Consider the following 112346-nt stretch of genomic DNA (forward strand, 5'->3'; position numbering starts at 1 on the left):
CCTAGCCAGAGCCTCGACTTTTTATATAGTCTGCCCAAGCGCCGCCTATTTGTACGGCGCGTAAGAGGGGCTGAATTCTGATATGCTGACGCGTTTTCTTGCGCTGCTCTTGGCAGCGATCGTCATGGTCTTTGCCAGCCAACCCGCAGCGGCCAAATGGCACAAGGCCGAAAGCGATCGTTTCGTCATCTACTCCAACAGCGAAGAAAGCGACCTTGCAGACTTCGCCGAGATGCTCGAGCGGTATCATGTCACCATGGAGCTTGAGAGCGGGCGGCAAGTGGCCGTGCCCAGCCCGTCGAACCGGCTGACCATCTTTCTCGTCGGGAGCATCGACGACCTTCAAAACATCTACGGTGCGAAAGGGCGCTCATCGGTTGCGGGCTTCTATATTCCGCGCGCGAACGGCTCGGTGGCCTTTGCCCCCAACATCCGCTTCCGCCAGCCCGACAGCGGTCGCGGGCGGATTGGCACGCGCTATCAACGCAGCGCGGGGGGCACCGCTCCGCTCAACCGCTCGGTCCGGATCCTTCTCCACGAATATGCGCACCATTTCCTGATTTCGTCGGCCCGTCACGCCATGCCGCGCTGGCTCAGCGAGGGGGCGGCGGAATACTTCTCCTCCGCGCGCTTCAACGATGATGGCTCGATCGACATCGGCCTTCCCAACAACAGCCGCGCATGGGAGATCAGCCAGGCTGCGCCCGTCTCGGTTCCCGAACTGCTCGATTACGAACTTTACCGCGACAATCGCGGCAATCGCTATGACGCTTATTACGGTCGCAGCTGGCTCCTGTTTCACTACCTGCGCTTCAATCCGGAGCGTGCCGGCCAGCTCGCGCAATACTGGCAGTATGTGGCACAGGGCGCGGACAGCATGGAAGCGGCGCAGGCCGTGTTCGGCGACCTCGACGCACTGGAAAGCGAGCTTCGCGCTTATGGGCGGGAGCGTTCGATGGCGGGCATGCGCTTTGGCTCAAACCGCATCCGGATCGGTTCGATCAAGACCTCGGAACTGTCCGAGGGCCATGCCGCGATGATGCAGGTCATCATGCGCTCAAAAAGCGGCGTAAACGAAGAGGAAGCCGTCGCGCTTGTCGAAGATGCGCGCCGGGTGGCCGAGCGTTTTCCCGGCGATGCGCACGTCCTCACAGCCCTTGCCGAAGCGGAATATGACGCAGGCTTCGACGATGCTGCGATTGAGGCAGCCAATCGCGCAATCGCCGCCGATCCGGGCATCCCGAACGCCTATGTCCAGAAAGGCTACGCGCTGTTCCGCAAGGCGAAGAGCGCCGACAATTCCGCCGAAGCCTTTGACCGGGCGATGGGCCCGTTCCAGTCGCTCAATGCGATCGAGGCCGATCACACGCAGCCGCTGATCTACTATTATCGCAGCTATGCCGCGCGCGGCTTGCCTGCCCCGGAAGATGCGCGATTTGCGCTTGAGCGTGCCTCGCAGCTGGCCCCATTCGACAAGAACCTGTCGATGGAAGTGGCGGTCATGCTGGCCAATGAAGGCAAGCCGCGCATCGCCGAGATTTTCCTGCGCCCGGTCGCCGCCGATCCTCACGGACGGACACGCGCCGCCGCAGCGCAGGCAATGCTCGATGAGCTCGCGAATGCAGCGGATGGCAGCGTAGTACGTATCCGAGTGGGTGAGATGGACAGTTCGGAGGAAGGCTGATCTTCCGAACCCGAGTGGGTGACGCTTAACGCGCCTCCGGCCCGATCCTAGCGCTTCATCATTCCGCCGACGATCGAGCCAAGAATGCCGCCGAGCGGATTGCTCGATCCGCCGCCCGCGCCGCTTGGCGCTTGGCCGGTGGCCTGTTTCGCCATGTATCCAGCAACGGCCATCGCCAGGATCGGCAGCATCTTCTTGAGAAGCCCTTCGTCGAGGCCGGTCATCGCCGAAACCTCGCCCGCGACTGAACGGCTGACGTCCTTGCTGCCAAAGATGTTGCCAAGAATGTCGTTGCCAGCCGCCGTGGGCGTGGGACTTGAGCCGAGAACCGCGTCGAGCAGCCCGCCGCCCAGCATCCCGCCAAGGCCGCCAGCAGCAGATCCGCCACCGCCGCCGAGGATCGCGCCAGCAAGTCCGCCCAGCCCGCCCATCGGGTCAGGCGTCGTCGTGCCACCGGTCGCGCTTCGCCCCATCCCCGCGACAATCGCAGGAAGCAGCGCCCCCGCCGCGGTCTTGGCGGTCGTTTCATCGACGCCCAATTCGCGCGCCATTGAGGAAATCGCTCCGGTCTGCTGGAGCATTGCGGCAAGGCTCATCTGTCTCTCTCCTGTCGGGCGCTGAGCGCGCTTATTTGCGGCCAAAAAGCCCTGAGGCGATGTCGCCGATGTCGTCCATCGCGCTGCCATCGCCGTCACGGTCGAGCAGGCCCATCAGCGAAGACGGATCGTCCTGAATTGCCTGGGCGAACTGGGTCAGCGATCCTTCGCCGCCGATATGCTGGACGATCTGACTAAGGACGCCGGTGTCCAATCCGGTCTTCGCCGATGCGAGTTCAACCGTATCGCCCTGCATCTGGTGCGTCTGGCCAAGCACCGCGATCGCCTTTTCCGCCATAGCCGGATCGATCCCGACCTTGCTTGCGAGGTTGGCGACATCGTCAGGCGCACCACCGATATTCTTCAGGATTCCGTCGAGCAGGCTCATTGCAATTCTCCCCATTGTTTCGAGTCGCGAGAGAGTGTGGAGCAAAGACCCGGCAATTCAAAGAAAAAGCCCCGCTCCGGCCAATTGGCCGGGCGGGACCTCCTCTCCAACTGAAATGTCAGTGTGTCAGGCAGCGATGGGCGATGCAGGTGCGGCCTGGCGGACGCCTTCGTCGACATGCGCTTCGAACTCGGCGAAATTGTCGATGAACAACTGAACCAGCTTCTGCGCGGTCGCGTCGTAATCTTCCTTGTCCGCCCAGGTGCTGCGCGGGTCGAGGATCGTCTGGTCGATGCCAGCCTCGGCCAGCACCGGCACATGGACCGGAACGTCGAAACCGAAATTCGGATCTTCGCGGAATTCGACATTATCAAGGTCACCGTCGAGCGCAGCGTTGAGCAGCGCACGGGTCGCCTTGATCGGCATGCGGTTGCCGACGCCGTACTTGCCACCGGTCCAGCCGGTGTTGAGCAGCCAGCACTGCACGCCGCCCTTGGCGATGCGCTCTTTCAGGAGATTGCCATACACGCTCGGATGGCGCGGCATGAAGGGTGCGCCAAAGCAGGTTGAAAAGGTTGCTTCGGGCTCGGTCACGCCGATCTCGGTGCCTGCGACCTTGGCTGTGTAGCCCGAAAGGAAGTGATACATCGCCTGATCGGGCGTGAGCCGCGCAATCGGAGGCAGCACGCCGAACGCATCGGCGGTGAGCATCACGACGTTGCTCGGCACCGGGCCAAGGTTGTCTTTGCTCGTATTCGGGATGTAGTCGATCGGGTAAGCGCCGCGCGTGTTTTCGGCGAGCGTGTTGTCGTCGAAATCGAGCTCGCGCGTTTCGTCGTCCATCACGACGTTCTCGAGCACGGTGCCGAAACGGCGCGTCGTTGCGTAGATTTCGGGCTCAGCCTCTTCGGACAGCCGGATCATCTTGGCGTAGCAGCCGCCTTCGAAGTTGAAGACCGCCGTGTCCGACCAGCCGTGCTCGTCATCGCCGATAAGGGTGCGCGAGGCGTCTGCGGAAAGCGTCGTCTTGCCCGTGCCCGAGAGGCCGAAGAACACCGCCGTCTTACCGTCGGCGCTGATATTGGCCGAGCAGTGCATCGGCATCACGCCCTTGGTCGGGAGCAGGTAGTTGAGGATGCCAAAGACGCTCTTCTTCATCTCGCCGGCATAACGCGTGCCGCCGATCAGGATCAGCTTCTCGGTCAGGTTGACCGCGATCACGGTCTCGCTGTTGGTTCCGTGGCGCCCTGGATCGGCCTTGAAGGTCGGCAGGTCGATGATCGTGTATTCCGGCGCGAAATCGCTGAGTTCTTCGGCGGTCGGGCGCACCAGCAGAGTGCGGATGAACAGGTTGTGCCATGCAAGTTCATTGATGACGCGCACGTTGACGCGGTGCTCTGGCTGCGAACCACCGAACAGGTCGGCGACGTAGAGCGTTTCCTTGCCCGCGACCGCTTCCATGAAGTCGGCCTTGAGGTTGGCGAAATGCTCCGGCGTCATGCTCTTGTTGACCTTGCCCCACCACACGGTGTCCTCGGTCGTTTCGTCGCGAACGATGAACTTGTCGTTCGCGCTGCGGCCTGTTTTTGCGCCGGTCTGAACGACGAGCGCGCCGTGCTTGGAAAGCTTGCCTTCGCCAGCAGCGATCGACGCTTCGACAAGCGCAGACGTACCAAGATTTGAGTGGATTTCGGCTCCGGTTTCGATGCCCTGGGAGCTAAGCGGCTGGGCGAGGGGGATCAACGTATCTTCTCCTGGTACGATGGTGTTCGTGTCCGAATTTTCGTGTGGGTCCGCCAACCGTTGCGAAGCGCCTTGCGATCAAGCCTGATGAAGCGATTCGAACGGGGGAATGTCCGCGATCCCAGGGGCGGCATATCCGTGCTTTTCGCCCCCGTCAAACCGGCGTAAAATCGCTGCATTGCACAATATTTTCAGCAGTTGCGTAGGGCATCATCGGCGTCGCGCATGCCTTGCGATGACCCTGTCCAGCAGGTCTGACATTTTGATCAGAAAATGTCGGGCCGACTTATATCATGCACGCCGTGCGCCGTTTGTGGCTTCCATCCAAGCCGATTGTTTCGGCGGCTTTAAGGCGCTACCGCTGACCATCACGCGAGGAGGCACGCAAGCGATCATGGCAGGCGAAATCAGCGACATGCAAAGTTCAGAGGTCGCAGGCGGCGCGTCGGCGAACGGCGAGACCCGGCGCGAGGCTATCGAGATCGCTCTGGTGGATGACGACCGCAACATCCTGACCACGGTCTCGATCGCCTTGCAGGCCGAGGGGTTCGTCACTCGGCTCTATTCCGACGGCGAAACCGCCCTTCGTGCACTGATCGATAATCCGCCCGACCTCGCCGTGTTCGACATCAAGATGCCCAAGATGGACGGGATGGAGCTTTTGCGCCGCGTCAGGGCGCACCAACCTATCCCCGTAATTTTCCTCACCAGCAAGGACGACGAGGCCGACGAAGAAGCAGGCCTCGAACTGGGCGCTGACGACTACATCGCCAAACCTTTCAGCTTGCGCCTTTTGACCGCGCGCATCCGAGCGATCCTGCGCCGGGCAGAGCCCGATCGCGCGCTTGGCCACGAAACGAGCGCTCCCGATCCCGTCCACCCGAGCATCGACCGTGGGCGGCTGTTCATGGACCCTTCCCGCCATCACGTGACCTGGAACGACAAGCCGGTGAGCCTCACCGTCACAGAGTTCCTCATCCTTGAAGCGCTTGCCGCGCGTCCCGGCGTCATCAAGAGCCGCAACCAGTTGATGGACGCAGCCTATCCCGACGATGTCTTCGTTGATGACCGCACCGTCGACAGCCACATCAAGCGCATGCGTCGCAAATTCCGCGTGGTCGACCCCGAATTCGCGGCAATCGATACGCTTTATGGCGCAGGCTACAGCTTCAATGACGGCTAAGAGCCATGGGTGAACTTGCAGGAGAGGGAAACGCGGAAGTCCAGCCCGCAATAGGGCGACCGCCCGAGCGGCCTGACCTTGCCGGGCGCCTTTCGCTCACGGCGCGCATACTCGCGGTGAACATCCTTCCGCTCGCGCTGCTTTCGGGCGGACTATTCTATCTCGACACTTATCGTACGCAGTTGATCAACGAGCGTTTCAAGCTCGCGCGGATCGAAGCGCAGATCACCGCCGAGGCGCTTGCCGGTGCAACGCGTGAGCGACAGGAAGCGCTGCTGGTCCAAATTGGCCGGGAACAGGGGATGCGCATGCGCCTGTTCGATGCCGAAGGCGCGCTGACCGCAGACAGTTTTGCGCTGGCTGAACCTGCCTTCGAATTGAACGACATCACCGATGACAACTGGGAACAGCAATTCGCGCGCTGGCTCGACCGCACGGTGGACACGATCGTCAGCGCCGAAGCCGTCACCGACTATGTCGAGCCCGAAGCACAAACCGCCGATGCGTGGCCGGAACTCGTTCAGGCACGCGAGGACGGCCTCAGCCAGATCCGCCTTTACGACTGGGTCGACGGAACGCCTGTCATCACCGCAGCCGCGCCGGTTGGTTTGCAAGGCGCGACCTTGCTGACCGTGCGCAACCCGGTGGACATCACCGAAAGCGTGCGCTCGGCGCGCTCAGCGCTGATGATCGCGGTGCTGGTGGTTCTTGGCGCATCGGCGCTTCTCTCGCTTTACCTTGCGCGCACCATCGTATCTCCGCTTCAACTCCTGGCGAGCGCTGCCCAGAAGGTGCGACAAGGGCGCGAACGCGATGTGGAGGTCCCTCGCCTGCCAGAACGCAGCGATGAAATCGGCCAGCTTGCGCGGTCAGTCTCTGACATGACGCTGGCCCTTCGCCAGCGCATCGACGCGGTCGACAGTTTTGCGGCGGACGTCGCGCACGAGATCAAGAACCCGCTCGCCAGCCTGCGCAGTGCGGTCGAATCGCTGCCCAAGGTGACGGATGCCGACACGCGCCGTGAACTTGAGCAGATCGTGACGCATGACGTGCGCCGCATTGATCGGCTCGTCACCGAGATCTCCGATGCAAGCCGTATCGATGCCGAAATGTCGCGCGCCACGCGCGAACGCATCGACTTTGCGCAGCTGGTGCGCGCGATCATTGGCAGCCGCGAGTTTCGCGCCGAGAATGACGACCACCGCATCGAACTCGATACAAGAGGATTTGCATCCAATGTCGAAGGGGTCGGCGCGCGGCTCGAACGCGTTGTCGAAAACCTGCTCGACAACGCCGTCTCCTTCTCACCGCCCGACGCGCCGATCGAAGTGGCAATCGACAATGATGGAAACTGCGTCACCCTGACAGTTTGCGATTCAGGACCGGGCATTCCCGAGGAGTCGCGCGAAAAGGTGTTCCAGCGCTTCCACTCGGTCCGACCCGACGAGGAGGCCTTCGGCAACCACTCCGGGCTCGGCCTCGCCATCGCGCGCACCATTGCCGAAGCGCATGATGGATCTTTGTGTGCAGAGGCGCGGCCAGACGGGAAGCCAGGCGCATGCCTTCGGCTCCGACTGCCAGCGGCGACCTGATGGGCGAGAGCATGGTCATGCAGGCTAGCGCGGTCGCGATAGACGGGCGCGCACTGCTGATCGAAGGCGAACCCGGAAGCGGCAAATCATCGCTCGCTCTCGCGCTGATCGATCGGGGCGCGCAGCTGATCGGCGATGACGGCGTGACGCTTACCACCGCAGGCGAAAACCTAATCGCCAGCCCACCTCCCAATATCGAGGGGCTGCTTGAGGTTCGAGGCGTCGGCCTTGTCGAGATGCCGGTCGCGAAAGGCACGCCGGTTGCGCTGATTCTTGCGCTGGGTGCTCATGGTGAGCGGCTACCGCAAAGAATTCCGACGCGAACGATTATGGGATACGACATCCCTTGCCTGCCGTTTGAACCCGGCGCCATCGCGCCTGCGCAGCGCGCGCGATGGGCCCTGAAGACGCATGGATTGGCGAAATGAAACCAGCTCGCCCTTCCATTCCGATGCGCGACAACGCATTGAGTAGTTCATGACCACCGGCTCGGCCAATCCTGCACCGATGCAACAGCGCCTCTTGCTCGTTACCGGGCTTTCAGGCGCCGGGAAATCCACTGCACTCGATGTCCTTGAGGACCTGGGTTGGGAAACGATCGACAACTTTCCAATCCGCATGCTCGACCGCCTCACCGGAGATCCCGGCGACACACCCGATGCGGGCCGTTCGCCTCTCGCCATCGGCTTCGATTCGCGCACGCGTGGGTTCGTCCCTTCCGAGATCATCGAGCTCGTCAAAGCGCTGGCCGACAGGGGCGACATTGCGCTGACCTTCGTCTTTCTCGACTGCGCCGATGACGAGATCGAGCGCCGCTTCAACGAGACCCGTCGCCGCCATCCGATGGCGCAGGATCGCACCGTCAAGGAAGCTATCGCTGCCGAACGCGAGCTGCTCGAACCGCTTAGGCGCTGGGCAGAAGTGGTTGTCGATACGACTGAATTGTCCTCGAACGATCTTCAGGGCCACGTGCGCGAATTGTTCGATGATGAACTGCCCAGCGAGCCGAGCCTGACCATCTCAAGCTTCGGTTTTGCACGCGGCATGCCTCCGCTCGCCGACCTAGTCTTCGACATGCGCTTTCTCGACAATCCACACTGGGTCGAAGGCCTGCGTGAACTAACCGGTCTTGATGCGCCCGTCGGCGATCATATCCAGTCCGATCCGGCATTCGCCGAGGCATTTGAACAGATCAAGGCACTGCTCCTCACCCTGCTCCCGCGCTATTCGGCGCAGGGCAAAGCCTACGTCCATGTCGCTTTCGGATGTACCGGAGGGAGACACCGCTCAGTCTTCACCGCAGAAGCGATGGCAGAAGGCTTGCGTAAGGCGGGGTTTTCGCCCACTGTCCGCCACCGCAATCTGAAGTCGCGGGCGGCAGATGCCATCGAAGGTGAGCCGCGCTGACGCGAACACTCACGATTGCCTCGCATGGTGGTAATTGGGTTAGCGGATTAATGTTGCGAAATCGCGATAAGCCGCAAGGATACTAACGGACTGAAATACGTATGATCGGTTTGATCCTGGTTACCCATGGCCGCCTGGCCGACCAATTTGTCGAAGCGATGGAACATGTCGTTGGCCCCCAAAGGGCTGTCGAAACCGTTTGCATCGGCCCCAATGACGACATGGAACAACGCCGCGCCGACATCGCCGAGGCGATCGAAAAGGTCGATGCCGGGGAAGGCGTGGTGATCCTCACCGACCTGTTCGGCGGAACTCCTTCCAATCTCGCCATCTCTCTGCTCGATGCCGGGCGGATCGAGGTGATCGCGGGGATCAATCTGCCGATGCTCATCCGTCTCGCAGGCGCGCGCAAGTCAATGGATGTGGTCGAGGCGGTCGAGGCCGCGCAGACAGCGGGGCGCAACTACATCACCGTAGCGAGCGAGCTGCTGGGTGCAGATACGCCCAAGCGAGCAGCAGGCGGAGGAAAATAGCCCTGCGATGAGCGAAGTTCGCAAGACCGTCACTATCGTCAACAAACGCGGCCTGCATGCGCGGGCGAGTGCGAAGTTCGTGGGGGCCGTCTCTGCCCTGCCCGATCCGGGCCAGGTGCGCGTTGCCAAAGGCGGCAACGAAGCCGCTGGCGGGTCGATTCTCGGCCTGATGATGCTCGGCGCTGCAAAGGGTGACGAGGTCGAAGTGATCGTTGCTGGCGACGGTTCGGAAGATGTCCTCGCGCAGCTCGTCGCGCTGGTCGAAGACGGCTTCGGCGAAGACTGAGCAAGCAGAAACGAGGCGCGTACGATGCGCAAGCACATCACCGGTTTCTCGAACCCGACAGTCAAATATCTGCGGTCCTTGCGTGACAAGAAGCACCGCAAGCGCGCAGGGCAATTCCTTGTCGAAGGCTTGCGCTTGCTCGAGGATGCCCGCGTGTCAGGCCACGTGCCGCGCCAGCTGGTGATGGCCGAGAACCGCGATCCACACGCCCTTCTTGACCGGCTCGAAGGCGAGGTCGGGGCCGCTGGCGGAGAGGTCATCACGACCACGCTTGACATTCTTTCCAAGATTACGGGAAAGTCGAACAGCCAGAGTGTTGTGGGGGTGTTCGATGAGCTCGACACGTCGCTCGCGCGGCTCGACCGGGGCTCGACCAATATCTGGCTGGTGGCGCAGGACCTGCGCGATCCGGGCAACCTTGGCACCATGCTGCGCACAGGCGACGCGGTGGGAGCAGGCGGGTTGATCCTGATCGATGATTGCGCCGATCCATTCAGCGCAGAAGCCGTGCGCGCGAGCATGGGCGCTGTGTTCACGCAAGGCTTGGCGCAAGCCCGGTGGGACGAATTTGTGCAGTGGCTAAGGGCAGGAGCTGGCCAGCTTGTCGCAGCCTCGTTGCGCGATGCGGTGCCGTATCGCGGCGCTGCGTATGAAGCCCCGTGCTTCATCCTGGTCGGCAACGAATCACAAGGGCTTCCCGAGGCCTACGAAGCCGAGTGCGACCTGCGTGTCACCATGCCGATGAAAGGACGAGCAAACTCGCTCAATGCAGCGGTCGCGGGCGCGGTGCTGGCTTACGAGGTCTTCGCGAGCCTCGACGGCTGATTATTCGGCAGCGTCGCGCTTTGCGTCGCTCGCATCTTCAATCTTGGCGACATCGTCGTTGTTGTAGCGCGGTGTGGATTCGACCAGCGGCACATCGTCGATTTCGCGTTTGCCGATCTCGATCCCTTTTTCGGCCAGACGCCGTCCGGACGACAGGACATTTCGTTCGAAGCTGCCAACGAATTTGTTGTAATTGTTGACCGCCGTTTCGAGCCCGCCCCCGACGCGCTTCATGTGCTCAGCAGCAACCGCGAGGCGATCATACAGCTCCGCTCCGGCCCGTCCGATATCGGCGGCTTCTTCCGCCATCTTGTCCTGCCGCCAGACCTGCGCGACCGTTCGCGCGATGGCAACGAGGTTGGTAGGCGTCGCGAGCAGCACCTTGTTGTGAAACGCAAAGTCCCAAAGCTCGGGATCGTGTTCTAGCGCGGCGGCGACGAAATGCTCACCGGGAACGAACATCACGACGTAATCGGGCGCGTCCTCGAACTGGCTCTGATAGCCCTTGCTTCCGAGAGTCTGCACATGGCCGCGCATCGACTTGGCGTGAAGATCGAGGTGATGCTTGCGCTCATCTTCATCGTCGGCCTCGAACGCGGCCTGATACGCGTTGAGCGAGACTTTGGCGTCGATCACCAGCTTCTTCTGGCCCGGCACGTTCACGATCGCGTCGGGTCGCTGGCGCCCTTCATCGGTTTCGAGCGACTGTTCGAGATGAAAATCGGTGTGCTCGGCGAGCCCGCACTGTTCCAGTACGTTCTGCAAAGCGCGTTCCCCCCAGCGCCCGCGCGCCTTCGGAGCATTAGTGAGCGAATTGCCCAGCCGCTGCGCCTCCTTGCGCACTTCGTCCTGTGACAGGCGCAGGCCCTCGATCTGTTGATGTAGGCGCGAAAAGGCATCGGCGCGCTGGCTTTCGAGCTTGCCGACCTGGTCTTCATACTTCTGCAGACGTTCGCTGACGGGTTTGAGCAGGCTCGCAACAGCTTCCTTGTTCTGGGCTTCTGCCTCGCCCAGCCGCTTCGTCGCCTCGCTCGAAAACCGCTCGCGCGCGGCTTCGAGCACCTTGGCGCCCGTATTTTCAAACTCTTTCAGCAGCTTCTCACGCGATTCTTCGAGCAAGCGTTTCTGCTCCTCGAAACTGGCGCGTTCGGCCCGGAATTGCGCGTTTTCTTCGCGCATGTCTTCCAAAGTCGCGGAAAGCTTGTCAGCTTCGCCCGCCCGCACCCGCGCCGCTGAAAGCTCTTCCTTTGCGCCCGACAGCGCTATCTGCGCTTCGCCCAATTCGGCGGTCGCGCGCTTGAATTCTTCCTCACGCGTGGCGAGGCGGCTTTCGAGATCGGCCATGGGCCGTGCGCCCGCTTTCGCGCCAACAAACCAACCGAGCGCGAGCGCACCAAAGACTGCGACCAAAGCGACTATCAGGAGAATCGGATCAATTTCCATCGCGGGAACATACATGGAACACGAATCGCCGCCAAGCGGCTTTTGCAGGCAATTCGGAACCTATCCCCACTCTCGTGCGCTATCTCTGCGAAGGAGAAAACACGATGTCGATCAAGGAAATGATCCGCGAACACCCCCACGTCGGGGACGACTACACCGATACGCTGGGCAATGCGGTGAAGCACGCCATGTATGGCGCGGCGATCATCAATTCATGCGCTGATGCCTGTCTGGCCGAGGCCAATGTGAGCGAGCGGCTTGAATGCATTCGCCGCTGCATGGATGCCTCGGATGCGTGCACCGCGTTCTATCGCATCGGCTCACGCCGCACGGGTGGTAACGTGACAGCGATCAAGGCCATGGCGATGGCGACGATCGTGGCTTGCGAACAGTGTCTCGAACATTGCTCGATGCATGACGATGCGCACTGCAAGCGCTGCAGCCGCATGTGCGAGGAGGTCATCCGCGACGTGAAGGCCGCGTTGGAAGAGATGAAAGCTCACGCATAAGCCAGACCGCATCTGCGACCGCCCGCCCATAGCGGGCGTCGCTTTGCTGCGCGTCGAGCGAGGACGCGCCCGCGGATGCGGGCGCGTTGAACAACTAAGCCGCCTGACGCAGCTTCTTAAGCTTCTTGAGCGCCATGTTGCGCTTGAGGCGCGAGAGGTGGTCGATGAACAGGATGCCTTCGAGGTGGTCCATCTCGTGCTGGAGGCAGGTCGCGAGCAGCCCTTCAAGCTGTTCCTCGTGATGGTTGCCATCAAGATCCTGATACTTGACCGTGCAGGTCGCCGGACGATCCACATCGGCGTAAATCTCAGGTACCGAAAGACAGCCTTCGTTGTACGTCGACAGCTCGTCCGCCGGGTCGAGGATCACCGGGTTTACGAAAATCCGCGGTTCCTTCTTGGTCGCCGGGTGCGTGTGCTTGTGGCCATCATGCTCGCACTCGATGGGCTCCGCATCGGGGTCGTCGGGCTGCAGGTCGATGACAAGCAGGCGCTTGGGCACGCCGATCTGGATCGCCGCTAGGCCAATGCCAGGTGCGTCATACATCGTTTCGAACATGTCCTCGGCGAGCTGCTTGAGCTCGTCATTGAACTCATCCTCGCGGACAGGTTCGGACACGACTTTGAGCCGGGGGTCCGGCACTTCCAGGATTTCACGAATAGCCATGGCTCTAAAATAGTCGCGGGGTCGCCATGCTGCAAGCGCAACACTTCGATCAGCGTGATCGGCTGACCGTTAACATCATGCGTTTACCACAAGAGCCGCAATTTCGCAGGATTCGTTTGCGACCGCGCGAGGCATAGCGAATACCGCCCCTATCGCTGAGGTCTTGCGCATGCCCGCATTTTGGACACTTCGCGCTCCATGTCGCCGTTTCAGAACCGGCGCCGCCGCCGAGAAATTTCGCAAGAATTCGCCGCACCGTTACTACCCCACCGGCCGTCTTGCCCTCAATGCTTGAGCAAGTGTCCCCTCGTCCAGATAGTCGAGTTCTCCGCCAACTGGCAAGCCATGAGCTAGCTGTGTTATCCGTAACTTATGTTCATCTAGACGCTCTGCGAGGTAGTGCGCGGTGGTCTGGCCTTCGAGCGTTGCGTTCATAGCGAGGACGACCTCCTCGACTTCGCCATTTGCGGCGCGTTCCATCAGGCTCGCGATATTTAGGTCCTCGGGACCGATGCCGTCGAGTGCGGAGAGTTTGCCGCCCAGAACGTGATAGCGACCCTGAAACAGGCGCGCTCGGTCGAGAGCCCAGACATCAGCGACGTCCTCTACGACGCACAAACTCTTGGGATCGCGGCGTGGATCGGCGCAGATCCCGCAAGGATCGCTGGTGTCGACATTGCCGCAAATCTGGCATTCAACCAGCGTTTCCGAGACGGCATCGAGCGCCTCAAGCAAGGCCGGCAGCGCTTGCTCGCGGTTTTTGACCAGCCACAACACCGCGCGCCTCGCTGAGCGAGGGCCAAGACCCGGCAACCGGGCGAGCGCGGAGGAAAGCGCCTCGATCTCTTGCGATGCCATGGGGGGAGAGATAGGGGCTGGCGCGTTAATCACAAAGCGCGAGAGCGAGGCTTATGCGCATTATCTTTATGGGAACGCCTGACTTTGCCGTACCGGCGCTCACCGCGCTGCATGCGGCGGGGCACGAGATCGCCTGCGTTTATTCGCAGCCGCCGAGCCGATCGGGCCGTGGCAAGAAGCTGCGCCCCTCGCCGGTTCACGCGAAGGCTGACGAATTGGGCATTCCAGTGCGCACGCCGATTTCACTCAAACCTGCCGAGGAGAAAGAGGCGGTCGCCGCGCTTAAAGCTGATGTTGCGGTGGTGGCTGCCTATGGCCTGATTCTGCCGCAGGTGATCCTCGATGCGCCAGTGCACGGTTGCCTAAACATCCATGCCTCGATTCTGCCGCGCTGGCGCGGCGCTGCGCCGATCCACCGTGCCATTATGGCGGGCGACGATGAGACGGGTGTCACGATCATGCAGATGGAGGCAGGGCTGGACACTGGGCCGATGCTGCACATCGTTCGCACTCCGGTGAACGACAAGACGACCGGCGAGCTTACCGCCGAGCTGGCGGAACTGGGTGCGGGCGCGATGGTCGAAGTGCTTGCGAATTTCGCGCAGTATGAAGCACAGCCGCAGGATGACAGCCTCGCGACATACGCTCCCAAGATCGACAAGGCCGAGGCGCGCATCGACTGGTCTCGACCAGCGAGCGAGATCGTTCGCCATGTTCACGGCCTCGCCCCCTTCCCCGGTGCCTGGTTCGAGCTTGAAGGCGAACGGGTAAAGCTTCTTCAGGCAAGCCTGACTGCAGGCAGCGCGCAGCCCGGCACGGTGATTGACGAACAATTCGGCGTGGCATGCGGTTCTGATGCCATTCGCCCCGACCGACTTCAGCGCGCCGGCAAACCGGCGATGGACCGGGACGATTTCTTACGCGGGCGCCCTGTCGCACAAGGCACGGTGCTTTCTTGACCCGCTTTGCGCTCACCATCGAATTTGACGGCACTCCGTTTCAGGGCCTTCAGCGCCAGAAGCACGGGCCCAGCGTGCAGCAGTCGATCGAAGAGGCGCTGCACCGGATCACGGGTGAAGACGCAACCTTGCACAGCGCAGGGCGCACCGACACCGGCGTCCACGCGCTCGGCATGCGCAGCCATGTCGATCTTGGGAAGGATATCGACCCGTTTCGCCTTTCCGAGGCGCTCAACGCACACCTTCGTCCCGATCCCATCGCAATCCTCGCCTGCGAGGTGGTGGACGAGGACTGGCATGCGCGCTTTTCGTGTGTGGGTCGGCGCTACGTCTTTAAGATCGCCAACCGCCGCGCGCCGCTGACACTCGCGAAGAACCGCGCATGGCAAGTCGCGCACGATCTTGACCACGAGGCCATGCACCGCGCCGCGCAGGCGCTGGTGGGGCGTCATGATTTCACAACTTTCCGTTCGGTCCATTGTCAGGCGAAGGATCCGATGAAAACGCTCGACCAGCTCGATGTCGAACGCGTTGGCGACGAAATACACATTCACGCTGCCGCTCGCAGTTTCCTGCATCACCAAGTGCGCTCGATAGTCGGATGCCTCAAGCTGGTCGGCGCAGGCTCTTGGCGCGAGGAACGGGTCGCAGAAGCGCTCGCCGCGAAAGACCGTAGCAAATTAGGACTTAACGCGCCGCCGCAAGGTCTCTACTTCGTCGAAGCGACATATCCAGATTGAGAGAGGAACTCCTGCATGACCACCACCGGCAAACAGCTTTTCACGACACTCACCGCCGACGGCAAACTGACCCTTGAGGTGAGCGAAGAAAGCTTTCCCCAGCCCACGGGCAACCAGGTGCTGGTCAAGATGGAAGCCGCGCCGATCAACCCGTCGGACCTTGCGATCCTCACCAGCGCCGCCGACTTCGAGAACGCCGAATATTCGGAAGGCAAGGTCGTCGCCGACATGCCCGAGCCATTTCTGTCGGGCCAGCGTGGCCGTCACGGACAGCGCCTTCCCGCTGGTAACGAAGGCGCCGGTACGGTCGTCGCAACGGGCGACAGCGACATGGCGAAAGCTCTCATGGGTCAGCGCGTCGCCTGCGTTCCGGGTAACGCTTTCAGCCAGTACGCCATCGCCGATGCAATGATGTGCCTGCCGCTGGGCGAGCATTCGTCGGAAGCCGGCGCATCGAGCTTCGTCAACCCGATGACCGCGCTCGGCTTTGTCGAGACCGCCAAAATGGAAGGCCACGATGCGATCATCCACCTCGCGGCTGCGTCGAACCTTGGCCAGATGCTCAACAAGATTTGTCAGGAAGACGGCATGAAGCTGGTCAACATCGTGCGCCGTCAGGAGCATGTCGACCTGCTGAAATCGCAAGGCGCGGAATATGTCGTGAACTCGTCGGACGACGATTACATGAAGCAGCTGCGCGAAGCGATCAAAGCGACCGGCGCGTTCCTCGGCTTCGATCCGATCGGCGGCGGGCAGAACACCGACCATGTGCTCAAAGCCATGGAGCAGGTCGCGGCTTCACAGATGGACGAATATTCGCGCTACGGTTCGAACCAGGACAAGAAGATGTACATGTACGGGCGTCTGGACCTCCAGAACCCGACCATCCTTACGCCGTCCTATGGCCTGCAATGGACCGTTTCGGGTTGGCTGCTCACGCCCTTCCTCGCCAAAGCGGGCATGGAAACCGTGGTCAAGATGCGCACCCGCGTGCAGCAAAACCTCACCACCACCTTCGCCTCGAACTACAAGGCAAAGGTCGATCTGGAAGGGATGCTGACCAAGGACGCGATCCTCGATTATCGCCAGATGAAAACCGGCGAGAAGTATCTCGTCACGCCTTGGGGCTAATGGTGCGCTCGGTCCTCGCCATGCGCGGGGACCCGGCGAGCCTACATCAAGGCCGGTCGAACACCGCCTGAACTTTTGCAGGATCGGTGACGCCATTTGCCAGCAGCACCATCGCCAGTATCCGCGACTTCTGCGGGTTGAGGGCGCGTGAGGCCACGAAGCAGTTCGCATCGTCCTCTGGCTCGCGGTCGACCAGACCTTCGTCGACCCGGCTCGCGCGGATGACCAGAAGACCATCAGCGGCACGCTTTGCCAGCATGGCGCGCACCGCTTCGGGCATGTTGCCCTCACCCACTCCGGCGACGACCACCCCTTGCGCGTCTTCAAGCAGGCGCCTTGCCATGCTCGGCCTGATCCCTCCAGCGGCGTAGAGGATCGGCACTTCAGGAAACTCGCTTGGAAACGCGAAACGTGGGCTAGGATCGTCCCTCCAAGGATTGCCGAACCATTCGAGCGCGCTTGGCGTCACGATCGCAACAGACCCGCGCGGGAAGCCGCGAAACGCATCGTCGGTGCCGCGGGTGCGCACCTTTCGCGCATCGCGTGCCGCCAGCACACGATCACCCATGACTAGCAGCACGCCGCGTCCTTTCGAGCTCTCGGCACTCGCCACGCGCACGGCATTCACGAAATTGCGCATCCCGTCGCTGCCCACCGCATCCGCAGGTCGCATCGCTCCGACCAGTACAACTGGCTTCGTCAATGGCAGCGTCAGATCGAGCAGAAAGGCGGTTTCCTCAGCGGTATCGGTTCCGTGGGTGACGATGATCCCGTCGAGCGCGTCATCCTCCATCGCCTCGCAGATCACTTCGTGAAGAACCTTACACATCTGAGGCCCCATGTTCTCAGACCCGACATTGGCGATCTGGCGACCGACAAAATCGACATCGAGAGCATAGCGCCCCGCATCCTCAAGCCATTCGTCAATCCCGATCTGCCCGGGCTGATAGTCGTGCCGCATCGCGTCGCCTGCGATACCTGCAATTGTACCTCCGGTCCCGAGGACAAGGATTCTAGGGTTCGTCATCACCTCCGCACTAGCCCCCAAGGTGCGTTTTGGACAAGCACCGGATTGCAGCATGGCTGCGCTGACCTCTGCCGACCGATGATTGTTGGAACTTAAGCCGAACCTGGCTCTTCAACATATTGGACGGCATTGATTTGAAGGGAATTCTTCATGCTTGGTTGGGCTATTACGTTTCTCATCATCGCGCTCGTCGCAGCTATCCTAGGCTTCGGCGGTCTTGCCGGTGCAGCGACCAATATCGCTTACGTGCTTTTCGTGGTCTTCCTAATCCTTGCGGTCATCGCCTTCGTGCGCCGAAAGGTCTGAACACGGCCAAAAGGCAAGCGGCGCGCCCGAGTGTCGCTTGCCTTTCATCACGGCACACTAGATATCCGCGTTGAATAAACGAGGATGTTCAAGATGCCGTTCGCAAATCCCAATCGCCGCCAGTTCCTTGGTGCCACGACCGCCGCGTTTTCAGCGCTGATCGCGAGCGGTTGCGTGACACGAGGAGCGCCGCTCGCATCGGCATCGACAACGTTTTCAGGGTACGGCCCCTTGCGGCCCGATCCCGCTGGGATGCTCGATCTTCCGGAAGGCTTCTCCTATCGCCTGCTATCGAGCCTTGGCGATGCGATGAGCGATGGCGGCACCGTGCCCGACAAGGCCGATGGCATGGGGTGTCTTGATCTTGGCAATGGCGAGATCGTTCTCGTCCGCAATCACGAACTGATTCCGACCGACGATGCCGGGGGAACAATTGCGAAGGGTTTCGGCACGCGAAATGGCGAGATCGTTCCGGGAGGCACGACAAACATTGTCCTCGATGTCGAGACGCTCGAGGTGAAACGCCAGTTCCGCACCCTTGGCGGCACGATCCGCAATTGCTCGGGCGGTGTGACTCCGTGGGGTAGCTGGCTTACCTGCGAGGAAGCGCCAACCGGACCCGGACAGCGTTATGGCGACGGTCTCGCGGTCAATCACGGCTGGGTCTTTGAGGTTCCGGGCAATGCCACCGGCCTGGTCGACCCCGTGCCCTTGCGCGCCATGGGCCGCTTCAACCACGAGGCCGCCTGCGTCGATCCGGTGACCGGCTATGTCTACCAGACGGAGGATCGCGACGATGGCGTGCTCTACCGCTTCATCCCGAACACCCCTGGCAAGCTCATCGAGGGAGGAAGGTTGCAAGCCATGGTGATAGATGGCCCGGCAGACACGCGAAATTGGGATGCGGCCACCATGCCGCTTGCCCGTGCATTCAATGTCAGCTGGGTCGATCTCGACAATGTCGAAGCCCCACAGGATGACTTGCGCACCCGCGCCGCTGCGAAAGGCGCAGCTCTGATCGCGCGCGGCGAAGGCATCCATATGGGCGTTGACGATCTGTACATCTGTTCGACCAGCGGCGGTACGAAGAAACTCGGCCAGATCTTCCGCCTTGTGCCCGGTCGCGGGAATGGCCCGGACCGCTTCGAGCTGTTCTTCGAAAGCGAAAGCGAGGAGCAACTCAATTACGGCGACAACCTGACCGTCGGCCCCAATGGCCACCTGATGGTGTGCGAGGACCAGTATACGCAAGTCGTCGACAACCACATTCGCGGCATCACGCCCGATGGTCGCCCTTACGACTTTGCTAAACTCAACATGCAGACTGAGCTTGCAGGGGGGTGTTTCTCGCCTGACGGCAAATGGTTCTTCGTCAACGCATATGGTCCCACGCGCACGGTGGCCATCACGGGACCGTGGGCAGCGTAATTTCGCGCAAAGGGTGACTTGACCGCGCAAGGCTTCGAGCCTATCTGCGCGCTTCCCAAGTCTCTGGGGCGATTAGCTCAGTTGGTAGAGCATCTCGTTTACACCGAGAGGGTCGGCAGTTCGAGCCTGTCATCGCCCACCAGATTTTCGAGACTTGTGAATGTCCGTGGGACATTCGCGGCCGAAAATCTCCCAAGCGCAAGCGCGGGAAGGACTAGGCTCCCCCAGTCCCCTCAGCCTCGGCCAAAGCCTCGCTCACACGCGCGATTGCTTCCTCGCTGTCCCACTCATAGCCGCCTACCACGCGCAGGATTTCCTTGCCCTCGGCATCGAAGAGGATCGTCACCGGCAGCAGCCCGCCGTCGCTGAAAGCCAGCGCCAGCTCGTTTGAGGGGTCGAGCCATTGCTCCAGATACTGAAAGTCGCGCGCGGCGAAGAATGGTTCGACTACTTCTGCCCCACGCACGTCCTGGCTGATCGTCAGCACTTTCAGATCGCCCTCAAGCTCGCCCGCCAGATTGTCGAGCGCCGGCATTTCGATCACGCATGGCGCGCACCACGTCGCCCACAGGTTCACTAGCACGGGGCTGTCGAGTTCGCCGAGGTTCAGCGTGTTGCCTTCAGGGTCGTTGAAAGTCAGCGGGGGAAGCTCGGTGCCAGCGAACGCTCGCACCACCTGTCCCGGAAGTTGTGGCGGCGGAGGAGGAGCCTCGCTTGCCCCGGCATTAGCAGCGCTTTCTTGCGCAGGCTCCCCGGCCCCACTATCGCAGGCCGCCAGGGCCAGCGCGGCTGGCAGCACCAATGCAATCGAACGGATCATGAGCGACACTCCATCCAAGCCTGACACCGCCACCAACACGATGTGGGGCGGCCGGTTCGCTGAAGGGCCTAGCGCGATCATGCGCGAAATCAATGCCTCGATCCCGTTCGACAAGGCGCTATGGCGCGAAGATATCCGCGCATCGAAGGCGCATGTGGCGATGCTGGGGGCGCAAGGGATCGTCAGCGCCGAGGATGCCGAGACCATCACCAAGGGTCTGGACCAGATCGCAGCAGAGTATGAGCGCGACGGCGTTCCCGAGGACTGGGACCTTGAAGACATTCACATGACGGTCGAGGCGCGGCTCACCGACCTTGTCGGTCCTGTCGCAGGGCGCCTCCACACCGCGCGCAGCCGCAACGACCAGGTCGCGACCGATTTCAAGCTGTGGGTGCGCGCTGCCAATGCCCGCGCGATTGCCGCGCTCGGGGCCTTGCGGTCGGCCTTGGTGGAGCGTGCAGACGAACATTCCGACACGATCATGCCCGGTTTTACTCACCTGCAAACCGCGCAGCCGGTGACGCTGGGCCATCACCTCATGGCTTATTACGAGATGCTCACCCGCGACACCGCGCGGTTTGCGGCGGCGCAGGAGCGTCTCGATGAATGCCCGCTCGGGTCAGCTGCCTTGGCGGGTACAGGCTTTCCGATTGATCGCGGCGCAACGGCTTCGGCGCTTGAGTTTTCCGCGCCCACACGCAATTCGCTCGACGCAGTTTCCGACCGCGACTTTGCGCTCGACTACCTGATGGCGGCGAGCCAGTGCTCCATCCACCTTTCGCGCCTCGCCGAAGAGCTGATCCTTTGGGCGAGCCAGCCCTTTGGCTTTGCATCGTTGCCGGACCAGCTTTCAACCGGCTCCTCGATCATGCCGCAAAAGCGCAATCCCGATGCGGCCGAGCTGGTGCGCGGTCATGCCGGGCGGATCGTGGGCGCGTGCACGTCGCTGATGATCACGATGAAGGGTCTGCCGCTCGCCTATTCGAAGGACATGCAGGACGACAAGCCGCCGGTCTTCGAAGCCGCCAGCCTGTTCGACCTCAGCCTTGCGGCGATGACCGGCATGATTACCGATACCACCTTCAAGCCCGACCGCATGCGCGCCGCCGCACAGGCAGGCCACGCAACCGCGACCGACCTTGCCGACTGGCTGGTGCGCGAGGCGGACATTCCGTTCCGTGAAGCTCACCACATTACTGGCGAGGCGGTGAAGCTGGCGGACACCAAGGCATGCAGCCTCGAGGAATTGTCGCTTGAAGACCTCAAGGGCATCGATGATCGCATCGACGAACGCGTATTCAGGGCGCTCTCGATCGAAGCATCGGTCGCATCGCGCGCATCCTATGGCGGGACCGCGCCTGATCAGGTAAGGCAGCGCGTGGCCGAGGCGCGCGAACGCCTCGCCGCTGAGAATTTGCCGGAGGATTGATGCGCGCTGCCCTGATCACCCCTATTGTCCTGTCGCTTGCCGCCCTGTCGCTGTCCGCTTGCGGTTCGCGCGCGCCGCTCGCTCCGCTCGAAGGGGCAAGCCTGCCGCCTGCTCCGCATGGGGCGACCGACCGGCCCGAGCCCGAAGAGCTGCTCGAACTCGACGCGCTCGCCGCACCGGAACGCAGCGTCGAGTTGCGCCGCCGCTCCGAAGAGCGCGAGGACGACCCCTTCGATCTCCCCCCTGATTGACCTCCCGGAACCATGGACCACTTCACTTACCAAAACGGCGTGATGCACGCCGAGAGCGTGCCGTTGCCGCGCATCGCCGACGATGTCGGCACGCCTGTTTACGTCTATTCGCGAGCCACTCTCGAACGCCATGCCCGCGTGTTTCGCGAGGCTCTCGATGCGGTGCCGGACAAGCTGATCGCCTTTGCGGTGAAGTCGAACCCGAACCTCGCCGTGCTGAAGGTGCTGAGCCGCGAAGGATACGGCGCCGATGTCGTATCGGTCGGCGAGATGCGCCGGGCGCTCGCTGCCGGAATGCCGCCTGAGAAGATCGTGTTTTCGGGCGTAGGCAAGACCCGCGCCGAGCTTCAAGCGGCGCTGGAAGCGGGGATTGGCCAGTTCAATATCGAGAGCGAGGAAGAGGGCCTTGAGCTTGCCGAACTCGCAGCGGAAATGGGGCGCGAAGCGCAGTGTGCGCTTCGGATCAATCCCGATGTCGATGCGGGCACGCATGACAAGATCTCGACCGGTAAGGCCGACAACAAGTTTGGCGTTCCGATCAGCCAGGCGGGCCAGATCTTTGGCAAGCTTGCAGGACAGGAAGGCGTGCGCCTTCGCGGCGTGGCCGTGCATATCGGCAGCCAGCTGGGTGAGCTTGCGCCGCTTGAGCGCGCATTCACCAAGCTGGGTGAGCTCGTCACCTCGCTGCGCGGAGCGGGTCACACGATCACTCATGTCGATCTGGGTGGTGGACTTGGCGTGCCCTATAAGGCTGGCGAGGAGCTTCCCTCGCCAGGCGAATATGGCGCGATGGTTGCGCGGGTGACGAAGGACTGGGGCGTGAGCCTCATCTTCGAGCCGGGCCGCGTGATCGCTGGCAATGCGGGCGTCCTGCTGACCCGGGTTGTTCGTGTAAAGCGCGGGATCAAGGATCCTTTCGTGATCGTCGATGCGGCGATGAACGACCTTGCGCGCCCGGCGCTCTACGGCGCCTATCACGATTTCGTCGCGGTCCAGCCCAGAGGCAGCGACATGACAGCGAACATCGTCGGACCCATCTGCGAAACCGGCGATACCTTCGCCATGGGCCGTCTGACTGACAAGCTGGAATCTGGCGATCTCGCTGTGTTCCGCACTGCGGGCGCATACGGCGCAACGATGGCCTCGTCCTACAACTCGCGCGGCTTTGTCGCCGAGGTGCTGGTGGATGGTGACAAGTTCGCAGTGGTCGCCGACCGGATCGATGCAGGCGCGATCATGGATGCAGAGCGCGTGCCCGAGTGGCTCGAATAGGCGCAGCTTGAGCGAGCTTGCCAGCCTCCCGCTGTTCCATCGCATTGCCGGCCAAAGCGTGTTGGTGCTCGGCGATGGCGAAGCGGCGGAGCCAAAGCGCCGATTGGTTGAGCGCGCTGGCGGGATCGTCGTCGATGACCCACAGCGCGCGGTCGACGAAGGCGTTCGGATCGCCTTCATTGCCTATGAAGACCGCAAGGCTTGCGAAGCCGCAGCGATCAATCTTCGCTGTGCGGGGATGCTGGTCAATGTCGTCGATCGCCCGGACCTTTGCGACTTCACCACACCGAGCATACTTGACCGCAATCCGGTGTTGATCGCGATCGGCACAGGAGGCGCATCGGCAGGCCTCGCCAAGCATGTGCGGCTCCGCCTTGAGCGTATTCTCCCTCAATCGCTTGGCCGGTTGGCCGAGGCGCTGTTCGGCGCGCGCCGCAAATTGCGCGAGCGTTTTCCGGATGGTGCGGATCGGCGCCGCGCGCTGGATGACGCTCTTCGCGAAGGCGGTGCGCTGGATGCCCTCAATGCTGGGTCGGCGGATCGAGTCGAGAATTGGCTCGACGGAGCCGATGGACCGCCCACAGCAAGGACCGAGGAGCTTTGGCTTGCGAGTACAGATCCCGAAGACCTGACCTTGAAGCAAGCGCGGCTACTTGGAGAAGCCGACATCGTGTGCGCCGACCCTGAGGTCGCGCCCGGCATTCTCGCACGAGCACGCGCCGATGCTGTCCGCTTCACTTGCGACAACGCGCGGTGCCGTGGGAACGGCGTTTGCGCAAAGGCGCGGGGAAGCGATCAAGCGAGCGGGCTCACCGTGATCCTGCGCTTGCCTGACGGCTCCTAAGCTGCCTGCTGGAAGAGAGGCGTCTCGACCTCTGCAAAGTAGCGCGCCATCGCGTCTGACGATTGATCGCTCAGCGCGATGAAGGCACGCCGCCGGTCAGAGGGATCTGAAACCCGCAAAAAGACGCCCGTGTCGACCAATTGTTTGATCCAGCGCAGCGCTGTCGTTGCAGGGACTTCTGCCGCGATGCAGAGCGAGGTTACCGACACCTGTTGCTTCTCTGCCTTTGCAGCGGTGAGATCGAGCAGCATGTCCCAGGCGGGGTCTGCAAACAGCTCTCCATCGAAGAACTTTGAACGCGCCTGACGTGCCGAGATCATCCGGCGCACCAATTGCGGATCGGGCATCGAAGCGCGCTGTGAGTTCGGCAAGGATGGCGGTTGCGATGCAGCGAAAGTGCCCTGCGCACTCTCAGCGGTCTCGGCATGCGCGCGCAGCGCGGACTGCGGCGACCCTATGTTGCCTTTCGCACCCGTCAGCCATTCGAGCTTCGAGGCGATTGCATCGACCTGACGCGAAAGATGCAGAAGGCTCAAACGGTCTTCCTCGGTCATTTCGCGCACGCGGGCATTGCCGATATCGGCAAGCACCCGGCCCACCGCGACAATCCGCTCCCCGCGAGTGGGTTGCACGAGAATTTGCGGGTCAGATTGATCGAGCGAGGCAAACACCGCATCGAGCGCATCGATTGCGGTCGTGACAATCAGCTTGGCCCCTGCGCGCGACACACGCATGTCGAGCCGTGCGAGCGCGGCAAGCGTTTCGGCATCGACCAGCGGACAATCGACCATGACCACATCGCCAAGCAGCGTGATCGGTCCATCGAGCAGGTTCGCGATTGCGCCCCCATTGACAGTTCGAAAACCGGCGCCTGACAGGTCTTCTTCAATCTGCTCGCGCGCGGACGCACTGTCAGCGAAAATCGCGACCCGCGCAGGCAAACCCGACGCATCCTCAGCCGCACCATAAGAGAAATCAGTCATTTGAAAATCCGGCTGTTTCATCGAATCGCCCCCTTTGTTTGATGAGAACGAGAGTAGAACAAAACGTGTTCAAGTCAAGATTTTCATACATTTGCCCGAATTCTGAGCTCTCCGGTTGAACTCTTTGCCGCTCTTGCGCGACTACCCTCACGATGGCTCGCAAAGACACATCCGACCTGTTCGACCAATTGCTGGTCGTCGAGGTGCAACGCGGCGACAAGCGCGCGGCGGAGCGGCTCTTTGCGCGCTGGAACCCGAGGCTTCTGCGCGCCGCGCGTCGCTATTGCGGCGATGGTCATGCGGCGGGCGACCTTGTTCAGGATTGCTGGCTGGCGATCTGGAAGGGGATGCGTACACTTCGCGATCCCTCGCGATTTCGTAGCTACGCCTTCGCGGTGTTGCACCGGCGCGGATCGGATCAACTGCGCCATATCGTCAAGGAGCGCGGCGCGTTCACCGATGCGTCGCCAGCCACAGAACCAAGCCACAAGGCGTCGCAATCGGACAGCGCGGCGCTGAACCAGGCCTTTGCGAGCCTGCCGCCCGACCAGCGGCTCGCCGCGCACCTCCATTTCGTCGAGGGGCTCACCCTTGCCGAGATCGCCGAGGTGCAGGCCATCCCCGAAGGCACTGCGAAGAGTCGCCTTTTCCATGCGCGTCGCAAGCTCAACGCGGCGCTTTTACCGATTGATGAAGGAGAACTCCTATGATCACTCAGGACGAACGGATCACCGCCGCGCTAGATCATGACGATCACGCGTTTCTGGCGAGCCTCGACACGGATCGCGGCATGTTCAAGCAGATCGGCGACAGCTGGAAGGGGCCGCTGGGCGGATGGGCCAAGTTCAGTTTCGCGATTGCGATCGTGATCGGGCTTGGCCTTGCTTACTGCTTTTTTCGCGCCGTCACAGCCGACACCACCGATGCGATGGTTGGGTGGGGGCTCACAACCATTGGCCTTCTGATCATGCAGGGCTTCCTGAAGGAATGGATGTTTGCCCGCATGAACATGCTGACCGTGCTGTCGGAGGTGAAGCGCCTGCAGGTGCAGGTGGCGATGCTTTCCGAGGATCGCGGCTAGGGCCGGATTTCGATGGGGGTCCCGTCGGGCACGAGCTGCCACAGCTCTTCGATCTCCGTATTGGAGAGCGCGATGCAGCCATCGGTCCAGTCGCCGCGCATGCGGCCGGGGCGCCCGGTGGGTTGACCATGGATGAAGATGTCACCGCCCGGCGATCGACCATATTGTGCGGCAAAGGCGCGGTCTTGCCGATTGGGATAGGAGATACGCAGCGACAGGTGAAAGCGGCTCTGCGGGTTGCGCGTGTCGATCGTATAGAGCCCTTCCGGCGTGCGCTCGTCACCCTCGAAGCGCTTGTGCCCCATTGGCGTATCGCCGAATTGCAGGCCGCGATAGGCCTTGATCGGGCGACCGTTTTGATAGGCGACCAGCAACCTCTCAGATTTGTCGATCAGCAGGTAATCGGCAACCGGCGGGCGGCTGGGGATCGACCGGCTGGCATTGCCGCGGGTGGTAGCGGGCACGCTTTGAGTAGGAAAGCTGGAAGTCGCAGCCGCCTGCTGCGCCGTGCCGCCGCCATTCGAGCCCGCACATGCGGCGAGCAGGACGGTTAGCAGCAGGGCGACTAGGCGTTGCATGACGCTGTTCTACGCTGCCCGGATCGCCCTCGCAATTCCGGCTTTTCCCGCATGTCCCAGCACGGGAATATTGGTGCGGGGTCAGTCCTCGAACGGATCGCGCATCAGGATCGTGTCGTCACGCTCCGGGCTGGTGGAGACGAGCGCGACAGGGGTTTCGATCAGTTCCTGCACGCGCTGGATGTACTTGATCGCATTTGCCGGAAGGTCGGCGAAGCTGCGCGCACCGGCCGTGCTTTCGGTCCAGCCTTCCATTTCCTCGTAGATCGGCTCGACCGCGGCCTGGTCGGCTGCGTGGCTCGGCAGGTAGTCGTAGACGTTACCATGGAGGCGATAGCCGGTGCAGATCTTCACAACCTCAAGCCCGTCGAGAACGTCGATCTTGGTAAGAGCAATTCCGGTCACGCCCGAGACCGCGCAGGTCTGGCGCACGAGCACGGCGTCGAACCAGCCGACGCGGCGCTGGCGGCCCGTGACGGTGCCGAATTCGTGGCCGCGTTCACCGATGCCCTGTCCTACCTCGTCCTCAAGCTCGGTCGGGAACGGGCCGGAGCCGACGCGGGTCGTGTAGGCCTTGACGATGCCGAGTACGAAGCCGGTCGCGTTGGGGCCGAGGCCACTTCCGCTCGCCGCCGTGCCGCTCACCGTGTTGGAGCTGGTGACGAAGGGATAAGTGCCGTGGTCGATGTCGAGGAGCACGCCCTGGGCGCCTTCGAACAGGATCTTGGCGCCCGCCTTGCGAACCTTCTTCAATCGCTTCCACACCGGCTGCGCAAACCGCAGGACGAAAGGCGCGATCTCGCGAAGTTGAGTGAGCAGGTCTTCGCGGTCCACCGGCGGCTGGTCGAAGCCTGCGCGTAGCGCATCGTGGTGAGCGCAAAGGCGGTCAAGCTGCGGCTCAAGGCTGTCGAGGTGAGCCAAGTCGCACACGCGGATTGCGCGGCGGCCAACCTTGTCCTCGTAAGCCGGGCCAATGCCGCGCCCGGTGGTCCCGATCTTTCCCTTGCCAGCCGCAGTTTCACGCAGGCCATCAAGGTCGCGGTGGAGCGGCAGGATCAGCGGGCAGTTGTCGGCAACGGCAAGGTTGTCGTCATTGATGGTGACGCCCTGCCCTTCGAGCTTCTCGACCTCATCGCGCAGCGCCCACGGATCGAGCACGACGCCATTGCCGATCATGCTCATCGTGCCCGAGACGATACCCGATGGCAGCAGCGAAAGCTTGTAGGTCGTCCCGTCGATCACCAGCGTGTGACCGGCATTGTGACCGCCCTGAAAGCGGACCACGGCATCGGCGCGGCTGGCAAGCCAGTCGACGATCTTGCCCTTGCCTTCATCGCCCCACTGGGCGCCGATCACGGTTACGTTAGCCATCAGTCAGCATGTCCTTCACGCATTCAAATCCGCGCGGGGCCTAGGGGCATCGCTTGGCAAGGGCAAGTGCGGTTCGCGGTGGACCACACAAGCCCGTCTTTGGAAAAAGGCGAATTTCCCGCAAGTGATTGACGAATATGGCAAATTTGGCTGTTCGCGTGTAGGAGGTGTGACTTTCGGTTTTCTTGCGAAAAGCACGCACGCGCGAGGCATGGATAAAAACGATTGGCCATGCGCGCATCATGCCCGCGACGTGCATCTGTAGGAAAGCGCGAAACGCCCTCTATTCGATTACGATGCTCTGCTCTTCGCAGACATTGATCGCGGGAACCTCAATCTCGCGCGCATTCTCGGTCACGGCCTTGAAGTCGAAGATGCAGGCGGATGAACCGTCTTGCACCGTCACGTTCCACTGCTGATCGCGCGAGAGCGTGTAGCCCGTACCAAGCCGGTCATAGCCCCATTCGAGCGTGGCCGAATTGCTCCAGTAAATCTCGCTCACGGTCTCGCCCGTCTGGTTGAGAATAGAGAGCCGCCGGTCCTGCCCATCGGGGCTGACACCGGGACGGCGCACACCGACAAGCTGGCCGGGAGGCGCAAGCGTCGACTTGAGCGCACCCAGCGCACCGCGATCAGGCGTCCCGCGTTCCATCGTCCCTCTGGGCTCCGGCGCTTTCGCGTTCACCACGGCGTCCTCCCCGAAATCGATTGTGAGCATGTTGTAGACATCGCCCAGGTTCTCGACCGCCATCTGGAAATCACCACATTCGTTCCCCGGATCGAGCGTAAACTCGGTCGTGTCGGTCGTGTCGTAATCGGAGTGGATCGAAGTGCCCGCGCTGTCGGTCACGTCGAAATCGAGGTCGGTGTCGCCATCGCCGCGCGCGCTGACCTTGGTCACCGAGCAGACGCGCAGCGCAACCTTGGTCGCGGCATTTGCGCTGACGCGGTACTCGCCCGGCCCTTGCAAACCGGCACGGGTCGCAGGGTCGATCAGCGCGACGGTGAAGACATTGTAGACATCGCCGAGATTGTCGACCTCGAGCGCAAAGGTCTCACATTCCTGAGCAGGACTGAGCAGCACGAAAGTCACGTCCGACATATCGAAATCGGAGTGAACGACATTGCCCGCTTCGTCGTTGATGGTGAAATCGAGATCGGTGTCGCCATCGCCGCGCACTTCGACACGGGTCGCGCCGCATACCGGCAGGTTGACCTTTAGCGAGGCATTGGCGTCGGCCCGGTACTCGCCCGCGCCGCTCGTATCAGCGGTGCTGCTGGTGCGCGCGGTTGAGCCCGCAGCCTGAGTTGCGGAAGCGAGGCTTGTCGTGGGGGCCGTACCGGCAAACGGCGTATCGCTTGCCCCTTCGGGTTCGACCACCAGCATCATCGCGTTGTAGACCTCACCGACATTGGCGATGTCCATCTCGAACACTTCGCAATCGCCCAGCAACCCTTCGAGAGTTGTGCTGGTTTCGTCGGTTGTATCGTCGTTCTCGTGAACCACGCCGCCGTCGGAATTGCGGATCACGAAATCGAGATCGGTGTCCCCGTCGCCGCGCGCGCTCACCCGCGCGCTGGTTCCACAGGCCTTGAACGTCACCGTCTGCGTCTCGGAGGCCTGCACGATGTATTTCTGCACGCGGGTCGTGCTCTCGGTTATTGGTTCGAGGACGACCACGAATGCGTTCGCTTCTTCGCCCAGATTTGAAACGCCCAGCGCGAATGTCTCGCACTCATCGCCTTCTTTCTCGAGAACGACCGAGAGATAGTCGTCGATGCCGGTGTCTTCGTGCTGGTTGTTGCCGTTTGCATCGGTGACGACGAAATCGAGATCGGTGCCGGTGTCTCCGCGAACGACGAGCTGCAATTCTGCCGAACACACCTCGAGATTGATCGTCACGCGGCCCGCGCCCTCGATCGAATACTCATCCACCGCTGCCCGTGCGCTCGTCCCGGCGAGAGCTGCGAGTGCGCTCCCGGCCATAAGTGAAGCTCGCAAGAGCAAGTGGATGCGGTTCATTGACGTCCCCTTTGGCAAAAATGAGGGGTTTGACACGGTGGATTCGCCAAAAGCCTATAAGCATTCGCAAGTGAATGACAGCTTGATTGCCCGATTGACGCTGCAACCTATTCAGATCGTGCGCGAATGTGGTGGGTGCATTGGAGATGCGCGCACGCTGTTACAAAGCGCGACCCGCGAGCGCTTGCCCGCAGCGCCGCGATTGGCTTGATTGAAAGCACCCAGTTCGAAGAGAGGAACCCCCGTATGCGCTTCTCACGTCCTTTTGCATTTCAGGCCGCAGGTCTTGCAGCCCTTGGCAGCCTTGTCCTTGCCAGCACCAGCTACGCCCAACAGCGCGACCGCCCTTCGCGATCCTGCATGAGCGAAATCCGTCAATTGTGCGGATCGGATCGTTCGCAGATCCGGTCGTGCCTACAGGAGCGCTTCTCGGAATTGTCGGAAAGCTGCGCAAGCGAGATCCGTGAGCGCGTGCAACAGCGGCGCGGTGGGCGCGAAGGGCGCGGGAACCGAGAGGGTCAGCAGTCCGACACTTCCGCGAGCTACGTCCCGGCCAAGGTCTCACACACGGTGATCTATGGCGAACACCAGCGTCAGCAAATCGACATCTACGCGCCCGATGACGCGGTCGAGGACCTGCCGATGGTGCTCTTCATTCATGGCGGCGGATGGTCGTTCGGCAGCCACGAGAACGTGCAGGCGAAGCCCGGCCATTTCAACAAAGCAGGCTATTACTTTGCCTCGACCGGATACCGCGTGCTGCCGGGCGCTGCGGTGGAAGATCAGGCACGCGATGTGGGCGCCGCGATCATTGCGCTGCGCGGACAGGCGAGCGCGTTCGGCTTCGATGGTGAGCAGATCGTGCTGATGGGTCACTCGGCAGGCGCGCATCTTGCGGCGCTGGTTGCAACCGATCCGACCTATGCTGGCGAAGCGTTTGATGCGGTCAAAGGTGTGATCCTGCTCGATGGCGCTGGATACGACGTGGCTGCGAACATGGCCGAGGCCGAGCCGCAAGCCTTTCAGATCTACAACAACGCCTTTGGCACCGACCCTGCGCGGCAGGCAGCCTTGTCGCCTTTAACCCATGTGGGCGGAGAGGATGCGTCCAATTGGCTCGCGCTTTACGTGGCCGCGCGCGATGTTGCGCAAAAGCAGGCTGGCTTGCTCGTCGATGCGCTCAGCGCGCAGGGGGCAAGCGCTGAGGCGGTGTCGATCGCTGGCACTGACCATGGCCGCATGAACCGCGAGCTTGGCACCGAGGCAGGCGCCGCTCAGACGCAGGCGGTGGATGCGTTTCTGGCGCGGGTGTTCAGCTGATCACACGGTCGCGGTGACGTCGATCTCGACCATCAGTTCGGGCAGCGCGAGGCCCTTCACCTCAACTGTCGTGTCGGCGGGGTATGGCGGTGTGAAGTAACACTTCCGCGCCTCTACGATCTTGGGGAAATGCGCCATGTCGGTCATGTAGATCGTGACCTTGACGACCTTCGAAAGGTCGCTCCCCGCCGCGGCCATAACCCGCTCGATATTGGCGAAGGTCTGCGCGAGTTGCGCGTCGAAATCGCCCTCTCCGACAATCGCGCCCTCTTCGTCGATGGCAGCCTGGCCGGACAGGAACAGCAAATCCCCCACCCGCCAAGCTGGCGCGATGGCGTAAGGGGCGAGCGGGTCGGGAACGATGGCGATTGGCTGTGCTTTGTCGTCCATGCGATCCGTCCTCGTCTCAAAGCCCGGTCAGATCCGAGCCGTTCAATGCGTGCGTGCAGCCGAGCGCTTGTGGGTCTTCGCCCTCGCCCAATTGTGCGATCGTGCGCGCGCCTTCGCGGCGAAGCTCTGCGGCTTTTGCGGTATCGTGGCCGGTCGGCAAGTAGACCGTGCGCGGTGTCTCGGGCTGCGGAGCGGCGGCGGACAGGCGGTCGACATAGAGCGTGAAGCCGGTTGCTGCCTCCTCGCTTCCGCCGATCCGGTAAGTCCCCCCACGCCCGGCAGCGCCGCGAACACCGTCGGCGTAGATCGTGAAGCCGAACCAGCTTTGGTATTCGAACCCATGCCGCTCGGTCGGGTCGAGCGTGATGCGGGCCCCGGGACCTTGAACGTCGCCGATCCGCGCGGCGATGGCTTTGAGCCCGTCGAGCCGGGTCGCCAGCACTCCGCCCGCGTCGATCTCGCGCAGCTTGGCGAGCGCGTCTTCGAAGGGGCCGGTTGCATAAAGCAGTGGCAGATAATCGGCTCCACCCGCCTGCTTCAGCCCGCCTGCATCCTTCGTATCGAGCTCGCGTCGAATCGCGTCGATGGCGCCTTCATCCAGCCCATCGCGCGCCGCAAGCGTGTCGACGAGGTCGGGCAAGGTGAAGTCGACCGAAATGCCAGTGAGGCCAGCCGCGCCCAGCGCCTCGATAGCAAGGCTGACGATCTCGCCAGCGGCCTCGACCGTGTCAGCACCGATCAGCTCTGCTCCCAACTGCAAACGCTCGCGCGCCGGGTCGAGCTGGCTCGCCTGGATAAGCGCGGTGTCGCCGCAATAGGCAAGCCGCAGCGGGCGCGGCGCACTGGCGAGCGAGGTCGACGCGATCCGCCCGATCTGCGGAGTGATGTCGCTGCGCAAAGCGAGCGTGCGCAGGCTCGCCGGATCGACCATGCGGAAGGTGCAGCGGGTAGCTACGCCTTCCATCCGGGCGGCAAGCGCGCTTTCGAACTCGAGCAGCGGCGGGCGCACCCGGTCATAGCCGTGGCTCCCCAGCGCATCGAGGCAGGCGCGCATGGCGGCGGTGATCCGCGCGGCGGAAGCGGGCAGCCGGTCTTCAAGGCCGACGGGGAGGAGATCAGTTGAATTGGTCATGTCGCGGCGGTCCCTACTCAAATCGCCATCCATGCGTAAAGCACGGATGGCGAATTCGAGCAGATTGGCGGGCTACCTAGAAGCTGAGCGCCTTGACCATCTTCACGCCTTCGACCTTCTCGGCCTCGGCCAGCACGTCCGCGCTGGGCTCATCGTCGAGGCTCAAAAGCAGCACCGCTTCCCCGCCCGCATCGCGGCGACCGAGGTTGAAGGTGCCGATATTGATGCCCTGCGAACCCAGCAGCGTACCGATGCGCCCGATGAAGCCCGGCTTATCGTCGTTGACGACGTAGAGCATGTGACCGTCGAGGTCCGCCTCAATCCCAATGCCGAAAATCTCGACAAGGCGCGGTGCGTCCTTGCCGAACAAGGTACCGGCGACAGAGCGCGTGCCCGCGTCGGTTTCGACCGACACGCGGATGAGCGTGTTGAACGCCCCTTCGCGCTGGTGGCGTATCTCGCTCACATCCAGGCCGCGTTCCTTCGCAAGGTACGGCGCGTTGACCATGTTCACCGTGTCGGAATAGCGGCGCATGAAGCCCGCCAACACAGCGCCGGTGATCGGCTTGCCGTTCAGTTCAGCCGCCGCGCCTTCGCGCTCGATGCTGATCTTGGTAAGGTTGCCGTGCGCCAGCTGACCCACGAGGCTGCCGAGCTTTTCGGCAAGCGACATGTAGGGCTTGAGCTTCGGCGCTTCCTCGGCGGAGAGCGAAGGCATGTTGAGCGCGTTGGTGACGCCGCCATTGACGAGGTAGTCGCTCATCTGCTCGGCCACCTGCAGCGCAACGTTCACCTGCGCTTCGGTCGTCGATGCTCCAAGGTGCGGGGTGCAGATAAAGTTGGGCGCGCCGAACAGCGGATTTTCCTTCGCCGGTTCCTCGGCAAACACGTCGAGCGCGGCGCCTGCGACCTGACCGCTTTCGAGGCAGTCCTTGAGCGCGACCTCGTCGATCAGCCCGCCGCGCGCGCAATTGACGATGCGGATGCCGGGCTTCGCATTCTCAAGCCGCTCGCGGCTGAGGATATTGCGGGTCTCGTCCGTCAGCGGGGTGTGCAGGCTCACGAAATCGGCGCGCGAGAGCAGATTGTCGAGGTCGACCTTCTCCACCCCGATTTCGACAGCACGGTCTTCGGTCAGGAACGGATCATACGCGATGACCTTCATGCGAAGGCCCAGAGCGCGGCTGGCGACGATCGAGCCGATATTGCCGGCCCCGATCAGGCCAAGCGTCTTGCCGGTGACTTCGATGCCCATGAAGTCCTTCTTGGGCCACTCGCCATTCTGGGTGCGCGCATCTGCCGCCGGGATCATCCGGGCGAGCGCCATGATCATCGCAATGGCGTGTTCGGCAGTGGTGATCGAGTTGCCGAACGGAGTGTTCATCACCACCACGCCCTTGCCGCTCGCATAAGGAATGTCGACATTGTCGACACCAATCCCGGCACGGCCGATGACCTTGAGGTTGGTAGCAGCATCCAGAATTTCGGACGTCACTTTGGTCGAGGACCGGATTGCGAGGCCGTGATATTCGCCGATCCGCGCTTTCAACTCTTCTGGCGTTTCGCCGGTGATGACATCGACGTCGCAGCCGCGCTCTTCGAAAATGCGCGCAGCGTTCGGGTCCATCTTGTCGGAAATAAGGACTTTGGGTTTTGTCATTGGAAGCACTCCAATCGTCATCCCGGACTTGATCCGGGACCCCGCTTTTTTGCCGCGGGAGGAGAAAAGGGAACTAGCGGGACCCCGGATCAAGTCCGGGATGACGCCAGAAATCAGGTAACGGGCGGCGAATTAGCCGTTCTTGACGTTTTCGTAGGCCCATTCGATCCACGGCAGGAGGCGCTTGATATCCTCCGCCTCGACCGTGCCGCCGCACCAGATGCGTAAGCTCGGGGGCGCGTCGCGATAGCCATTAAAGTCGAGACCGACATTGCGCTCTTCGAGCATCTTGACGATCTTTTTCGGCACAGCCGCCTGATCTTCAGCCGAGAGGCTTTCGTACCAGTCGCCCTGGAACATCATGCAGACGCCGGTATTGGTGCGCTTCGCAGGGTCGGAGACCATGTTGCGCAGCCACGGCTTCGCCTCGATCCAGTCCTTGACGATATTGGCGTTGGTATCGGCGCGTTCGAACATCGCCTGACGCCCACCGATCGACTTCGCCCATTCAAGCGCCGCGATGTAATCCTCTGTCGCGAGCAGCGAAGGCGTGTTGATTGTCGCGCCTTCGAAGATGCCGCGATTGAGCTTTTCACCCTTTTTGAGGCGGAACAGCTTGGGCAGAGGCCAAGGGGGATCGTAGCTTTCGATCCGCTCGACCGCTTTTGGCGAGAGGATCAGCATGCCGTGCTGGGCCTCGGAACCCATCACCTTCTGCCAGCTATAGGTCGTGGCATCGAGCTTGGGCCAATCCATTTCCTGAGCGAAAATGGCGCTGGTCGCATCGTTGATGGTGACGCCTTCGCGGCCCGGTTCGAGCCAGTCAGTGTCCGGGATCATCGCGCCCGATGTCGTGCCGTTCCACGTGAACACCACGTCATTGCGCTGCGGGATTGTGGAGAGATCGGGGATCTCGCCATAATCGGCCGAAAGCGTTTGCAGGTTGGGAAGCTTCAGCTGCTTCACCGCGTCCTGAATCCAGACATTGCCAAAGCTTTCCCACGCGGCGACCGTTGCCGGGCGCGCAGGGTCGAGCATCGTCCACATCGCGCATTCAAGCGCGCCAGTGTCCGATGCCGGCATGATGCCGACCAGATAGTCCTCCGGAATGCCGAGCAGTTCCTTCGACAGGTCGATCGCGTATTTTAGACGCGACTTGCCGGTTGCCGAGCGGTGCGAGCGCCCGAGCGAATCGGTTTTCAGCTTGTCGAGGGACCAGCCCGGGAACTTGACCGTGGGACCGGAAGAAAATTGGGGGCGCTCAGGTTTGAGCGGGGGCTCGTGCATGAGCCCGCGAGTGTAGTCAGTCATTGTATTCTCTCCTTACAGAGAGCACGCGCGGCGTTGGGACCGCGTGGCCCGCTGGCCGAACTAATGTTGCGCTGCGAAGAGTCAATGAGAAATCCTCCGCAATCGGTGAAAGTGAATTGGGCAAAGATCAAATGCTTGTCGCAAGCCTCTCGCATTCAACGCGCGACTGCCTTAGATGTGCCCGGCAATGCAGACAGACGACCTTCGCATTGCCCTGTTCAGTGGCAATTACAATTACACCCGTGATGGAGCGAACCAGGCGCTGAACCGCCTTGTCGGGTCGCTTCTCGACAAGGGCGCGAGCGTGCGCGTCTATTCCCCCAAGGTTGCCGAACCCGATTTTCCGCCGACCGGCGACCTTGTCGGAGTGCCCAATGTGCGCATGCCGGTAAAGGGTCGCGGGGAGTATCGCCTGCCGCTGCGCCTTGGCGGCGCGGTCAAGCGCGATCTGGAAAAGTTCAAGCCGAACATCGTGCACCTCTCCTCGCCCGACCCGGCAGGGCACGCCGCGCTTCGCTGGGCGCAGCAGCACGACATTCCCGTGCTGGCGAGCGTGCACACCCGTTTTGAAACCTACCCACGCTATTACGGCCTCGCATTCACCGAACCGCTGGTCGTCGGCATTCTCGAACAATTCTATAATCGCTGCGATGCGCTGGTCGCCCCTTCGCAGAGCATGATCGACGAATTGCTGGCGATGGACATGCACGACGATATCGCGCTGTGGTCGCGCGGGGTGGATCGCACGATCTTCTCATCGCAAAAGCGCGATCTCGAATGGCGCCGCTCCATGGGTCTTGAGGACGACGACGTGGCGATCGTGTTTCTCGGGCGGCTGGTCATGGAAAAGGGCCTCGACGTCTTTGCCGAGACCATCGTTCAGTTGAGAAAGCGCCAGGTCCCGCACAAGGTGCTGGTCATCGGCGACGGGCCTGCGCATGACTGGTTCAAGGACGCGCTGCCCGGTGGTATCTTCGCAGGGTTCAAGACCGGCGAGGATCTGGGGCAGGCATTGGCGAGCGGGGATATCTTCTTCAACCCCAGCGTCACCGAGACATTCGGAAACGTCACTCTCGAAGCCATGGCTTGCGGCCTTCCTGTCGTCGCAGCTGGCGCAACCGGTGCATCAAGCCTCGTCAATGATGGCGTCACCGGCAGGCTCGTCCCGCTAACGGGAAAGAAGGGCGACAAGTCCCCCGATAGCGTTGGCCTCGCCGAGGCAATCGCGCCCTACTGTACTGACCCCGCGCTTCGCATGGCGCATGGACGCGCGGGCGAAGAACGCAGTTTCGAATACAGCTGGGACGCGATCAATCAGGTCGTCGCCGACACCTATATCCGCCTGATCGAAGATCGCCGCGCATTGCAGGCGGCCGAGGCCCAGTAGGCTGCCCGACGCAGGCTGGTTAACGAAGCACGCTGTTTTGCGTCATGCGCGATGCGTAGATCAGCATGAACAGCGTGGTCACCCAGATCATGATCGTGAGCGCAGGGCTTTGCAGGCTCTCGGGCACTTCGATCATCGCATACTGAAAAATGGTCGTGCCGATCAGGCCAATGATCGCGATCACGGTCGCATGAACCGCGTAGCGCGAACGCAAAAGGATCAGGATCGAACCGGCAATCGCGCCCCAAACGCCCATCGCCCAAAAGGTGTTGGCCCAGAGAGGATGGCTTTCGAAAAAGGCGATCTCGGTTTCGCTCATGCCGAGGCTTTCGAGCATGCCGAGCCGGGTCATGGTGTAGCTGAACCCGCCAACCGAGTTCCATAGCAGAGTAAGTACGCCGACCACCCAAAGGTGCCACGGCGTTTTCGCGCGCCCGATTATGTTCATTATGTCTCTCCCCGCGATATCGCGACCATTGAAGGGCGACCCGTCGGGTAAGGAGTGTCAGATCAGGCCGCGCCTCGCAAGCGCCGCATCGACGAGGAACTTATCGTTCCGTCTAAGCGCCTTAACGCAGCAGCCCGCGAGAACGCACACGAAGAGCGTAAAGCAGTGCGGTCTGAGTGATGACCCAAAGGCCAAACAGCGCTGGCATGTGATAGATATTGCCCGCCGGGCTGTTGAGAACAATCATCGTGAATGACGCTGCCATGATCCCCACGATGCCGGTCACAAAAGCCTGAACGGCCCAGCGTGAGCGCGCAAGCAGCAGTATTGCGCCTGCAAAACTACCCCAGACGCAGGCCGCCACGTACACCTGTGTCCAGCCCGAGATTTCGCCCGACGCCGTGCCGAGCACACCGTATTTGGCAAACACCATGATTGACCACACAAGGACAAGAACGCCCACCGCCAGCATGTGCCACGGCATCGCTCCGCCGGTTTCATCGCGTCTGGAAAGAATGGCTTGCATGGATAAAGTCTCCGGGCGTTGAGGACTGCTGAGCCTGAAAGGCCCCGCGCGAGTATCCTTCATGCACCGGAGACGTGATCTTAACGCGAACGCCTATAGTTTCGCCTTGGTAAAATCTCAGAGGCGCTCGATGCGCTTGGCGACTTCGTCGATGATGTCGACGATCTCGTCGATCGCCTTCTGATCGAGCTTTCCGGCGCGTGCACGGTTCTTGAGTACGGTCGCAAGGTTGCCCATTGCACGCCACAGGTCGGGCGACTTGGCCTTGACCTTCTCGGCGCGGGCACCGTGCTCGCCCAGGCGGCCCATCAGTTCGTCGACTTCGTCGGCGCGGTCGGCGAGTTCCGCCTTGCCTGCCTTGGTTGCCTTGAACGGCTTCTTGCTGCTGGCCTCGTCGTCATCCGAAGCAGCCTTGACCTTTGCCGGTTTGATCAGGCCTTCTTCCTCAAGCATCTGGAGCGTCGGATAGACGGCGCCCGGTGACGGGGCATAGCTGCCGCCGGTCATATCCTCGATTGCGCGGATCAGTTCGTAGCCGTGGCGCGGCTCGTTATTGATGAGGGCAAGCAGCGCGAGGCGAAGTTCGCCAGTGCCGAACATACGACCGCGGCGCTTGCGAGTTTTAGCTCCGTCGTGCCAGGTGCGAGAGCGGCGCGAACGGCGCTCATCACGCTCGCTGCTGGAGTCCCACTCATTCGCGGCCTGCGCCGCCATCATGGCGAGCATCGGGCCCAACTGGTTCCAGCCGCCGCGTCCATACCTTCTGGTCATCGTAATTCTCCTGATAGTTCTTATGACGCTCAAGATATATCTTTGACCTATCTCTTCAAGGGGTCTGATCGCGCGATATGGCTTTTTCCGACGAGTGGCTTATCTCGATCCACGAATGGCCGACTTGTTTGCAGATGATCCCCCGCCCGCCCGCGCTGCGGACGAACCGCGCGCTGATGCCCCGCTCGCCGACCGCCTGCGTCCATGCTCGCTTGATGAGGTTATCGGGCAGGAGCACCTGACCGGCCCGGAGGGTGCAATCGGGCGGATGGTGGCGGCAGGTCGCCTTGCCAGCATGGTGTTATGGGGTCCGCCGGGCACGGGCAAGACCAGCATAGCGCGCTTGCTTGCCGATGCGGTGGGCATGCGTTTCGTCTCGATCAGCGCCGTCTTTTCGGGCGTGGCTGACCTAAAAAAGGCCTTTGCCGAAGCCGACAAGATGGCCGATGCGGGCAAGACCACGCTGCTTTTTGTGGACGAAATCCACCGCTTCAACCGCGCGCAACAGGACGGTTTCCTTCCGTTTGTCGAACGCGGGACGGTCACGCTGGTCGGCGCAACGACCGAGAACCCCAGCTTCGCCCTCAACGCAGCACTGCTGAGCCGCGCTCAGGTGCTGATCCTCGAGCGGCTAAGCCATGAAGCGCTGGAAAAACTGCTGTCGCGCGCAGAGGGACTTGAAGGCCCCCTCCCCCTTACCGAGGACGCGCGCGCAGCCCTGATTGCGAGCGCCGATGGCGACGGTCGTTTCCTGCTGGGTCAGGCCGAGACGCTCTACAATGCGAAGCTTGACGCGCCGCTCGATCCGGCGGCTCTCGGCGCATTCCTGCAGCGGCGCGTTGCGGTCTATGACAAGGACCGCGACGGGCATTACAACCTCATCAGCGCGCTTCACAAAAGCCTGCGCGGTTCCGACCCTCAGGCATCGCTCTATTACCTCGCGCGAATGCTCACCGCCGGGGAAGAGCCGCTCTACGTACTGCGGCGCCTCGTGCGCTTTGCATCGGAAGACATCGGCCTCGCTGACCCACAGGCGCTTACCCAATGCCTTGCGGCGAAGGATGCCTTCCAGTTCCTCGGCAGCCCCGAAGGTGAACTCGCGATTGTGCAGGCCTGCCTCTACTGCGCCACCGCGCCCAAATCGAACGCTGCCTATGCAGCGCAAAAATCCGCCTTCCGCGCCGCGAAGGAGACGGGTTCGCTGATGCCGCCAGCCAACATTCTCAACGCGCCGACCAAGCTGATGAAGGATATCGGGTACGGCGAAGGCTACGCCTACGATCACAACACCGACGAAGGCTTTTCGGGCGACAATTACTGGCCCGAGGAGATGGAGCCGCAGACTTTCTACGAGCCGGTCGAGCGCGGTTTCGAGCGCAAGGTTCGTGAGCGGATCGCCTATTGGGACAAGCTTCGCAGCGAGCGCCAGGCATGAGGGACTGGGACCACTTCCTTGCCGTCGACTGGTCGGGTGCCAAAGGTGAACGCCAAAAGGGCATAGCGCTCGCCATTGCCGAGGCGGCGGGTGGCCCGCCGGTGCTGGTGGAGCCACCGGATGGCGGTTGGTCGCGGGTCGATGTCTTTCACCTGCTGCGCGACGAATTGCCGGCCAACACTCTGGTCGGGATCGATCTCGGCATATCGCTCCCCTTCAACGATTGTGGTGCCTTCTTTCCCGGCTGGGATCGATCTCCCAGCCACGCCAAGAAGCTCTGGGCGCTGATCGACGAGATTTGCGAAGACGACCCGCATCTTGGCGCGCACAGTTTTGTCGAACACGTTGAGGCTCGGCGCTACTTCCGGCACGGCAAGGGCGATGAGGGCGACCGCTTCCACCTGCCCCATGCGGCAAGCAAGACAGGTCGATTGCGCGAGGCCGAAGTCGCCCAGTGGCGACAGAAATGCCGACCGGTTTCGAACTTCAATCTGGTGGGTGCGGCGCAGGTGGGCAAAAGCTCGCTCACCGGAATGCGGATGCTGCACAAACTGCGTGGGTCTTTGCCGGTTTGGCCAATGGACCCGGTGCCGGAAAAACGGCTCAAACAGGGCGGCTCGATGCTGGTCGAGATCTATACCGGCCTCGCCTCACGCGAAGCCGCCGATGCGCTGGGCGGCAAAAACGGGACGCGCACCAAACTGCTCACCTATGCCGACCTCAATGCTGCCATCGGCGCGCTCGACAGTCCGCCGGTCGACAAGTTCGGCGAGATTGACGACCATTCCTCCGATGCACTGTTGACCGCCGCATGGCTACGCAAGACCGCAAGCGAGCCCGAGCGCTGGGAGCCACGCTGCCTGACAGCGGAAATCGCCTGGACGGAGGGATGGACGTTTGGAGGGTTGTAGGAATTTCGGTCGCGCCAGCGACCGCAAGGGCGACCGCCCGCCCGCAGCGGGCGCAGCTTTGCTGCGCGTCTAGCGAGGACGCGCCCGCGGATGCGGGCGCGAAATGTTAACGATACAACTGCGAGTAGTCGCTGCGGCGTTCCTTGCGGTAGCCGGTTTGCCGCAGGTCCTCGAGCATTGCCTCGCGCCTGCGATCAGCCTCACTCTCGACGCGGCGCGGCTCTTCGACGTGCTCGCCTTCGCGATAGGACATCGAGGCGTTGATCATGTCGATCGTGTTGCGATTGCGCTCGTTCACGAGGCCCGGCACCAGCAGCGCATCGAACAGCCACCACCAGAACGTGACGAGCAGAAAACCGATCCCTGTCAGCGTCAGAACAAGCTGGATCGCACCGGACTTGGTGTTGCCCGTGTAGAAGCGGTGAACCCCGAACCAGCCAAGGAAAAGCCATAGGAGGTATGCCACCCCCGTTGACTTGCGGTTCTCTTCAAAAACCATCTGTTTGTGCAGATTGTCGTCCACCATTCGCCCCTTTCTTGTGGCACTAAGATGTATCTTAAGCAGGCGGGATGCAAGGCCATTTGCTGGTCATTCGACAAAGTGCAAACTGTCTTCGGCAAACCGAAAAGCGCCCCCTCTTTGCGCGCAAGTGGCATTGCCATCTGGACAGAAGGGGCGCTTTGCGGCTAGCGGGCGCTCTCTTTGCGAGAACGCACCGCAGGCACGCCGGTTTAGCTCAGTTGGTAGAGCAGTTGATTTGTAATCATCAGGCCAGGGGTTCGAATCCTCTAACCGGCACCAGCCTCCTGCTCTTTTCCAACTCGATCAGGCCTTAGCCGCCCTCCTGGACCTCCGCATTCTTCACGTGGGCGTCGAACCATTCGAACATCTCGTGAAGCGTGTGCAGCACGGATTCGCGGCCGCGATAACCGTGATCCTCGTGCGGCAACATCACGAGCCGCGCGGTGCCGCCCGTGCCCTTCACCGCTGCAAACATGCGCTCCGACTGCTGCGGGAAGGTGCCTGAATTGCTGTCATTGTCGCCGTGGATGAACAGGACCGGCTCGTTGATCATGTTCGCTGCCATGAAGGGGCTGAGGCGGTAGTAGGTCTCGGGCGTGTCCCAGAAGATGCGGCGTTCTGCCTGAAAACCGAAAGGGGTGAGCGTGCGGTTGTATGCGCCCGAACGCGCGATGCCTGCGCGGAACAGGTCGCTGCGCGCCAGGAGATGAGCGGTCATGAAGGCGCCATAGCTGTGCCCACCGACACCCAGCCGCACCCCGTCGCCAAAGCCGCGTTCAACCGTGAAATCGACAGCTGCCTGAGCATTGGAGACGACCTGTTCGATAAAGGTGTCGTTGACCGTCTCCGGGTCCGACCCGACCACCGGCATCGAAGCGCGGTCGAGCACCGCATACCCTTGCGTCAGGAAAAACAGGTGCGAATAGCCGCCGATCCGGGTGAAGCGGTACGGCGAATCGCGGTTCTGTCCTGCGGTCGCTGCGTTGTTGAATTCGCGCGGGTAGGCCCACACTACCACCGGCACCTTTTCGCCCTCCTTGTATTCGGGCGGGAGGTAAAGCGTTGCGGTCAATTCCACCCCATCCTCGCGGGTGTAGGTGACCAGTTCGCGCTTGATACCGGTCAGTTCGGGGTGCGGGTCGGGGAAGTTCGTGAGGAAGCGCTCTGCGCCATCGGAGTAAAGCTTCACATTGCCCGGATTGGTCGGGCTTTCGTAGAATGTGATGAACTCGCTACCATCCTCGGTCACGACGTCGATCACCGATTCCAGCTGTTCGCCGGAATTGCGCCAGACTTCTTCGGTCTCGAGCGATGCCAGATCGAAGCGGCGCAGGAAGGGACGCAGGCCCTCGGGCGTTGCTCCCGATCCGGTCAGCAGCAGCTTTCCGTCGACATTGCGCGCGACATATTTGCCGTATTCGTTGGTCGTCATCAGCGGGCTGCCGGGATCGTTGTAAGCGTCCTGCACATTGCGGAGGACGAGCTCACGCGGCGCATCGCCATCGCGCACATCGACCAGCGTCTGCCGAAGCTCGCGCGTGTCACGGTCATATTCATAGACGATGAGATCGTCGGTGCCCTCGATCCCCATCGCGCCCGATGCGCGATCTTCGAGGCGAGCGAGCACACGGCCCTCGCCCGTAAACGGCGCCTCGAAGGCGAGCACGTTATCGCGATTGTCGCTTTCGGTGCGCGGGTCGCCGCCGTCCTGCGCCTCGACCCACATCAGCATCGCGTCTTCGCCCGGATGCCACTGAATGTTGCGCCTTCCGGTAACGACGCCCTGCACCGGCAGGGCATCGGCAAGCGGCTGTTCGACGATGGTAGAGACGAGGTCGCCGTCCATCGTGTAGATAGCGCTCGTCCGCGGGAAACGATACCACGGCACCTGGTAGGAGAACGGCTCGTTGATCCATTCCATCAGCAGGTAGTTGCCATCGGGCGAGGCGCTTACGCTGGTGTAGATGCGCGGTTCGCCAACCATGCGCTTGTTCGAACCGTCGGCGTGCATGATCACCGGCTGGCTGGTGGCGAGCCATTTGAACATTGCCTCGTCATGCGGGTTTTCGAGCAGGTTCTGGAAAGTGCGGGTCTGCGCTTCCTGGCCGCCCGATGCGTCCTGGATCGCCGGGCCCTGGGGCGTAAGCAATTCTATCGGCTTTGCGCCGCGATCGGACGGAATGGCGAGCGTGAGAAGCGAACCGCCGGGCAGCCATGTCGGGCTTTGGAATACCGGGTTCACTCCCCCGGTCATCAATGTAGCAACCGCGCCGCTGGCGGTGTCGAGGACGTGAACATCCATCGCGTCAGCACGCGTGTTGGTGAAGACGATCTTCGACCCGTCGGTTGACCACGCCACGTCCGAGATGTCGGCATTGGCCGGCAGGTCGATGGCGCGCACCTCGCCGGTGGCGATGTCCTGAAGCGACAGGCCGACAAAGGCGCGCGTGCCGTAGCGGTCATTGATGCTCGCATCGAGGCGGATCCCGGCGAGCTTTTCCATCGGCCGCGCAAGGTCGGCAACCGGCGGCAGGGCCTCGCGCTCCATCAGCAGGATAAGGTCATTATCAGGCGAGATCGAGACGCGCGGTGCAGGTGCGCGGGTGACGATATCGGTCACCTCCGGCGGCGGGGTCTGGTAGCCGTCCTGCGCCGCAGCGGGCACGGAGGCCCCGAGGCCAAAAACCAATGCAAGTCCGGTGGTTGAGATAAACGATGCGCGCATAAATTGTTCTCCCCTTTGTGCAAAACCATAGCGGGCATGCGGCTCGCATCAAGCGGCCATTTCGATCGGGATTTGACTTGCGCGGCGCATGGGCTAGCGAGAGGCACAAACGGCGCCTTGTCCAAGGCGCTGGTTCAAACAGTCACGTCTACGAGGATTGCCCATGCTGCGCCGCGCTCTCGCCGCCCTTGCTGCTTTTTCGATTCCATTCGCAGCGGCTCCTGTCGCTGCCGAGCCGGTCGAATTCTTCCAGGTTGCAGGCGTCACCTATGACGAGAGCATCCCGTCTTTCGAGGACAGCGCAGGCTACGAAATTGGCGAGCGACCGGTACGCTACGCGGACCTTGTCGCCTATTTGCGCGATCTTGCGGCGCGCTCGGACAGGATCACGGTAGAAACGATCGGCTACTCGCACGAACGCCGCCCGATCCTCACCTTCACCGTCACCAGCCCTCAGAACCACGCGAATATCGAGAGCATTCGCCAGACCCATCTTGCCCGCGCGCAGGGCAATGCGTCAGCCGATGCAGCGCCGATGGTGCTGTGGATCAACTGGGGCGTTCACGGGGCAGAGACGACTGGCATGGTCGGCTCGATCCCGACGCTTTATCACCTTGCAGCAGCGCAAGGCCCGCAGATCGAAGCGCAGCTTCGCGATTCCGTGATCGTGCTCACCGTCGCTTTCAACCCAGACGGACATTCGCGCCGCGTAGATCATGTCGAGAAGTTCTGGTCCTATGCCGACAACACCGACCCGAACGATGCTGCGCACAATTTGTGGGTCGATGCGCGCACCAATCATTACGGCTTCGACCTCAACCGTCAGTGGCTGCTCCTGACCCAGCCAGAAAGCCAGGCGTGGATCCGCGAATGGCACAAGTGGAAGCCGATGGTGTCGGTCGACTATCACGAGATGGGTTCGGCCTCGCCATACTACTTCCACCCCGGCGAAGAGCTGCGTCGCAATCCGCTCATCCCGGTGCGCGCGCGTGACCTCACCAAGCAGATCGCGCAGCGCCATGCCGCATGGATGGACAGCGAAGCACGGCTCTATTCGAGCGAGGAAGGCTTCGACAATTTCTACATCGGCAAGGGTTCGACCTACCCGCAGATCAACGGCGCGCTCGGCATCCTGTTCGAAGCGGGCGCGGCGCGCGGCGGCGCGATCCAGACCGAGCGAGGCCTCGTCACCACAGCAGACAATGCCCGCACGCATTTCCGTATGGCGCTGACTTCCATCCAAGGCTCGCTCGACCTGCGCAACGAAATCACCGCTTACCAGCGTGACTTCTTCGCCCAGAACGCCCGCAACGGCGGCGCTGGCGGCTGGGTCTTCACCGCCGAGGGTGATCCTGAGCGAGCTGCGCGCTTTGTGCGCCTTCTCAACATGCACGACATTCGCGTGACCCGCCTCGGATCGGACGTCACCGCAGGCGGGCGCACATTCGGTGCTTCGACCAGCTACTTCGTGCCCGATGCGCAGCTCAACAACCGCATGATCCGCGGCATCTTCGAACGCATCACCGAGTTCGAGGAAAACATCTTCTACGATGTTTCTGGCTGGACCCTCCCGCTCGCTTACGACCTCGAATATGCGCGCGTTGGCAGCGGCAATCGGGGAGCAAGCGCAGATGGCGCGTTCCAGAGCGCCCCTGCGCCTGAGCGGGCGCGCTATGGCTATGTCTTCGACTGGTCGCACACCTACGCGCCGCGCGCGCTCAACCGCATCCTGTCAAAGGACATCATGGCCCGCGCCGCGATGGAAGAAGCGATGTTCCCGACCACCGCAGGCAACGTCCAGTTCGGACGTGGTTCGATCTTCGTCCCGCTCGCGCGGCAGGAAGCGTCGCAAGCCGACATCCACGCGGTCATGCAGACCATCGCCGCTGAAGATGGCGTACCCGTTTACGCGGTTTCCTCCGGCTCGACGCCCGACACGGGCCGCGACCTCGGCGCGACCGGCGTGTTCCGCTCGCTCGAAAATCCGCGCGTAGTGCTCGCCTATGATGGCGGTCTGTCGCGCTACGATTATGGTGAGGTCTGGTGGACGCTCGACCATAATCACCGCATGCCGGTGACGCTGGTGAAGAAAGACGACCTCGGCTCGCTTCCCTGGAGCGATTACACCCACCTCGTGCTGGTCGGCGGCAATGCTGCTCTGAGCGAAGGCGTGACCGAAGAGGTCAAGGGCTGGATCGAGGACGGCGGCACGCTGATCGCAACGCGCAGCGCGGCATTGTGGGCGCAGAGTGCGATCCTTGGCCGCGAAAAGGACGAGGACGAGGAGAAGGACGAAAGCGACAGCGAGGAAACGACCGAGCGTTTGAACTTCTCCGAGCTTTCCGTTCGCGATGCGCAGGACGTGATCGGCGGCTCGATCTTTGCAGCCGATATCGACACCAGCCACCCGCTCGGCTTCGGCTATGCGAACCGCGAGCTGCCCGTCCACCGCAACGTCACTTTCACGCTGATGCGGCCTGAGGGGAACCCCTACGCGGTTCCGGTGCAGTACGAGAATGACCCGCTGCTTTCAGGCTATGCCTCGCGCAAACGTCTCGACGAAATCGGCGGAACCCCGTCTGTCGTGGCGGAGCGTATGCGGCGCGGGACGGTGATCCTGATGGCCGACAACCCGGTTTTCCGCGGCACCTATGCCGGGACGGAGAAGCTGCTGATGAACGCGATCTTCTTCTCCGGCCTGATCGACGCACCGCGCGGCGATTACGAAGCGGGCGAGCACCAGCACGACTAATCTGCCTAGCCATCGCGCTGGCCAAGCGCGACAACTTTGCTACACCCTCACCCGAGACGTCGATTGTGACGGCCAACGATAGTCGTTGACCGTTCATCGGCTGGGGCTTGCGAGCGCGCCATTGCTTCAGGACCGTGCGCGCTCGTTTTACGAGGGGCTGAATCACATGAAATTTTCGAGGCTTGTTCTCGCCGCTGCCGCTATTTTGGGGCTCGGTCAGGTTGCGGTTGCACAGGACGAAACCGAGGAGGACAAACCAGCGCTGTCGAGCAGCACGTTCAGCGCTTTCAAGCTTCGCAATATCGGCCCTGCCTTCATGTCGGGACGCATCGCCGACATCGCCATCGTTCAGGACGATCCAGCCACTTGGTATGTAGCCGTGGGCTCAGGCGGTGTCTGGAAGACCGAAAATGCCGGCACGACCTGGACCAGCCTGTTCGACGGGCAAGGCTCCTACTCCATCGGCTCTCTCGGCCTCGATCCATCCGATCCCAGCCGCATCTGGGTCGGCACGGGCGAGAACCACGGGGGCCGCCACGCTGGCTACGGCGATGGCATCTACCTCTCCGAAGACGGCGGCAAGAGCTGGACCAAGAAGGGTCTCGAAGGGACCGAGCGGATCGGCAACATCATCGTCCACCCGGAAGATTCGAACACTGTCTGGGTCGCAGCCCAGGGACCGCTTTGGTCGCCCGGCGGTGAGCGCGGCGTCTACAAGACGACCGATGGCGGCGAAACTTGGGAAAATGTCCTGTCCGCTGGCGAATATACCGGCGCAGGCGATCTCGTGATTGATCCCAGCAATCCTGACCGGCTCTACGCAGCCCTTTGGCAGCGTCACCGCACGGTAGCCGCTTACATCGGTGGCGGCCCGGAAACCGGCCTGTGGCGCAGCGAAGATGGCGGGGACACCTGGACCGAGCTGAAGAGCGGCATCCCCGGCGGCAACAAGGGCAAGATCGGCCTCGCCATCTCACCCATGCAGCCCGACGTCGTCTATGCCGCGATCGAGCTGGACCGTCGCGAAGGCGGCGTTTGGCGTTCGGACAATCGCGGATCGAGCTGGACCAAGATGTCCGACACGGTCAGCGGCGGCACCGGCCCGCACTACTATCAGGAGCTTTACGCCAGCCCGCACTTCTTCGACCGCATCTACCTTGTCTCGAACACCTCGCAGATTTCGAATGATGGCGGGAAGACTTTCTACGGTCTCAACAACGACCTGAAGCACGTCGATGACCACGCCATCGCGTTCCACCCGACCGATCCCGAATACATCATGTTCGGCTCTGACGGTGGCCTCTATGAAAGCTGGGACCACACCAAGACCTGGCGCTTCATCAACAACCTGCCGATCACGCAATTCTACAAGGTCGCGGTCGATGATGCCGAGCCGTTCTACTATGTCTATGGCGGCACGCAGGACAACAACTCGCAAGGCGGTCCTTCGCGCACCGATAACCGTCAGGGCATTCGCAACGACGACTGGTTCGTGACGCTTGGCGGTGATGGCCACCAGTCCGCGACCGAGCCGGGCAATCCCAACATCATGTATGCGCAGTCGCAGCAGGGGAACCTTGCCCGCATCGACCGAATCACCGGCGAAGTGGTGCGCATTCAGCCGCAGCCCGCGCCGGGCGATGACATTCCGCGCTGGAACTGGGATTCGCCGATCTGGGTCAGCCAGCATGAGCCAACCCGCCTCTACTTTGCTTCGCAGCGCCTGTGGCGTTCGGACAATCGCGGCGACAGCTGGACCGCGATCTCGGGCGATCTCACCCGCAATGAAAACCGCATGCGCCTGCCCGTCATGGACCGCCAGTGGAGCTGGGATGCGCCGTGGGACATCTACGCGATGAGCCAGTACAATACGATCACTTCGATCGGAGAGTCGCCGCTCAACGAAAGCCTGCTTTATGTCGGCACCGACGACGGCCTCATCCAGGTAACGGAAGATGGCGGCGCGAACTGGCGCCGGGTCGAAGTCGGCTCGCTTCCGGGCGTTCCGGCGACCGCATTCGTCAACGACATTCGCGCCGATCTGCATGACGTGAACACCGTTTATGTCGCGCTCGACAATCACAAATACGGCGACTTCAAACCGTATCTGCTCAAGAGCAGTGACCGCGGTCGCACGTGGCGCAGCATTGCAGCAAACATTCCTGACCGGCACCTCGTCTGGCGCCTGGTTCAGGACCACGTGAACCCCAACCTGCTGTTCACCGCGACCGAGTTTGCGCTGTTCTTCAGCCTCGATGGCGGCGCGAAGTGGACCAAGCTTTCGGGCGATGCGCCAACGATTTCGTTCCGCGACGTTACGATCCAGCGGCGCGAGGATGACCTTGTTGCCGCAAGTTTTGGCCGCGGCTTTTTCATCGTCGATGACATCTCGCCGCTTCGCACGCTCAACGAAGCGAGCCTTGGGCAGGAAGCGATGCTGTTCCCGGGTCGCAAGGCTTGGTGGTATATTGAGAAGCCGGAACTCGCCTTCTCTCGCGGCGGTTCGCAGGGGCACGGATACTATATGGCTCCCAACCCCGAATTCGGCGCGAACTTCACCTACTATCTAGCCGACGACATCCAGTCGCTCGAAGCCATGCGCCAGGAACGCGAACGTCCGCTGGTCAAGGCTGGAGACGACACGCCCTTCCCCAGCTTCGATGCGCTGACCGCAGAGCTTCAGGAAGAAGATCCTGCCATCTGGCTAACTGTGCGCGATTCCGAAGGAAACGTCGTTCGCCGGATCAAGGGACCTGCCAAGAAGGGTTTCCACCGCGTCAACTGGAACCTGCGCTATCCCTCGACCTCGGTCGCGCGCAGCGGATCGGAGCGTTCGGGCTTCCTCGTCGCACCGGGCGAATACACCGTCTCGATGTCGAAGCGGGTTCGCGGCCAGACCACCGAGCTTGTCGGTCCGCAGCCTTTCACGGTCGAACGCCTTCGCGAAGGAGCACTTCCGGCACAGGCAGGCGCTTCGGACTTCTGGGCCGAGATCGCTGCATTCGACCGCCGTGTCTCGGCGGTTGCCTCGACGCTCAACGATGTCGAACGCCGGGTCGGCCTGATGGCCGCAGCTGTGAGGGCAGCACCCGGCGGTGATCCGGCAACGCTCGACAACCGGCTCGATGCGATCCGTGCAGAAGTGCGCACTCTCGACGAAATGCTCAACGGAAACGAAGCGCGCAACGCGATCTATGAGCGCACGCAGCCGACCGTTCGCAGCCGTCTTGGCCGCGTGATGTTCGGGGTGAGCGGGTCGACCTATGGTCCCACGCAAACCCACCGCGAACAGTTCGGCTACGCCCAGGCAGACTTCGGGGCGATCCGCGACCGCCTGCGCACGCTGACCGAAAGCACGATCCCGGCCTTCGAAGCTGAGCTTGCAGCAGCAGGCGCACCGTGGGTGCCGGGAAGCCCGCTTCCGCAATAACTGAAAGACCCAGCGCGGGGGCTTGCCTTGGGTAGGTCCCCGCGTCAGGAATACCCCCATGAACCCCAAACGCCTGTTCCGTCAGGTCCACTACTGGCTTTCTCTCGCCGTATTCGTCCCCGCCGCGATCATGTTCGTCGCCGGCGGCTTTCTCATGCTCAAGAAAGAGATCGAGTGGATCCAGCCGGGCACCGAGCGCGGCGTGGCCGAAGCGCAATTGCCGCAGGCGAGCTTTGACCAGATGCTTGCTGCCGCGCGCCAGCATCCCGAAGCGGGCATCGAGGAATGGTCCGACATCGACCGCATCGACCTGCGCGTCGATCGCGGTATGGCGAAGCTGCGCGCGAAGTCAGGCTGGGAGGTCCAAGTCAACTCAAAGACTGCCGAAGTGCTTAAGGTCGCCTATCGCCGCTCGGACCTGATCGAGACGATCCATGACGGGTCGTTCTTCGCCGACTGGGTAAAGCTCTATATCTTCCTGCCTACGGGCATCCTGCTCATCATCATGTGGGGAACGGGCGGATATCTGTTCCTGTTGCCCCGCATCGTGAAGGCGCGAAAGAAGCGGGAAAAAAGGACCGCCTGAGGCGTTAATCCCTCCAAAGGAGATAATCATGCGTTTTGCTATAGCAGCCGGGATTTCGGCCCTCGCTCTCGCCGCCGTTCCGGTGCTCGCACAGGAGGCCAAGCCGGTAGAGGAACAGATCGGGGCTGGCGGGCGACCGGTGGGCGCGAACTGGTCGCGCAGCCCGGTCTATGCCGAGCACGGCATGGCCGCGACCGCTCACCCGCTGGCAACGCAGATCGCTCTGCAAATCCTGCGCGAAGGCGGCAGCGCGGTGGATGCTGCGATAGCCGCCAACGCAGCGCTCGGCCTGATGGAGCCCACCGGCAATGGGATCGGCGGCGATATCTTCGCGATCATCTATGACCCTGCGACCGACAAGCTTTATGGCCTCAACGGATCGGGCCGCTCACCGATGGGGCAGACGCTTGATCAGCTGCTTGAGAAACTCGATGGTGAGGATGCGCTGCCTCCGGTCGGCCCGCTCCCGGTCACCATTCCCGGCACGGTCGACGGCTGGTTTGCGATGCACGAACGGTTCGGCAAGCTGCCTATGAGCGATATCCTTGCCCCGACAGTCGAATATGCGCGCGAGGGTCACCCGGTTGCCCCAATCATCGCCATGTATCTCGACCGCAGCCTGCGCGCTTACACCGGCAGGCTTGAGGCCTATCCGTTTGAATTCGACAATGCGCGCGCGACCTATTTCCCAGACGGCACCGCCCCCAAGGCGGGCGATGTCTTCAAGAACCCCGACCTTGCCAACACGCTGGAGACGATCGGGCGCGATGGCCGCGATGCGTTTTACCAAGGCGCGCTTGCTGAAACCATGGTCAACTACCTGCAAAGGCAAGGTTCGGCCTACACGATGGAGGACTTTGCCGCGCACAAGAGCGACTGGGTCGAACCGGCCTGCGCCGAATATCGCGACGGGTTCGAACTGTGCGAATTGCCGCCCAACACGCAAGGTTTCGCAGCGCTGCAGATGGTCAACATCCTCAAGAACGTCGATCTTTCCCAGTGGGAGCGCGGCAGCCCGCAAGTCATTCACTACATCACCGAGGCCAAGCGCCTCGCCTATGCCGACGTCGCGCGCTTCTACGCCGACCCCGATTTCACCCGTTTCCCTGAGGAATTGCTGAGCGAGGAATATGGCCGCGATCGTTTCGCGCTCATCGACCCCGCGCGCGCCACACCCGAATTCGGACCCGGCGAACCCAAGCTCGAAGGCGAAGGCGACACGACCTATCTCACTGTCACCGACGAAAGCGGCATGATGGTAAGCCTGATCCAGTCGAACTATCGCGGTATGGGCGGCGGGCTGGTGCCCGATGGTCTGGGCTTCATGTTTCAGGACCGCGGCGAGCTCTTCAGCCTCGATCCCGAACACCCCAATGCCTACGAACCCGGCAAACGTCCGTTTCACACAATCATCCCGGCTTTCGTGAAAAAGGATGGCGAGCCGTTCATGACCCTCGGCCTGATGGGCGGCGGGATGCAGCCGCAGGGGCATGTACAGGTGCTCATCAACATGGTCGATTATGGCATGGACATTCAGGAAGCGGGCGATGCCGCGCGCATCAACCACGATGGCGGTCGCCAGCCTACCGAAGCACTCTCCGGCCCTGCAGCCGATCCGCTCGGCACGCTGAATGTCGAACCCGGCATCCCCGAAGCCACCGTCGAGGCGCTTCGAGCCATGGGACACAATGTCCGCGTTATCTCGAATGGCATCATGTTCGGCGGCTATCAGGCGATCATGCGCGATGCGGAAACCGGCGTTTATTCAGGAGCGACAGAGATGCGCAAGGACGGTCAGGCGAGCGGCTACTGACCCGCTTGCTCTAAGCCACTGGACACAACCGGCGCGCTCCCGCATCACCTTCGCATCAGGAGGTGGGTATGCGGTTTTTCGTTGGATTTGTGAGCCTTGCACTGTTCTTCATCGGTGCAGCGCACGCACAGGACGCGGGTGACGAGGGTTATGACAGGCTCGTCGAACTGCACGAGGAACTGCGCGAATACATGGTCCCCGGCTTCACCGCCGGCGTGGTGCTCGATTCTGGCGCGCGAATAGGAGAAGTTTATGGCGACGACCTGATGGCCGAAAAGCTTGGCGGGCTCACCTATTTCGACGGCGAGCTTGCCGCCCTGCCGGTTCCCGAGTGGTCACGCGCGAGCCAGGTCGAATATCTCGCGCTCAAATCGATCCTCAACGGATACCGCTTCAACCTCGCCGTGCTTCGTCCTTGGAAGCGCGACCCGGGCTTCTATCTCGATCCACTGATGCGCGTCGCTTTTGCCGAAGTCACTGAGGATGGCGAGGAGGTCGAGCAGCTGCGCGAGCGGCTTCGCCTTGTCCCACCGCTGCTGACTTCGGCACGCGCGAACCTGACCGAGGTCGCCGGTGATTTCGCCGACCTCGCGCTCCACAACCTTGAGAACAGCGACGGGGTGAACCATTACCACCCCTACCGCGAAGTCCCACCTCCCGGCATTATCGGATGGTACGAAGACCTGCTCGAACGCAGCCGTTCTCAGCGCCCTGACCTTGTCGCAGACGTCACCGCCGCGCGCGATGCACTGACCGACTTTCGCGATTGGCTTCGGGCAGAGCGCCCCACGATGACCGCTCCCGGCGGTGTCGGGGCCGAGCAGTACGATTGGTACATCCGCCACGTCCGCATGATCCCGCTCACTTCTGGAGAAATGGTAACACTGGCCGAACGCGAGCATGAGCGCATGACCGCCGCGCTCGCCCTGCTACGCCATCGCAATCGCGACATGCCGCTGTTGCAGCTTTCACAAAGTGCCGAAGAACAACGCGCGAAGATCGCCACAACCGATGCAATCGTGCGCCGCTTCCTGACCGAGGACGACTTCGTCACCATCCCCGCATGGGTCGGTGAGCTTGGCAGCAACACGCCCTATATCGAACGCCCGACCGGGCCCAATTTCTGGGAGCAGATCCAGTTCCGCGATCCCATCCCCGACCATGTCCACGCGGTCATCCCCGGCCACCGCTTCGACGCCGTCCTCGCCGCGCGCGATGAGCGACCGATCCGTGGACGTTACAGCGACGGAGGCCGCGCCGAAGGCTGGGCAACCTATCTCGAGGAAGCGACCATGCTCGCAGGCGGCACCGCGCACTCGCCGCGTGCTGATGAATTCATGCAGATCTTCGGCATCTTCCGCGCCGCGCGCGTGCCTGCTGATGTCTATATGCAGCACAACATCTGGAGCGTGCCTGAAGCGGTCGCTTACATGCGCAAAAAGACCCCCTGGCTGGACGAGGATGTCGCGCGCGTCGATGCCGAGATCTACTTGCGCCGACCGCCGGGCTACGGCGTCGCCTACACAATCGGCAAGCTTCAGATGGACGCGCTGCTGGCCGACCGGGCGAGCCAGTTGGGAGAGGAGTTCTCCTTGCGCGAGTTTCACGATCAGTTCCTCGCCGCAGGTCGCCTGCCGATCGCCTTGGTGCGCTACGAGATGACCGGACTGGACGAGGAAGTCGCGCTGCTCTGGGAGACGCCGCCGATCCCTGAATAATCGGGGCCTACTTCTCTTTCATGATCCAGACCCCGTCCCAGTCATCGCCCGGCGGAGCCTCTTTCATCAGCTGGCAGCGGTCGATATAGGTCTGGCTGAGCTTGTCGTCAGGGTTCGCTTCCATCGCCCTTTTGAAGTAGCCCGCCGCGCGGTCCCATTCCTGGCCGCGATAGAGCTTCACGCCCTCGTTGAAATTGCCGAGCACATCCATGAGGTTCGGGAAAGTCGCATCGGAGTGATAGTCGAGGCATTCGAACACGCCCACCGGCTCAGACTTCCCCTTCACCACCACTCGGTCGACTTCGCGCAAGCGGTAGACGCCCTTCAGTTTGGCAACCGTGTATTCGGACAACAGGATGCGTGCTGAGTACTGCTTGCACGCACTTTCGAGCCGTGCGGCAAGGTTCACCCCGTCGCCGATCATGGTGTAATCCATGCGCTTTTTCGACCCGATATTGCCCGCGACGATCCGGTCGGTGTTGAGGCCCAGCCCCATGTCGAGCGGCATCTCTCCGCGCGCCTCGCGCTCGGCGTTCCAGCGCCACAATTCGGAGATCATGTTGATCCCCGCTCGAAGACCCCGATCCTCGTCATCGTCATGGCCGACGGGGATGCCAAAGGCGGCCATGATCGCGTCACCGATGAACTTGTCGAGCATCCCGCCCTGCTCTGAAATGCAATCGACCATCAGCTCGAAATAGTCGTTGAGCAGCGCCACGGTCCCCTGCGCCCCGAGCTTCTCGGTGATAGTGGTGAAGCCGCGAATGTCAGAGAACAGGACGGTCGCGGTCGTGTCCTTGCCACCAAGAATGTCGTCCTCGCCCCCGCCTGCGAGCATTTGCGATGCAAGGCCGGGGTCCATGTAGCGCGACAATGTGGACTTGGCACGCTTGGCGTCGGAGATGTCCTCGATCATTGCGAGCGTACCAAGCGAAGTGCCCTCGCCCGATTCCATCGGCAGCACGGTGACATTGGCTGAGACTGTCTCGCCGCCGAAGACAAGCTCGGTATCTGGCAGGCTTTCTGGCGTACGCCGCTCAGACACGCGGGCGATCTTGTCGATCAGCCACTGGTTCTCTTCGCCCAGAACCTCTGCCGCAGACTTCCCGATAAGCTCGTCAGGTTCGCAGCGCAGAATGCGAGCGCCCGCTTGGTTGCAGGTGCGGTTCGCGCCTTCCTCGTCGAAGGTGATGACCCCGTTCGACATGGATTGGAGCATGCTCTCATTGTAATTCTTCATCGACTGGATGTCGGCGAAGAGCTTCGCGTTCTCGAGCCCGATGGCAATCTGCGCGGTGAATGCCTTGAGGCGGCTCTCGTCTTCCTCGTTGAAAGGCCCGCCGCGCTTGTTGAGGACCTGCGTCACGCCGATCGTCTCGCCCGATTTGTTCACTACCGGTACGCACAGGATCGAGCGGGTGAAGAAACCCGATTGCTTGTCGAAAGCCGGGTTGAAACGCAGGTCTGTGTAAGCGTGCGGAATGTTGATCGCTTCGCCGCTGGTGAACACCGATCCTGCGATGCCAAGATGGTTGGGCAGGCGGATTTCCATTGCATCCAGCCCTTCACCCACATGGCTGAAAAGCTCTGCCGTCTTCTCGTCATTGATAAACAGCGTGGAGCGTTCTGCGTCGAGCATGGAGGTCGCCTCGGTCATCACGCGGCGCAGCAGCGTGGTCAGCTCCAATTCCGAGGTCATCTCTGACACGATGTTGAGAAATTCGATCTCGCGCCGGCGCGAATCTTCCATGCGCTCGACCAGCTGCATCGATTCCAGCGTAATTGCGCATTGCGAGGTGATGCCTTCGAGCACCTGGAGATCCTGTTCGTTGAACTCGCCCGCGACCTTGTTCAGGACCTGCGCGACCCCAATGGTTTCGCCGCGTGCGTTGCGGATCGGGCTCGCCAGGATGGAGGTGGTGGTGAAACCGGTCTGCGCATCGACATCCTTGTTGAAGCGCGGGTCGTTGTACGGATCGTGGATGATCAGGCCCTCGCCGCTTTGAAACGTGGTCCCTGCAATGCCGATCGTATCGAGAATGCGGATTTCCCGGCGCTTCATTCCTTGCGCAATCCGGCTGTAAAGCTCGCCAGAAGAGGCATCGTGCAGGAACAGCGATCCGCGCTCTGCCCCCGTCGTTTCGACCGCAACCGTAACCAGCGTATCGAGCACCGCATCGAGCGTTTCGAGCGACGCCACCTGGCGCGAGACATCGAGGATCATCTGAAGCTGCTTGAGCCGCTGCGCCTGTGTCAGCGCTGCGTCCTTTCCGGGCGCCTTCTTTTCGATATTGCCGGGAAGCTCGTTCATGCCTGTGTCTCCGTCAGCCGTTCGCGCAGGTTCTGGACCATCGCTTCAAGCTCGCTGATTTCATCGCGATGGGCGCGGATCATCGCCTGCTTTTCCGTTGCAAGGCTCGCCCGCAGCTCATCGATCACGGCGCGCTGATCCTGTAGAGCCTGTTGCAGTTGGGCGGCCTCTGCATGGGCGCTCTGACGCTGGGCCTGAAGCGCCTGTGCAGCGTCTGCCTTTTGATCTTCCAATGCCTCGCGAAGCGCTTGCGCGGTGTCTTTAAGCTCGCGAATTTCGGCCGCAGCCTCTGCCCGGACGGCCTGCATCTTGCCTTCGGTTTCGAGAGCTTCTGCTTCCAGCTGATCACGCAGACTTTGGGTTGTTTCCTTCAGCTGAGCGATCTCTCCAGCAGCTTCGGCTTGCGCTTCCTGAACCAGCCGCCGGGCCTCGTGTTGCTTGTCTTCGAGCGCGTCGCGCATGGTCGCAATTGCACGCTGCAACTGGCGATTTTCCGCAAGCGGATCGCCGAAAGCTTCGGATGGTTTTTCAGACATGCAGAATTAGCTTCGTAAGTTCCCCAAACACCGGATGTCCGCTTCTTACGAGCGATTGACCGAACCATGCACCCACCCGACCATCGAACCATAAAGCCCATCAATCAAGGGCATTTACCCTAGATCTGCGCGATTGCCTGTTAGCGCACAGGCCAAAGCACGGCTCCTCTTATTCGATCTGATCTGGCGTATAACGGGCTAACTGGCTTCAAACGTGTACGAAGGTATACGTTGCAAGTGGCTTGGCGATATCGCTTACGCCGATGCGTTCAGCATCCGCGCCGCTTCTTTAATGATCAGTGGCTCGCCTCAACCACGCCCGCGATAAGGGGCGACACCTTGATCGGGCAGCCACAGCCCCTCGGGCGGAGCGCCGCTTTGCCAGAATACATCGATCGGAATGCCGCCGCGCGGATACCAATAGCCGCCGATGCGCAGCCATTTGGGCCTCATTTCCTCGAACAGCCGCTGACCGATCCCGACTGTCACATCCTCGTGAAAGCCGTTGTGATTGCGGAAACTGCCGAGGAAGAGCTTAAGGCTCTTTGATTCGACGATTGTCTCACCGGGCGCGTAATCAATCACGAGGTGGGCGAAATCAGGCTGGCTCGTCACCGGGCACAGCGAAGTGAATTCGGGCGCTGCAAACCGAACGAGGAAGAGGGATCCGGCGCGCGGGTTGGGCACGTAATCAAGCTGCGCTTCCTCGGGAGAAGCGGGCAGCGGAGTATCCTTGCCCAGGAATGCGGGCGCGCCTTGGGGGTTTTCAGGTGTGCTTTCCATGCCGCGCTGTTGCCGCGAAAGGCGCTCGCTTGCAAGCGAGGAACTGGACGGGCAGGATTTGCGAATTATGTCACATAGGGTGAAAACACCCCGAGCGGTGATAGCCACGCAACTGGCCATATGCTCGCCGCAAGAACGATAAGAACCGCGAAGAAAAACCCGCATGATGCGCGCGCCGCCCCTGATTTCGCTTTGTACGAGCCGCCCACTCCCGCTTGTAAGTGGGATTGCGGTCGCGACATCGCTGGTTCTGGCCAGTCCCTTGGCTGCGCAGCGGACCTTCTCTTTGCCGCAACCAACGCCCACACCGACCTCGACAAGTGCGCCGCAGGGCCCTGTAGATGAGCGCGCTGGCGTACAAATCGGGCCGCGCGTCATTCGCACGCCGACACCCACCCCAACTCCGGTTCCGCGTGCCACTCAGGCGCCGCAACAGCCCGCACCAACGCCGACACCGACTGCAACACAACCGGTTGAGCAGACCCCGGCCGCGAGCGCGCCTGCCCAACAGACACAAGAGCGGTCCAGCACACCTCCGACAAGCCGCACCGCGCCTACCCGGCAGCCAACCCGTTCGACGCCGCGACCAGCCGCGACGGCGACGCCCACGCCGAGCGCACCGCTGCGTCTCAATCGCACGCTGACACGGCGCCCCGCTCCTCCGCCAGAGCCAGCACCCGCGAGAGAGGTAGCGCCGCCACCCCCCGAACCGGTCGAGGAGACTTTCGCCGACGATCCCGCTTCCGGTACCCAGGTCCCATTGGGCGACCGGATCGAGCCGGGATTTGAGACGCTGGAGTCAGAAGGCGAAGAGCTTGCCCCGGTTGGTCCCGATGACTGGTACGACGTTGGCCGAGACGGAGAGATCGGTTCGGGTACGAATTCGGGGTCTCGCACCAGCGCGCCTGTATCTGAGACCGGCTTCACTCCCGCTGACCCGCTCGACAGCACCCAGAACCGGGTCATTGCGGCCTTCGCGGTGCTGCTTGGCCTACTCGCCGTGCTGGCGGGTGTCATTTGGTGGCGCAGGCGTCGTGAGGAACTGAACGGGCAGGAAATCCCCAACACGGTCCTTGCTTCCGGCGTCCTCGGTGCGATTCCCGGCCGCGATCCCAAGCCGCAACAGCCATCTGGCGGTGCGGGCGCAACCGACGATGTAGAACGGAAAGAGGAAACGCCAGCGGCAGACGACAAGGATAGTGAGACCGTTCATTCAGAGCCTGAAGAAAGTGTCCGACCCGAACCCGAAGCGGCTCCACCTGTGACCGTCGCGTCAGCAGAGCCGACTGCCGATGTCGAACCGGCGCGTATCGACCTTGAAATCGATATCCCGCTCGCCTCGCGCAGCATGATGATGTTCATGATCGAGTTCAGCCTGGAAGTGGCGAACCGGTCAGACCGGGCTGTGCGCGACGTCACTGTTGCCGCAAAGCTTGCCTGCGCTCGCAAGGGAGGCGGCAACGCCGCACCTGCGGGCGGAGGACAGCCAATCGCCACGATCGAGCGTATCGGCCCGCAACAAAGCCGCCGGGTCACGGGCAAGATGCAACTTCCGCTCGCCGAAGTCACTGCGATCCGTCAGGGTTCAAAGCCCCTATTCATCCCGCTGCTTCATGTCACTCTCGAAGGCGAAGGCGTGGTCGCCACCACTCGAAGCTTCGTCCTCGGCACGCCAAGCGCCGCAAGCGACACGCGGGTCCACCCTCTCCCGCTCGACGGGCCTCCGGGAAGCCTGCCTCCAATGCGCGCGCAGCCGCTGAAGCAGCCCGTCTCGCAGCCAGCCTCGGGCGATACAGAGGCGGTCTGATCGGCAAAGCTTGGCGCGCGCAACCAGCCACGCTAGTCAATGCGTAAGATGGCTGACGCGTTTCCGATCCTTGTTTCGACCCAATGGCTTGCCGGCAATCTCGAAGCCGCAGACATCGCCGTGCTGGACGCGTCGCGTCACTTGCCCGCTGCTAATCGCGACCCGCGCGCCGAGTTTGAAGCTGACCATATTCCCGGCGCACGCTTTCTCGATCTTGAAACCTTGACCGATGGGGGATCGCCAGTTCCCTCGGCGCTGCCCACAGCAGGGCAAGTTGCCGAGAGGATTGCGCAGCTTGGCATCACACCCGAACACCGCATTGTGCTCTACGACGATAGCGCGGTGAAGACGAGTGCGCGCGCCTGGCTGGCGCTGACGTCGCATGGGCTTGCAAATGTTGCGGTCCTCGATGGAGGTCTGGCGAAATGGAAGGCTGAGGGGCACCCGCTTGAAAGCGGCGTCAACGAGTTTCCCGCCGCAGCTCCGGCAGTTCTTCGCGATGATAACAACGTCGCGACAAAGGGCGAGATGCTTGCCAATCTCGAAACCGCCGCTGAGCAAGTGCTCGACGCAAGAGCAGCCGATCGGGTTTTCGGTAGCGGGATCGACCCGGTCCATGGTGGGCAGAACGGCCGTATTCCCGGTTCTTTGAACCTGCCGTTCGGCGCGGTGTACGCCGATGACGGCACATTCAAATCGCCCGCCGCCCTTCGCGCAGAATTCGAGCAAGCAGGCGTCGATATGCAACGCCCGCTTGTTACCACTTGCGGAAGCGGCGTCACCGCAAGCGTCCTCCTTTTTGCTGCAAGACTGGCAGGAAAGCAGGACGTGCGACTTTATGATGGCAGTTGGCAGGAATGGGAGGCCGATCCGGCAACTCCAAAAGCGCAGGGCCCAGAGGATGTGACCGGGTCATGAGCGGCGCTGGCGACGGCAAGCATCTGGGCCCAGGCTCGCGCGTCACGCGCGCCGGTCGCCGAGAGGAATGGACAGGGCGCGTTGTGAACACGCCAGTGTGGCGAGCCTCGACGCATCTCTACGAGAGTGAAGCGCAGCGCAAGGCGGCTACGGGCTCCAACAACGATGGCGAATTCTTCTACGGGCGGCGGGGCGCTCCGACCCAGTGGGCGCTGGCCGAAGCCTTGACCGAGATAGAGCCCGGCGCTTTCGGCACTGTGCTTTATCCCAGCGGAGTAGCAGCGATCGCGGGGGCGCTTCTCGCAGTGTTGAAGCCCGGCGACACGCTGCTGATGAGCGACAATTCCTACGATCCATCGCGCAGCATGGCGACCGGGTTACTCAAACGCATGGGCATTGCGCATGCATTCTTCGACCCGCTGGACCTTGGCGCGTTCGAAAACGCGCTGGCCGAACATTCGCCGCGGGCCGTGTGGCTCGAAAGCCCCGGCAGCCTGACGATGGAAGTGTGCGATGTGCCCGCTTTCGCTTCGGCTGCGCGCAAGGCGGGAGCGGTGACGCTCATCGACAACACCTGGGCCAGCGCGCTCGGTTTCGCCGCGCTCAACCATGGCTGCGACATCACTATGCAGAGCCTGTCCAAGCATGTTGGAGGCCATTCTGACCTGATGATGGGTTCGGCCAGCGCCGGGGAGCGATGGTACAAGGCGCTGCGCCGCACGTCTCAGCAATTGGGGCAGGTGGTCTCACCCGATGATGCAGCGCTCGCCGCACGAGGGCTGCGCACGATGGCCGTTCGGCTCAAGCAATCGACAGCTAGCGCGCTGGAAATTGCGCAGTGGCTCGCCCAGCGACCACAGATTGCCGAGGTCATGTGTCCGATGCTCGAAGGATCGCAGGGCCACGAGCTCTGGACGCGTGATTTTACCGGCGGCTGCGGGCTGTTCAGCTTCGTCTTGGACTCCGACGACCCCGATGCGAGTGGAAGATTGGTGGATGCCCTCGACCTGTTTGGCATCGGCTACAGCTGGGGCGGGTTTGAGAGCCTTTCCCTCCCTATCTTCCCGCATCAGCACCGCGACGTCATGGCCTCGCCTACGCTCACCAGCGGGGGTGGTACACGGCCAGCCGTTCGCCTATCGATAGGGCTTGAAGAGCCGGGGGACCTGATTGCGGACCTTGAACGCGCGCTCTCGCAACTGGATAACTCATGACCGCGACCACGCCTACCGCACCTGAGACGATCGACGATCCGGCCAACGAAGCCCAGGAAGGCGCTGAGGGTCAGGCACCGGTCGAGCAAGCGCCTGAAGACCTGCAACCCGGCCAGGTCTGGAGCTATGCCGAGGAAAGCGAGCAGGTTCAGGAAATCGTCGGCGTCGCAGAAGGGTCGAAGGAAGCCATCGCGTCGCGAAGCGAAACCCTGGGTGCCCTGATCGATACGCTCGATAGCTGGGCGCTGGTGGTCGGAGATATTCGCGTCTCAGCTTTCGACGTGCTGTTCCTGATCGCCACGATCGGTCTTGTCATTACGGTTGCGTGGACGCTCACCCGCGTAGCGCGCCGCGTGCTTGGCAAGGTCTCCCGTTTCGATGAAGCGCAGAAGGTTCTGGCGGAAAAGCTGCTGACCATCGTCATCTGGACGCTGGCCTTTCTGATCACGGTCGACCTTGTCGGTATCGACCTCACTGCCCTTGCATTTTTCGGCGGTGCATTTGGCCTCGCCATCGGTTTCGGCCTCCAGAAAACCTTCGGCAACCTGATTTCGGGCATTCTCCTGCTGCTCGACAAGTCGATCAAGCCTGGCGATGTGATTTCCGTCAGCGATCAGGCGGGCAATGAGGCGGTGGGACAGATCCGCAAGATCGGCATCCGCGCGATCTCGGTCATTACCCGCGATCAGACCGAACACTTGATCCCGAACGAAAACCTGATGGTCAACCAGGTGGTCAACTGGTCCTACTCAAGCCGCGACGTTCGCGTTAAAGCGCCCGTGGGTGTGTCTTACGACAGCGATCTCGATCTTGTGACCGAGCTCTTGTATCAGGCGGTCGACGAGACCAGTCGTATTCTCTCGCGCCCCAAGCCGCGTGTCAACATCATGGAATTCGGCGATAATTCGGTGAATTTCGAGATCCGCTTCTGGATTCAGGACCCCGAAGAAGGCCTCGCGAACATCCGGTCCGATGTTTACATGCGCATCTGGCAGTTGTTCAAAGAAAACGACGTCGAGATCCCGTTCCCGCAGCGCGATTTGCATCTGCGTTCCTCGAAACAACTCGACCAGATCGTCGAGATGATGAGCGGCGGGAAAGTCGTCGGCGAATAGCTGCCCGCGCGGTCGGAAAGGCACTGGCGAAAGCTTTCCTTGCGCTCCCCCAATCCATTCTCGCTGGCGAGTGGACGCGCCTTCGCCCATTTCGCAAGGCATGGAAATCGGAACCATTTATCTTGTTGGCGCAGGTCCGGGTGACCCCGACCTCCTGACCCTGCGCGCCGCCCGGCTGATCGAGCGTGCCGAAGTGATCGTCCATGACGGGCTGGTCAGTCGCGAGATACTCGCGATGGCACGGCCCGATGCGCGGCTCGTTTCGGTCGCCAAGCAACGCTCCAAGCATACCCTGCCCCAGGACCAGATCAACGCCCTCCTCGTGCGTGAGGCCAAGGCTGGCCGCGATGTGGTTCGCCTCAAAGGCGGCGACCCGTTGATCTTCGGCCGCGGCGGCGAAGAAGCCGAAGATGCGCGCGCCGCTGGTGTCCCGGTTGAAATCGTCCCCGGTATCTCCGCTGCCAACGGCGCGGCTGCAGCCACACAGATCGCGCTTACCCACCGCGACGCGTCGAGCGTCGTCAGCTTCGTTGCTGGCCAGTGCAAGGGCCTTTCCGATCAGGACTGGACCGGCCTTGCTGGCAAGGGCCGCACGCTCGTGATTTACATGGGCGTCAAGACCGCGCCCCAGATCGCGGAGAAGCTGATGGCGGATGGACTTGCCCCGGACATGCCGCTTGCTGTCATCGAGAATGCTGCACGCCCCGAAATGCGCATCCTGCGCGGTCCGCTTGCCGCCCTGCCCGACCTCGTCGTTTGCGAGGCGGTGAAGAGCCCTGCCCTTATCGTCATCGGCGACGTCACCGCGCGCGAAGACGCCGACATCGCGAAGCTCGCCGTGGAGGCACATCAATGAGAGTTCTCACCGGAAACGACCTCAAGACAGGCGATGTCGTCTGGTGGGCGGGCGAAATGTGGTCGCGCCATGTCGATGAGGCTGTCGATGCTGGCGAACGCGCCGAAGAAATCCTCGCCGCCGAGGAAGCCGCACGCCGCGTCAACGTCCCTTACGTGATCGAGGCGACCCGCGAGGAGGACGGCAGCGTGCGTCCTGCTCACATCAAGGACCGCATTCGTGCGCTCGGCCCCACGGTGCGGCCCGACCTCACGCTCAAACCCAAAGACCCCGAAGCGATTGACTGGGTAATCTGATGTACAAGTACGACAATTACGATCAGGCGATGGTCGATGCCCGCGTGGAGGAATTCCGCGACCAGGCCCGCCGCCGTCTCGAAGGAAAGCTTACAGAAGACCAGTTTAAGCCGCTGCGGCTGATGAACGGTCTTTACCTCCAGCTTCACGCTTACATGCTGCGCGTTGCCATCCCCTATGGCACGCTCAATTCCGAGCAGATGATCGCGCTGGGCGACATCGCGGATAAATATGACCGCGGTTACGGCCACTTCACCACGCGCCAGAACCTGCAATACAACTGGATCAAGCTGGAGGACGCCGCCGACATCCTTGCTGACCTCGCCAAGGTCGAAATGCACGCGATCCAGACCAGCGGGAACTGCATCCGCAACATCTCAAGCGACCACTTTGCAGGCGCCGCGCATGACGAATTGGTCGACCCGCGCCCTTACGCCGAATTGCTGCGCCAGTGGTCGAGCTTCCATCCGGAATTCACCTACCTGCCGCGCAAGTTCAAGATCGCTGTCATCGCGGCGGAAAAGGACCGCGCGGCGATGCGGTTGCACGATATCGGCATCCAGATCGTCAAGAAAGACGCCAAAGACGGTGCGGGCGAAATCGGTGCGCGCTTCTTCGTGGGCGGCGGCATGGGTCGCACCCCGATGGTCGCGCCGATGATCCGCGATTTCGTGCCGCTCGATCAGCTCATCACCTATTCCGAGGCGTGCCTTCGCGTCTACAATCGCTACGGTCGCCGCGACAACAAGTACAAGGCGCGTATCAAGATCCTCGTCCACGAACTGGGCAAGGACGAATACACGCGCCAGGTCGAAGAAGAATTCGCTCACTTGCTGAAGCAGGGCGTCGAACCGCCGCGCGAGGAGCTGGAACGGATCAACCCGTACTTTGCCGATCCGGCGTTTGAGGATGGCCCCAAGAGCGTCGATCGTTCCGATCCCGACTTCGCCGTCTGGGTCGACCGCAACACGCACCGCCACAAGCATGACAGCTATGTCAGCGCAGTCATCTCGCTCAAGCCGGTGGGCGGCATTCCCGGCGATGCGACCGGTGAGCAGATGCGCCTGATGGCGCGGCTCGCCAAGCAATACAGCTTCGACGAGCTGCGCATCATGCACACGCAAAACGTCGTTCTGCCGCACGTCAAGATCCGCGACCTGCACGCGCTCTGGACCGAGCTTGAGGCCGCCGGCCTTGGCTCGCCCAACATGGACACGATCGAGGACATGATCGCGTGCCCGGGGCTCGATTATTGCAGTCTCGCCAACGCCCGCTCGATCCCGCTCGCTCAGCGCATTTCGGAACGTTTCGATGCCTCGGGCAAGACCAGCAAGCTTGGCGAACTCAAGCTCAAGATCTCGGGCTGCATCAACGCCTGCGGGCACCACCATGCAGGCCACATCGGCATCCTCGGCGTCGACCGGAAAGGCGTTGAGAACTATCAGCTCTCGCTCGGCGGCTCGGAAGCCGAGGACGTTAGCCTCGCCAAGATCACCGGCCCCGGCTTCACCGAAGACGGCGTGATCGAAGCGGTCGACACCGTCACCAACGTCTATCTCGCCAACAAGCAGGGCGAGGAGCGTTTCCTCGACACCTATCGCCGCATCGGCATGGAGCCGTTCAAGGAGGCGCTTTATGGATAATCCGCTGGGCACTTCCCCCGACGACGTCCAGTTCCGCTTCCGCGATGACGAAGTCGCCGACCATGGCACTGTCACCGTCGATGCATGCTGCGAGCAGACCAACGCCACCGCCGTGCGGATCGAACCGGGCGACGATGCGCGCGTCCTGCTGCCCCATCTCGACCGGATCGCGCTCGTCGAAGTCAACTTCCCGACCTTTGGCGACGGGCGCGGCTATTCGGCTGCGCGCATCCTTCGCGAAGAGGGCTATAGTGGCGAACTGCGCGCCGTGGGCGATGTCGGCATCGACCAGCTAAGCCATATGCGGCGCTGCGGCTTCGACGCCTTTGCGCCAGATACCCCGCTCGACGAAGAGGACGCAAAGCGTGCCTTCGCGACATGGGAAAATGTTTATCAGCACGCCGTAGACACACGTGGAGGGGCGCGGCGCACCATCCCGGAGCTGCGCCATGAATAAGTCCCCCGAACGTCTCGAAGCGCCATTCACCACCGACGAAGCCCGCGCACGCGCAGTCGATCGCCTCGACACAGGCCCGCGCTTTACCGAGCATGATGCGGTGCGCCTCAACCGCATGTTCCGCGGCTCCTCGACGCAGGAAATGCTGGAAGCGGTGATCAAGGGAGATTTGGCCGGCGATATCGCGATCGTGTCGAGTTTCGGTGCCGAGAGCGCGGTGCTGCTGCACCTCGTTGCGCAGGTGAAGCCGGACATTCCGGTCCTCTTTCTCGACACCGGCAAGCATTTTGCCGAGACCCTCGAATATCGCGACGAGGTGGTCGCAAAGATCGGCCTCACCAATCTCCAGATTCTCGCTCCGGACGAAGCGGAGCTGGCGCAGAAGGACGAAAGCGGTCTTCGCTGGTCCTACGACCCCGATGGCTGCTGCGAAATCCGAAAGGTCAAGCCGCTGGCGAAAGCGCTCGACCAGTTCGATGCAAGCTTTACCGGGCGCAAGGCGTTCCAGTCCTCGACCAGAGCCAATCTGCCGCGTTTCGAAATCGACACGTCCGACGCGCAGGGCCGTCTCAAGATCAATCCGCTGATCGACTGGAGCGCAGAGGATATCGGCGTCTATTTCGAGGAGCACGACCTGCCTCGTCACCCACTGGTCGCGCGTGGCTTTCCCTCGATCGGCTGCGAGCCTTGCACTCACAAGGTCGCACCTGGCGAAGATCCGCGTTCAGGCCGTTGGAAGGGCTGGGACAAGACCGAATGCGGCATCCACAAGCCGGGCGAGGAACCGTTCCTGTAAAGGCTCAGAGCTGCTCGATGCGCTCTATGACCGAGACGATGCCTGTGTCAGGATCTGTGGTCCTCCAAACACCATCCTCGCCAATCTCGTCGAGATAGCACTTCTCGACGGCCCCTTCGGCCTTGGGTGTGAAGCACGGCAATTGAGGGGTTTTTTGGACGTATGTGCCTTCTTCGATCAATGTGCCATCGGCGTCGGTGAACACGTAAGTGCCATCGCTGCGCAGCTCCTCAATCAGTACAAATCCGGTTTCGTCCACTGCACGGTAGAAGCCCTCTGCCGGCTGGCCGTCGGCCGCTAAGCTTGCCTCAAGCTCAGCGGGATTCGAAACGGGCGCATCGTCGACCTGCACACCTGTATCTGCCCCGCACGCAGCAAGCATCGCGAGACCGTTCAAGCCAATCATTGATGTGATAACGCGCATGAATTTCCTCCGCCATGCGAACCTGTGCTCTTGAACACTTTGTGTCTAGCGATATCGTGTGGGCATGATCACTGTCATCTTGCTCGCCGCTGCGCAGCCCGATATCCCAGCTCAATCTGCTGAGCCCGATTGTTCTTATGACCTTGAAGCCATGCTCGAACTGGACCGTCAGGCCTTTGATCAAGAAATACCGGATGGAGGCTGGCGCGGTCTATCGCGCGAAGGTTGCCACGAAGCTGCGGCGGAACTCATCCGCACTTGGCGGCACCAGAAGCGGGATCACAACTCGATTCTCTATTGGCACGAAGGCCAGATGCGCGCCTATGCGGGGCAAACGAAAGAGGCGATCGCGCTGTTTGAGCTAACCCGCAAATCTCAGGATTTTGACGCGGATTTCGGCTGGAACCACTACGTCGATGGCACTGTCGCCTTCCTGCGCCAAGACCGCGAAGGGCTGGAGCGCGCGAAGGAACGGCTAGCCACGATCCCGGAACCATCGAACAACAGCTTCACACGGCCTGATGGCACTGTCGTGCAAATGAGCTGGCCGCCCAATATGAACGTGCTCAATCGTTTCGAGTATTGTTGGGGCAAGACTTACAAGGAAGCTTATGGCGGCGAAGAATGCACTCCGCCAGCAGACGAAGCCGACTAGAGCCAGCCCTGTTCCTTGTACCACTGCGCCGTCATGGCGAGGCCTGCCTCGCCTCCCCAAACCGCTTGCCAGATCGACAATGGCGGCGCTTTTCTGAGGTCGCAGACCCAGTCGTCGTGCAACATGTAGCCGACCCGATCCTGCGTCAGCTTGGCCTTCCCACCTCGTAGCAGCCCGTCCACCTGCGCGCCCAGTTTCATGACCGCGGGTGGCAGTGAAACGGCGGTGGCCCTCGGATTGCCCACCGCTTCGCCGATCATCTCGGCCAATTCCTTGTGGGTGTACCCAAACGCGTTGTCGTCCCACGGCTCGTAGGTCTGGCCGCGCGTCACAGGGTTTGCCGGAACAAGCGCAACCAGAAGTCGCGCCAAATCCTCCACATGGATGAGCGAGCTTTTGCCTTCCGGCGGTACCGGCACGATGCCCAGCTTTGCCGCCTTGAACAGGTCGAGGTAATCCTTGTCACCCGGACCATAGACCCCCGGCGGCCGGACGATGGTCCAATCGAGGCCACTGTTTTCAACCAGCCTTTCCGCCTTCGCTTTTGACGTGCCATAGGCCGACAAATCCGGCTCGCGCGCCGACAGGGAGGAGACGAACACGAAACGCTCAATGCCTTGCGACTTGGCAGCGGCGATCATGTTCGCTGTGCCTGTCACATTCGCGGCTTCGAAGCGCCCTGGATTGGGTGTGCTGGTGAGCCCTGCAACATGGATCACGGCATCGCATCCGCTCACCAGTTCCTCCAAGGCTTCGGCTCGGTCGAGAGTTCCTGGCACCCATGTCACCCGTTCGCGCGGCTGAGCATCGCGCCGGGTCAGGGCCCGCACGTGCAGCCCTTTCTGGACCGCGACATCGAGCGTCGCCTTGCCCACGAAACCTGTCGCTCCGGTGATGGCTACAACTGACATGGCGCTACAACAGAACCATCTGATCGCGATGGATCACCGCTGAGCGCGGGATCGTGCCCAGCTTTTCGGAAAGCTGTTCGCTGCGCAGACCCTTGATCGTATCGCATTGGTTCGAATCGTATTCGACCATACCCTTGGCAATCATGCGTCCATCGGGGTCTTCGATAGCGATCACGTCCGCGCGTTCGAACTTTCCGAAGACGTCGGTCACGCCAGCAGCAAGAAGGCTCTTGCCTCCGCGCAGCGCTTCTACCGCTCCAGCATCAATCCTGAGCGAGCCGTTGAACCGCATCCTTCCACCGATCCAGGACTTGAATGCGTTGTCATCGCGCTTGGGCAGGAAGACCGTTCCCAAGTTAGCGCTCAGCGCGCGGCCAATGGGGTAGTCATCGACGCCCTTGATGATCGTAAGCGCAATCCCCGCACGCTCCGCGATTTCAGCGGCGAGCAGTTTCGAGCTCATGCCGCCCGACCCCATGCCCGACCCAGAGCCGCCCGTGGCCATGGCGTGCATTTCCGGAGTGACGCCGCGAACCTCTTCGAGCAGTTCTGCATTCGGCTCGCTTGGATGCGCGGTGTACAGGCCCTCGACATCGGTCAGCAGGATCACGCCATTGGCGCCAGCCGCCTGAGCGACGCGCGCTGCCAGCCGGTCGTTGTCGCCGAACTTGATCTCTTGCGTCGCGGTGGTGTCGTTTTCGTTGATGATCGGGATCGCACCGCGCTCAAGCAGTTCGCGCAAAGTGGCCCGCGCGTTGAGATAGCGCCCGCGATTTTCAAGATCATCAAGCGAAAGCAGCATCTGGCCGGCCATCAGATTGTGTTCGGCAAACATCTGCGCCCATGTGCTGGCGAGAAACACCTGCCCGACGGAGGCTGCGGCCTGCGCATGAGCGAGGGTATCGCGACCGCCTCCGGGCAATTCAAGCATGGCTGCGCCCAAGGCAACCGAGCCCGATGCCACGACGATCACTTTCTGCCCCCGCTCACGCGCACCGGCAATCTCGTGCGCTACGCTGCGCAGCCAGTCGAAACGCGGCGTCCCGTCAGTATGGACGAGGAGCGCCGAGCCGATCTTTATGACCAGCGTCGGACATTTGGACACATCGCGAAAATCGAGGAGTGCTTCGATAGTCATGTTGCAGTGCACCTAACGATTGGAGCGACCAATTTAAAGGGCTCCCCACAATGGCACTCTCAGATCGGTGACCAGTCACCGGTATCGTCACCGCTCTCTTCGCCGTCACTTTCGCTTGGCGCAGCGTTTGTTTCAGTGGCCGTGCGGTTGGGAAGATAGCTGAGAACCGCGTCCATGAGTTCCTCGATCCCTTCACCGCTTGCACCCGACACGGCGAAAACCTTGTCTGCGCCTGCTGCGATCAGCTCCTCGGCGAAGGCGACGCCCAGTTCTTCGTCAGCGAGATCCAGCTTGTTGAGCGCGACGAGCTGCGGCTTGTCTTCAAGACCGGCGCCATAGGCCTCCAGCTCTTCCTTTACGATGCGCATGGCTTCGACCGGATCGTCGCCTGCAATGTCGATCAGGTGGACGAGCACGCGGCAGCGTTCGATGTGGCCAAGGAAACGATCGCCGATCCCTGCGCCGTCCGCCGCGCCTTCGATGAGGCCGGGAATATCGGCGAGCACAAACTCGCGACCCTTGTGACGCACAACACCCAGCTTGGGGATCAGCGTAGTGAAAGCGTAGTGACCGACCTTCGCCTTCGCATTGGAAACCGCGTTGATGAAAGTCGATTTGCCCGCATTGGGAAGACCGACAAGGCCTACGTCAGCGAGCAGTTTCAGCCGCAACCAGACCCACATCTCTTCGCCCGGTTCACCTGGCTGATGCTGGCGAGGCGCGCGATTGGTCGCGCTCTTGTATGAGGCGTTGCCTCGTCCGCCGAGCCCGCCTTCGAGGAAAGTCACGCGCTGGCCGACCTCGGTGAAGTCAGCGAGCACCTCTTCCCTGTCTTCGGAAAGGACCTGCGTGCCTACCGGAACCTTGATGACGAGATCATCGGCGCCCGCGCCAGTCTTGTCCTTGCCCTGACCGTGATTGCCGCGCTTGGCCTTGAAATGCTGTGCGTAACGAAAGTCGATCAGCGTATTCAGGCCGGGGACGGCTTCGAAAATGATGTCCCCGCCCTTGCCGCCATTGCCGCCGTCGGGTCCGCCATATTCGATATACTTCTCGCGCCGGAACGAGACCGCTCCCGGTCCGCCGGCGCCCGACTTGAGAAAGATTTTAGCCTGATCGAGGAAATGCATGATCGCGCATCTATGCATTTCCTCATCAGATTGCGAGCGTTTAGAAAGCTGCGCTGAAACCTGCGATCACCGTTCGCCCCGGGGAGACGAAGGAAAACACCTGCTCATATTCCTCGTTCAACAGGTTCTCAGCCCGTGCAAAAACGTCGATGCCCTCGGCAATCTCGACCCGCGCATTGAGATTGACGAGCGTGTAATCGTCGAGCGTGGTCAGCGGCGCAGGGAATGTTCCGGCTGAGAAGTCGTTGTCGAAAGCCTCGCCATTGTGGCGCACCACTAGTGTTGCAGATGCCATGTCGCGTGGTGCGGTCCATGTCAGCGCAGCACTCGCGATGCTTTCAGGACGGCGGACCTCGATCACTCCGTCCTCGTCTGCATCCAGATAGGTATAGGCCGCGTTGAGGCTCCATTGGGGTCCGATTTGCGCGGCCAAGGCCACTTCAACACCCTGTTGCTCACTCTCGGTCGCCCGGTTTCCCGGTGTCGCAACAAAGGTCGGCGGAGAGAATGTAGTGAAGATCTCGCTTTCAAGCTCGGCATTGAAATAGGTCACTGACAGGACAGCATTGCCATTCGCGAAGGTCTGGTCGAGGCCAATTTCCCAACTGGTCAATTCCTCAGGCTCAAGGTCGGGATTGCCGACAAACGTCCCATCGAAAAAACCGAACAGCTCGAAGAAGGTGGGGTTTTTGACCCCGGTACCCACGGCTGCGCGCACGCGGGTCGTCTCGGTCAGTTCGTAGCCGGCACCGATGCGGAACGTCGTCGTGTCCTGAAACCGATCGTTGAAATCATGACGAATGGCTGCCGAGAAATCGAACCGATCGCCTGAATGGCGATATTCACCGACGAGGCCGACATTTTCGGTTTCCTTGCGGTCATCAAATGTCGCGACGTTATTGAAGCCTTCCTGCTCGTAATCGACTGCAAACGTGATGCCGCCCTCATCGTTGATTTGGAAAGCCGAGACATAGGACGCCTTGAAACGGTCGCTTTCGGTTTCGCTGGTCAGGCCAAAAGGTGCGAAGGTCTCACGCGCAACATCCGCCAATTGCACAGACACGTCATGCGTCCAATCGCCATCCAGGGTCTCCAAGCGCCCGCCGACAAGCGCGTAAATGGCCCTATTTTCAAAGCCTACGCCCGGACTGTCGATCACAAGGCCGAATGTCGGGCTGCCAAATGCGAAATCCTGGTCATTGGTCTCGCCTTCGGTTTCGACATAGCGGGCGGTTGCGCGCAGTTCGAAGTTCTCGGACACGTCTGCTGAGAGCTTGCCGGAGAACGTATAGCTGTCGCGCCCGATATCGCGCAGGCCATTACCGGCGATTGCGCGCGCATTGGGTTCGCCATCGGTGCTGACCACAGTGGCTGAAAGCGAAGCTGCGAGAGTCCCATCATCGACGCCCCAGCGCGCCGCGCCGTTGATCGTGTTGTTCTCGCCGCCTTCAAGGCGCACGCCAAAGCCCTCGAACCGGCCGCTATCGTAAGCGATAACACCGCCGATCGCGTCATTGCCGTAAAGCGCTGATTGCGGACCGCGGAGCACTTCGACGCGGCTGCCAAGCTCGGCCTGTAAGGTGCCGATATCGAACTCTCCGCTCCCCGGATCCGAAACCTCGATGCCATCGACAAGCACAAGAACCTGGTTTGCCTCGGTCCCGCGCAAACGCACCTGCGTCTGACCGGCAACCGAGCTCACCGCCACACCCGGCACATCGCGCAGCACATCGGCGATGTCGCGGGTCTGGCGCTGTTCCAGCTCTTCTTCGTCGATCACGGTGAATGAGCCGGTGTATTCGTTCTCCAGGAGGTCCGTGTCGCGGCTCGCTGAGACAAGAATCTCCCGGCGGCTCGCAGCGATCGACATCTTCGAGGCATTTTCGCTGACCGGCTCGTTTGCACGATCTGTCGCCTTGTCCTCGGCCACCGCGGGCACGGACCAGAGCAGCGCGGCGCCCGACGCGCCGCACATCAATTTCAGCATTTTCATCGTTCGGTATTCCTTCCGAATAAGCAACAACGCACCGCGAAAGGCGAACCTTGCGCGGCACTCATAGGTCGTCGCTCGAAACGAAGGTTATCCGCGCCTCTCCAATCCCTGAGAGGGGCAACAAGCGACACGCTCCGGTCGGTCTCCTGGCTTGCGGGTCGCTGCTTGTCGCACACCTTCCCAAGCGTTGTCCGCTCAGTGGTTGCTTCCAGAAGAGGAAGCGCGCGCGAAAAGCTCGCCGCTTACAGTTGCAGGGACAGCTGCGGAATTGCCCAACAAGGGGCGCACCGCATTCCCGTTACCGATGCGTTATCGATGATCTAGCCGGGTGCCGAATGCTCGGCAAGCCGCCAATTCTTACAGGGTTGGGCCGCCATCCTGCGAGGGCGGCTCTGTCGCGACCGGCTCGACCACCGGCTGCGATATGACGTTTTCCTCGACAGGCACCACAGGCACCGCGACGCCCGTTTCAGGGTCAGTGACCGATCCTGCTGCAGCCGTAGGATTGGCGACCACTTGCGTGGGATCGCTAGTCGGTCCGGGAACCGGCACGCCATTGGCCTTGGCTGCTTGGACCGCGACCCAGCCGGGCTGCGAAGGGCCGAACAGGTCGCCATACTTCACATCCCATTCGTAGGACGCTCGTTGGTACTGCTCATATTCGTCGAAGAACTGGTCGAACGGCGCTTCGAGCAGGGTGAAATTGTCCATCGCAAAGGCCACCGGATCGCCTGGCGGGGCAGCGTTGTAGCGGTTCGAGATGTCGAGTGCCGCGCGGCAGAAGCGGGCGCGTGCCGGGGGCAGGGCGAAGAAGTTGTAGACCGCAGTCATTTGCTCTTCGCGAGCGAGAATGCCTGCTCGTCTTGCGCCCATTTCCTGGCGGTAAGTGCGATCGATCCGATCGTTCACCTGGCGCAGGGGCCGGGAATAATCGTCGATAAAGGCGCTGTAAGCCGTCAGGATTGGCTCGTATTGCGCCGATGTACAATTGAGCGCCGCTACGTTCCACGCGGAGCGGAAGTGCCAGACCTTTTCATCATCGGTGATCCCGCGATTGATCGTTTCGCGTACGCCTAATGCATTCCTCACCGGAATTTCCATAACGTAGGCTGCCCCGCCCGGCGGAAGAGGACGATACGGCGTGCGTTCTACGACCGGGGGAGGAGGCGGTGGCGGTGGTGGTGGCGGGGGAGGAGGCGGCGGTGTGGCACAGGCAGAGAGCAATGCGACCATCGTCGCCACCGCCGTGATCTTTAGCGGTGCGCGTGTCTTGCCGCGCGTCGCATTTCCAGTTCTCATACCAATGTCGCCTCTCATAATCTGCCCCCAACGCCTCGAGTAACATGCTATCGTGCGCCTGACTGCGCGCTGAAGCATGCGTATCGAATACGGACACGCCGTGCGTTAGGTGCGCTGTATGACAAAGCAAATGCCCGAAGCCTACGTTTAGGCTCCGGGCATCCACTTGTATCAACAGTTTAGTGCGAGCTTGGCGCTTATTCGCGGCTGCCCAGGAACTGAAGCAAGAACATGAACATGTTGACGAAATCGAGGTAGAGGCTGGTCGCCCCCATGATAACCGCCTTGCCCATGAATTCGGTACCGCGCAGGTACTGGTAGTCGTTCTTCAGGCGCTGCGTATCGTAAGCCGTGAGGCCTGCGAAGATCAGCACGCCGAGGCCGCTGATGACGAAAGCCATCGCTTCCGACTGCAGGAACCAATTGACGATCATCGCGACGATCAGGCCGATGACACCCATGATCAAGAAGCTGCCAAAGCCCGACAGGTCCTTTTTCGTGGTGTAACCGAACAGCGACAGACCTGCGAAGGCCGCAGCCGTTGCGAAGAAGGTCGTTGCGATCAATTCACCCGTGTAGACGAGGAAGATCGTCGACATCGACATGCCCATCACGGCCGCAAAGGCCCAGAACACGATCTGGAGCGTGGTCTGGCTCATCTTGTGAAGGCCAAAACTCATCGCGAGGATGAAACCGAGCGGTGCGAGCTTGATGATCCACAGCAGCGGGCCGCCATTCATGTACAGCCACGCGACAGCGGATTCGTTACCGCCCCACGAGAACAGGATCGCGACGACGCCGGTCAGCAGCACGCCCGATGCCATGTAATTGTAGATCGAGAGCATGTACGAACGCAGGCCCTCGTCATAAGACGCGCGGCTGGCTACATCGCCGCCTGCGCGCGGCACCGAGCCGAAGCCCTGTGTGGTGCGCTGTGTGTCTTTCCAATCAGCCATTATGGATCCCTTGTGTCCAAAAGCCGGCGCGAAAATACGCGCCTCTGCCGGGGAATATCGGTGTTTTCGGGTGGCTTTTCAAGCGAAACCGGACCCAATTCGACGAAAGTCGTTCATTTTACTGCACGGTATGATTAACGGAAACTTGCCTATCCGCCTGCCGAAAGCTCCGCACCACGGTCTCGCGTTGCGATCAGGGTGTCAGTAAGCAGCTTGACCAATGCCTTGTCTGCATCGAGCACGTTCATGCCTTCGCGGGTCATTCCGCCGGGGCTGGCGACGCGGTCGGCCAGCTCCCCGGGCGAAATGTCCGAGCCGGCAGCAAGCGAGGAAGCCCCATCCACCATTGCGAGCGCGAGACTGGTGGCCTGCTCGTCCTCCAGTCCGAGATCGCACGCGGCTTCTGCAAGCGCGCCGATGAACCGATAGACAAAGCCCGGACCTGAGCCTGCAAGCGCGGTAACGAGGTCGAACTTGCCTTCTTCCTCGAGCCACACTGCAGTCCCAAGCAGATCGAACAGCGCAAACGCAGCGTCGCGCTCGCTTCCATCAAGACCCTCTTCGAGCAGGATGATCGGCGACTTGTTTATGCGCGAGGCGAGGTTTGGCATCACGCGCACATGGGCCGCAGCACTTGGAAACGCCTGCTTCAGCTGGGCCAGCGTCAGTCCGGCGAGCAGCGAATAGATCGTCACTCCTTCGCCGGTCAGCTTTTGCAGCCCTGGTGCAAGACTGCCGAGCTGCTGTGGCTTGAAGCCCAGCATCACCGCGTCATGCGCGTCTGCCGCCTCAGCCTCGGCGGGATCACTGTAGAGCGTCACGCCTTCAGGAGCGGCTTCCATTCCCGGATCGAGGATCGCAAAGCGCGAGGGATCGACACCGACAGCAAGCCAACCGGCAAGCATTGCTCCGCCCATATTGCCGCAGCCGATGATGAGTAGTTGCTTGATTTCTGACACAGGTAAGTCCCCTTTTGGGCCTCACATGGTTATGCCTCCCCCGCCGCGTCAACCATTGCGGCTTCAAGAGCGCCTTGCGGGGTCTTGTCGCCCCACAGGACGAACTGAAATGCGGGATAAAAGCGGTCGCATTCGTCGATTGCGTTTTCGACCAGCGCCTGTGCCTGAGCAATCGAAAGCATGCCGTCGTCGCCCATCAACACGCCGTGGCGGTAGATGAGCACATCGCCCTGTGACCAGATATCGAAGTGGCCAAGCCAGACCTGCTCGTTGACGAGGCTCAGAAGCTCAAAAGCGCTGTGTTTCTTTTCCTTGCTCACGCGGATGTCGGGCAGGCAGAGGAATTGCAGGACATTATCTGCGCTGCGCCAGATGGCGCGCAATTGATACTTGGCCCAACTTCCCTGAACCTCTCCAACCATCTCATCATCAGAGACAACTTCGCAGTCCCAGCCTCGCGCTTCGAAAAGCGCAGCCAGCATCTCGACCGGCGCCGCATCGTCTTCGGCGCTGTATTCTGGTTCGCGGGGTCTCATGGCTGAGCGCTCGTGAAGGGTGTGGTCATGTGCATCGATGGCACGAATGCACGTTAACCTTGGGATTTGGCAATTCAGGCCTGGCGCAGCGCTGGGGAGAACCAATCTGGCTTGTTCAAAGCTTGTGCAAAGAAAGCCGGGGATGGCCCCGTTTGATCAATCAAGCTCTTGAATTTCAGTGCCTTCGGGGCTGGTGTAAGCGAAAGTGTCGAGGCCCTTGGCCGAGAGCGCGTTAACCAACTCGCGAGCAGCCGCGCGATCCGCAACCGGTCCGGCGAGCAGCCGATTGGCCTGCCCCCAGGGCGTGGTGTGCGGCTCGAAATCGCCGAGCAGTTCGGGTGCACGCCGAGCAAAACGGCGCCAGTCGAACTTCAACGCATTAAGATCGCGGCCCGTTGCCAGCTGCACCCAAATCCGGCGAGGATGCTCGGGTTCGACCGGTGCAGGCGGAGCTTCGCGAGGCACCGCGATAGCAGCGATATCGACCGCATTGCCTGAACCCACATCAACCGGAAGCTCACCCTCGCCGATATCCGCAAAAGCGTTCGCGACGTCCTCAGTCGCAGTGGACGGGTCAGCCTCGACAACATCAGCAACCGGCTGCGTGACCGGGTTGCTGGTCGTCTCGACCGGAGCGCCGAGCGGCTCGCCCGTCGGCTCCAACAGCGATCCGACTTCGCCTTCAGCGGCAAACCGAGCGATACGCGGATCCTCGCGGCCAATATCAGCCGCGCGAGGGAAGATGCCGAGGTTTGCCGCCGCAGCCTGCTGAGAAGCGGTGAGACGCGGCATGTAGGACAGATAGGGATTGATCCGTCCGGCAAGGTCGCGTGGCATTGTCGCGTTAACAATTCCCTCGGCGCGCTCCTGCTCACCCAGGATAGCGAGCCCGAAAGCGCGCGCTCGGAAAGATGCTGGATCACGTTCCTCAAGCAGTGGTGACAGCGTCGACTGAAAACTGTCCGCATCACCAGAAATGGCATAGCTCAGCGCGAGCCTGCGACGTGCCTCGTTGTTCTGCGGTGCAAGTTCGAGCGAACGCAGATATGCCGCCTGTGCAGCTTGTTGGTCGCCCACCATATCGAAAGCGAGCGCTTGATCCGGGAGCAAGTCTCGAGCGTTCGCTCCAGCCGAATTGGCGGCGTTGAAAAGCTGGATCGCTTCCAGCGGGCGCCCCGAACGCAAATACACCCTTCCAAGGCCAAGCTTCACCCGCGCATCATTGGGCTCAAGATCGGCTGCACGGCCATAGAAACCGGCAGCCGCGTCATAGTCGCCGACTTCCAGCGAGGCCTCTCCCGCCTCGAGCAGGCTGAGAAGATTGCGCGGGCGGCGCGCAAGTTCCATCAGCGCACGGTTCAGTCGCTGCACTTCAGGTGAAGGCAGCGGCTGGACAACAGCACGCGAAGTCGCATCCTGCGCGCTCAAAGCCGACGGCAGGGCAATTGCAGCAGCGATCAGCGAAAGGCTGAGAGATTTGGTCAATGGTGTCACTTGGGGGTCGCTAGCGTATTCTCACAAGCACGCTAGCCATCCCTCGCTGAATGCGAGGCGAACGGCTCGCCTTGTTCGGCAAGCCGTTCAGCCGGGACAAGCTTACTGGTTGTTCTGACGCCCGAGGAAGCGAGGGATCGAAAGCGCAGGCGCATCGTCATCATCGCCTTCGCTGCCCTCGGAGGCTTCGCCTTCCATGTCTTCGCCCTCTTCGTCCTCGTCGTCAAGATCGTCGTCAGATCCGGACGAACGCGAGAGGTTCGCCATACGCTCGAACAGAGTGCTTCCGCCCGCAGTGCCGCCGCCACCGCCTCCAGCGCCGCCGCTGAAACCACCACCCTCGCCAGTGCGGCCAAAGCCGGGTTGGACGGGTTGGTCTTCCTCAGCGAGCCTGTCTGCGCTTTCGAGCAAATCATCCTGCTCGTCTTCTTCGGCACCGCGAAGCCCGGCAAGCGGATCGACGATCTCATCGACGTCGTCGCCTTCATCGCCCATGTCATCTCCGGCCTGCATGCCGGTGAGGTCGAACGGTTCGCTCTCGTCAGCTTCCGCTTCGCAAGTCTCGTTCGTTTCGTCGGACATGCCTTCGGGGATAGCCAGCGCTTCGTCGTCTGCTTCTTCCTCGGCAATGTCATCCTCGACGTCGGTTTCTTCCGACAGTTCGAGCACGGGACGCTTGGGAGCGCGCGATTCCATCAGCGCTGCGGGGCGCGGCATCGGCGCCTCACCGCTAGCTCCGGCCTCGATCCCGGTTGCCACAACCGAGATACGGATCTTGTTCGACAGGTCCGGGTTGAATGCGCTGCCCCAGATGATGTTGGCATCTTCGTCGACGAGGTCGCGGATGTAATTTGCTGCTTCGTCGAGTTCCATCAGCGTCATGTCTTCGCCGCCGATGATCGAGATGATGACGCCCTTCGCGCCCTGCATCGACACACCGTCGAGCAGAGGGTTTGCGATGGCCTGTTCGGCTGCGTTGAGAGCGCGGTTCTCGCCCTCGCCTTCGCCGGTTCCCATCATGGCCTTGCCCATTTCGCTCATCACTGCACGAATATCGGCAAAGTCGAGGTTGATAAGGCCAGGATTGACGATCAGGTCAGTGATCGAGCGAACGCCCTGCTGAAGCACCTCGTCGGCGAGCTGGAACGCTTCCTTGAAGGTGGTTTCAGGTTTCGCGACGAGGAACAGGTTCTGGTTCGGAATGACGATCAGCGTATCGACGTGGGCCTGAAGCTCGTTGATGCCTGCTTCGGCAGCGCGCATGCGGCGGGTGCCTTCGAACAGGAACGGCTTTGTCACAACGCCGACGGTGAGGACGCCCTTGCGACGGGCGGCTTCGGCGATGACGGGGGCTGCACCCGTTCCGGTGCCGCCGCCCATGCCGGCCGCGATGAACACCATGTTCACGCCTTCGAGCGCCTCTTCGATCTCGGATACGGTCTCTTCGGCAGCGGCCTTACCCACTTCCGGGCGCGCACCTGCGCCTAAGCCACCGGTAATGTCCGGCCCAAGCTGGATGCGCTTTTCGGCGGGCGACTGGCTCAGCGCCTGCGCGTCGGTGTTCGCGACGATAAAGTCGACGCCGTCGATCTCGGTCGAGATCATGTTTGCGATCGCGTTGCCGCCTGCTCCGCCGATCCCCACGACCATGATGCGGGGACGCAGATCTTCAGTGGCTGCCGGTCCGATGTTGATGCTCATCGCTTAAATTCCTCTAGACGAAAATTGGGGCCCGGTTGTCGGTGCTTTCCCTATCTGTTTCGTGCGACTTTATCTCTTCTGTGACATATTAGTCATGGGCTCGTTATAGCGCACAATTCCTTATCCACAGACGGTTATTAACCCTTTTACACGCCGTTTGACCGTGCGTGCTTTGCGTCTGGCCGCGAAATGCCGTCTGTAGCACGCTTCACTAGAAGTTTTCGCGCAGCGCTCTCCACAAACGGGCGATACCCATGAACGGATCGAGCGCCCCGCCAAAGTCGCGTGTCTTGGTGTAGCGCGCCCCGATTGCGCGGATATCGATCGGGTCTTCCGCTGCATAAAGGCACAATCCTGCAAGGCCTGCAAAGCCGGGCGTCGCATGCGCTTCCGGAAGGCCCGTCAATGTGGGAGCACGACCGATACGCACCGGCATGGCGAGTGCGCTCTGTGTAAACTCGGCAAGTCCTGCAAGCTCTGCGCCGCCGCCGGTTATAACAACTTGCCCGGCACGTGGGCCTGAAAAGCCCATCTCTTTCAGCGCTTTTCCAATCTCGGTAGTCAGCTGTGACTGGCTCTGGGTGATGACGGAGATAAGCTCAGCGCGCGCTATGCGGTTCTTGTCGTCGGCGCCGCGGGCCTGCGGCGCGCTCGCTTCGCCGGGCCCTTCGTTCGGGCCGTGAACCGGGATCATTTCGCGGTGATCGGAAGGCGATGCGATAGCCGAACCCGAGACGCATTTGAGCCGTTCTGCCTGAAAGCGGCGAATGCCAAATGCGCTCGCAACCGCATCCGTGATGTCGCCAGAACCCATGGGAATAGCCCTGAGGCCAAGCAGCATTCCGGCAGCAAAAACCGAGACATTGGTGACGTCCGCGCCAATTTCGACGAGCGCGACGCCCAGTTCGCGCTCTTCCTCGGTCAGGCAAGCATATCCGCAGGCAAGCGGGGTCGCGACGACGGCCTCGACTTCGAGATGCGCGTTCTGAACCGCTTCCATCAGGTTTCGAATCGGCGCGCCGTCGGCAAGCATCACGTGGATATCGACACCGAGACGTTCTGCATGGAGCCCTCTCGGGTTGGCAACGCCGTGCGCTCCATCCAGCGTATAGTGGGCAGGGATCGCGTGAAGCACACTGCGTCCGTCCGGCTCAATCATGCCCTGCGCTTCGATCAGCAGGTGCTCGATATCCTCTTCCTCGATCCGGCGACCGCCGATTTCGATCTCGACGTTGCTGACCGAGCTCTTGAGACCTGCCCCGGCGCAGGCGATCCACACGCTCTGAATGCTGGTGCCCGCGTTCTTTTCGGCGCGTTCAACCGCGTCGCGGATTGCGTAGGTCGCCGCTTTCATGTCCGTGACATAGCCGCGCTTGACCCCTGCGCTGGCGCGGTGGCCTGATCCCAGCACGACGAGATCGCCGGTCTCGGTCTCGCCCATGATCATCGCCGAAATGCGGAACGAGCCCACATTGACCGCACCAAATATCTTGGCGAGGCGACCGGAAGACTTGAGGGAGGGCTTTGACGCCATCACTGCGTCTCCGCTGCCGAGTTGGCAGCGAGTTCGATGGCATCGGCGCGTCCCGGCACACGCATGTAGATGCGCGGCGGTGAGCGCATGTCGAATGTCGCAACTTCGCCACCGATCAGACGGTTCTGGCCATCCATTCGAGCAAACTTGACGAGCGCCTTTGCGGAAGTCTCAGCGCCCTCGGGAAGTGCGAGAACCTGACCGCTCTTGAAAGTCAGGTTCCAGCGTCGGTTGCCCACCCATTCGGCAGCCTCGACTTGTGGCTGAAGCGCGGGGGCTGCAGCCAAAAGCTGACCGAGAGGCGCGACCTGCTGCGAAGCGCCGGGGCCCGAGATTTGCAGCATTCCGCCGGCATCTTCGCGTGCAATCGGTTCAAGCTCCGCGCCCTCAAGGTCGATAAGCATCAGTCGATCGGGTTTTTGCAGCACCGCGTGAGGCGTGCGCTCGACAATATCGATAGCGAGCGTCGAAGGCAGCTGGAGCGACACCCGCGCATCCTTAACCCATGGAAGCTGCGTCTTGAGCTGCTCTCTCAGCGACTCCAGCTCAACCTCCGGCATGGGCCGATCGCGCTGGGCTAAGGCGATTGCGTAGACCGCTTGCTCGTCCATCCGGCTCGTACCGGTGACGCGCACGCGCTTAACCTCCAAGCCAGCATCGGATGCCATTGCCGAGACTTGTGCCTGGGCCATGGCGGGAACGCCTGCGAGGTTCGCAATTACGAAAGCAATGCCGACCGCGCCGCCGATGATGATCGTCAGCCAGATCGTGCTCCATTGCTCTTCGGTGAAAGGCAGAACGCCCATGGCGCTATCCACGAAACCGCTGGTCTTCGCCTTGGCGCGGCGTGCACCTGCGGCGCGGCTCTGCGACTTGGCGGCGCGGCGAACGCCCTTGCCGCTCGAACGCTTGATCTTAGCCATCTGCGCCTCCCTTCGCAGCGTGAACCCTAAGAGCCTCGCGAACGATCAGTTCGACGAGTTCGGGGTAGCTGATGCCGGCATGCTTGGCCTGCTCGGGGACGAGGCTGAGCGGCGTCATGCCCGGCTGCGTGTTGGTCTCGAGGACTAAAAGGCCATTCTCGCCCGCCTCGTCGTCCCAGCGGAAATCCGTGCGGCTGGTACCGTGACAGCCAAGCACCTTGTGCGCGCGGATCGCGTAGTCTTCGCACAGTGCAGCGATCTCGGCCGGAATGTCGGCCGGGCAAACATGCTGGGTGCGCCCCTCGGTGTATTTGTGCTCGTAATCGTAGAAACCGTGCTCGATGATGAGCTCGGTCACGCCAAGCGCGCGGGGGCCATCGGCACCGTCGATGACGGCAGTCGTAAGCTCGCGCCCTTTGATGAACGGTTCGGCGAGAAGCTGGTCGAATTGCTGCCACGGCCCCGGAGCGTCCCGTTTGATCGGATTGCCGACATTGGATTCCTCGGTGACGATGGCGACACCGACGCTCGACCCTTCATTGACGGGCTTGAGCACATAAGGACGCGGAAGCGGATCGCGTTCGAAGATGTCCTTGGTTGCGACGATCCGGCCTCCGGGAAAAGGGACGCCATGCGGGATCAGCGCCTGCTTGGTCAGTTGCTTGTCGATTGCGATGACCGAGGTCGCCATGCCCGAATGGGTGTAAGCCACGCCCATCAGGTCGAGCATGCCCTGCACGCTGCCATCTTCGCCCGGCACTCCGTGTAGCGCGTTGAAGACCACATCCGGCTTCGCCTCGGTAATCCGCTGCGCCACGTCGCGGTCCATGTCGATCTGCGTGACGCGGTGGCCATTCATCTCGAGCGCATCGGACACGCCCGCACCTGACATGAGCGAAACTTCACGCTCATTCGCCCAGCCGCCCATCAGGACGGCGACGTGGAGGGGCGCGGCGTCGCTCATGCGGCCACCTCATAAAGCGCGGGTTGTGCGAGGATCACTTCCTCTGAGGCCCCTTCATCCCACGGGAAACGTCCTTCGGCGGCGCCCGGCCAGACTATCTGAAATGCCTCTTGCATCGCTGGCTCGTTCCGGTGACGCCGAAACCATATTGCAGATCCGAAGTGCTCGGCGGCAACATTCTCAGCAGGAACCCGGCGCAGCTCACATTCGAACCCCTCGATCAGGTCATTCACCCTCAAACCATCTGTCATTTCGAGCCCGTCCTGAAGTTGTCGATGCAGCTCGTTGATCATGGAATGCATGAGTTTGCTGGGCAGACCGAAGACGATAACCTCCGGTTGTGAGACCGACGTCTGAAAACCAATTGAGTAGCTGAAAGCCTCTTCTACGCCCTTTGGATCGAATACATGCATCACATGGCATCCATACCGATCGACGTTTGCGACGATGCGCTGTTCGAATTCGGTGAGGTCACTCACGGCCTACCAACTCGCTTGATCTCCCATTCGAGCTGGATGCCCGAATTGGCATAAACTTTCTCTCGCACGAGCTCGCCCAGCCCCTCAATATCGGAGCTGGTCGCATCGCCGGTGTTGATCAGGAAGTTGCAGTGCTTTTCAGACACCATCGCGCCGCCATGTTTGAAGCCGCGAAGGCCGGCATTATCGATCAGCTTCCAGCTAGAGTGGCCGTCGGGGTTCTTGAAGGTTGAACCGCCGGTGCGCGAGCCGATGGGCTGCGAATCCTTCCGCTGCGAGGAGATCCGGTCCATCTCCTCCTTGATCGTGTCGGGATCGCCGGGAAACCCTTCGAAGCGCACTTCGACCACGACCGCGCCATCGGGCAACGCGGAATGGCGATAGGCATATTGCAGGTCGGCATTGGAAAGCGCCACCAACTCGCCGTTAGGCATCAGCACGTCGCAATCGGTAAGCACCTGGCAGGTCTCGCGCCCATAACAGCCGCCATTCATCCGCGTGACGCCGCCAACCGATCCGGGGATGCCAACATAGAAGGACAGGCCGTCGATACCGGCCTTGGCCGCGCGGCGTGCGACCATGCTCACCGGCACAGCTGCCCCCGCCTTGAGCGTGGTGTCGCCCGTGATCTCGATGTCCATGAAGGGCTTGCCAAGCTTGATCACTACGCCCGGGACACCACCGTCTCTGATAATCATGTTCGAGCCGACACCAAGCGCCATGACCGGCATGCGGCCGTCGAGGCGATCGAGAAATGTTCGCAGATCTTCAAGGTCAGCAGGCTCGAACAGCCAGTCGGCATTGCCCCCGCTCTGAAACCAGACATGCTTGGCAAGCGGCGCATTCTGGGTCAGATCACCGCGAATGCCATCGGTCGGGATAAGCCCATCAGCCGATCCTTCGACCGAGCTCGTCGGAGCTGATCCGTCATCCATGTCGTACCAGTCGCCCGGTTGCACCATTTCGTTCATGCGCCCCTGTTCTTTGGCCGTTGTGATTCAATCGCTTCGGAAAGGGTAGCTGCCCAGCGGGTGATATCCCCCGCGCCGAGGCACACGACCATGTCGCCTTCGCGCAATTCTTCGGCGAGTGTTGCTGCAAGGTCATCATGGTCAGGGGTTGTTTGCGCCGAGCGATGGCCGCGCGACTTGAGGCCGGTGACCAGGCTTTCCGAATTGACGCCCTCGATCGGGTCTTCGCCTGCCTCATAGACCGGGGTGATGAACACCATATCAGCCTCGTTGAAGCAGTTCTGAAAGTCGTCCATCAGGTCGTTGAGGCGCGTGTATCGGTGTGGCTGCATGACCGCAATCACGCGCCCTTCGACGCCTGCCGCCTCTGTCGCCTCGCGCGCCGCACCCAGCACTGCGCGGATTTCGACCGGGTGATGCGCGTAATCGTCAATGATCGTCGCGTGGCCGGTCGGAAACGGGACGGTGCCCACTTTGGTAAAGCGCCGCCGGACCCCGCTAAAGCTGCCAAAGCCGTTACAGATCGTCTCGTCAGAACAGCCCATCTCGATCGCGACCGCGATGGCGGCGAGCGCGTTCTGCACGTTGTGGCGGCCTGGCATGGGCAGATGCACGCCCTCGATCCGGCGATCCTCCTCGCCGCGTTGGCGGACGATGACGTCGAACGTGTTGCCGCTTTCCGTCGGGCGCACATTAACCCCGCAAATGTCAGCCTGAAGCGAGAAGCCGTATGTCACGACCTTGCGGTCGCGCACATCGCCGATAACCGCCTGAACTTCGGGGTGGTCGACGCAAAGGATCGCAGCGCCGTAGAACGGCACGTTGTGAATGAATTCGACGAAGGCTTTCTTCACCCCGTCAAAATCGCCGTAATGGTCGAGGTGTTCGGGATCGATGTTGGTGACGACCGCGATCGTGCCGTCGAGCCGCAGGAAGCTGCCGTCGCTCTCATCGGCCTCGACCACCATCCAGTCGCTGTCGCCCATGCGCGCGTTGGAGCCGTATTGCTCGATGATGCCGCCATTGATGACCGTGGGATCGATCTCTCCGCAGTCGAGCAGGCTAGCGATCATGCTGGTCGTCGTGGTCTTTCCGTGCGTGCCAGCGACCGCGACCGTCGATTTGAGGCGCATAAGCTCTGCCAGCATCTCGGCGCGGCGAACCACCGGGGTGCGGTTTTCAAGCGCGTGAGCAACCTCCGGATTAGTCCGGCGCACCGCGCTTGAGGTGACGACGACGGCAGCGCCTTCGACGTTCTCTTTCTCGTGTCCGATGCGCACCGAGATGCCCTGTTCGCGCAGGCGCGCGACCACCGGGCCTTCTTTGATGTCGGAGCCCTGCACTGTGTAGCCAAGGTTGTGCATCACCTCGGCAATGCCGGACATGCCGATCCCGCCGATGCCCACGAAGTGAATAACGCCAATGTCGGTGCCGACGCCCTTCATGCTGCGCGGTCCTTGGTTGCAGGCTTTGCGACTGTGGCTTCCTGCGATGCGCCGCGCGTGTTGTGTTCGCCCACGCGGATTACGTCCATCAAATCCACGCCGCCGAAGCTTTCAACGAGGTCGGCAAGATCCTTCGCCGCGTTGGGCCGTCCGCAGTTCCATGCGCCATGCGCGGCGTTCGAGAGACTGTCCGGCTTTTGGGCCAGTGCCTGTATCTGTTTCGCGAGTTCTTTCGGTGTGAAGCTCGACTGGCGGATCATGCGCGCGCCGCCTGCCTTTACGATCTCGCGCGTGTTCGCGGCCTGATGGTCGTCGGTTGCGATTGGCAATGGCACGAGGATTGCCGGGCGGCCTACGGCGGTCAGCTCGGCAATGGTCGACGCGCCTGCGCGGCCGATAAACAGGTGGGTACCAGCAAGGCGTTCATGCATGTCTTCAAAATAAGTGCCGAGTTCAGCCGGGATGTCGTGGCTCGCATAGCGTTCGCGCACCGCATCGACGTCCTCCGGGCGACATTGCTGCGTTACCTGCAAGCGTTGGCAAAGCGCCGGGGGCAGCATCGCAAGGCCATCGGGAACAACTTCGGAAAGTACGCTGGCCCCCTGGCTGCCGCCGGTGATGAGGACGCGCAGAAGACCCTCTTCGGTGAAAGCCGGGAAATCTTCGTCGCGCAGCGCCAGCACCTCTTCGCGCACCGGATTGCCGACAAGGTGCACCTTGCCCGAATGCTTTGGCTTCAGGCGAGCGACTTCGGGATACGAGGTCGCAATCGCCTCGACCCGACCAGCCAGCAGGCGATTGACGCGGCCCAACACCGCGTTCTGCTCGTGAACGACGCTCGGAATCTCGGCGGAAGTTGCAGCGAGCAGCGCGGGCAATGCGGGATAGCCGCCAAAGCCCACCACGGCGGACGGCTCGAAACTCTCGAACAGGCGCAGGGCCATGTTGCGCCCTTCGAGCACGGCGCGAATACCGCCGATCCACTTGAGCGGGTTCTTGCCGAACCGGCCCGCGGGAAGGACATGCGCAGTTAGATAGTCGGGCTTGCCCGGAATGTTCGCCCCGCGCTCATCGGTGATGAGAGCGACGTGGTGGCCGCGCTGGTGCAATTCCTCGGCGAGCGCAAAGGCAGGGATCAGGTGGCCGCCCGTTCCGCCTGCGGCGAGGACGAAATGGCGTGACGCGCCTGTCGCTGTTTCGCTGTTCATGCGCGGCCCTCCTTTTTCTCAAACAGGTTCTTCAATCCCGGCTTCTCGCGTTCAAGGAACGGGTTGCGACGGGTGATGGCGAGCAATAGCCCTAGAGTGAAACACACGGCGAGCGTAGATGATCCCCCGTAGCTTACGAGTGGGAGCGTCATGCCCTTGGATGGGAACAGCTGAAGGTTCACCGCCATGTTGATGAAAGCCTGCCCGCCGATGAGCGAAACCAGCCCCGCGCCTGCGAGCAGCGCAAACAAATTGTCCTCGTCCACCAGCCTTACCAGCACCCGGGCGACGATCGCGACATACAAAAGCAGGATGAGCGCGCACATGAGGAGCCCGAACTCCTCGCCGATGACCGAGAAGATGTAATCGGTGTGCGCTTCGGGAAGGCTCATCTTGCGCCTACCCAGCCAAAGGCCGGTGCCGGTCCAGCCGCCATTGAGGATCGTACGCTGGGCCAGATCAACTTGGTCGAATGCAACGCCGCCTCCGAAGAAGCTGTCTATGCGGTAGCGCGCATTGTCATAGAGGAAGTATGCTGCGGTCAGCCCGCTCACTCCCACCGCGATCAGGGCGCCGAGACGTTGCAGCGAGACGCCCGATAGCAACACCAGCACGAACCAGACCCCGCCGAACAGGATCGTCGCGCCAAGGTTGGGTTGAAGCATCAGAAGCGCAGCGACGAGCGCCATGGTGAGCGTGGCATAGGCGACCACCGGCAAGCTTGGATCGCGCAGGCGCCATGACAGCATCCACGCAAGCAGCACGGCAAAGCCGGGCTTCAGGAACTCGCTCGGTTGCAGGCGCATGCCAAGGTTGATCCATCGCCTTGCGCCGTTCACCTCTACCCCGATCACGGGCACGAGCAGCATCAGCCCCAGCATGGCCACCGCCATCACGATGCCCATGCGCCGGGCATTTTCGCGGCTGGCGAGCGATACGAACAGCATGACGCCGATGCCCAGAAGCTGGAAGATCACGTGCTTCTGGAAGAAGACGAATTCGGAGACCTGATACTGACGCCCCGCTGCAGGCGAAGCCGCAGCGACTGCGACCGTGCCGAGCGCCATGAGCAAGAGCACCATGCCGAGCAGCCACTTGTCGATTTCGCGCCACCAGATGCGGACGCGATCGGCAAAGCCGCGGTTCTGCGGTACGGGTGCGTGGAACTTCGCATCGCTCCGGGTGGGGATGAAAGCGCCGATCATGCTGCATTGTCCTTTGCAGACGGGGCGGCAGAGCAATCGATGTCGCAATCAGCGATGACGCCGACCAACTGCCGGAAATGCTCACCGCGCTTTTCGTAGTCGCGAAACTGGTCGAAGCTCGCGCAGGCGGGCGAGAAGAGAACGACATCTCCGGCAACTGCGGCGTCTTTCGCGCGGCGAACAGCTTCGCTTACCAGTTCGCAACGTTCGACCTTGGGAACCTCGCCTTCAAGAAGCTCTGCGAAACGTGGCCCTGCTTCGCCCACGGTATAGGCGGCGGCGATGTCTCCCAAGTGTTCGGCACACTTGCCAAGCCCATCTTCCTTGGCGAGGCCGCCCACGATCCAGTGGATGCGCGGCTCGCCCGATACACCGCGCGGGTAAGCGGCAAGCGCGGGCGCGCTGGCGTCGGTGTTGGTGGCCTTGCTGTCGTTGATGAAGAGCACGCCCTCTTCTTCGCACACGATTTCCATCCGGTGCGGCAGGCCTCGAAATCGCGGAATAGCGTGGGACCACTGCGCCTCGGTCACGCCAAGCTCTTCGACGATCGCGACGGCCACGGCTACGTTCTCAAGATTGTGCGGCCCTTGGAGGCTGGGCCAATTGGCCTGCCGATCGCGCAGGGCATCGAGGTCTGCTGCGTGAGCACGGCCCTCTCCTCGGAACTCGATCTGGCGGCGGTAGATTGCGCCGACAGGCTCCTCAAGCGAACCGAAGACGGCCAGATTGCGCGGCGACTGCATTTTGAACAGTCGCTCTTTCGCTGCGGCATAGGCGGCAAAGCCGTCGTAGCGGTCGAGGTGATCGGGCGTAATGTTGGTGAGCGCGGCCACCTCGCAATCGAGGCTGGTGGTGAGGTCGATCTGGTAGCTCGATAGCTCCAGCACATAGACGCCCTCGCCGCCTTCTCCGGGTGCAAGGGGCTCCTGCGCCATGATAGGCTCGCCGATGTTCCCGCCCAGCAGGGACGGGATACCGGCCATTTGAAGAATGTGGTGGACGAGCGCGACCGTGGTCGATTTGCCGTTGGTCCCAGTGATGCCGACGACCTTGTGCGGAAGCAGGTCGGCGCGGGCGCGGGCAAACAGCTCGATATCGCCGATGACCGGCACGCCGAATTGCGCGGCGTGGCCCGCGATGGGGTGCGTGTTGAGTGGAACGCCGGGGGAAACGACGACCCCGTCGAAACCCGTCAGCTCAGTCTCCAGCGGATCAGCGATGTCGCAGCGCCCCTCGAACGGAGCGCGCGCAACGTCCTGCCTGTCCCACACGGTTAGCTTCGCCCCGCTCGCCAGCAACGCCTCAGCCGCCGCCGCCCCGGAGCGCGCAAGGCCCAGGATCGCAAAGCGTTTGTCAGCAAAGGCGGAAGAGGTGATCACGGGTGCGCGCTTACCTCAGCTTGAGAGTGGAAAGGCCAACCAGCGCTAGCACGATGGCGATGATCCAGAAGCGGATCACGACCTTGCTTTCCGACCAGCCGAGCTGCTCGAAATGGTGGTGGATCGGCGCCATGCGGAAGACGCGCTTGCCGGTGCGCTTGAACCAGAACACCTGGATGATCACGCTGGCGGTTTCGACCACAAACAGTCCGCCCACGATGAGCAGCACGACCTCGTGGTGAGCCGCAACCGCAATCGCACCGAGAGCCCCGCCCAATGCCAGGCTGCCGGTATCGCCCATGAAGACCGCAGCAGGCGGCGCGTTGAACCACAGGAAGGCAAGTCCTGCTCCCATGATGGCCGCGCAGAAAATCGCGAGTTCACCCGCCCCTTCGACATAGGGAATTCCGAGATACTGGGTGAAGTCGGTGCGCCCGACGAGATAGGCAATGATCGCAAAGGTACCCGCCGCGATGATGACCGGCATAATCGCGAGGCCATCGAGCCCATCGGTGAGGTTAACCGCATTGCCGAAGCCGACGATGAACACGGCGGCAAATACGTAGTAGGCAGGCCCAAGCGGGATCTGCACGTCGGAGAAGAACGGGATGTAAAGATCGGTGCTGATCTGGCTGACGATGATGTAGCTCGCGATGCCCGCGACGATGAACTCCATCAAAAGCCGCACCTTGCCTGAGAGGCCCGCGTGGCTCGCCTTGGTCACTTTGTCGTAGTCGTCGAGGAAACCAATAATACCGAAGCCCATCGTCACAGCGAGACAGGCCCATACAAACGGGCTGCGCGGGTCCATCCACAAGAGCAGCGACAGCGTCAGCGCCACCAGCACCATCAGCCCGCCCATTGTGGGTGTGCCGCGCTTGGCGAGGTGCGATTGCGGGCCATCTTCGCGGATCGGCTGACCCTTGCCCTGACGAACGCGCAGCATGTTGATGAAACGCGGGCCGATGATCATCCCGATAATCAGCGCCGTCATCAATGTCGCCCCGAAACGGAAGGTCTGGTAGCGAACCAGGTTCAGCGGGCCTTCGAACCCCAGCCATTCGGCAAGCAGGTAGAGCATCTAGATCCCAATGAGGCGCTTCATCCACGCGCCTTCGTAAAGTGTTGTACCAATCTGCCGAGACCAACCGAATTGGAGCCCTTGACCAGCACAGCGTCCCCGTGTGTCAGCCCATATTCCTCGAGCGCCGCAATCGCTTCGGCAGGGCTATCGCATTGGGCGAAGCTGGGGGCAAAGCCAAGCGAATTGGCAGGCATTCTCCCCAATTCCCCGGCAAGAGCGCGCATCTCGTCGCCGACAAGTATCACGTGGTCGATTTTGGCTTCGGTCAGCGGCTCGGCGATCTGTGCGTGGAAGCGTGGAGCGAAGTCGCCCAACTCCTTCATCGAGCCGAGCACAGCCACCCTGCGATGCGCCGGTGTCTGTCCAAGCGCGCGCAAGGTTGCGCGCATGGAAGCAGGGTTTGCGTTGTAGCTTTCGTCGACGAGCAGAGCCTTACCGCCTGCTGCAGGGATATCGAAGCGTGCCCCGCGCCCTTTGAGCCCGCCCATTTCGGCAAGCGCAAGGCCCGCGCTCGCCAAATCTCCGCCAGCTGCACGCACGGCAGCGATCACGCCCAACGAGTTCGCGATCCAGTGCTCACCCGGCTCGGCAATAGTGTAGCAAAGCCGCGCATCGCCAAGGTCTGCCGTGACCATAGAGCCGCCGGTCGCACTCGGGATCGCATCGAGCAGACGGACATCGGCATGCTCGCTGCGCCCGAATGTCACGACATTGACGCCGAGAGCCTTGGCGTGACCGATCATGCGGTCCGCATATTCGCTGTCCGCCGGAATGATCGCCGTGCCGCCTTTGACGAGACCGGTGAAGATTTGCGCCTTTTCATCGGCGATTGCCTCCATGCTGCCCAAGTTCTCGATATGAGCGGGCGCTATGGTGGTGATCAGTGCGACATGCGGGCGCACATGGTCCGACAGCGGCGCAATTTCGCCCGAATGGTTCATGCCCATCTCGAACACGCCGAACTTTGCGCGCGCAGGCATGCGAGCAAGGCTGAGCGGCACGCCGACATGGTTGTTGTAGCTGCGTACGCTGCGATGCGCTGCGCCGCGGCTGGCGCGGTCGAGGGAGGCGAAGATCGCCTCTTTCACGCCTGTCTTGCCGACCGATCCTGTGACCGCGATACGCTTGGCAAAGCCGCGTTCGCGCGCTGCATGAGCGAGGTCGTGCAGAGCCTTGGTCGTATCCTTGACCAGCACATGCGGAAAATCGACCGGGCGATCGGTGATGGCAGCAACAGCACCTTTGGCAAAAGCTGCAGCGATGAACTTGTGGCCGTCCATCGCTTCGCCCTTCAATGCGACGAAGACATCGCCGGGCCGGACATCACGACTGTCCATTTCAACGCCCGATGCCTGGAAAGCGTGGCTGGCGGTCCCACCCGTCGCGGAAGCGATGCTCTGCGCATCCCACAAGGCAAGCGGCAAGGCGTCGCGCGGGTTCGCGGGCCAGGCTTTGAGCAAGGCGTGTGCGGCGCTCATTGAGATGCTTCCTTGGCGGCAAGCGCCGCGCATTCGCGCGCGACCTCGACATCGTCGAACGGCATAACTCGCATTGTCTCTCCCGACCCGATTATCTGTCCTTGCTCGTGGCCCTTCCCAGCCACGAGGATAATGTCATGTGCGCCGACCTGGCCGATGGCAGCCGCGATGGCTTCGCGGCGTCCGCCGATGGCCCGGACATGATCCGCTCCGCCTGCACCTTCAAGCACGGCTGCGCGGATTTCACCGGGATCCTCGCCGCGAGGATTGTCGTCGGTGATAATTACGAGATCTGCGCTATCGGCTGCGACTTTGCCCATCGGTGCGCGCTTGCCCGTGTCACGGTCTCCGCCTGCGCCGAATACAACGATGAGCTTCCCGCCCTTCTCGCCATCGACATGCGGACGCAGCGCGGCAATCGCGGCTTCGAGTGCGTCGGGCGTGTGAGCGTAATCGATGTAAACGGGTGCACCGCTGGCGGTAAGGCAAGCGCGTTCAAGCCGACCGCGAACCGGCTGCAACCGTCCGATCGCGTCGAAGACCTGCGCGGGTGCAGCGCCCGTGGCAATCGCGAGACCTGCCGAAACGAGAGCATTCGCCGCCTGATAAGCGCCGATCAGCGGCAGCTTCACCTTGCGGCTCTCACCGTCATACTCAACGTCGAGCACTTGCCCCAACTGCGTCGCCTCGCGGGCGGCAAGGCGCAGGAAATCGCCTCGCTCGCCCACTGTGAGCACGTGCAACTTGCGGGACAGCGCGTGCTCAATGGCGCGGCGGGTCCACTCGCATTCTTCCCCGCCGTCCCAAATGATGGCCTTGCCGTCTTCCTCGACAACCTCGTCGAACAGCCGCATCTTGGCTTCGAAATAGGCGTCCATGGTGTCGTGGTAATCGAGGTGATCGCGGCTGAAATTGGTGAAGGCGCCCGCTTTCACGCGCAGCCCTTCGTTGCGATATTGGGAGAGACCGTGGCTGGATGCCTCGTAGGCAACATGGGTCACGCCCTCGCGCGCAAGCCCGCTCATGTTTGAAAGGAACGTTACGATGTCGGGCGTGGTGAGGCCGGTCGAAACGCTGCCGTCGGGCGTGGTGACGCCGAGCGTCCCGATGCTCGCCGCGCGCTCGCCGCACATGCGCCAGATCTGGCGGGTCATCTCGGCGGTCGAGGTCTTGCCGTTGGTCCCTGTGACCGCGACGATGGTTTCGGGCGCGGGAGTGAAGAACCCGGCGGCCAGCTGCGCAAAGTCGCGGCGCGGTTCCTCGCGCGCGATGTGAAGCGCACCTTCGACCTTCGCCTCGCTGCGGGCAACGATGGCAACCGCGCCCGCTTCGATGGCAGCGGGAATGAAGTCCTCGGCATTGAAATTCGCGCCCCGGAACGCGCCGAACACTGTGCCGGGCGCGACCTTACGGTGGTCGATGGCAAAGCCGGTGACTGTCGCGTCACCTGCATCGGCCGCGGGCAAACCAGCGCGCTCGATCAGGGCAGCGAGCTTCATTCGCGGTTCTCGATCAGGTAGCGCAGGTCGGAGATATCGACGTCGCGATTTGTGTCGGGACGAACGCCCAGCATCGGGCCGATGCGCGGCACCAGCTCCATGACGATCGGCGCGGCGGTGAAGGCGGCGGTGCGCTGACCGCGCGCGGCTTTTGTGCCCTTGGGCTCGTCAAGCATGGTCACGACCACATAGCGCGGACGATCCATCGGGAAGGCCGCAGCAAAGGACGAAATGAGCGCGGTCTGGCGATAGCCGCCAGCACCCGGCTTTTCGGCCGAACCGGTCTTGCCGCCAACACGGTAACCTGGCGCATCGGCGCTCTGGCCCGTGCCGTAGATCGAGATCATGCGCAGAAGCTGACGCATACGCGAAGAGGTCGATGCCTTGAACACGCGCCGTCCGCGCGGCGCGGCACCGGGCTCGATCTTGCGAAGGGTCGCCGGGCGCCAGATGCCGCCATTGACCAGCGCCGCATAGGCACTTGCCAAGTGAAGCGGTGTCACGGCAAGTCCGTGTCCATAGCTCACCACCATGTTTGTCAGGCGCGACCATGTTCCGTTCGGGCGTTCTTCGGCCCATTGCGGTTTTCCGCGCGCCGGCAATTCGATGACCGGACGTTCCTTCATACCAAGATCAATGACCGTTTGGCGAAGGCGTTCCTCGCCGAGTTCGTCAGCGATGCGCATGGTTACGGTGTTGGAGGAGTAAGCGAGCGCCTCTGGCACCGTCAGCGTGTCGCCTTTCGGCTTAAGGTCGCGAAAGGTGTGGCCTGACATCTCGACCGGGCTCGCGTCCCACTGAGCCGACAGGTTGCGCACCACGCCTGCATCGATGGCGGCAGCCACCGTGATCGGCTTGAAAGTCGAGCCGAGTTCATAGGTCGCGTTGGTCGCGCGGTTGTAGATGTTGGGCGACTTGTGCACGTCCGACAGGTTCGGATTGAACGCAGGCAGCGATGCCATCGCCATGATCTCGCCCGTATCGACGTCGAGCACGATGCCTGCAGCGCCAATCGCATTGGTCGCGAGCATGCCTTTGCTGAGTTCGTCTTCGAGTGCACCCTGCACGCGCAAGTCAATCGAGAGTGCCACCGGCTCCGCGCGCAGGGCCTTGTCGGCGAGTTGCTCGTCAAGGACCCGTTCCATCCCAAGCTGGCCTTCGAGGCGGCGTTCGTCGTTTTCCTGAACGTAGCCCAGGATATGCGCTGCGAGCGCGCCTTGCGGATAGTGGCGATCGGACTCGCGCGGGATTTCTAGCGCGATCTCGCCGAGACCGAAAACGCGGTTGGCATCTTCGGGCAGGATGCGGCGCTGAATATAGCCGCCGCGCGCCGAGCGAAGTATAGCAAGCGTGCGATCTTCATCGAGATCGGGGAAAATCTCCATCAGGCTTGCCGTCACGTCTGCCGGATCAGCGACCAACGGTGCACCCTCATCCTCCATCGCGCGCGGATTGAACCACAGCGCATAGGCCGGGAAGGTGCGGGCAAGCGGCGTGCCGTGGCGGTCTGTGATTTCACCGCGACTTGGCAGAAGCGCTTCGGCAAGGCTCGTCTGGCTCGGCGCTGCACCAACGAAACCGACATAGCCGATACGCAGCAGCGAGATGACCGCCACAACGCCAAGAAGCGCGACCATGATGAAGAGCCGAAGGCGGGCTGTCACAAGGAGCGATTGCCGCATGTGAACCGAATGGATCCGGCCTGCCGGTATGGCCGGTCCGCAATCGCGCTCAATGCCCGGCTCCTGCCAAGGCTCCACGCCCTTCACTTCGCGCGGCGCGGACGTGCGTGATGGCCGCAGCCCTCGGTCGAGGGCCAGCGCCGTCATTGCGAGATTTCCGCAGACATGAGCGCGACGTTACCCGAAGGCGGTGCGCTCGTGCCCTGCGCCCTGGCCGGACGGATGGGCGAGGCCTCGATCAGGAAATCGCCAAAGGCCTCGGTGAACACAGCGCCCGCATCTTCCTCGGCATCAAGCGAGGCAAGCGTCACCGGCGCACCGGTGATTGGCGAGACCATTTCGCGCGGCTCCGCATCCGGGCCAGCAAGATCGGCGCGAGCCACGCGGATCGGCGAAGGCGCATCGGGTCCGGCAGGCACGCCGAGGCTTGCAAGCTGGCGCTCGTTGTCGAGATACTGGTCCGCACGCGGCGCTTCATAGCCAAGCTCTACCGCGTTCCACTCGGCCAGCTGGCGCTGGCTGGCGCGGGTCTGGAACTCGGTTTCCAGCATCTGCACCTCGCGTTCGAGCCCGATGATTTCGCGCTCGGCCAGAAGCACTTCGCTGCGCACGGTTTGCACCTGGAAGCTGAGCAGTGCGAAAAGAGCCACGCACGCCGCCAAGACTGCGACCCAACCCATCTGGCGAATGCGCGAACCGGGGGTGATCATGGCTGGACTCCTTCTCTTGCGGGGGCGGAAGTGCGGATGGCGTGACGCAGGATCGAAGAGCGCGAGCGGGGGTTGAGCTCGATCTCTGCGTCGGTGGGGCGAATGGCTTTCGAGACGCTCGCAAAGGTCGGCGGTGGTCCGGGGACTTCGCCGGGTAGGTGGCGCGACACGGCGCGGCCTGCGCCAGAGGCTTCCTTGAAGAAACGCTTCACAATGCGGTCTTCAAGGCTGTGGAAGCTGACCACGGCCAGCACGCCGCCTTCGCGCAGCAGCGTCTCTGCCGCGTTGAGACCTGCACGAAGTTCGCCAAGCTCATCGTTCACATGGATACGCACCGCCTGAAAGCTGCGCGTTGCAGGGTCCTTCTTGTCGTGCGGCTTGTGGCCCAGTGCCTTGCGCACCACTCGGGCCAGATCGCCGGTCGTTTCCAGCGGGCGCGCAGCAACAATGGCGCGGGCAACACGGCGCGACTGGCGCTCTTCGCCATACTGGTAGAGCACGTCGGCAATCGCGGCTTCGTCGGCGGTGTTCAGGAAATCGGCAGCGCTTTCGCCGGCCTGGCTCATACGCATGTCGAGCGGGCCGTCAGCGCTGAAGGCAAAGCCACGCTCGCCCTGGTCGAGTTGCATCGAGGAAACGCCGATATCCATCACGACTGCATCGACTTGGGGCACGCCGATGCAGGTCATTTCCTCACGCATGGAGGAGAAGCGCTCTGCATGGAGCGATAAACGGCCATCAAACTCGGCGACCATGCCCTGCCCGTCGCGGATCGCGTTGGGATCGCGGTCGAAGGCATAGACGCGCGCACCTTTCTCAAGCAGCGCGCGCGAGTAGCCGCCTGCACCAAAGGTCGCATCGATGATCGCCATGTCGGGCGAAGGCTGAATTGCGGCGACGACTTCGTCGAGCAGGACAGGAATATGGGGAGCGGTCATTTCTTCGCTCCCTTCGCTTTGGCTTCGGCCTTCGCCATTTGCGCGCGGCAGCTGGCCTGCGCGCCGCGAAAGGCGGGGCCCATGCGCGAAAGCTCTTCGGGGTTCCACACGAAGAAGAACTTGCCTGCACCGTGGAAGTAGAGCCCGTCCTCGACCATGCCGAGTTCCTTGAGATGCTCGGGCATCACGAAGCGGCCGCTGTCGTCGAAAGGCACCTGCTCGAACCCGAACAGCTGCTGCGCGCGCTCGTCCGGGTCGAAATCGCTGTCACCCAGACGGATGGCGCGCTCTTCTTCTTTCTCAAGCTGTGCGTGAAGTTCGTCGATGCGCGAGAGGCCGAAACCAACCAGGCAATCGTACTTGTCGTGAACCGCAAGGCACAGCGTCTTCGAGCCGTCCGAGCTTTCCTTGACCGCCTTGCGGAATGCAGGGGGCAGGACATAGCGACCCTTATCGCCAACCGGCGAATAGGCCTGTCCATTATATGCTCCCGGCGCTGGCACGCGTCGATCCCCTACCCTTGGCGGACCCTCCTCGCGGGACCGCTGGCCTCAATCCTCCTCGAACACGCCGCAACCGTGACTGACCCTGCGCAGGCACAACTTCCCCGTCACCGCCTCCGCGCGAGCGAGGGCAGTGCGCCGACCTCTTCTGGTCAGCGCAGGGCAAATCGGCATGTTCGATGGAGCCCGGTAATATCCGGGAAGCAGCCGGGTGGCTAGGGTTTTTCTAGGAATATCTAGGGATTATACGGTAAACATCTGATTTACTGTATTTTTCTGTGACTACCTATGTGCCCATCAAATCCCTGTTCAACCCATCATTCCCGTGTTTTCCCGTGTCAGTGCGGGTGTTTGGCAGCGAATCCGCGAACAATTCCCACCCGAGTCTCACCAGATTGGCCTGCCGAAGGGGTGCTTCCCGCAATATTCCCAAACCATTCGTCACTCCCACGCATAGCGTGCGAGCCCCTGGATACTAGCAGACTGGCCGTCTTGTGTCCGCTCTCCTTCAAAAGCGGCTGCATCTGCAAGCAAGGTCACACGCCCCTCGCCCACCTTGCAGCGGACCAGAGCAGCGCCTGCCGTCACTTCGCAGTCGGCGGCAGTGTCATCGACACGTATGGCCCCCGCCATCGCAAGTTCGAGCCTGCTGCTTTCGTCAAAGGTTTCGGTGCGAAGCGGGGCCTGTTCTTCATCGAACTCCACCGACAATCCCCAGCGCGCGACGACAGGCGGGATGAGCGCGACATCGGCGGGACGGCGCGGATCGCCGAGCGGGACGTGATAGTGCCCGGTGAGGAGCGGATCGAGCACCAGCAGCAGCTTTCCACCCTGCTTCACCCATTCGTCGAGCGCGACATTGTCGGCAGGCGACAGCCCCTTGGGCTGGATCACAGCAAGGTGCTTCAACCCCTCCAGCGGATCGGTCGGCGGCGCGTCGGAGTCGAGCGCGGGGATCGGTGAGAGCGTATCGAGCGGCACGATTTCGTAGCGCGCCTCAATCACCTCGCGCTGCCACGGCACCTCGACGTTGCCCGAGGCCAAGTCGGCAAACTCCGCTTCGAGCGGCCAGTAGATCGGCAAGCTGGTCATGAGCCCGACCTTCGGGCGCTCAACCACGGTGTCCTTGATCGCGGTAGCGTTCTGTACAACCGAACGAACACGCTCCACTTCTTTCCCGCTCTCATAGAGATAGCTGAAAGCAAGGCCTGCGCAGACAACGATCGCCAATACGGAGGTCAACTGCCACGGCAGCAAGCGCATAGAAAACCTATTGTTCAGGCGTTGAGGTCTGGCCCGCGCCCTGCGCTGGTGCGCTCGGCAGATCCTGTGTCGCACCGGTCGGTGCAGCCGTAGGCGTCGGGCTTGGCTCTGCGGGCATGTCAGGGACAATCCCGGCATCGGCGAGCGGGTCGCGCTGCGGAGGCGCTTCTGTTGGCTCAGTGGTCGGAGCAGCTTCGGGAACCGCGCCCTCCTCGGTCCGGTCGGCCTGCGTACCGATAATGCTCGCAAGACCCACCAGCAGGATCATCGAGACGATCCCGAACAGCCCCACCTGGAGCCGCTGCGCCGCTTCTGCACGCGTCCCGCCAAGAGGCGCACCTTCAGGTGGCCCCTCGCTCTCGTTCGCGCTCGATCCAAAACGTCCGCCGGTCATGTGCAACGACCTAGCGCGGCTTGGCTGGCCTGTCGATTAATCGCTTTGGTTTTGGGTGAGCCAGTCGAACACCGGCAGGTTCTTCGAAGCGAGCCACTCGGCGTTGTAGAGCGTCGAGAGATAGCGGAAGCCAGTGTCGCACAGGATCGTCGCGACCTGCGGGTTCTCGACACCGTCCGCGACCAGTTGCTTGCCCAGTTCAATCGCGCCTGCAACGTTGATGCCGCTCGAAAGACCAAGGCACAGCCCTTCCTTGCGCAGCAGATGCTCGACCCAGACTAGGCCCTCTTCGTCCGAAATGCGAAATTGCGTGTCGATTGGCGCGCCTTCGAGGTTCGCGGTGATGCGCCCCTGCCCGATCCCTTCGGCGACCGAAGAGCCCTCGCCCTTCAATTCGCCATGCGCGTAATAATTGTAGAGCGCCGCGCCATGCGGATCGGTCAGCGCAATGCGGATGTCGGGGTTCTTTTCCTTCAGCCCCATACCCACACCCGCAATCGTACCGCCGGTGCCAGCCGCGCAGGTGAAGCCGGAAATCTTGCCGCCGGTCTGCTCCCACAGTTCGATCGCGGTGCCTTCAATATGAGCGCGGCGATTGGCGGTGTTGTCGAACTGGCCTGCCCAGATCGCGCCTTCGGTCTCTTCGGCCATGCGGCGCGAGACGTGCTGGAAGTGGCAGGGATCGGCGTATTTGGTCGGGGGAACAAGGACCAGCTCTGCGCCGAGCGCGCGCAGCGTGTCCATCTTCTCCTTGGACTGGTTGTCGGGCATGACGATGATCGTCTTGTAGCCCAGCGCATTGGCAACCAGCGCAATGCCGATGCCGGTGTTCCCGGCTGTGCCTTCAATCACCGTGCCGCCCGGCTTCAACTCGCCGCGCGCCTCTGCATCGCGGATCATATAGAGCGCTGCGCGATCTTTCACGCTTGAGCCGGGGTTGGCGAATTCACACTTGCCCCAGATGTCACAGCCCGCCGCCTCGCTAGGTCCAGCGAGGCGAACGAGCGGCGTATTTCCAATCAGGGCGAGCGTGTCGCCGAATGGTTTAGTGATGTTCATGAAGAGCGATTTAGGCGCTGGCCCGCTTCGCCGCAAACAACATCAATCTTCAGGGGCGATAGTTACCTTAAGCCCGCTAAGCTCCGGGGTCAGCGGAATCTGGCACGACAGGCGCGACTTTTCGTTGCGGTGGTCGCTGCTTTCGAGAAGGTCGTCTTCGTCTTCGCTCATTTCGGGAAGCGCGGTTGGCGCTTCGTCGACATAGACATGGCAGGTCGCGCATGAGCAACAACCGCCGCAAAGCGCCAGCAATTCGTCAAAACCGTTATCGCGCACGGCTTCCATGACGTTGAGGCCGTTCTCGACCTCGATTTCGCTCGTCTCGCCTTCGCGATTGGTGACGACCAGCTTGGGCATAAAGGTATGTCCTTCTCGAATAGATTGAGCGCAAGGATGCACGCTTGGAAAATACGGCCTGTCAGCTAGGGAGTTCCATTGCCAAGTGCAACCTAGAGGTTTGGACCATGGGGCTGACTGCCGAAATCATCACGCGCGAAATGGACACTCTTGCCGCGAAGGACGAGCGGGTGGGCGAGGAGCTTGCGCGCATCGGCTATCCCGCACCGCGCCTGCGCGACCGGGGCTACAAGACGCTGCTTCGCACCATCGTGGGGCAGCAGGTCTCCGTCGCGGCGGCGACGTCGATGTGGAACAAGCTGGAGGCGGAACTGGGCGAGGATTTCACGCCCGCCTGCCTGTTGAAGCGCGACTTCGACACGCTGCGCGCCTGCGGCTTGTCGCGCCAGAAACAGGGCTATGCGCGGTCCTTGTGCGAGCTGGTCGACGCGGGCGAGCTCGATTTTCACAACCTGCCCGCCGATGACGAAGAAGCGATCGAGGAGCTCACCCGGATCAAGGGGATCGGGCGCTGGTCGGCGGAAATCTACCTGCTGTTTGCGGAAGGTCGCACAGACATCTGGCCCGCTGGGGACCTCGCCGTGCAAGAGGGCGTCAAACGCTTGCTCGAGATGGAGGAGCGTCCCAAGGAGAAAGAGACGCGCGAGCTTGGCGAACGCTGGTCACCGCATCGCGGGGCGATGGCGATCTTCACTTGGCACTATTACGCGAACCCTGCGCTTTAGGTCTCAAGCGGACGCAGCCATTGCCGCCTTCACAGTTTCCGGCTCGCGTTTGACGTGACCACTGGGCACGATCAGGCCGAGGATGAAGGGCGCATTGCGAAGCAGCTCGGTTGGGTCGCCGCCCTTGAGAGTTATCGCGCCAAACTCGACCACCGTTGGATCGAACGTGAACGAGACGGGAAAGAAGCACAGCAGGACCAGCCAGCGCGACAGACCGGTATCGTGCAGTCTGCGCACGGTCTGAAGCACCACCACCGCAGCGGCGAGCAGGATAATGCTGACCGACAGCGTCCCATCAGCAACATCCTTGAGCGCGCGTGAGCCGAACCATGCGACGGCAAAGCCTGCGAATGTCAGCCAGTACTGCGTTCGCGATGTGCGCCCTGACAGCACTTCCATGACTTTGGATTGCATCGACTTTTCGCTCCCCTTGTCTATCTGCGCGGGGAGCATGGATCAAAGGCGGGCCTGCGGCAAGTGGTCGCCTGACCCTTGGCGAACTCAAGACTCCGGCGTGTCGGCAAAGGCTCCGCGCACAACTTCGAACACGGCCTTAGGCTGGTCCTCGATTAGAAAGCTGCCCGCGTCCTCGATCACCACCGGATCGCTAAGGCCAAACCGCTTTGCCGAAAGCTGAGCGAACTCGGTCGGGGTGTTGGCGTCCTCGTCTCCCAGGAGCAGGGTGAGCCGATCGCCCAACCCCTCGAGCAAACCGCCCCACTGCGCAGACCAGTTCAACATCGTGTCGCCCGGCCCCATCTTGCCGCGCGGCAACACGTAATTGGCCGCCTTGCGGAAATTGCGCACGACCTCGGGCCGCTGGACCGTCGCGCTCTCGCGTGAGCAGCTGTCGTAATAATCCTCGACAAACTTGTAGAATTCGCCCGTCCCCATGCTCGCCAGCATTGCGCGCATGTAAACGCGGGCAAAGGCAGGAGCGACGCGCGAGATCTTGAAATGGGTGCGCTGGCGGGTGGTGAGGAAGCGGTAGTCGTCGCTCTGGACAATCGGGAGGAACGGCCCTGCTGCCACCGCCTGGTGCAGGCGTTCGGGATGCATTTGCGCAAATGCGGCAAGGAAAGGCGTCCCCGCCTGCGTGCCCAGTGCAACGCATTTGTCGATGCCGAGATGGTCGAGGAAGGCGGTGAGGCGGTCGGCAAACAGGAGCGGCGATTGTGGTCCCTGTTTTTCGCCCGTTGTCTCGCCGTAGAACGGACGCCAAGGAGCTATGATCCTGAGCCCTGCCGCGCGCGCAGCCTCGCTTACCTGCGGCGTGAACAGCGGCCCTTCGAGCGCGTGGAAATACAGCACTGGCTTACCCTGCGGATCACCGTGTTCTTCCCACGCAATCATGCGCCCTTGCGGGTCGGCATAGAGGAAGTTGCATTCGTGCTCGAATTCTATGTCGCCTTCATGCGGCGGGTCGAGCGAGTGGATGAAGCCCGCATAAAGGAGGAGCAATTGCTCCTTTGAATTGATCGCGAGCTTGCGCTGAAGCGCCTTCAATTGGTTGCGCGCCGTGCCAACACTGCGTCCGCGAAGCTCGGCAAATTCGCGCGTGGAACCTCCGCGAACCAGATGCTTGGTCAGCGCCACCTCGGTTTCGGTCAGGGCAAAGGCCCGCTGGAAAGCTTCGGCGCTCTTTTCGTCCCAACGCAGGCGCACGGCCTGCAGGGCGATGATATGCACGCCGCTATAGGGGACGCGGTAGGCCGAAAACCAGCGCCCGGCGTCGTCTTCGGGGTCGGTGAAAAGACGCAGGAAAATGCGGTCATCACCAACAGCCGCCTTGCGCAGGCGTGCTTGTTCGACCTTTACGCGAGCGGGGTCAAACAGCCATTCAGGCGCGAAGCTTTCAGCCTCGACCCCGGTTTCAAAGACCCGGTCGTTCACCGTGATCACCCTGAATTGGCTGTCGATCGCAAGGTCGCATTCGAGGCTGGTTTCGAGGTGCGTCAGCATCGAGGAATAGTCCGCCTCATCGAGCGGATAGACCTTGTCGAAGATCGCCTCGGCATTGGCGAAATGCATATCGGCAGCCTCGCCGATGCCGCCCATTTGTGCGTCGGCTTCGATCAGGTCGTTGAGAAGCGGCACGAAGCTTTGAGGCTCTGCCACGGCGGCATAGGCCTTGGCCACGACGGCCTGCAGGGCCTCGCTCACGTCCTGATTTGGTTCGCCCTGATGGTCGCTCATCAATTTCGATCCCTATACCAAACGCCTGAATAACCAGCCGATTCGCGGTATTGCACATGACAGGTAAAGGCCGAGCCCGAAAGCCCGGCCTTCCCCGCCATTGCGCCGCAGAAAATCGCAGATGGGGCGTGCGATCACTTCACGCAGTAGCGGCCCGAGGCCTTGAGGCCCGACGGGCACGAGCCATCGCGCACCTCGGCATAATCGTCGCCATCGCCCACGCAGTAATTGCCCGAAGCGCGAAATCCTGTGGGGCAAGAGCCGATCTTGGGCAGTGCCACCTTGCTGCTCGAAGTGCAGTTCGAACCCGACTGCTTGAAGCCGGTTGGGCACGATCCGTCCTTGGAAACCGAGCTTGAGCTCGACTGCGCCATGGCGGGCGCGGCAGCCATCGGCGCGAGCGCGATAATGGCTGCGCTGGACAGAGCGATGAGTGGTTTGAACATGGTTTCGTCTCTCACTGATCTTGAAAGAAAGAAGGGTTGCGGCGGCCGGCTAGCCTCTGGGTCGCATTGTGGAGAAAACCGACCGCCGCACACCAGGAAGGGGGCACGCTAATCCTTGCCCGGTGCTTTCGAGTATCGCAGCCTCAGGTCAGCCCTGCGGTCCGCGACGATAGGTGAAGGCCACCGCGCTCTTGTTCGTGTCGCGGTCGTACCACTGGCAGAAGAAGTCGGTGCCCGACTTGTCGGTGTGCAGCGGGCCGAAGTTGAAGGTCAGCATCGCGCGGCCCCGCCCGTCGAGATAATCGCGATAGGCGTTCGAGCGGTCTGAATTGCTGCCGCTTGCCGTCGGGGTGTAGCCGAGCGAGTGGCCGGTGTGCAGCATCACATCCTTGCCGGTGTAGTTGCCCTGACGCGGCCCTTGGACGTTATCGAGCTGCTCCGAACCGTCATAGCTGACGCACTGGATGCGATAAGCACCTCTGGCATAGGCTGCCTTGTCGACCTCGACATAAAGCACATCGCCAACGCCCAGACCGGGGAAGAAGCAGCCATTGGTAGGGCTGGTTGGAGCGCGATTGATCAGCCCACCACGGGTCTCGGTCGAGATGCCCTGGCTGAACGTGTAATCGCCTGCCTCAGCGACGAATGCGTTGCCGACATTCAGGTTCGCGCAGGAAATCTGGTCGACATATTTGGCAGGGGCCGGACCGGCGCGGCCGACATGGTCGGGTGCGCGGGCGGTCTGCGGATAGTTGCTGCGCTGGCGCATCGCCTGGTTGACGGCTGCTCCGCGACCGCCGGTGACAACGCCGACGACCGAGCGGCCATCCGAATTGGCAACGCCTTCGACGGTGCGCGCCGCCGCTTCGACATCTTCAGCGGCATCGCGCACGTCATTGGCGGTGTCTTCGACCTTTTTGACTGCGTTGCGCAGGCTGCGGAACTGCGCGTCGGCAGGAGCGGCGTGAGCCAGAAGTCCGGCCGAAAGGGAAACGCCAGCGAGGGCAATCATCATCGTTTTCATCGGTTTACGATCCTTGTCATGTCGGCCCCGCCCGTCGGGGCCTTCGTCGTGACTGATCGTCCAACTATTCGCGCAGCTGACGGCGCAGAATGTCCCAGATGGTACAAAATCGCATTTTTCTGACGCCGCTCGTCCGAAATGTGCCGCTCGTGGAGTTTCCCGTTGCATCGCGCGGTGCGGTTCCTAGGTGTGACCGCAATCACGAAAAACACTCAGGGAGACACCATGCCAGCACTCGACACCATCCCGCTGATCCCGCGCGAACATCTGTTCGGCAACCCTACCCGCGCGCAGGGGCAGATCAGCCCGGATGGCAAGTGGCTGAGCTGGCTTGCTCCCCATAACGACGTTCTCAACATCTGGTTGGCGCCGCGTGACAATCCGGATGACGCGAGGGCGATGACAAGCGCAACCGACCGCCCGATCCGCCAGCACATGTGGTCGCCAGACGGCACCAGCCTCCTCTACATTCAGGACAAGGCAGGCGATGAGAATTTCCTTCTCTACCGCGTCGATGTGGTGAGCGGCGAAGAGACTACGCTGACCCCGTTCGAAGACACTCGCGTGCAGATCGTCGGTTCATCCGAGACGATCAAGAACGCGATCCTTGTCGGTCTCAACAACCGCGATCCGCAGTGGCACGACGTGCACCGCCTCAACCTCACCACCGGCGAGCTTGAACTGATCTACGAGAACAACGCCTTTGCCGGCTTCATGGCCGACGACACGCTGACCTTGCGCATGGCGATGGCTCAGAACGATGCGGGCGGGACCGACTATTTCCGTTTCGATGGCGACAGCGTCGAGGAAGAACCGTTCGAGACGACCGCGATGGAAGATTCCATGACGACCTCGCCAGCGGGCTACACGGTCGATGGCAGCGTGCTTTACTGGCTCGACGGGCGCGGACGGAATACCGCTGCGCTCTATGCTCAGGACACGGCGACCGGTAAGCGGACTTTGATCGCAGAGGACGACAAGGCCGATATCAGCGGCACGCTTCGCGATCAGAAAACCGGCGAGGTGCTCGGCTACACCGTCACCTATCTGCGCCGCGAATTTACCGCGCTCGATGCGGGTATAGGCGCCTCGTTCGATTTCCTCGATGGCAAGCTCGAAGGTGACTTCGGCATTTCCAGCCGCACCGAAGCAGACGATACCTGGATCATCTGGAACGACCCGCTCACCGCGCCCGCTAAGACGTTTATCTACGACCGCAAGGCATGCACGCTCGATCCGTTCTACGTCGCGCGGCCAGAACTTGAAGGCGCCCCTCTGCAGCCGATGCACGGGATCGAAATCAAGAGCCGCGATGGCCTGACCCTGCCCTCGTTCCTTACACTTGCCGCGGGCAGCGATCCTGACGGCGATGGCAAGCCCGACGCGCCGGGACCCATGGTTCTGCTCGTCCACGGCGGTCCTTGGGCGCGCGACGAATATGGCTTCAACTCGCAGCACCAGATGCTCGCCAATCGCGGCTACCATGCGCTGTCGGTGAACTTCCGCGGCTCGACCGGCTTCGGCAAGGACTTCATCAACGCAGGCAATAAACAATGGGGCCTGGCGATGCATGACGACCTGATCGATGCGGTCGAATGGGCCATCGAAGAGGGCATCGCTGCGCGTGACAAGGTCGCGATCATGGGCGGTTCCTATGGCGGCTATGCGACGCTGGCGGGCCTTACATTCACCCCCGAAGTCTTCGCCTGCGGCGTCGACGTGGTCGGCCCGTCCAATCTTGAAACCCTGCTGAGCACGATCCCGCCTTATTGGGCACCGATGGTGAAGATCTTTCACGAACGCATGGGCAATCCCGAGACCGAGGAGGGCCTCGCGCTGCTCAAGGCCGCGAGCCCGCTCTACAAGGCAGACCAGATCACCAAGCCGCTCCTGATCGCGCAAGGCGCAAACGACCCGCGCGTCAAGCAGGCCGAAAGCGACCAGATCGTCGGCGCGATGAAGGAGGCGGGGATACCGGTCACTTATGTCCTTTACCCCGACGAGGGCCACGGCTTTGCCAAGCCCGACAACAGCCTTGCCTTCTTCGCGATCACCGAGAATTTCCTCGCTGAAACGCTGCACGGACGGGCAGAGCCGCTGGGCGATGTGCTGGAGCCTTCGACTGCCGAAATCGTGGAAGGCAAAAGCCATGTGAAAGGGCTTGGCGGCTAGCCTCGCTCCCCCTAGACCCGTTTCAAATTGAAATTGGGGAAGAGGGATTACGACGATGGCTGAACAACGCCGCCACATCTTCATCACGGGCGGAGCATCGGGCATTGGCCGCGAAGTTGCTCGTTATTTTGGCGAGCGCGGCTGGTTCGTCACCGTGGCCGACGTCGATGTTCAGGGCATGGCCGATACACTCGGCCTGATCCCCGGCGGCTTCAAATATTCGCATCCGCTCGACGTGCGCGATAGGGCTGCATGGGATGTCGCGCTCGAATCGGCTTCCACCGCCGCGGGTGGCCGGATCGATGTCATGTTCAACAATGCCGGTATCGGGCACGGCGGCCCGATCGGCGAACAGACCTCCGATGAGATCGAGGCCACGCTCGACATCAATCTGAAGGGCGTGATCTACGGCGCGCAGGCTGCGCATCCTCATCTCAAGAAAGCGGCGCCGGGATCGGTGTTGATCAATACGGCCAGCCTTGCCGGAATCATCGGTGCGCCAAACCTTGCCGTCTATTGCGCAACCAAGTGGGGCGTACGCGGGATGACGCGCAGCCTCGATGCGGAATGGGCCGAAGATGGCATCAAGGTCTGCGCTCTCTGCCCCGGTTTCATCGACACCCCGATCATCGACAACGTGACGCCCGATTCGAATCAGACGGGCAAGGAACGGCTCGAAGAAGCCGGGATCGAGGTTTCACCTGTCAGCACCGTTCCCCCGGTGGTCTGGGACGCGGTGCATGGCGACAAGCTCGATTACACGGTCGGAAAGACAGCCAAGCGCCTCCAGTTCCTGACGCGCTGGCTGCCCGGCATGGTTCGAAAGCAAGTCCGCACGCAGGGCGTGGGAACGGACCTCTAGACCAGCCGGTCGATCGCGCGCGCCAGCTTCGCATCGCGCAGCGACAGCCCGCCGCTCGCGCCAGCATCGTGCGTGGTGAGGGTAATCTCGACCTTGGCGTAAACGTTGAACCACTCGGGATGGTGATCCTGCGTGTCAGCGGCGAGCGCCACGCGGCTCATAAAGCCCCACGCTTCGGAGAAATCGCCAAACTGGAATGTGCGGGTGATTGCCTTGCCTTCGCGCGCCAGTTCCCAATCAGGATGATCGGCAAGCAGCTGATTGCGTTCGGCTTCGTCGAATTCGGGGACATTGGCCATCGGGGAGGAACCTCTCGCGTGATGTTGTAGGGAGCACCGCTTTTGCCTAACGCACTGTGCGATGCAAGCTCAACTGTCCGCCTCGAACCTTGCCTGCCGACGCGGTGACCGATTGCTATTCAAAGGCTTGTCGTTCGAACTCGGCTCTGGTGAGGCGCTGCACCTGACCGGCGCGAACGGGACTGGAAAGACGACACTGATCCGCACGCTTGCCGGGCTGACGTCGCCATTTGCGGGGGAGGTGGTGGTCGAGGGCGAGATCGGCTTGCTCGATGAGAGAACGGCGCTCGATCCGGACCTGCCGCTCGGCAAGGCGCTGAGCTTCTGGCAGCGCGTCGATGGATGCACCGATCCTTCCAAAGCCTTGAGCGTGCTGGGACTTGAGCCGCTGCTCGATGTGCCGGTGCGCTATCTCTCGACGGGGCAGAGGAAGCGCGCAGGGCTTGCCGGACTGCTCAATCGAGGGGTTCCGATCTGGTTGCTCGATGAACCGTTGAGCGGGCTGGACGTCGCGGCCATCAAGCAAGTGACCGCGCTGATTGCCCTTCATGTCGGCGGCGGCGGCATCGCTCTCATCGCTTCGCACCAGCCGCTCGCAATTGCGGGATTGCGCACACTTGCGATTGAGGACTTCGCCGCGCGGGAGGACGCGCTGTGATCGGCTCGATGCTTCGCCGCGACCTGTCGAAGTTCTTTCCCTTTGCTGGTGGAGGCGCGGCGCTGCCGGTGGTGTTCTTTGTAGCAGTGGCGATGCTCTACCCTTTCGCTGTCGGGCCGGACGTCAATCTGCTCGCGCGAACGGGTGGAGGTGTCGTGTGGATCGCCGCCCTGCTCGCCGCGATCCTGCCGCTTGAGAAGCTGGTCGCGCAGGACATCGAGCTTGGCACATTCGACCAGCTGAAGCTGCGCGGCGCGACCGAGGAATTGATGATGGCGGTGCGGCTGATCGCCCATTGGCTGAGCTTCGGGCCGCCGCTGATCCTCGCGACTTTCCCGGCTGCGGCTTTGCTCGCGCTCGACGGGCCAACGGTGCAATTGCTTGTCCTTGGCCTGCTCGCAGGCACTCCCGGGCTTGCGGCCATCGGCCTGATGATCGCTGCCCTCACCGCCAGCCTTCGCGCAGGGGCCGCCTTGTCCGGTCTGCTGCTCATCCCGCTCGCGCTGCCGATCCTGATTTTCGGCGCAGGCGCGCTAGCCCGCTCGGACGCCGCGAGCATCGGCTTCGTGGCGGCAATCAGTCTGCTGCTAGTCGCTCTCGCCCCGTTTGCCGGGGGCGCGGCGATAAGGGCTGCTCGCGAAATATGACCCCATTCGAGCAAGCAAACCGGCTTCTGGGGTGGATAGCCATTGCGCTGCTTGCATTTACCATCGCAGCGTTCGGCGTGAAGGCCATCGCGCACCCCGAAGTGCAGGCGCGCTACACCCCGCTCGTCATCATTCACGCCGTATCGATGCTGACATGGCTGGCGCTGCTGGCCGGTCAGGCGTTTCTGGCAGCTGGCCGCAAGTTCGCGTTTCACCGGGCGCTGGGACGATCCTCGATCGCACTGGTGGCGATAATGACCGTCTCGGGCCTGATCCTGTCGGTCAATATCGGTGAGGAGTTGGGCCGCATCGAAGTGACCATCGTCAACATCGCCGCCTTTGCGACCTTCATCCCGCTGTACATCGCGGCCCTATGGTTCGCGCGCCGCAAGCGCATTGCCGAGCACCGCATGGCGATGCTGATCGGCACGCTCGCCTTCATGACGCCAGCCTATGCACGCGTGACTCAGGTGCTCGAACTGCCCGATCCCGTCGCCATCGCGATCCAGCCACCGATCACGATTGCGGTTGCGCTTGGCTATGAGTGGGTGACGCAAAAGCGCCTAACCAAGCCGACCCTGGCGATGCTCGCATTTTCGGTTGGATTGATCGTGGTGATGGCCGGCGCGCTGCTGGCATTCGTACCGCTCGAAGGTTCGCTCCCGGTATCGAGCCGGGAGTAGCCGTCAATAAGGCGGCCTGTCCCTTCCCGTTTGGCTCTTCGTGAAGATCTCGTTCCCGTCTTCGGTGATCGCAATCGAGTGTTCGAACTGGGCCGAAAGCGACTTGTCGCGAGTCACGGCGGTCCAGCCGTCGCCCAGCACCTTTGCCCAGGGCTTACCGAGATTGATCATCGGTTCGATCGTGAAGAACATGCCGGGCTTCAGCTCCGGACCCGTGCCAGCCTTTGCCGCGTGCACGACTTCGGGCGCATCGTGGAACAGGCGGCCAAGGCCGTGGCCACAGAACTCGCGCACGACGCCGTAACGGAACTGCTTGGCGTGCGCCTCGATAGCTGCGCCGATGTCGCCGAGACGAGCGCCGGGCTGTGCCGCCTCGATCCCGAGCATCAGGCACTCATAGGTCACATCGACCAGCCGCTTCGCTTTGATCGAAGGCTCGCCCGCGAAGAACATGCGGCTGGTGTCGCCGTGCCAGCCGTCGAGCAGCGGGGTCACGTCAACATTGAGGATGTCGCCATCCTTCAACACCTTCGGACCCGGGATGCCGTGGCAGATGACATGATTGATCGAGATGCAGCTTGAATGCGTGTAGCCGCGATAGCCGAGCGTTGCGGGAACGGCGCCTGCATCCAGCATCATCTCGCGGATTTGCGTGTCGATGCTCTCGGTCGTGACGCCGGGCTTCACCATGTCGGCAACCTCATCAAGGATGCGCGCGGCGAGCTGGCCCGCGGCGCGCATGCCGTCAAAGCCTTCCTGCGTGTGAAGCTTGATCGTGCCGTCGCGGTAGACGGTCTGTTCGTTCTCGACGAGTTGGTATTCGGTCATGCGCGCTC

General features: G+C 62.0%; 107 protein-coding genes, 2 tRNA genes and 1 riboswitch. Of the genes, 48 read left to right on the forward strand and 61 right to left on the reverse strand.

Features of this window, described 5'->3' with window-relative positions:
- The first annotated feature begins 82 nt into the window (after positions 1-82).
- Complete coding sequence (locus AC0V6T_RS10000; protein WP_486126512.1) at positions 83-1684, forward strand: hypothetical protein; 1602 nt, start codon at positions 83-85, stop codon at positions 1682-1684.
- A gap of 47 nt (positions 1685-1731) precedes the next feature.
- On the opposite strand, the gene AC0V6T_RS10005 is transcribed toward AC0V6T_RS10000, so the two are convergent.
- From AC0V6T_RS10005 to AC0V6T_RS10015, 3 genes are all read right to left on the reverse strand, one after another.
- Entirely contained in the window at positions 1732-2280 is a 549-nt protein-coding gene (locus AC0V6T_RS10005; protein ID WP_486126514.1) for a DUF937 domain-containing protein, read from the reverse strand.
- A 31-nt stretch (positions 2281-2311) separates the two neighbouring features.
- Positions 2312-2668, reverse strand: coding sequence for a hypothetical protein (locus AC0V6T_RS10010; protein ID WP_486126516.1), 357 nt, complete (start codon positions 2666-2668; stop codon positions 2312-2314).
- Positions 2669-2794: 126 nt separating this feature from the next.
- Complete coding sequence (locus AC0V6T_RS10015; RefSeq protein ID WP_486126518.1) at positions 2795-4411, reverse strand: phosphoenolpyruvate carboxykinase; 1617 nt, start codon at positions 4409-4411, stop codon at positions 2795-2797.
- Between the two features lie 394 nt (positions 4412-4805).
- On the opposite strand from AC0V6T_RS10015, the gene AC0V6T_RS10020 reads away from it, so the two are divergent.
- From AC0V6T_RS10020 to AC0V6T_RS10050, 7 genes are all read left to right on the forward strand, one after another.
- Entirely contained in the window at positions 4806-5594 is a 789-nt protein-coding gene (locus AC0V6T_RS10020) for a response regulator transcription factor (RefSeq protein ID WP_486126520.1), read from the forward strand.
- 5 nt (positions 5595-5599) lie between these two features.
- The gene (locus AC0V6T_RS10025) at positions 5600-7186 is read left to right on the forward strand and encodes a sensor histidine kinase (RefSeq protein ID WP_486126522.1); all 1587 of its coding nucleotides are present in this window, start codon (positions 5600-5602) and stop codon (positions 7184-7186) included.
- Positions 7153-7614, forward strand: coding sequence for an HPr kinase/phosphorylase (locus AC0V6T_RS10030; protein WP_486126525.1), 462 nt, complete (start codon positions 7153-7155; stop codon positions 7612-7614). The genes AC0V6T_RS10025 and AC0V6T_RS10030 overlap by 34 nt, the downstream gene beginning before the upstream one ends.
- A gap of 49 nt (positions 7615-7663) precedes the next feature.
- Positions 7664-8593: an RNase adapter RapZ gene (rapZ, locus tag AC0V6T_RS10035; RefSeq protein WP_486126527.1), complete on the forward strand. Its 930-nt coding sequence runs from the start codon at positions 7664-7666 to the stop codon at positions 8591-8593.
- Between the two features lie 101 nt (positions 8594-8694).
- Positions 8695-9126, forward strand: a complete 432-nt coding sequence (locus AC0V6T_RS10040) for a PTS sugar transporter subunit IIA (protein WP_486126529.1) — start codon at positions 8695-8697, stop codon at positions 9124-9126.
- Between the two features lie 7 nt (positions 9127-9133).
- Positions 9134-9412 (forward strand): HPr family phosphocarrier protein, encoded by a 279-nt coding sequence (locus tag AC0V6T_RS10045; protein ID WP_007163407.1) that lies wholly within the window; start codon positions 9134-9136, stop codon positions 9410-9412.
- Between the two features lie 24 nt (positions 9413-9436).
- On the forward strand, positions 9437-10237 hold the full coding sequence (locus AC0V6T_RS10050; protein WP_486126531.1) for a TrmH family RNA methyltransferase: 801 nt from the start codon (positions 9437-9439) through the stop codon (positions 10235-10237).
- Here the strand turns inward: AC0V6T_RS10050 and AC0V6T_RS10055 are convergent, their stop codons facing one another.
- A complete protein-coding gene (locus tag AC0V6T_RS10055) occupies positions 10238-11680 on the reverse strand; it encodes a DNA recombination protein RmuC (protein WP_486126533.1) in 1443 nt (480 codons plus the stop codon). It abuts the gene before it with no gap.
- A gap of 104 nt (positions 11681-11784) precedes the next feature.
- Between AC0V6T_RS10055 and AC0V6T_RS10060 the strand changes: the two genes are divergently transcribed.
- Positions 11785-12189 carry a four-helix bundle copper-binding protein gene (locus tag AC0V6T_RS10060; RefSeq protein ID WP_040464609.1) on the forward strand — a complete coding sequence of 135 codons (405 nt, stop codon included), beginning with the start codon at positions 11785-11787 and terminating at the stop codon, positions 12187-12189.
- Positions 12190-12283: 94 nt separating this feature from the next.
- On the opposite strand, the gene AC0V6T_RS10065 is transcribed toward AC0V6T_RS10060, so the two are convergent.
- Together AC0V6T_RS10065 and recR are read right to left on the reverse strand one after the other, a co-directional pair.
- Positions 12284-12856: a peptide deformylase gene (locus AC0V6T_RS10065; protein WP_486126535.1), complete on the reverse strand. Its 573-nt coding sequence runs from the start codon at positions 12854-12856 to the stop codon at positions 12284-12286.
- Between the two features lie 261 nt (positions 12857-13117).
- Entirely contained in the window at positions 13118-13714 is a 597-nt protein-coding gene (gene recR, locus AC0V6T_RS10070) for a recombination mediator RecR (protein WP_486126537.1), read from the reverse strand.
- A 53-nt stretch (positions 13715-13767) separates the two neighbouring features.
- Between recR and fmt the strand changes: the two genes are divergently transcribed.
- From fmt to AC0V6T_RS10085, 3 genes are read left to right on the forward strand one after another with little or no spacing between them, the layout of a single operon-like run.
- On the forward strand, positions 13768-14673 hold the full coding sequence (fmt, locus tag AC0V6T_RS10075; protein ID WP_486126539.1) for a methionyl-tRNA formyltransferase: 906 nt from the start codon (positions 13768-13770) through the stop codon (positions 14671-14673).
- Positions 14670-15413: a tRNA pseudouridine(38-40) synthase TruA gene (truA, locus tag AC0V6T_RS10080; RefSeq protein ID WP_486126541.1), complete on the forward strand. Its 744-nt coding sequence runs from the start codon at positions 14670-14672 to the stop codon at positions 15411-15413. Before fmt ends, truA begins: the two co-directional genes overlap by 4 nt.
- 15 nt (positions 15414-15428) lie before the next feature.
- Positions 15429-16544 carry a zinc-binding dehydrogenase gene (locus AC0V6T_RS10085; RefSeq protein WP_486126543.1) on the forward strand — a complete coding sequence of 372 codons (1116 nt, stop codon included), beginning with the start codon at positions 15429-15431 and terminating at the stop codon, positions 16542-16544.
- A gap of 46 nt (positions 16545-16590) precedes the next feature.
- Here AC0V6T_RS10085 and AC0V6T_RS10090 read toward each other — a convergent pair whose 3' ends face one another.
- Positions 16591-17571: an asparaginase gene (locus tag AC0V6T_RS10090; RefSeq protein WP_486126545.1), complete on the reverse strand. Its 981-nt coding sequence runs from the start codon at positions 17569-17571 to the stop codon at positions 16591-16593.
- A gap of 150 nt (positions 17572-17721) precedes the next feature.
- Between AC0V6T_RS10090 and AC0V6T_RS10095 the strand changes: the two genes are divergently transcribed.
- The 3 genes from AC0V6T_RS10095 to AC0V6T_RS10105 all read left to right on the forward strand — a co-directional run bounded on the left by AC0V6T_RS10095 (position 17722) and on the right by AC0V6T_RS10105 (position 19447).
- The gene (locus AC0V6T_RS10095; RefSeq protein WP_007163397.1) at positions 17722-17877 is read left to right on the forward strand and encodes a DUF1328 domain-containing protein; all 156 of its coding nucleotides are present in this window, start codon (positions 17722-17724) and stop codon (positions 17875-17877) included.
- 84 nt (positions 17878-17961) lie between these two features.
- The gene (locus AC0V6T_RS10100) at positions 17962-19305 is read left to right on the forward strand and encodes an alkaline phosphatase PhoX (protein ID WP_486126547.1); all 1344 of its coding nucleotides are present in this window, start codon (positions 17962-17964) and stop codon (positions 19303-19305) included.
- Between the two features lie 66 nt (positions 19306-19371).
- Positions 19372-19447, forward strand: a tRNA-Val gene (locus tag AC0V6T_RS10105).
- A 72-nt stretch (positions 19448-19519) separates the two neighbouring features.
- Here the strand turns inward: AC0V6T_RS10105 and AC0V6T_RS10110 are convergent.
- Positions 19520-20125 carry a TlpA family protein disulfide reductase gene (locus AC0V6T_RS10110; protein ID WP_486126549.1) on the reverse strand — a complete coding sequence of 202 codons (606 nt, stop codon included), beginning with the start codon at positions 20123-20125 and terminating at the stop codon, positions 19520-19522.
- Positions 20126-20165: 40 nt separating this feature from the next.
- On the opposite strand from AC0V6T_RS10110, the gene argH reads away from it, so the two are divergent.
- From argH to AC0V6T_RS10130, 4 genes are read left to right on the forward strand one after another with little or no spacing between them, the layout of a single operon-like run.
- Complete coding sequence (gene argH / locus AC0V6T_RS10115; RefSeq protein ID WP_486128566.1) at positions 20166-21554, forward strand: argininosuccinate lyase; 1389 nt, start codon at positions 20166-20168, stop codon at positions 21552-21554.
- Entirely contained in the window at positions 21554-21805 is a 252-nt protein-coding gene (locus AC0V6T_RS10120) for a hypothetical protein (RefSeq protein ID WP_486126551.1), read from the forward strand. The genes argH and AC0V6T_RS10120 overlap by 1 nt, the downstream gene beginning before the upstream one ends.
- A gap of 12 nt (positions 21806-21817) precedes the next feature.
- Positions 21818-23077: a diaminopimelate decarboxylase gene (gene lysA, locus AC0V6T_RS10125; protein WP_486126553.1), complete on the forward strand. Its 1260-nt coding sequence runs from the start codon at positions 21818-21820 to the stop codon at positions 23075-23077.
- Positions 23078-23084: 7 nt separating this feature from the next.
- Positions 23085-23921, forward strand: a complete 837-nt coding sequence (locus AC0V6T_RS10130) for a precorrin-2 dehydrogenase/sirohydrochlorin ferrochelatase family protein (protein WP_486126555.1) — start codon at positions 23085-23087, stop codon at positions 23919-23921.
- Here AC0V6T_RS10130 and AC0V6T_RS10135 read toward each other — a convergent pair.
- Positions 23918-24904: a MarR family transcriptional regulator gene (locus tag AC0V6T_RS10135; protein WP_486126557.1), complete on the reverse strand. Its 987-nt coding sequence runs from the start codon at positions 24902-24904 to the stop codon at positions 23918-23920. The genes AC0V6T_RS10130 and AC0V6T_RS10135 overlap by 4 nt on opposite strands.
- 152 nt (positions 24905-25056) lie before the next feature.
- Between AC0V6T_RS10135 and AC0V6T_RS10140 the strand changes: the two genes are divergently transcribed.
- Both AC0V6T_RS10140 and AC0V6T_RS10145 read left to right on the forward strand, forming a co-directional pair.
- Positions 25057-25614 (forward strand): RNA polymerase sigma factor, encoded by a 558-nt coding sequence (locus tag AC0V6T_RS10140; protein ID WP_486126559.1) that lies wholly within the window; start codon positions 25057-25059, stop codon positions 25612-25614.
- Entirely contained in the window at positions 25611-25985 is a 375-nt protein-coding gene (locus AC0V6T_RS10145) for a DUF6768 family protein (protein ID WP_486126561.1), read from the forward strand. Before AC0V6T_RS10140 ends, AC0V6T_RS10145 begins: the two co-directional genes overlap by 4 nt.
- Here AC0V6T_RS10145 and AC0V6T_RS10150 read toward each other — a convergent pair.
- From AC0V6T_RS10150 to AC0V6T_RS10160, 3 genes are all read right to left on the reverse strand, one after another.
- Positions 25982-26563: a L,D-transpeptidase family protein gene (locus AC0V6T_RS10150; RefSeq protein WP_486126563.1), complete on the reverse strand. Its 582-nt coding sequence runs from the start codon at positions 26561-26563 to the stop codon at positions 25982-25984. The genes AC0V6T_RS10145 and AC0V6T_RS10150 overlap by 4 nt on opposite strands.
- Before the next feature lie 81 nt (positions 26564-26644).
- Entirely contained in the window at positions 26645-27934 is a 1290-nt protein-coding gene (locus AC0V6T_RS10155) for an adenylosuccinate synthase (protein ID WP_007163386.1), read from the reverse strand.
- Between the two features lie 283 nt (positions 27935-28217).
- Positions 28218-29957, reverse strand: a complete 1740-nt coding sequence (locus AC0V6T_RS10160; protein ID WP_486126565.1) for a hypothetical protein — start codon at positions 29955-29957, stop codon at positions 28218-28220.
- Here AC0V6T_RS10160 and AC0V6T_RS10165 point away from each other — a divergent pair.
- Positions 29947-30168: a hypothetical protein gene (locus AC0V6T_RS10165; protein ID WP_486126567.1), complete on the forward strand. Its 222-nt coding sequence runs from the start codon at positions 29947-29949 to the stop codon at positions 30166-30168. The two genes, AC0V6T_RS10160 and AC0V6T_RS10165, sit on opposite strands and share 11 nt — an antisense overlap.
- A 35-nt stretch (positions 30169-30203) precedes the next feature.
- Complete coding sequence (locus AC0V6T_RS10170; protein WP_486126569.1) at positions 30204-31277, forward strand: alpha/beta hydrolase; 1074 nt, start codon at positions 30204-30206, stop codon at positions 31275-31277.
- Here the strand turns inward: AC0V6T_RS10170 and AC0V6T_RS10175 are convergent, their stop codons facing one another.
- From AC0V6T_RS10175 to AC0V6T_RS10190, 4 genes are all read right to left on the reverse strand, one after another.
- Entirely contained in the window at positions 31278-31667 is a 390-nt protein-coding gene (locus tag AC0V6T_RS10175; protein WP_486126571.1) for a RidA family protein, read from the reverse strand. It abuts the gene before it with no gap.
- Positions 31668-31683: 16 nt separating this feature from the next.
- Positions 31684-32799 carry an ATP phosphoribosyltransferase regulatory subunit gene (locus AC0V6T_RS10180; protein WP_486126573.1) on the reverse strand — a complete coding sequence of 372 codons (1116 nt, stop codon included), beginning with the start codon at positions 32797-32799 and terminating at the stop codon, positions 31684-31686.
- A 76-nt stretch (positions 32800-32875) separates the two neighbouring features.
- Positions 32876-34459: a phosphoglycerate dehydrogenase gene (gene serA, locus AC0V6T_RS10185; protein ID WP_486126575.1), complete on the reverse strand. Its 1584-nt coding sequence runs from the start codon at positions 34457-34459 to the stop codon at positions 32876-32878.
- A 132-nt stretch (positions 34460-34591) separates the two neighbouring features.
- Complete coding sequence (locus AC0V6T_RS10190) at positions 34592-35770, reverse strand: phosphoserine transaminase (RefSeq protein WP_486126577.1); 1179 nt, start codon at positions 35768-35770, stop codon at positions 34592-34594.
- Between the two features lie 187 nt (positions 35771-35957).
- On the opposite strand from AC0V6T_RS10190, the gene AC0V6T_RS10195 reads away from it, so the two are divergent.
- Positions 35958-37157 carry a glycosyltransferase family 4 protein gene (locus tag AC0V6T_RS10195; RefSeq protein WP_486126579.1) on the forward strand — a complete coding sequence of 400 codons (1200 nt, stop codon included), beginning with the start codon at positions 35958-35960 and terminating at the stop codon, positions 37155-37157.
- A gap of 19 nt (positions 37158-37176) precedes the next feature.
- On the opposite strand, the gene AC0V6T_RS10200 is transcribed toward AC0V6T_RS10195, so the two are convergent.
- The 3 genes from AC0V6T_RS10200 to AC0V6T_RS10210 all read right to left on the reverse strand — a co-directional run bounded on the left by AC0V6T_RS10200 (position 37177) and on the right by AC0V6T_RS10210 (position 38902).
- A complete protein-coding gene (locus tag AC0V6T_RS10200) occupies positions 37177-37605 on the reverse strand; it encodes a hypothetical protein (RefSeq protein WP_486126581.1) in 429 nt (142 codons plus the stop codon).
- 121 nt (positions 37606-37726) lie between these two features.
- Complete coding sequence (locus AC0V6T_RS10205; RefSeq protein ID WP_486126583.1) at positions 37727-38131, reverse strand: hypothetical protein; 405 nt, start codon at positions 38129-38131, stop codon at positions 37727-37729.
- A gap of 117 nt (positions 38132-38248) precedes the next feature.
- On the reverse strand, positions 38249-38902 hold the full coding sequence (locus AC0V6T_RS10210; protein ID WP_486126585.1) for a PadR family transcriptional regulator: 654 nt from the start codon (positions 38900-38902) through the stop codon (positions 38249-38251).
- A 115-nt stretch (positions 38903-39017) separates the two neighbouring features.
- On the opposite strand from AC0V6T_RS10210, the gene AC0V6T_RS10215 reads away from it, so the two are divergent.
- Together AC0V6T_RS10215 and AC0V6T_RS10220 are read left to right on the forward strand one after the other, a co-directional pair.
- A complete protein-coding gene (locus tag AC0V6T_RS10215; RefSeq protein ID WP_486126587.1) occupies positions 39018-40337 on the forward strand; it encodes a replication-associated recombination protein A in 1320 nt (439 codons plus the stop codon).
- The gene (locus AC0V6T_RS10220) at positions 40334-41248 is read left to right on the forward strand and encodes a hypothetical protein (RefSeq protein WP_486126589.1); all 915 of its coding nucleotides are present in this window, start codon (positions 40334-40336) and stop codon (positions 41246-41248) included. Before AC0V6T_RS10215 ends, AC0V6T_RS10220 begins: the two co-directional genes overlap by 4 nt.
- A gap of 106 nt (positions 41249-41354) precedes the next feature.
- Here AC0V6T_RS10220 and AC0V6T_RS10225 read toward each other — a convergent pair whose 3' ends face one another.
- The gene (locus AC0V6T_RS10225; RefSeq protein WP_007163372.1) at positions 41355-41774 is read right to left on the reverse strand and encodes a TM2 domain-containing protein; all 420 of its coding nucleotides are present in this window, start codon (positions 41772-41774) and stop codon (positions 41355-41357) included.
- Between the two features lie 200 nt (positions 41775-41974).
- Between AC0V6T_RS10225 and AC0V6T_RS10230 the strand changes: the two genes are divergently transcribed.
- A tRNA-Thr gene (locus AC0V6T_RS10230) sits at positions 41975-42050 on the forward strand.
- A 31-nt stretch (positions 42051-42081) separates the two neighbouring features.
- Here the strand turns inward: AC0V6T_RS10230 and AC0V6T_RS10235 are convergent.
- Positions 42082-44496, reverse strand: coding sequence for a S9 family peptidase (locus AC0V6T_RS10235; protein WP_486126591.1), 2415 nt, complete (start codon positions 44494-44496; stop codon positions 42082-42084).
- A 163-nt stretch (positions 44497-44659) separates the two neighbouring features.
- Here AC0V6T_RS10235 and AC0V6T_RS10240 point away from each other — a divergent pair, with 163 nt between their 5' ends.
- The 5 genes from AC0V6T_RS10240 (at position 44660) to AC0V6T_RS10260 (ending at position 54795) form a co-directional block, all read left to right on the forward strand.
- Positions 44660-47248, forward strand: coding sequence for a M14 family zinc carboxypeptidase (locus AC0V6T_RS10240; RefSeq protein WP_486126593.1), 2589 nt, complete (start codon positions 44660-44662; stop codon positions 47246-47248).
- Positions 47249-47414: 166 nt separating this feature from the next.
- Entirely contained in the window at positions 47415-50678 is a 3264-nt protein-coding gene (locus tag AC0V6T_RS10245) for a VPS10 domain-containing protein (RefSeq protein WP_486126595.1), read from the forward strand.
- A gap of 58 nt (positions 50679-50736) precedes the next feature.
- Positions 50737-51264: a PepSY domain-containing protein gene (locus tag AC0V6T_RS10250; protein ID WP_486126597.1), complete on the forward strand. Its 528-nt coding sequence runs from the start codon at positions 50737-50739 to the stop codon at positions 51262-51264.
- A 28-nt stretch (positions 51265-51292) separates the two neighbouring features.
- Positions 51293-53077, forward strand: coding sequence for a gamma-glutamyltransferase (gene ggt / locus AC0V6T_RS10255; RefSeq protein WP_486126599.1), 1785 nt, complete (start codon positions 51293-51295; stop codon positions 53075-53077).
- Positions 53078-53145: 68 nt separating this feature from the next.
- Positions 53146-54795 carry a DUF885 family protein gene (locus AC0V6T_RS10260; RefSeq protein ID WP_486126601.1) on the forward strand — a complete coding sequence of 550 codons (1650 nt, stop codon included), beginning with the start codon at positions 53146-53148 and terminating at the stop codon, positions 54793-54795.
- 7 nt (positions 54796-54802) lie between these two features.
- Here AC0V6T_RS10260 and AC0V6T_RS10265 read toward each other — a convergent pair whose 3' ends face one another.
- The 3 genes from AC0V6T_RS10265 to queF all read right to left on the reverse strand — a co-directional run bounded on the left by AC0V6T_RS10265 (position 54803) and on the right by queF (position 58425).
- A complete protein-coding gene (locus AC0V6T_RS10265; protein WP_486126603.1) occupies positions 54803-57106 on the reverse strand; it encodes a GAF domain-containing protein in 2304 nt (767 codons plus the stop codon).
- A complete protein-coding gene (locus tag AC0V6T_RS10270) occupies positions 57103-57642 on the reverse strand; it encodes a hypothetical protein (RefSeq protein WP_486126605.1) in 540 nt (179 codons plus the stop codon). Before AC0V6T_RS10270 ends, AC0V6T_RS10265 begins: the two co-directional genes overlap by 4 nt.
- A gap of 309 nt (positions 57643-57951) precedes the next feature.
- Entirely contained in the window at positions 57952-58425 is a 474-nt protein-coding gene (gene queF / locus AC0V6T_RS10275; protein WP_486126607.1) for a preQ(1) synthase, read from the reverse strand.
- 760 nt (positions 58426-59185) lie between these two features.
- Between queF and AC0V6T_RS10280 the strand changes: the two genes are divergently transcribed.
- The 9 genes from AC0V6T_RS10280 to AC0V6T_RS10320 all read left to right on the forward strand — a co-directional run bounded on the left by AC0V6T_RS10280 (position 59186) and on the right by AC0V6T_RS10320 (position 67527).
- On the forward strand, positions 59186-60232 hold the full coding sequence (locus AC0V6T_RS10280) for a hypothetical protein (RefSeq protein WP_486126609.1): 1047 nt from the start codon (positions 59186-59188) through the stop codon (positions 60230-60232).
- A 48-nt stretch (positions 60233-60280) separates the two neighbouring features.
- Positions 60281-61150, forward strand: coding sequence for a sulfurtransferase (locus tag AC0V6T_RS10285; protein WP_486126610.1), 870 nt, complete (start codon positions 60281-60283; stop codon positions 61148-61150).
- Positions 61147-62364, forward strand: coding sequence for a cystathionine beta-lyase (metC, locus tag AC0V6T_RS10290; RefSeq protein WP_486126612.1), 1218 nt, complete (start codon positions 61147-61149; stop codon positions 62362-62364). Before AC0V6T_RS10285 ends, metC begins: the two co-directional genes overlap by 4 nt.
- Positions 62361-63479: a mechanosensitive ion channel family protein gene (locus AC0V6T_RS10295; RefSeq protein ID WP_486126614.1), complete on the forward strand. Its 1119-nt coding sequence runs from the start codon at positions 62361-62363 to the stop codon at positions 63477-63479. The genes metC and AC0V6T_RS10295 overlap by 4 nt, the downstream gene beginning before the upstream one ends.
- 100 nt (positions 63480-63579) lie before the next feature.
- Positions 63580-64335, forward strand: coding sequence for a uroporphyrinogen-III C-methyltransferase (cobA, locus tag AC0V6T_RS10300; RefSeq protein WP_486126616.1), 756 nt, complete (start codon positions 63580-63582; stop codon positions 64333-64335).
- A complete protein-coding gene (locus AC0V6T_RS10305; RefSeq protein ID WP_486126618.1) occupies positions 64332-64631 on the forward strand; it encodes a DUF2849 domain-containing protein in 300 nt (99 codons plus the stop codon). The genes cobA and AC0V6T_RS10305 overlap by 4 nt, the downstream gene beginning before the upstream one ends.
- Positions 64631-66274, forward strand: coding sequence for a nitrite/sulfite reductase (locus AC0V6T_RS10310; protein ID WP_486126620.1), 1644 nt, complete (start codon positions 64631-64633; stop codon positions 66272-66274). The genes AC0V6T_RS10305 and AC0V6T_RS10310 overlap by 1 nt, the downstream gene beginning before the upstream one ends.
- Positions 66267-66731, forward strand: a complete 465-nt coding sequence (locus AC0V6T_RS10315; protein ID WP_486126622.1) for a DUF934 domain-containing protein — start codon at positions 66267-66269, stop codon at positions 66729-66731. The genes AC0V6T_RS10310 and AC0V6T_RS10315 overlap by 8 nt, the downstream gene beginning before the upstream one ends.
- Positions 66724-67527, forward strand: coding sequence for a phosphoadenylyl-sulfate reductase (locus AC0V6T_RS10320; RefSeq protein WP_486126624.1), 804 nt, complete (start codon positions 66724-66726; stop codon positions 67525-67527). The genes AC0V6T_RS10315 and AC0V6T_RS10320 overlap by 8 nt, the downstream gene beginning before the upstream one ends.
- 4 nt (positions 67528-67531) lie before the next feature.
- On the opposite strand, the gene AC0V6T_RS10325 is transcribed toward AC0V6T_RS10320, so the two are convergent.
- Positions 67532-67951 carry a hypothetical protein gene (locus tag AC0V6T_RS10325; protein WP_486126626.1) on the reverse strand — a complete coding sequence of 140 codons (420 nt, stop codon included), beginning with the start codon at positions 67949-67951 and terminating at the stop codon, positions 67532-67534.
- A gap of 64 nt (positions 67952-68015) precedes the next feature.
- Here AC0V6T_RS10325 and AC0V6T_RS10330 point away from each other — a divergent pair, with 64 nt between their 5' ends.
- A complete protein-coding gene (locus tag AC0V6T_RS10330) occupies positions 68016-68606 on the forward strand; it encodes a hypothetical protein (RefSeq protein WP_486126628.1) in 591 nt (196 codons plus the stop codon).
- Here AC0V6T_RS10330 and AC0V6T_RS10335 read toward each other — a convergent pair.
- The 30 genes from AC0V6T_RS10335 to AC0V6T_RS10480 all read right to left on the reverse strand — a co-directional run bounded on the left by AC0V6T_RS10335 (position 68603) and on the right by AC0V6T_RS10480 (position 101798).
- Positions 68603-69517 carry an NAD-dependent epimerase/dehydratase family protein gene (locus tag AC0V6T_RS10335; protein WP_486126630.1) on the reverse strand — a complete coding sequence of 305 codons (915 nt, stop codon included), beginning with the start codon at positions 69515-69517 and terminating at the stop codon, positions 68603-68605. The genes AC0V6T_RS10330 and AC0V6T_RS10335 overlap by 4 nt on opposite strands.
- Positions 69518-69521: 4 nt before the next feature.
- Positions 69522-70655, reverse strand: a complete 1134-nt coding sequence (gene proB / locus AC0V6T_RS10340) for a glutamate 5-kinase (protein WP_486126632.1) — start codon at positions 70653-70655, stop codon at positions 69522-69524.
- Between the two features lie 59 nt (positions 70656-70714).
- Positions 70715-71785, reverse strand: coding sequence for a GTPase ObgE (obgE, locus tag AC0V6T_RS10345; protein ID WP_486126634.1), 1071 nt, complete (start codon positions 71783-71785; stop codon positions 70715-70717).
- A gap of 40 nt (positions 71786-71825) precedes the next feature.
- A complete protein-coding gene (locus AC0V6T_RS10350) occupies positions 71826-73778 on the reverse strand; it encodes a TonB-dependent receptor plug domain-containing protein (protein ID WP_486126636.1) in 1953 nt (650 codons plus the stop codon).
- Positions 73779-73897: 119 nt separating this feature from the next.
- Positions 73898-74099: riboswitch (cobalamin riboswitch) on the reverse strand.
- A 36-nt stretch (positions 74100-74135) separates the two neighbouring features.
- Positions 74136-75020 carry a hypothetical protein gene (locus tag AC0V6T_RS10355; RefSeq protein WP_486128568.1) on the reverse strand — a complete coding sequence of 295 codons (885 nt, stop codon included), beginning with the start codon at positions 75018-75020 and terminating at the stop codon, positions 74136-74138.
- A 254-nt stretch (positions 75021-75274) separates the two neighbouring features.
- Positions 75275-76033 carry a Bax inhibitor-1/YccA family protein gene (locus AC0V6T_RS10360; RefSeq protein ID WP_486126638.1) on the reverse strand — a complete coding sequence of 253 codons (759 nt, stop codon included), beginning with the start codon at positions 76031-76033 and terminating at the stop codon, positions 75275-75277.
- A 149-nt stretch (positions 76034-76182) separates the two neighbouring features.
- Complete coding sequence (locus tag AC0V6T_RS10365) at positions 76183-76992, reverse strand: pyrroline-5-carboxylate reductase family protein (protein ID WP_486126640.1); 810 nt, start codon at positions 76990-76992, stop codon at positions 76183-76185.
- A gap of 29 nt (positions 76993-77021) precedes the next feature.
- Positions 77022-77528 carry a type III secretion system chaperone family protein gene (locus tag AC0V6T_RS10370; RefSeq protein ID WP_486126642.1) on the reverse strand — a complete coding sequence of 169 codons (507 nt, stop codon included), beginning with the start codon at positions 77526-77528 and terminating at the stop codon, positions 77022-77024.
- A gap of 156 nt (positions 77529-77684) precedes the next feature.
- Entirely contained in the window at positions 77685-79013 is a 1329-nt protein-coding gene (locus tag AC0V6T_RS10375; RefSeq protein WP_007163340.1) for a tetratricopeptide repeat protein, read from the reverse strand.
- A 111-nt stretch (positions 79014-79124) separates the two neighbouring features.
- On the reverse strand, positions 79125-80723 hold the full coding sequence (gene ftsZ, locus AC0V6T_RS10380) for a cell division protein FtsZ (RefSeq protein WP_486126644.1): 1599 nt from the start codon (positions 80721-80723) through the stop codon (positions 79125-79127).
- A gap of 211 nt (positions 80724-80934) precedes the next feature.
- On the reverse strand, positions 80935-82257 hold the full coding sequence (ftsA, locus tag AC0V6T_RS10385) for a cell division protein FtsA (RefSeq protein ID WP_486126646.1): 1323 nt from the start codon (positions 82255-82257) through the stop codon (positions 80935-80937).
- Positions 82257-83180: a cell division protein FtsQ/DivIB gene (locus AC0V6T_RS10390; protein ID WP_486126648.1), complete on the reverse strand. Its 924-nt coding sequence runs from the start codon at positions 83178-83180 to the stop codon at positions 82257-82259. The genes ftsA and AC0V6T_RS10390 overlap by 1 nt, the downstream gene beginning before the upstream one ends.
- The gene (locus tag AC0V6T_RS10395; protein ID WP_486126650.1) at positions 83173-84144 is read right to left on the reverse strand and encodes a D-alanine--D-alanine ligase; all 972 of its coding nucleotides are present in this window, start codon (positions 84142-84144) and stop codon (positions 83173-83175) included. Before AC0V6T_RS10395 ends, AC0V6T_RS10390 begins: the two co-directional genes overlap by 8 nt.
- Positions 84141-84623, reverse strand: a complete 483-nt coding sequence (locus AC0V6T_RS10400; protein WP_486126652.1) for a DUF4262 domain-containing protein — start codon at positions 84621-84623, stop codon at positions 84141-84143. The genes AC0V6T_RS10395 and AC0V6T_RS10400 overlap by 4 nt, the downstream gene beginning before the upstream one ends.
- A complete protein-coding gene (gene murB / locus AC0V6T_RS10405; RefSeq protein ID WP_486126654.1) occupies positions 84620-85594 on the reverse strand; it encodes a UDP-N-acetylmuramate dehydrogenase in 975 nt (324 codons plus the stop codon). Before murB ends, AC0V6T_RS10400 begins: the two co-directional genes overlap by 4 nt.
- The gene (gene murC / locus AC0V6T_RS10410) at positions 85591-87039 is read right to left on the reverse strand and encodes a UDP-N-acetylmuramate--L-alanine ligase (RefSeq protein WP_486126656.1); all 1449 of its coding nucleotides are present in this window, start codon (positions 87037-87039) and stop codon (positions 85591-85593) included. The genes murB and murC overlap by 4 nt, the downstream gene beginning before the upstream one ends.
- A complete protein-coding gene (murG, locus tag AC0V6T_RS10415) occupies positions 87036-88247 on the reverse strand; it encodes an undecaprenyldiphospho-muramoylpentapeptide beta-N-acetylglucosaminyltransferase (RefSeq protein ID WP_486126658.1) in 1212 nt (403 codons plus the stop codon). Before murG ends, murC begins: the two co-directional genes overlap by 4 nt.
- Positions 88244-89452, reverse strand: coding sequence for an FtsW/RodA/SpoVE family cell cycle protein (locus tag AC0V6T_RS10420; protein WP_486126660.1), 1209 nt, complete (start codon positions 89450-89452; stop codon positions 88244-88246). The genes murG and AC0V6T_RS10420 overlap by 4 nt, the downstream gene beginning before the upstream one ends.
- Positions 89449-90831: a UDP-N-acetylmuramoyl-L-alanine--D-glutamate ligase gene (murD, locus tag AC0V6T_RS10425; RefSeq protein ID WP_486126662.1), complete on the reverse strand. Its 1383-nt coding sequence runs from the start codon at positions 90829-90831 to the stop codon at positions 89449-89451. The genes AC0V6T_RS10420 and murD overlap by 4 nt, the downstream gene beginning before the upstream one ends.
- Positions 90832-90841: 10 nt before the next feature.
- Positions 90842-91912 carry a phospho-N-acetylmuramoyl-pentapeptide-transferase gene (gene mraY, locus AC0V6T_RS10430; RefSeq protein ID WP_007163330.1) on the reverse strand — a complete coding sequence of 357 codons (1071 nt, stop codon included), beginning with the start codon at positions 91910-91912 and terminating at the stop codon, positions 90842-90844.
- Between the two features lie 20 nt (positions 91913-91932).
- Positions 91933-93393 (reverse strand): UDP-N-acetylmuramoyl-tripeptide--D-alanyl-D-alanine ligase, encoded by a 1461-nt coding sequence (locus tag AC0V6T_RS10435; RefSeq protein WP_486126664.1) that lies wholly within the window; start codon positions 93391-93393, stop codon positions 91933-91935.
- Positions 93390-94892 carry a UDP-N-acetylmuramoyl-L-alanyl-D-glutamate--2,6-diaminopimelate ligase gene (locus AC0V6T_RS10440; RefSeq protein ID WP_486126666.1) on the reverse strand — a complete coding sequence of 501 codons (1503 nt, stop codon included), beginning with the start codon at positions 94890-94892 and terminating at the stop codon, positions 93390-93392. Before AC0V6T_RS10440 ends, AC0V6T_RS10435 begins: the two co-directional genes overlap by 4 nt.
- Positions 94889-96721 carry a peptidoglycan D,D-transpeptidase FtsI family protein gene (locus tag AC0V6T_RS10445; RefSeq protein WP_486126668.1) on the reverse strand — a complete coding sequence of 611 codons (1833 nt, stop codon included), beginning with the start codon at positions 96719-96721 and terminating at the stop codon, positions 94889-94891. Before AC0V6T_RS10445 ends, AC0V6T_RS10440 begins: the two co-directional genes overlap by 4 nt.
- Complete coding sequence (locus AC0V6T_RS10450; RefSeq protein WP_486126670.1) at positions 96718-97284, reverse strand: hypothetical protein; 567 nt, start codon at positions 97282-97284, stop codon at positions 96718-96720. Before AC0V6T_RS10450 ends, AC0V6T_RS10445 begins: the two co-directional genes overlap by 4 nt.
- Positions 97281-98222: a 16S rRNA (cytosine(1402)-N(4))-methyltransferase RsmH gene (gene rsmH, locus AC0V6T_RS10455; protein ID WP_486126672.1), complete on the reverse strand. Its 942-nt coding sequence runs from the start codon at positions 98220-98222 to the stop codon at positions 97281-97283. The genes AC0V6T_RS10450 and rsmH overlap by 4 nt, the downstream gene beginning before the upstream one ends.
- The gene (locus AC0V6T_RS10460) at positions 98219-98725 is read right to left on the reverse strand and encodes a division/cell wall cluster transcriptional repressor MraZ (RefSeq protein ID WP_007163324.1); all 507 of its coding nucleotides are present in this window, start codon (positions 98723-98725) and stop codon (positions 98219-98221) included. Before AC0V6T_RS10460 ends, rsmH begins: the two co-directional genes overlap by 4 nt.
- 441 nt (positions 98726-99166) lie before the next feature.
- Positions 99167-99988: a Gldg family protein gene (locus AC0V6T_RS10465; RefSeq protein WP_486126674.1), complete on the reverse strand. Its 822-nt coding sequence runs from the start codon at positions 99986-99988 to the stop codon at positions 99167-99169.
- 7 nt (positions 99989-99995) lie between these two features.
- The gene (locus AC0V6T_RS10470; RefSeq protein WP_486126675.1) at positions 99996-100382 is read right to left on the reverse strand and encodes a hypothetical protein; all 387 of its coding nucleotides are present in this window, start codon (positions 100380-100382) and stop codon (positions 99996-99998) included.
- 36 nt (positions 100383-100418) lie between these two features.
- Positions 100419-101441 carry a cysteine synthase A gene (locus tag AC0V6T_RS10475; protein ID WP_486126677.1) on the reverse strand — a complete coding sequence of 341 codons (1023 nt, stop codon included), beginning with the start codon at positions 101439-101441 and terminating at the stop codon, positions 100419-100421.
- A 42-nt stretch (positions 101442-101483) separates the two neighbouring features.
- A complete protein-coding gene (locus tag AC0V6T_RS10480; RefSeq protein ID WP_007163320.1) occupies positions 101484-101798 on the reverse strand; it encodes a 2Fe-2S iron-sulfur cluster-binding protein in 315 nt (104 codons plus the stop codon).
- Between the two features lie 107 nt (positions 101799-101905).
- Between AC0V6T_RS10480 and AC0V6T_RS10485 the strand changes: the two genes are divergently transcribed.
- Positions 101906-102523 (forward strand): DNA-3-methyladenine glycosylase family protein, encoded by a 618-nt coding sequence (locus AC0V6T_RS10485; RefSeq protein WP_486126680.1) that lies wholly within the window; start codon positions 101906-101908, stop codon positions 102521-102523.
- 3 nt (positions 102524-102526) lie between these two features.
- On the opposite strand, the gene AC0V6T_RS10490 is transcribed toward AC0V6T_RS10485, so the two are convergent.
- The 4 genes from AC0V6T_RS10490 to AC0V6T_RS10505 form a co-directional block, all read right to left on the reverse strand.
- Positions 102527-102937 carry a DUF805 domain-containing protein gene (locus tag AC0V6T_RS10490; protein WP_486126682.1) on the reverse strand — a complete coding sequence of 137 codons (411 nt, stop codon included), beginning with the start codon at positions 102935-102937 and terminating at the stop codon, positions 102527-102529.
- An 87-nt stretch (positions 102938-103024) separates the two neighbouring features.
- Complete coding sequence (locus AC0V6T_RS10495; protein ID WP_486126684.1) at positions 103025-104719, reverse strand: bifunctional helix-turn-helix transcriptional regulator/alpha/beta hydrolase; 1695 nt, start codon at positions 104717-104719, stop codon at positions 103025-103027.
- Positions 104720-104853: 134 nt separating this feature from the next.
- Positions 104854-105165 (reverse strand): hypothetical protein, encoded by a 312-nt coding sequence (locus AC0V6T_RS10500; RefSeq protein WP_486126686.1) that lies wholly within the window; start codon positions 105163-105165, stop codon positions 104854-104856.
- A gap of 148 nt (positions 105166-105313) precedes the next feature.
- Complete coding sequence (locus AC0V6T_RS10505) at positions 105314-106189, reverse strand: hypothetical protein (protein ID WP_486126688.1); 876 nt, start codon at positions 106187-106189, stop codon at positions 105314-105316.
- A 225-nt stretch (positions 106190-106414) separates the two neighbouring features.
- Between AC0V6T_RS10505 and AC0V6T_RS10510 the strand changes: the two genes are divergently transcribed.
- Complete coding sequence (locus tag AC0V6T_RS10510) at positions 106415-108361, forward strand: S9 family peptidase (RefSeq protein WP_486126690.1); 1947 nt, start codon at positions 106415-106417, stop codon at positions 108359-108361.
- A 55-nt stretch (positions 108362-108416) separates the two neighbouring features.
- Entirely contained in the window at positions 108417-109223 is an 807-nt protein-coding gene (locus tag AC0V6T_RS10515) for an SDR family oxidoreductase (protein ID WP_007163313.1), read from the forward strand.
- Here AC0V6T_RS10515 and AC0V6T_RS10520 read toward each other — a convergent pair.
- On the reverse strand, positions 109220-109522 hold the full coding sequence (locus AC0V6T_RS10520; RefSeq protein ID WP_007163312.1) for a 4a-hydroxytetrahydrobiopterin dehydratase: 303 nt from the start codon (positions 109520-109522) through the stop codon (positions 109220-109222). The genes AC0V6T_RS10515 and AC0V6T_RS10520 overlap by 4 nt on opposite strands.
- A gap of 61 nt (positions 109523-109583) precedes the next feature.
- On the opposite strand from AC0V6T_RS10520, the gene ccmA reads away from it, so the two are divergent.
- From ccmA to AC0V6T_RS10535, 3 genes are read left to right on the forward strand one after another with little or no spacing between them, the layout of a single operon-like run.
- Positions 109584-110180, forward strand: a complete 597-nt coding sequence (ccmA, locus tag AC0V6T_RS10525) for a heme ABC exporter ATP-binding protein CcmA (RefSeq protein ID WP_486126692.1) — start codon at positions 109584-109586, stop codon at positions 110178-110180.
- A complete protein-coding gene (locus AC0V6T_RS10530; RefSeq protein ID WP_486126694.1) occupies positions 110177-110827 on the forward strand; it encodes a heme exporter protein CcmB in 651 nt (216 codons plus the stop codon). The genes ccmA and AC0V6T_RS10530 overlap by 4 nt, the downstream gene beginning before the upstream one ends.
- A complete protein-coding gene (locus AC0V6T_RS10535) occupies positions 110824-111510 on the forward strand; it encodes a DUF2306 domain-containing protein (RefSeq protein ID WP_486126696.1) in 687 nt (228 codons plus the stop codon). The genes AC0V6T_RS10530 and AC0V6T_RS10535 overlap by 4 nt, the downstream gene beginning before the upstream one ends.
- A gap of 3 nt (positions 111511-111513) precedes the next feature.
- On the opposite strand, the gene map is transcribed toward AC0V6T_RS10535, so the two are convergent.
- Positions 111514-112338, reverse strand: a complete 825-nt coding sequence (gene map, locus AC0V6T_RS10540) for a type I methionyl aminopeptidase (protein WP_486126698.1) — start codon at positions 112336-112338, stop codon at positions 111514-111516.
- Positions 112339-112346 lie beyond the last annotated feature (8 nt).

It is taken from the genome of Erythrobacter sp. S158, from assembly GCF_057364915.1.

Coding starts and splice junctions, on each gene's coding strand:
- AC0V6T_RS10140 (WP_486126559.1), top strand. CDS start 25,057: ATGGCTCGCAAAGACACATCCGACCTGTTCGACCAATTGCTGGTCGTC.
- AC0V6T_RS10435 (WP_486126664.1), bottom strand. CDS start 93,393: ATGAGCGCCGCACACGCCTTGCTCAAAGCCTGGCCCGCGAACCCGCGC.
- AC0V6T_RS10360 (WP_486126638.1), bottom strand. CDS start 76,033: ATGGCTGATTGGAAAGACACACAGCGCACCACACAGGGCTTCGGCTCG.
- AC0V6T_RS10065 (WP_486126535.1), bottom strand. CDS start 12,856: ATGGCTATTCGTGAAATCCTGGAAGTGCCGGACCCCCGGCTCAAAGTC.
- AC0V6T_RS10095 (WP_007163397.1), top strand. CDS start 17,722: ATGCTTGGTTGGGCTATTACGTTTCTCATCATCGCGCTCGTCGCAGCT.
- AC0V6T_RS10450 (WP_486126670.1), bottom strand. CDS start 97,284: ATGATCACCCCCGGTTCGCGCATTCGCCAGATGGGTTGGGTCGCAGTC.
- AC0V6T_RS10100 (WP_486126547.1), top strand. CDS start 17,962: ATGTTCAAGATGCCGTTCGCAAATCCCAATCGCCGCCAGTTCCTTGGT.
- AC0V6T_RS10500 (WP_486126686.1), bottom strand. CDS start 105,165: ATGTTCAAACCACTCATCGCTCTGTCCAGCGCAGCCATTATCGCGCTC.
- AC0V6T_RS10240 (WP_486126593.1), top strand. CDS start 44,660: ATGCTGCGCCGCGCTCTCGCCGCCCTTGCTGCTTTTTCGATTCCATTC.
- cobA (WP_486126616.1), top strand. CDS start 63,580: ATGGAAATCGGAACCATTTATCTTGTTGGCGCAGGTCCGGGTGACCCC.
- AC0V6T_RS10535 (WP_486126696.1), top strand. CDS start 110,824: ATGACCCCATTCGAGCAAGCAAACCGGCTTCTGGGGTGGATAGCCATT.
- lysA (WP_486126553.1), top strand. CDS start 21,818: ATGGACCACTTCACTTACCAAAACGGCGTGATGCACGCCGAGAGCGTG.
- murG (WP_486126658.1), bottom strand. CDS start 88,247: ATGAACAGCGAAACAGCGACAGGCGCGTCACGCCATTTCGTCCTCGCC.
- AC0V6T_RS10085 (WP_486126543.1), top strand. CDS start 15,429: ATGACCACCACCGGCAAACAGCTTTTCACGACACTCACCGCCGACGGC.
- AC0V6T_RS10020 (WP_486126520.1), top strand. CDS start 4,806: ATGGCAGGCGAAATCAGCGACATGCAAAGTTCAGAGGTCGCAGGCGGC.
- ftsZ (WP_486126644.1), bottom strand. CDS start 80,723: ATGAGCATCAACATCGGACCGGCAGCCACTGAAGATCTGCGTCCCCGC.
- AC0V6T_RS10495 (WP_486126684.1), bottom strand. CDS start 104,719: ATGAGCGACCATCAGGGCGAACCAAATCAGGACGTGAGCGAGGCCCTG.
- AC0V6T_RS10305 (WP_486126618.1), top strand. CDS start 64,332: ATGAGAGTTCTCACCGGAAACGACCTCAAGACAGGCGATGTCGTCTGG.
- AC0V6T_RS10160 (WP_486126565.1), bottom strand. CDS start 29,957: ATGAACCGCATCCACTTGCTCTTGCGAGCTTCACTTATGGCCGGGAGC.
- AC0V6T_RS10170 (WP_486126569.1), top strand. CDS start 30,204: ATGCGCTTCTCACGTCCTTTTGCATTTCAGGCCGCAGGTCTTGCAGCC.
- AC0V6T_RS10265 (WP_486126603.1), bottom strand. CDS start 57,106: ATGAACGAGCTTCCCGGCAATATCGAAAAGAAGGCGCCCGGAAAGGAC.
- AC0V6T_RS10335 (WP_486126630.1), bottom strand. CDS start 69,517: ATGTCAGTTGTAGCCATCACCGGAGCGACAGGTTTCGTGGGCAAGGCG.
- AC0V6T_RS10480 (WP_007163320.1), bottom strand. CDS start 101,798: ATGCCCAAGCTGGTCGTCACCAATCGCGAAGGCGAGACGAGCGAAATC.
- proB (WP_486126632.1), bottom strand. CDS start 70,655: ATGACTATCGAAGCACTCCTCGATTTTCGCGATGTGTCCAAATGTCCG.
- serA (WP_486126575.1), bottom strand. CDS start 34,459: ATGACAAAACCCAAAGTCCTTATTTCCGACAAGATGGACCCGAACGCT.
- AC0V6T_RS10370 (WP_486126642.1), bottom strand. CDS start 77,528: ATGAGACCCCGCGAACCAGAATACAGCGCCGAAGACGATGCGGCGCCG.
- mraY (WP_007163330.1), bottom strand. CDS start 91,912: ATGCTCTACCTGCTTGCCGAATGGCTGGGGTTCGAAGGCCCGCTGAAC.
- AC0V6T_RS10490 (WP_486126682.1), bottom strand. CDS start 102,937: ATGCAATCCAAAGTCATGGAAGTGCTGTCAGGGCGCACATCGCGAACG.
- murB (WP_486126654.1), bottom strand. CDS start 85,594: ATGAACGAAATGGTGCAACCGGGCGACTGGTACGACATGGATGACGGA.
- AC0V6T_RS10215 (WP_486126587.1), top strand. CDS start 39,018: ATGGCCGACTTGTTTGCAGATGATCCCCCGCCCGCCCGCGCTGCGGAC.
- AC0V6T_RS10330 (WP_486126628.1), top strand. CDS start 68,016: ATGATCACTGTCATCTTGCTCGCCGCTGCGCAGCCCGATATCCCAGCT.
- AC0V6T_RS10165 (WP_486126567.1), top strand. CDS start 29,947: ATGCGGTTCATTGACGTCCCCTTTGGCAAAAATGAGGGGTTTGACACG.
- ftsA (WP_486126646.1), bottom strand. CDS start 82,257: ATGGCGTCAAAGCCCTCCCTCAAGTCTTCCGGTCGCCTCGCCAAGATA.
- AC0V6T_RS10315 (WP_486126622.1), top strand. CDS start 66,267: ATGGATAATCCGCTGGGCACTTCCCCCGACGACGTCCAGTTCCGCTTC.
- AC0V6T_RS10195 (WP_486126579.1), top strand. CDS start 35,958: ATGCAGACAGACGACCTTCGCATTGCCCTGTTCAGTGGCAATTACAAT.
- AC0V6T_RS10295 (WP_486126614.1), top strand. CDS start 62,361: ATGACCGCGACCACGCCTACCGCACCTGAGACGATCGACGATCCGGCC.
- AC0V6T_RS10485 (WP_486126680.1), top strand. CDS start 101,906: ATGGGGCTGACTGCCGAAATCATCACGCGCGAAATGGACACTCTTGCC.
- AC0V6T_RS10270 (WP_486126605.1), bottom strand. CDS start 57,642: ATGTCTGAAAAACCATCCGAAGCTTTCGGCGATCCGCTTGCGGAAAAT.
- AC0V6T_RS10320 (WP_486126624.1), top strand. CDS start 66,724: ATGAATAAGTCCCCCGAACGTCTCGAAGCGCCATTCACCACCGACGAA.
- fmt (WP_486126539.1), top strand. CDS start 13,768: ATGCGCATTATCTTTATGGGAACGCCTGACTTTGCCGTACCGGCGCTC.
- AC0V6T_RS10505 (WP_486126688.1), bottom strand. CDS start 106,189: ATGAAAACGATGATGATTGCCCTCGCTGGCGTTTCCCTTTCGGCCGGA.
- AC0V6T_RS10515 (WP_007163313.1), top strand. CDS start 108,417: ATGGCTGAACAACGCCGCCACATCTTCATCACGGGCGGAGCATCGGGC.
- AC0V6T_RS10470 (WP_486126675.1), bottom strand. CDS start 100,382: ATGACCGGCGGACGTTTTGGATCGAGCGCGAACGAGAGCGAGGGGCCA.
- AC0V6T_RS10045 (WP_007163407.1), top strand. CDS start 9,134: ATGAGCGAAGTTCGCAAGACCGTCACTATCGTCAACAAACGCGGCCTG.
- AC0V6T_RS10445 (WP_486126668.1), bottom strand. CDS start 96,721: ATGACGGCGCTGGCCCTCGACCGAGGGCTGCGGCCATCACGCACGTCC.
- AC0V6T_RS10350 (WP_486126636.1), bottom strand. CDS start 73,778: ATGAAAATGCTGAAATTGATGTGCGGCGCGTCGGGCGCCGCGCTGCTC.
- AC0V6T_RS10520 (WP_007163312.1), bottom strand. CDS start 109,522: ATGGCCAATGTCCCCGAATTCGACGAAGCCGAACGCAATCAGCTGCTT.
- metC (WP_486126612.1), top strand. CDS start 61,147: ATGAGCGGCGCTGGCGACGGCAAGCATCTGGGCCCAGGCTCGCGCGTC.
- AC0V6T_RS10000 (WP_486126512.1), top strand. CDS start 83: ATGCTGACGCGTTTTCTTGCGCTGCTCTTGGCAGCGATCGTCATGGTC.
- AC0V6T_RS10235 (WP_486126591.1), bottom strand. CDS start 44,496: ATGCGCGCATCGTTTATCTCAACCACCGGACTTGCATTGGTTTTTGGC.
- AC0V6T_RS10040 (WP_486126529.1), top strand. CDS start 8,695: ATGATCGGTTTGATCCTGGTTACCCATGGCCGCCTGGCCGACCAATTT.
- AC0V6T_RS10210 (WP_486126585.1), bottom strand. CDS start 38,902: ATGACCAGAAGGTATGGACGCGGCGGCTGGAACCAGTTGGGCCCGATG.
- AC0V6T_RS10245 (WP_486126595.1), top strand. CDS start 47,415: ATGAAATTTTCGAGGCTTGTTCTCGCCGCTGCCGCTATTTTGGGGCTC.
- AC0V6T_RS10090 (WP_486126545.1), bottom strand. CDS start 17,571: ATGACGAACCCTAGAATCCTTGTCCTCGGGACCGGAGGTACAATTGCA.
- AC0V6T_RS10285 (WP_486126610.1), top strand. CDS start 60,281: ATGGCTGACGCGTTTCCGATCCTTGTTTCGACCCAATGGCTTGCCGGC.
- AC0V6T_RS10055 (WP_486126533.1), bottom strand. CDS start 11,680: ATGGAAATTGATCCGATTCTCCTGATAGTCGCTTTGGTCGCAGTCTTT.
- AC0V6T_RS10050 (WP_486126531.1), top strand. CDS start 9,437: ATGCGCAAGCACATCACCGGTTTCTCGAACCCGACAGTCAAATATCTG.
- recR (WP_486126537.1), bottom strand. CDS start 13,714: ATGGCATCGCAAGAGATCGAGGCGCTTTCCTCCGCGCTCGCCCGGTTG.
- AC0V6T_RS10005 (WP_486126514.1), bottom strand. CDS start 2,280: ATGAGCCTTGCCGCAATGCTCCAGCAGACCGGAGCGATTTCCTCAATG.
- AC0V6T_RS10420 (WP_486126660.1), bottom strand. CDS start 89,452: ATGATCGGCGCTTTCATCCCCACCCGGAGCGATGCGAAGTTCCACGCA.
- AC0V6T_RS10510 (WP_486126690.1), top strand. CDS start 106,415: ATGCCAGCACTCGACACCATCCCGCTGATCCCGCGCGAACATCTGTTC.
- AC0V6T_RS10190 (WP_486126577.1), bottom strand. CDS start 35,770: ATGACTGACTACACTCGCGGGCTCATGCACGAGCCCCCGCTCAAACCT.
- map (WP_486126698.1), bottom strand. CDS start 112,338: ATGACCGAATACCAACTCGTCGAGAACGAACAGACCGTCTACCGCGAC.
- ccmA (WP_486126692.1), top strand. CDS start 109,584: ATGCAAGCTCAACTGTCCGCCTCGAACCTTGCCTGCCGACGCGGTGAC.
- AC0V6T_RS10120 (WP_486126551.1), top strand. CDS start 21,554: ATGCGCGCTGCCCTGATCACCCCTATTGTCCTGTCGCTTGCCGCCCTG.
- AC0V6T_RS10440 (WP_486126666.1), bottom strand. CDS start 94,892: ATGAAGCTCGCTGCCCTGATCGAGCGCGCTGGTTTGCCCGCGGCCGAT.
- AC0V6T_RS10025 (WP_486126522.1), top strand. CDS start 5,600: ATGGGTGAACTTGCAGGAGAGGGAAACGCGGAAGTCCAGCCCGCAATA.
- queF (WP_486126607.1), bottom strand. CDS start 58,425: ATGGAAAGCACACCTGAAAACCCCCAAGGCGCGCCCGCATTCCTGGGC.
- AC0V6T_RS10060 (WP_040464609.1), top strand. CDS start 11,785: ATGTCGATCAAGGAAATGATCCGCGAACACCCCCACGTCGGGGACGAC.
- AC0V6T_RS10220 (WP_486126589.1), top strand. CDS start 40,334: ATGAGGGACTGGGACCACTTCCTTGCCGTCGACTGGTCGGGTGCCAAA.
- AC0V6T_RS10325 (WP_486126626.1), bottom strand. CDS start 67,951: ATGCGCGTTATCACATCAATGATTGGCTTGAACGGTCTCGCGATGCTT.
- rsmH (WP_486126672.1), bottom strand. CDS start 98,222: ATGACCGCTCCCCATATTCCTGTCCTGCTCGACGAAGTCGTCGCCGCA.
- obgE (WP_486126634.1), bottom strand. CDS start 71,785: ATGCATTTCCTCGATCAGGCTAAAATCTTTCTCAAGTCGGGCGCCGGC.
- AC0V6T_RS10260 (WP_486126601.1), top strand. CDS start 53,146: ATGCGGTTTTTCGTTGGATTTGTGAGCCTTGCACTGTTCTTCATCGGT.
- AC0V6T_RS10180 (WP_486126573.1), bottom strand. CDS start 32,799: ATGACCAATTCAACTGATCTCCTCCCCGTCGGCCTTGAAGACCGGCTG.
- AC0V6T_RS10135 (WP_486126557.1), bottom strand. CDS start 24,904: ATGACTGATTTCTCTTATGGTGCGGCTGAGGATGCGTCGGGTTTGCCT.
- argH (WP_486128566.1), top strand. CDS start 20,166: ATGTGGGGCGGCCGGTTCGCTGAAGGGCCTAGCGCGATCATGCGCGAA.
- AC0V6T_RS10150 (WP_486126563.1), bottom strand. CDS start 26,563: ATGCAACGCCTAGTCGCCCTGCTGCTAACCGTCCTGCTCGCCGCATGT.
- AC0V6T_RS10465 (WP_486126674.1), bottom strand. CDS start 99,988: ATGCGCTTGCTGCCGTGGCAGTTGACCTCCGTATTGGCGATCGTTGTC.
- AC0V6T_RS10250 (WP_486126597.1), top strand. CDS start 50,737: ATGAACCCCAAACGCCTGTTCCGTCAGGTCCACTACTGGCTTTCTCTC.
- AC0V6T_RS10225 (WP_007163372.1), bottom strand. CDS start 41,774: ATGGTGGACGACAATCTGCACAAACAGATGGTTTTTGAAGAGAACCGC.
- AC0V6T_RS10145 (WP_486126561.1), top strand. CDS start 25,611: ATGATCACTCAGGACGAACGGATCACCGCCGCGCTAGATCATGACGAT.
- AC0V6T_RS10205 (WP_486126583.1), bottom strand. CDS start 38,131: ATGCAAGCCATTCTTTCCAGACGCGATGAAACCGGCGGAGCGATGCCG.
- AC0V6T_RS10475 (WP_486126677.1), bottom strand. CDS start 101,441: ATGAACATCACTAAACCATTCGGCGACACGCTCGCCCTGATTGGAAAT.
- AC0V6T_RS10390 (WP_486126648.1), bottom strand. CDS start 83,180: ATGGCTAAGATCAAGCGTTCGAGCGGCAAGGGCGTTCGCCGCGCCGCC.
- AC0V6T_RS10030 (WP_486126525.1), top strand. CDS start 7,153: ATGCCTTCGGCTCCGACTGCCAGCGGCGACCTGATGGGCGAGAGCATG.
- AC0V6T_RS10155 (WP_007163386.1), bottom strand. CDS start 27,934: ATGGCTAACGTAACCGTGATCGGCGCCCAGTGGGGCGATGAAGGCAAG.
- AC0V6T_RS10395 (WP_486126650.1), bottom strand. CDS start 84,144: ATGAGCGACGCCGCGCCCCTCCACGTCGCCGTCCTGATGGGCGGCTGG.
- AC0V6T_RS10010 (WP_486126516.1), bottom strand. CDS start 2,668: ATGAGCCTGCTCGACGGAATCCTGAAGAATATCGGTGGTGCGCCTGAC.
- murC (WP_486126656.1), bottom strand. CDS start 87,039: ATGAAGGGCGTCGGCACCGACATTGGCGTTATTCACTTCGTGGGCATC.
- AC0V6T_RS10110 (WP_486126549.1), bottom strand. CDS start 20,125: ATGATCCGTTCGATTGCATTGGTGCTGCCAGCCGCGCTGGCCCTGGCG.
- ggt (WP_486126599.1), top strand. CDS start 51,293: ATGCGTTTTGCTATAGCAGCCGGGATTTCGGCCCTCGCTCTCGCCGCC.
- rapZ (WP_486126527.1), top strand. CDS start 7,664: ATGACCACCGGCTCGGCCAATCCTGCACCGATGCAACAGCGCCTCTTG.
- AC0V6T_RS10200 (WP_486126581.1), bottom strand. CDS start 37,605: ATGAACATAATCGGGCGCGCGAAAACGCCGTGGCACCTTTGGGTGGTC.
- AC0V6T_RS10175 (WP_486126571.1), bottom strand. CDS start 31,667: ATGGACGACAAAGCACAGCCAATCGCCATCGTTCCCGACCCGCTCGCC.
- AC0V6T_RS10310 (WP_486126620.1), top strand. CDS start 64,631: ATGTACAAGTACGACAATTACGATCAGGCGATGGTCGATGCCCGCGTG.